General features: G+C 37.9%; 105 protein-coding genes, 1 rRNA gene, 1 other RNA gene and 3 pseudogenes (1 of these 110 running past the window's edge). 48 read left to right on the top strand and 62 right to left on the bottom strand.

Annotation, left to right across the window (positions count from 1 at the left end):
- Together nagE and FE813_RS00535 are read left to right on the top strand one after the other, a co-directional pair.
- Window positions 1-189 carry the 3' end of an N-acetylglucosamine-specific PTS transporter subunit IIBC gene (gene nagE, locus FE813_RS00540; protein ID WP_139989063.1) on the top strand. The gene continues 1,281 nt to the left of window position 1, outside the view, so 189 of the gene's 1,470 nt are visible here — the last part of the coding sequence; its start codon lies off the left edge, out of view; its stop codon occupies window positions 187-189.
- A gap of 63 nt (window positions 190-252) precedes the next feature.
- Complete coding sequence (locus tag FE813_RS00535) at window positions 253-687, top strand: methyltransferase family protein (protein WP_048953904.1); 435 nt, start codon at window positions 253-255, stop codon at window positions 685-687.
- Window positions 688-730: 43 nt separating this feature from the next.
- Here the strand turns inward: FE813_RS00535 and hflC are convergent, their stop codons facing one another.
- On the bottom strand, window positions 731-1,618 hold the full coding sequence (gene hflC / locus FE813_RS00530) for a protease modulator HflC (RefSeq protein WP_046942512.1): 888 nt from the start codon (window positions 1,616-1,618) through the stop codon (window positions 731-733).
- The gene (gene hflK, locus FE813_RS00525) at window positions 1,618-2,853 is read right to left on the bottom strand and encodes an FtsH protease activity modulator HflK (protein WP_180978647.1); all 1,236 of its coding nucleotides are present in this window, start codon (window positions 2,851-2,853) and stop codon (window positions 1,618-1,620) included. The genes hflC and hflK overlap by 1 nt, the downstream gene beginning before the upstream one ends.
- 285 nt (window positions 2,854-3,138) lie before the next feature.
- Between hflK and FE813_RS00520 the strand changes: the two genes are divergently transcribed.
- Window positions 3,139-3,513 (top strand): hypothetical protein, encoded by a 375-nt coding sequence (locus FE813_RS00520; protein WP_139989062.1) that lies wholly within the window; start codon window positions 3,139-3,141, stop codon window positions 3,511-3,513.
- Between the two features lie 20 nt (window positions 3,514-3,533).
- On the opposite strand, the gene FE813_RS00515 is transcribed toward FE813_RS00520, so the two are convergent.
- Both FE813_RS00515 and FE813_RS00510 read right to left on the bottom strand, forming a co-directional pair.
- Window positions 3,534-3,971 (bottom strand): hypothetical protein, encoded by a 438-nt coding sequence (locus FE813_RS00515; RefSeq protein ID WP_048750170.1) that lies wholly within the window; start codon window positions 3,969-3,971, stop codon window positions 3,534-3,536.
- Window positions 3,971-5,005, bottom strand: coding sequence for an IS1595 family transposase (locus tag FE813_RS00510; RefSeq protein ID WP_139989061.1), 1,035 nt, complete (start codon window positions 5,003-5,005; stop codon window positions 3,971-3,973). The genes FE813_RS00515 and FE813_RS00510 overlap by 1 nt, the downstream gene beginning before the upstream one ends.
- An 85-nt stretch (window positions 5,006-5,090) precedes the next feature.
- Between FE813_RS00510 and FE813_RS00505 the strand changes: the two genes are divergently transcribed.
- The 5 genes from FE813_RS00505 (at window position 5,091) to FE813_RS00485 (ending at window position 10,582) form a co-directional block, all read left to right on the top strand.
- Window positions 5,091-5,423 (top strand): helix-turn-helix domain-containing protein, encoded by a 333-nt coding sequence (locus FE813_RS00505; protein WP_139989060.1) that lies wholly within the window; start codon window positions 5,091-5,093, stop codon window positions 5,421-5,423.
- A gap of 245 nt (window positions 5,424-5,668) precedes the next feature.
- A complete protein-coding gene (locus FE813_RS00500; protein ID WP_139989059.1) occupies window positions 5,669-6,742 on the top strand; it encodes a DNA cytosine methyltransferase in 1,074 nt (357 codons plus the stop codon).
- A complete protein-coding gene (locus FE813_RS00495) occupies window positions 6,732-7,808 on the top strand; it encodes a DNA cytosine methyltransferase (protein WP_139989058.1) in 1,077 nt (358 codons plus the stop codon). The genes FE813_RS00500 and FE813_RS00495 overlap by 11 nt, the downstream gene beginning before the upstream one ends.
- Window positions 7,798-9,249: a restriction endonuclease gene (locus FE813_RS00490; RefSeq protein ID WP_139989057.1), complete on the top strand. Its 1,452-nt coding sequence runs from the start codon at window positions 7,798-7,800 to the stop codon at window positions 9,247-9,249. The genes FE813_RS00495 and FE813_RS00490 overlap by 11 nt, the downstream gene beginning before the upstream one ends.
- 196 nt (window positions 9,250-9,445) lie before the next feature.
- The gene (locus FE813_RS00485; RefSeq protein ID WP_139989056.1) at window positions 9,446-10,582 is read left to right on the top strand and encodes an IS1595 family transposase; all 1,137 of its coding nucleotides are present in this window, start codon (window positions 9,446-9,448) and stop codon (window positions 10,580-10,582) included.
- A gap of 589 nt (window positions 10,583-11,171) precedes the next feature.
- Here the strand turns inward: FE813_RS00485 and FE813_RS10425 are convergent.
- The 6 genes from FE813_RS10425 to acpP all read right to left on the bottom strand — a co-directional run bounded on the left by FE813_RS10425 (window position 11,172) and on the right by acpP (window position 14,777).
- Window positions 11,172-11,348 (bottom strand): hypothetical protein, encoded by a 177-nt coding sequence (locus tag FE813_RS10425; RefSeq protein ID WP_180978646.1) that lies wholly within the window; start codon window positions 11,346-11,348, stop codon window positions 11,172-11,174.
- A gap of 71 nt (window positions 11,349-11,419) precedes the next feature.
- Window positions 11,420-11,857 carry a ribonuclease toxin immunity protein CdiI gene (gene cdiI / locus FE813_RS00480; RefSeq protein ID WP_139989055.1) on the bottom strand — a complete coding sequence of 146 codons (438 nt, stop codon included), beginning with the start codon at window positions 11,855-11,857 and terminating at the stop codon, window positions 11,420-11,422.
- Window positions 11,841-12,008 carry a hypothetical protein gene (locus FE813_RS10420; RefSeq protein WP_180978645.1) on the bottom strand — a complete coding sequence of 56 codons (168 nt, stop codon included), beginning with the start codon at window positions 12,006-12,008 and terminating at the stop codon, window positions 11,841-11,843. The genes cdiI and FE813_RS10420 overlap by 17 nt, the downstream gene beginning before the upstream one ends.
- A 235-nt stretch (window positions 12,009-12,243) precedes the next feature.
- On the bottom strand, window positions 12,244-12,951 hold the full coding sequence (locus FE813_RS00475; protein ID WP_139989054.1) for a 4'-phosphopantetheinyl transferase family protein: 708 nt from the start codon (window positions 12,949-12,951) through the stop codon (window positions 12,244-12,246).
- A gap of 60 nt (window positions 12,952-13,011) precedes the next feature.
- The gene (locus tag FE813_RS00470; protein WP_139989053.1) at window positions 13,012-14,343 is read right to left on the bottom strand and encodes an anaerobic C4-dicarboxylate transporter; all 1,332 of its coding nucleotides are present in this window, start codon (window positions 14,341-14,343) and stop codon (window positions 13,012-13,014) included.
- A gap of 203 nt (window positions 14,344-14,546) precedes the next feature.
- Window positions 14,547-14,777, bottom strand: a complete 231-nt coding sequence (gene acpP / locus FE813_RS00465; RefSeq protein ID WP_005627318.1) for an acyl carrier protein — start codon at window positions 14,775-14,777, stop codon at window positions 14,547-14,549.
- Between the two features lie 376 nt (window positions 14,778-15,153).
- Between acpP and nudF the strand changes: the two genes are divergently transcribed.
- Both nudF and cpdA read left to right on the top strand, forming a co-directional pair.
- A complete protein-coding gene (nudF, locus tag FE813_RS00460) occupies window positions 15,154-15,786 on the top strand; it encodes an ADP-ribose diphosphatase (RefSeq protein ID WP_139989052.1) in 633 nt (210 codons plus the stop codon).
- 9 nt (window positions 15,787-15,795) lie between these two features.
- Window positions 15,796-16,620, top strand: a complete 825-nt coding sequence (gene cpdA / locus FE813_RS00455; protein ID WP_139989051.1) for a 3',5'-cyclic-AMP phosphodiesterase — start codon at window positions 15,796-15,798, stop codon at window positions 16,618-16,620.
- 32 nt (window positions 16,621-16,652) lie between these two features.
- On the opposite strand, the gene purN is transcribed toward cpdA, so the two are convergent.
- The 4 genes and pseudogenes from purN to FE813_RS00435 all read right to left on the bottom strand — a co-directional run bounded on the left by purN (window position 16,653) and on the right by FE813_RS00435 (window position 23,086).
- Entirely contained in the window at window positions 16,653-17,291 is a 639-nt protein-coding gene (purN, locus tag FE813_RS00450) for a phosphoribosylglycinamide formyltransferase (protein ID WP_139989050.1), read from the bottom strand.
- A 98-nt stretch (window positions 17,292-17,389) separates the two neighbouring features.
- On the bottom strand, window positions 17,390-18,427 hold the full coding sequence (purM, locus tag FE813_RS00445; RefSeq protein WP_139989049.1) for a phosphoribosylformylglycinamidine cyclo-ligase: 1,038 nt from the start codon (window positions 18,425-18,427) through the stop codon (window positions 17,390-17,392).
- A gap of 171 nt (window positions 18,428-18,598) precedes the next feature.
- A pseudogene (locus tag FE813_RS00440) lies at window positions 18,599-20,704 on the bottom strand (TonB-dependent receptor domain-containing protein).
- A 144-nt stretch (window positions 20,705-20,848) separates the two neighbouring features.
- The gene (locus tag FE813_RS00435; protein WP_139989048.1) at window positions 20,849-23,086 is read right to left on the bottom strand and encodes a FepA family TonB-dependent siderophore receptor; all 2,238 of its coding nucleotides are present in this window, start codon (window positions 23,084-23,086) and stop codon (window positions 20,849-20,851) included.
- Window positions 23,087-23,295: 209 nt separating this feature from the next.
- Between FE813_RS00435 and FE813_RS00430 the strand changes: the two genes are divergently transcribed.
- From FE813_RS00430 to ychF, 4 genes are all read left to right on the top strand, one after another.
- On the top strand, window positions 23,296-23,997 hold the full coding sequence (locus FE813_RS00430) for a 7-cyano-7-deazaguanine/7-aminomethyl-7-deazaguanine transporter (RefSeq protein WP_139989047.1): 702 nt from the start codon (window positions 23,296-23,298) through the stop codon (window positions 23,995-23,997).
- A 47-nt stretch (window positions 23,998-24,044) separates the two neighbouring features.
- Window positions 24,045-25,352 carry an MFS transporter gene (locus tag FE813_RS00425; RefSeq protein ID WP_139989046.1) on the top strand — a complete coding sequence of 436 codons (1,308 nt, stop codon included), beginning with the start codon at window positions 24,045-24,047 and terminating at the stop codon, window positions 25,350-25,352.
- 126 nt (window positions 25,353-25,478) lie between these two features.
- Entirely contained in the window at window positions 25,479-26,063 is a 585-nt protein-coding gene (gene pth / locus FE813_RS00420; RefSeq protein WP_139989045.1) for an aminoacyl-tRNA hydrolase, read from the top strand.
- A 48-nt stretch (window positions 26,064-26,111) separates the two neighbouring features.
- Window positions 26,112-27,203: a redox-regulated ATPase YchF gene (ychF, locus tag FE813_RS00415; RefSeq protein WP_139989044.1), complete on the top strand. Its 1,092-nt coding sequence runs from the start codon at window positions 26,112-26,114 to the stop codon at window positions 27,201-27,203.
- Between the two features lie 89 nt (window positions 27,204-27,292).
- On the opposite strand, the gene mtr is transcribed toward ychF, so the two are convergent.
- The gene (mtr, locus tag FE813_RS00410; RefSeq protein WP_139989043.1) at window positions 27,293-28,549 is read right to left on the bottom strand and encodes a tryptophan permease; all 1,257 of its coding nucleotides are present in this window, start codon (window positions 28,547-28,549) and stop codon (window positions 27,293-27,295) included.
- A 140-nt stretch (window positions 28,550-28,689) separates the two neighbouring features.
- Here mtr and FE813_RS00405 point away from each other — a divergent pair, with 140 nt between their 5' ends.
- Complete coding sequence (locus FE813_RS00405; RefSeq protein ID WP_139989042.1) at window positions 28,690-29,460, top strand: M48 family metallopeptidase; 771 nt, start codon at window positions 28,690-28,692, stop codon at window positions 29,458-29,460.
- A gap of 87 nt (window positions 29,461-29,547) precedes the next feature.
- Here the strand turns inward: FE813_RS00405 and pfkA are convergent, their stop codons facing one another.
- The 3 genes from pfkA to yaaA form a co-directional block, all read right to left on the bottom strand.
- A complete protein-coding gene (gene pfkA / locus FE813_RS00400) occupies window positions 29,548-30,513 on the bottom strand; it encodes a 6-phosphofructokinase (protein WP_048953918.1) in 966 nt (321 codons plus the stop codon).
- Window positions 30,514-30,619: 106 nt separating this feature from the next.
- On the bottom strand, window positions 30,620-31,201 hold the full coding sequence (locus FE813_RS00395) for an HI_0983 family protein (protein ID WP_139989041.1): 582 nt from the start codon (window positions 31,199-31,201) through the stop codon (window positions 30,620-30,622).
- Window positions 31,194-31,970 (bottom strand): peroxide stress protein YaaA, encoded by a 777-nt coding sequence (gene yaaA / locus FE813_RS00390; RefSeq protein WP_139989040.1) that lies wholly within the window; start codon window positions 31,968-31,970, stop codon window positions 31,194-31,196. Before yaaA ends, FE813_RS00395 begins: the two co-directional genes overlap by 8 nt.
- A 184-nt stretch (window positions 31,971-32,154) precedes the next feature.
- Between yaaA and ssrS the strand changes: the two genes are divergently transcribed.
- The 3 genes from ssrS (at window position 32,155) to clpB (ending at window position 35,629) form a co-directional block, all read left to right on the top strand.
- Window positions 32,155-32,352: non-coding RNA, 6S RNA (ssrS, locus tag FE813_RS00385), on the top strand.
- 17 nt (window positions 32,353-32,369) lie between these two features.
- A complete protein-coding gene (locus FE813_RS00380) occupies window positions 32,370-32,933 on the top strand; it encodes a 5-formyltetrahydrofolate cyclo-ligase (protein WP_139989039.1) in 564 nt (187 codons plus the stop codon).
- Window positions 32,934-33,061: 128 nt separating this feature from the next.
- A complete protein-coding gene (gene clpB / locus FE813_RS00375) occupies window positions 33,062-35,629 on the top strand; it encodes an ATP-dependent chaperone ClpB (protein ID WP_139989038.1) in 2,568 nt (855 codons plus the stop codon).
- 235 nt (window positions 35,630-35,864) lie between these two features.
- Here clpB and fabG read toward each other — a convergent pair whose 3' ends face one another.
- The 7 genes from fabG to FE813_RS00335 all read right to left on the bottom strand — a co-directional run bounded on the left by fabG (window position 35,865) and on the right by FE813_RS00335 (window position 42,466).
- Window positions 35,865-36,593, bottom strand: a complete 729-nt coding sequence (gene fabG, locus FE813_RS00370; RefSeq protein WP_139989037.1) for a 3-oxoacyl-ACP reductase FabG — start codon at window positions 36,591-36,593, stop codon at window positions 35,865-35,867.
- Between the two features lie 12 nt (window positions 36,594-36,605).
- Entirely contained in the window at window positions 36,606-37,544 is a 939-nt protein-coding gene (gene fabD, locus FE813_RS00365; RefSeq protein WP_139989036.1) for an ACP S-malonyltransferase, read from the bottom strand.
- A 627-nt stretch (window positions 37,545-38,171) separates the two neighbouring features.
- Window positions 38,172-39,122 carry a beta-ketoacyl-ACP synthase III gene (locus FE813_RS00355; protein WP_139989035.1) on the bottom strand — a complete coding sequence of 317 codons (951 nt, stop codon included), beginning with the start codon at window positions 39,120-39,122 and terminating at the stop codon, window positions 38,172-38,174.
- Between the two features lie 160 nt (window positions 39,123-39,282).
- Window positions 39,283-39,453 (bottom strand): 50S ribosomal protein L32, encoded by a 171-nt coding sequence (rpmF, locus tag FE813_RS00350; RefSeq protein WP_139989034.1) that lies wholly within the window; start codon window positions 39,451-39,453, stop codon window positions 39,283-39,285.
- A gap of 22 nt (window positions 39,454-39,475) precedes the next feature.
- Complete coding sequence (gene yceD, locus FE813_RS00345) at window positions 39,476-40,000, bottom strand: 23S rRNA accumulation protein YceD (protein ID WP_065264470.1); 525 nt, start codon at window positions 39,998-40,000, stop codon at window positions 39,476-39,478.
- An 89-nt stretch (window positions 40,001-40,089) separates the two neighbouring features.
- Window positions 40,090-41,466 carry a rhodanese-like domain-containing protein gene (locus tag FE813_RS00340; protein ID WP_139989033.1) on the bottom strand — a complete coding sequence of 459 codons (1,377 nt, stop codon included), beginning with the start codon at window positions 41,464-41,466 and terminating at the stop codon, window positions 40,090-40,092.
- Between the two features lie 13 nt (window positions 41,467-41,479).
- A complete protein-coding gene (locus FE813_RS00335; RefSeq protein WP_139989032.1) occupies window positions 41,480-42,466 on the bottom strand; it encodes a YeeE/YedE family protein in 987 nt (328 codons plus the stop codon).
- A gap of 142 nt (window positions 42,467-42,608) precedes the next feature.
- Between FE813_RS00335 and asd the strand changes: the two genes are divergently transcribed.
- From asd to yedF, 4 genes are all read left to right on the top strand, one after another.
- Window positions 42,609-43,478 carry an archaetidylserine decarboxylase gene (asd, locus tag FE813_RS00330; protein WP_180978664.1) on the top strand — a complete coding sequence of 290 codons (870 nt, stop codon included), beginning with the start codon at window positions 42,609-42,611 and terminating at the stop codon, window positions 43,476-43,478.
- A gap of 25 nt (window positions 43,479-43,503) precedes the next feature.
- Window positions 43,504-44,127 carry a BamJ family beta-barrel-assembly machinery protein gene (gene bamJ, locus FE813_RS00325; protein ID WP_139989030.1) on the top strand — a complete coding sequence of 208 codons (624 nt, stop codon included), beginning with the start codon at window positions 43,504-43,506 and terminating at the stop codon, window positions 44,125-44,127.
- Between the two features lie 203 nt (window positions 44,128-44,330).
- Window positions 44,331-45,551 (top strand): selenium metabolism membrane protein YedE/FdhT, encoded by a 1,221-nt coding sequence (gene yedE, locus FE813_RS00320; RefSeq protein WP_139989029.1) that lies wholly within the window; start codon window positions 44,331-44,333, stop codon window positions 45,549-45,551.
- Window positions 45,552-45,568: 17 nt separating this feature from the next.
- Window positions 45,569-45,838, top strand: coding sequence for a sulfurtransferase-like selenium metabolism protein YedF (gene yedF, locus FE813_RS00315; RefSeq protein WP_005627337.1), 270 nt, complete (start codon window positions 45,569-45,571; stop codon window positions 45,836-45,838).
- Window positions 45,839-45,884: 46 nt separating this feature from the next.
- Here yedF and FE813_RS00310 read toward each other — a convergent pair whose 3' ends face one another.
- From FE813_RS00310 to radC, 13 genes are all read right to left on the bottom strand, one after another.
- Entirely contained in the window at window positions 45,885-46,976 is a 1,092-nt protein-coding gene (locus FE813_RS00310; RefSeq protein WP_139989028.1) for a 5-methyltetrahydropteroyltriglutamate--homocysteine S-methyltransferase, read from the bottom strand.
- A gap of 59 nt (window positions 46,977-47,035) precedes the next feature.
- Window positions 47,036-48,241: a BaiN/RdsA family NAD(P)/FAD-dependent oxidoreductase gene (locus FE813_RS00305; protein WP_139989027.1), complete on the bottom strand. Its 1,206-nt coding sequence runs from the start codon at window positions 48,239-48,241 to the stop codon at window positions 47,036-47,038.
- A complete protein-coding gene (gene nrfF / locus FE813_RS00300) occupies window positions 48,238-49,395 on the bottom strand; it encodes a heme lyase NrfEFG subunit NrfF (protein WP_139989026.1) in 1,158 nt (385 codons plus the stop codon). The genes FE813_RS00305 and nrfF overlap by 4 nt, the downstream gene beginning before the upstream one ends.
- Complete coding sequence (locus tag FE813_RS00295; protein ID WP_139989025.1) at window positions 49,392-49,922, bottom strand: DsbE family thiol:disulfide interchange protein; 531 nt, start codon at window positions 49,920-49,922, stop codon at window positions 49,392-49,394. Before FE813_RS00295 ends, nrfF begins: the two co-directional genes overlap by 4 nt.
- Window positions 49,922-51,829, bottom strand: coding sequence for a heme lyase NrfEFG subunit NrfE (nrfE, locus tag FE813_RS00290; protein ID WP_139989024.1), 1,908 nt, complete (start codon window positions 51,827-51,829; stop codon window positions 49,922-49,924). Before nrfE ends, FE813_RS00295 begins: the two co-directional genes overlap by 1 nt.
- 97 nt (window positions 51,830-51,926) lie before the next feature.
- Complete coding sequence (nrfD, locus tag FE813_RS00285; protein WP_139989023.1) at window positions 51,927-52,892, bottom strand: cytochrome c nitrite reductase subunit NrfD; 966 nt, start codon at window positions 52,890-52,892, stop codon at window positions 51,927-51,929.
- The gene (gene nrfC / locus FE813_RS00280) at window positions 52,889-53,566 is read right to left on the bottom strand and encodes a cytochrome c nitrite reductase Fe-S protein (protein ID WP_005646741.1); all 678 of its coding nucleotides are present in this window, start codon (window positions 53,564-53,566) and stop codon (window positions 52,889-52,891) included. The genes nrfD and nrfC overlap by 4 nt, the downstream gene beginning before the upstream one ends.
- On the bottom strand, window positions 53,563-54,213 hold the full coding sequence (gene nrfB, locus FE813_RS00275; protein ID WP_005634454.1) for a cytochrome c nitrite reductase pentaheme subunit: 651 nt from the start codon (window positions 54,211-54,213) through the stop codon (window positions 53,563-53,565). The genes nrfC and nrfB overlap by 4 nt, the downstream gene beginning before the upstream one ends.
- 76 nt (window positions 54,214-54,289) lie before the next feature.
- Complete coding sequence (gene nrfA, locus FE813_RS00270; protein ID WP_048954238.1) at window positions 54,290-55,816, bottom strand: ammonia-forming nitrite reductase cytochrome c552 subunit; 1,527 nt, start codon at window positions 55,814-55,816, stop codon at window positions 54,290-54,292.
- 248 nt (window positions 55,817-56,064) lie between these two features.
- A complete protein-coding gene (gene mutM / locus FE813_RS00265; protein WP_139989022.1) occupies window positions 56,065-56,877 on the bottom strand; it encodes a DNA-formamidopyrimidine glycosylase in 813 nt (270 codons plus the stop codon).
- A gap of 71 nt (window positions 56,878-56,948) precedes the next feature.
- On the bottom strand, window positions 56,949-57,119 hold the full coding sequence (gene rpmG, locus FE813_RS00260; RefSeq protein WP_005613503.1) for a 50S ribosomal protein L33: 171 nt from the start codon (window positions 57,117-57,119) through the stop codon (window positions 56,949-56,951).
- Between the two features lie 11 nt (window positions 57,120-57,130).
- Window positions 57,131-57,367: a 50S ribosomal protein L28 gene (gene rpmB, locus FE813_RS00255; protein ID WP_005542826.1), complete on the bottom strand. Its 237-nt coding sequence runs from the start codon at window positions 57,365-57,367 to the stop codon at window positions 57,131-57,133.
- A 213-nt stretch (window positions 57,368-57,580) separates the two neighbouring features.
- On the bottom strand, window positions 57,581-58,246 hold the full coding sequence (radC, locus tag FE813_RS00250; protein ID WP_139989021.1) for a RadC family protein: 666 nt from the start codon (window positions 58,244-58,246) through the stop codon (window positions 57,581-57,583).
- A 163-nt stretch (window positions 58,247-58,409) separates the two neighbouring features.
- Between radC and coaBC the strand changes: the two genes are divergently transcribed.
- The 5 genes from coaBC to crp are packed head-to-tail and all read left to right on the top strand — an operon-like array spanning window position 58,410 to window position 61,710.
- Window positions 58,410-59,612 carry a bifunctional phosphopantothenoylcysteine decarboxylase/phosphopantothenate--cysteine ligase CoaBC gene (gene coaBC, locus FE813_RS00245; protein ID WP_139989020.1) on the top strand — a complete coding sequence of 401 codons (1,203 nt, stop codon included), beginning with the start codon at window positions 58,410-58,412 and terminating at the stop codon, window positions 59,610-59,612.
- Window positions 59,613-59,659: 47 nt separating this feature from the next.
- Complete coding sequence (dut, locus tag FE813_RS00240; protein WP_005631431.1) at window positions 59,660-60,115, top strand: dUTP diphosphatase; 456 nt, start codon at window positions 59,660-59,662, stop codon at window positions 60,113-60,115.
- 3 nt (window positions 60,116-60,118) lie between these two features.
- A complete protein-coding gene (gene slmA, locus FE813_RS00235) occupies window positions 60,119-60,775 on the top strand; it encodes a nucleoid occlusion factor SlmA (RefSeq protein WP_046938838.1) in 657 nt (218 codons plus the stop codon).
- A 21-nt stretch (window positions 60,776-60,796) separates the two neighbouring features.
- Window positions 60,797-61,048, top strand: coding sequence for a YheU family protein (locus tag FE813_RS00230; RefSeq protein ID WP_005631427.1), 252 nt, complete (start codon window positions 60,797-60,799; stop codon window positions 61,046-61,048).
- Window positions 61,033-61,710, top strand: a complete 678-nt coding sequence (crp, locus tag FE813_RS00225; protein ID WP_048954245.1) for a cAMP-activated global transcriptional regulator CRP — start codon at window positions 61,033-61,035, stop codon at window positions 61,708-61,710. Before FE813_RS00230 ends, crp begins: the two co-directional genes overlap by 16 nt.
- 364 nt (window positions 61,711-62,074) lie before the next feature.
- On the opposite strand, the gene rlmC is transcribed toward crp, so the two are convergent.
- The 12 genes and pseudogenes from rlmC to FE813_RS00165 form a co-directional block, all read right to left on the bottom strand.
- Window positions 62,075-63,253, bottom strand: a complete 1,179-nt coding sequence (rlmC, locus tag FE813_RS00220; protein WP_139989019.1) for a 23S rRNA (uracil(747)-C(5))-methyltransferase RlmC — start codon at window positions 63,251-63,253, stop codon at window positions 62,075-62,077.
- Window positions 63,250-64,302, bottom strand: a complete 1,053-nt coding sequence (gene nagZ / locus FE813_RS00215; RefSeq protein ID WP_139989018.1) for a beta-N-acetylhexosaminidase — start codon at window positions 64,300-64,302, stop codon at window positions 63,250-63,252. The genes rlmC and nagZ overlap by 4 nt, the downstream gene beginning before the upstream one ends.
- 3 nt (window positions 64,303-64,305) lie before the next feature.
- Entirely contained in the window at window positions 64,306-64,656 is a 351-nt protein-coding gene (locus FE813_RS00210) for a YcfL family putative periplasmic lipoprotein (RefSeq protein WP_139989017.1), read from the bottom strand.
- On the bottom strand, window positions 64,656-65,006 hold the full coding sequence (gene hinT, locus FE813_RS00205) for a purine nucleoside phosphoramidase (protein WP_032803248.1): 351 nt from the start codon (window positions 65,004-65,006) through the stop codon (window positions 64,656-64,658). Before hinT ends, FE813_RS00210 begins: the two co-directional genes overlap by 1 nt.
- 78 nt (window positions 65,007-65,084) lie before the next feature.
- The gene (ppiD, locus tag FE813_RS00200; RefSeq protein ID WP_139989016.1) at window positions 65,085-66,953 is read right to left on the bottom strand and encodes a peptidylprolyl isomerase; all 1,869 of its coding nucleotides are present in this window, start codon (window positions 66,951-66,953) and stop codon (window positions 65,085-65,087) included.
- Window positions 66,954-67,019: 66 nt separating this feature from the next.
- Window positions 67,020-67,139, bottom strand: a pseudogene (locus tag FE813_RS10740) (hypothetical protein); the annotation flags it as partial.
- Window positions 67,140-67,144: 5 nt separating this feature from the next.
- Entirely contained in the window at window positions 67,145-68,503 is a 1,359-nt protein-coding gene (mnmE, locus tag FE813_RS00190) for a tRNA uridine-5-carboxymethylaminomethyl(34) synthesis GTPase MnmE (protein ID WP_139989015.1), read from the bottom strand.
- 178 nt (window positions 68,504-68,681) lie between these two features.
- On the bottom strand, window positions 68,682-70,310 hold the full coding sequence (yidC, locus tag FE813_RS00185; RefSeq protein WP_139989014.1) for a membrane protein insertase YidC: 1,629 nt from the start codon (window positions 70,308-70,310) through the stop codon (window positions 68,682-68,684).
- The gene (yidD, locus tag FE813_RS00180; protein ID WP_005627402.1) at window positions 70,310-70,570 is read right to left on the bottom strand and encodes a membrane protein insertion efficiency factor YidD; all 261 of its coding nucleotides are present in this window, start codon (window positions 70,568-70,570) and stop codon (window positions 70,310-70,312) included. Before yidD ends, yidC begins: the two co-directional genes overlap by 1 nt.
- Window positions 70,534-70,893, bottom strand: coding sequence for a ribonuclease P protein component (rnpA, locus tag FE813_RS00175; protein WP_046942052.1), 360 nt, complete (start codon window positions 70,891-70,893; stop codon window positions 70,534-70,536). The genes yidD and rnpA overlap by 37 nt, the downstream gene beginning before the upstream one ends.
- Window positions 70,894-70,905: 12 nt before the next feature.
- Complete coding sequence (gene rpmH, locus FE813_RS00170) at window positions 70,906-71,040, bottom strand: 50S ribosomal protein L34 (protein WP_005539760.1); 135 nt, start codon at window positions 71,038-71,040, stop codon at window positions 70,906-70,908.
- A 186-nt stretch (window positions 71,041-71,226) separates the two neighbouring features.
- On the bottom strand, window positions 71,227-72,669 hold the full coding sequence (locus FE813_RS00165) for a surface lipoprotein assembly modifier (protein WP_118815752.1): 1,443 nt from the start codon (window positions 72,667-72,669) through the stop codon (window positions 71,227-71,229).
- A gap of 96 nt (window positions 72,670-72,765) precedes the next feature.
- On the opposite strand from FE813_RS00165, the gene FE813_RS00160 reads away from it, so the two are divergent.
- The 6 genes from FE813_RS00160 to FE813_RS00135 all read left to right on the top strand — a co-directional run bounded on the left by FE813_RS00160 (window position 72,766) and on the right by FE813_RS00135 (window position 86,017).
- Window positions 72,766-74,613: a transferrin-binding protein-like solute binding protein gene (locus FE813_RS00160; RefSeq protein WP_139989013.1), complete on the top strand. Its 1,848-nt coding sequence runs from the start codon at window positions 72,766-72,768 to the stop codon at window positions 74,611-74,613.
- Window positions 74,614-74,626: 13 nt separating this feature from the next.
- Window positions 74,627-77,317 carry a lactoferrin/transferrin family TonB-dependent receptor gene (locus FE813_RS00155; RefSeq protein ID WP_139989012.1) on the top strand — a complete coding sequence of 897 codons (2,691 nt, stop codon included), beginning with the start codon at window positions 74,627-74,629 and terminating at the stop codon, window positions 77,315-77,317.
- Between the two features lie 192 nt (window positions 77,318-77,509).
- On the top strand, window positions 77,510-78,874 hold the full coding sequence (dnaA, locus tag FE813_RS00150) for a chromosomal replication initiator protein DnaA (protein WP_139989011.1): 1,365 nt from the start codon (window positions 77,510-77,512) through the stop codon (window positions 78,872-78,874).
- 12 nt (window positions 78,875-78,886) lie between these two features.
- Window positions 78,887-79,987: a DNA polymerase III subunit beta gene (gene dnaN / locus FE813_RS00145; protein ID WP_139989010.1), complete on the top strand. Its 1,101-nt coding sequence runs from the start codon at window positions 78,887-78,889 to the stop codon at window positions 79,985-79,987.
- A gap of 1 nt (window position 79,988) precedes the next feature.
- Window positions 79,989-81,071 carry a DNA replication/repair protein RecF gene (gene recF / locus FE813_RS00140; RefSeq protein WP_139989009.1) on the top strand — a complete coding sequence of 361 codons (1,083 nt, stop codon included), beginning with the start codon at window positions 79,989-79,991 and terminating at the stop codon, window positions 81,069-81,071.
- Window positions 81,072-81,307: 236 nt separating this feature from the next.
- Window positions 81,308-86,017: a S6 family peptidase gene (locus tag FE813_RS00135; protein WP_139989008.1), complete on the top strand. Its 4,710-nt coding sequence runs from the start codon at window positions 81,308-81,310 to the stop codon at window positions 86,015-86,017.
- A 115-nt stretch (window positions 86,018-86,132) separates the two neighbouring features.
- On the opposite strand, the gene leuD is transcribed toward FE813_RS00135, so the two are convergent.
- From leuD to leuA, 4 genes are all read right to left on the bottom strand, one after another.
- Window positions 86,133-86,735 carry a 3-isopropylmalate dehydratase small subunit gene (gene leuD, locus FE813_RS00130; RefSeq protein ID WP_139989007.1) on the bottom strand — a complete coding sequence of 201 codons (603 nt, stop codon included), beginning with the start codon at window positions 86,733-86,735 and terminating at the stop codon, window positions 86,133-86,135.
- A gap of 10 nt (window positions 86,736-86,745) precedes the next feature.
- Window positions 86,746-88,155 (bottom strand): 3-isopropylmalate dehydratase large subunit, encoded by a 1,410-nt coding sequence (leuC, locus tag FE813_RS00125; protein ID WP_139989006.1) that lies wholly within the window; start codon window positions 88,153-88,155, stop codon window positions 86,746-86,748.
- A gap of 88 nt (window positions 88,156-88,243) precedes the next feature.
- Window positions 88,244-89,320: a 3-isopropylmalate dehydrogenase gene (gene leuB / locus FE813_RS00120; RefSeq protein WP_139989005.1), complete on the bottom strand. Its 1,077-nt coding sequence runs from the start codon at window positions 89,318-89,320 to the stop codon at window positions 88,244-88,246.
- 83 nt (window positions 89,321-89,403) lie between these two features.
- Window positions 89,404-90,951: a 2-isopropylmalate synthase gene (gene leuA / locus FE813_RS00115; protein ID WP_139989004.1), complete on the bottom strand. Its 1,548-nt coding sequence runs from the start codon at window positions 90,949-90,951 to the stop codon at window positions 89,404-89,406.
- Window positions 90,952-91,482: 531 nt separating this feature from the next.
- Here leuA and dprA point away from each other — a divergent pair.
- Window positions 91,483-92,604, top strand: coding sequence for a DNA-processing protein DprA (gene dprA / locus FE813_RS00110; RefSeq protein ID WP_139989003.1), 1,122 nt, complete (start codon window positions 91,483-91,485; stop codon window positions 92,602-92,604).
- 67 nt (window positions 92,605-92,671) lie between these two features.
- On the opposite strand, the gene FE813_RS00105 is transcribed toward dprA, so the two are convergent.
- Window positions 92,672-92,968, bottom strand: a complete 297-nt coding sequence (locus tag FE813_RS00105; RefSeq protein WP_048954276.1) for a cell division protein ZapA — start codon at window positions 92,966-92,968, stop codon at window positions 92,672-92,674.
- A gap of 148 nt (window positions 92,969-93,116) precedes the next feature.
- On the opposite strand from FE813_RS00105, the gene polA reads away from it, so the two are divergent.
- From polA to FE813_RS00080, 5 genes are all read left to right on the top strand, one after another.
- Window positions 93,117-95,924, top strand: coding sequence for a DNA polymerase I (gene polA / locus FE813_RS00100; protein ID WP_139989002.1), 2,808 nt, complete (start codon window positions 93,117-93,119; stop codon window positions 95,922-95,924).
- A gap of 11 nt (window positions 95,925-95,935) precedes the next feature.
- Window positions 95,936-96,250, top strand: coding sequence for a cupin domain-containing protein (locus tag FE813_RS00095; protein WP_139989001.1), 315 nt, complete (start codon window positions 95,936-95,938; stop codon window positions 96,248-96,250).
- Between the two features lie 10 nt (window positions 96,251-96,260).
- A complete protein-coding gene (locus FE813_RS00090) occupies window positions 96,261-97,565 on the top strand; it encodes an L-cysteine desulfidase family protein (protein ID WP_139989000.1) in 1,305 nt (434 codons plus the stop codon).
- 161 nt (window positions 97,566-97,726) lie between these two features.
- Window positions 97,727-98,770, top strand: coding sequence for a YeeE/YedE family protein (locus FE813_RS00085; RefSeq protein ID WP_139988999.1), 1,044 nt, complete (start codon window positions 97,727-97,729; stop codon window positions 98,768-98,770).
- A 9-nt stretch (window positions 98,771-98,779) separates the two neighbouring features.
- Window positions 98,780-99,001: a sulfurtransferase TusA family protein gene (locus FE813_RS00080; protein ID WP_139988998.1), complete on the top strand. Its 222-nt coding sequence runs from the start codon at window positions 98,780-98,782 to the stop codon at window positions 98,999-99,001.
- Between the two features lie 51 nt (window positions 99,002-99,052).
- Here the strand turns inward: FE813_RS00080 and nanQ are convergent, their stop codons facing one another.
- Window positions 99,053-99,520, bottom strand: coding sequence for an N-acetylneuraminate anomerase (gene nanQ, locus FE813_RS00075; protein WP_139988997.1), 468 nt, complete (start codon window positions 99,518-99,520; stop codon window positions 99,053-99,055).
- Window positions 99,521-99,763: 243 nt separating this feature from the next.
- Between nanQ and pnp the strand changes: the two genes are divergently transcribed.
- The 5 genes from pnp (at window position 99,764) to FE813_RS10885 (ending at window position 106,653) form a co-directional block, all read left to right on the top strand.
- Window positions 99,764-101,893: a polyribonucleotide nucleotidyltransferase gene (gene pnp / locus FE813_RS00070; protein ID WP_139988996.1), complete on the top strand. Its 2,130-nt coding sequence runs from the start codon at window positions 99,764-99,766 to the stop codon at window positions 101,891-101,893.
- A gap of 81 nt (window positions 101,894-101,974) precedes the next feature.
- Window positions 101,975-102,919, top strand: a complete 945-nt coding sequence (gene nlpI / locus FE813_RS00065) for a lipoprotein NlpI (RefSeq protein ID WP_139988995.1) — start codon at window positions 101,975-101,977, stop codon at window positions 102,917-102,919.
- A 120-nt stretch (window positions 102,920-103,039) separates the two neighbouring features.
- Window positions 103,040-104,878, top strand: a complete 1,839-nt coding sequence (locus FE813_RS00060; protein WP_139988994.1) for a DEAD/DEAH box helicase — start codon at window positions 103,040-103,042, stop codon at window positions 104,876-104,878.
- Window positions 104,879-105,047: 169 nt separating this feature from the next.
- The gene (gene mltF / locus FE813_RS00055) at window positions 105,048-106,499 is read left to right on the top strand and encodes a membrane-bound lytic murein transglycosylase MltF (protein ID WP_139988993.1); all 1,452 of its coding nucleotides are present in this window, start codon (window positions 105,048-105,050) and stop codon (window positions 106,497-106,499) included.
- Between the two features lies 1 nt (window position 106,500).
- The gene (locus FE813_RS10885) at window positions 106,501-106,653 is read left to right on the top strand and encodes a hypothetical protein (RefSeq protein ID WP_506340686.1); all 153 of its coding nucleotides are present in this window, start codon (window positions 106,501-106,503) and stop codon (window positions 106,651-106,653) included.
- 45 nt (window positions 106,654-106,698) lie between these two features.
- On the opposite strand, the gene FE813_RS00050 is transcribed toward FE813_RS10885, so the two are convergent.
- The 3 genes from FE813_RS00050 to rho all read right to left on the bottom strand — a co-directional run bounded on the left by FE813_RS00050 (window position 106,699) and on the right by rho (window position 110,835).
- Window positions 106,699-108,066, bottom strand: a complete 1,368-nt coding sequence (locus tag FE813_RS00050) for an L-serine ammonia-lyase (RefSeq protein WP_139988992.1) — start codon at window positions 108,064-108,066, stop codon at window positions 106,699-106,701.
- Window positions 108,067-108,101: 35 nt separating this feature from the next.
- Complete coding sequence (locus tag FE813_RS00045) at window positions 108,102-109,340, bottom strand: HAAAP family serine/threonine permease (protein ID WP_139988991.1); 1,239 nt, start codon at window positions 109,338-109,340, stop codon at window positions 108,102-108,104.
- A 232-nt stretch (window positions 109,341-109,572) separates the two neighbouring features.
- Window positions 109,573-110,835 (bottom strand): transcription termination factor Rho, encoded by a 1,263-nt coding sequence (gene rho, locus FE813_RS00040; RefSeq protein ID WP_048954295.1) that lies wholly within the window; start codon window positions 110,833-110,835, stop codon window positions 109,573-109,575.
- A 246-nt stretch (window positions 110,836-111,081) separates the two neighbouring features.
- Here rho and metJ point away from each other — a divergent pair, with 246 nt between their 5' ends.
- Window positions 111,082-111,399, top strand: a complete 318-nt coding sequence (gene metJ / locus FE813_RS00035) for a met regulon transcriptional regulator MetJ (RefSeq protein ID WP_005634287.1) — start codon at window positions 111,082-111,084, stop codon at window positions 111,397-111,399.
- Between the two features lie 13 nt (window positions 111,400-111,412).
- On the opposite strand, the gene FE813_RS00030 is transcribed toward metJ, so the two are convergent.
- The gene (locus tag FE813_RS00030; protein ID WP_133498006.1) at window positions 111,413-111,799 is read right to left on the bottom strand and encodes a Cu(I)-responsive transcriptional regulator; all 387 of its coding nucleotides are present in this window, start codon (window positions 111,797-111,799) and stop codon (window positions 111,413-111,415) included.
- Window positions 111,800-111,875: 76 nt separating this feature from the next.
- Here FE813_RS00030 and FE813_RS00025 point away from each other — a divergent pair, with 76 nt between their 5' ends.
- The 3 genes and pseudogenes from FE813_RS00025 (at window position 111,876) to FE813_RS00015 (ending at window position 114,436) form a co-directional block, all read left to right on the top strand.
- Window positions 111,876-112,082: a heavy-metal-associated domain-containing protein gene (locus tag FE813_RS00025; RefSeq protein ID WP_046942235.1), complete on the top strand. Its 207-nt coding sequence runs from the start codon at window positions 111,876-111,878 to the stop codon at window positions 112,080-112,082.
- A pseudogene (locus FE813_RS00020) lies at window positions 112,057-112,250 on the top strand (cation transporter); the annotation flags it as partial. The gene FE813_RS00025 and the pseudogene FE813_RS00020, both read left to right, overlap by 26 nt.
- Window positions 112,251-112,264: 14 nt before the next feature.
- Entirely contained in the window at window positions 112,265-114,436 is a 2,172-nt protein-coding gene (locus FE813_RS00015; protein WP_139988990.1) for a heavy metal translocating P-type ATPase, read from the top strand.
- A gap of 3 nt (window positions 114,437-114,439) precedes the next feature.
- Here FE813_RS00015 and FE813_RS00010 read toward each other — a convergent pair whose 3' ends face one another.
- Both FE813_RS00010 and rrf read right to left on the bottom strand, forming a co-directional pair.
- On the bottom strand, window positions 114,440-115,033 hold the full coding sequence (locus tag FE813_RS00010) for a uracil-DNA glycosylase family protein (protein WP_139988989.1): 594 nt from the start codon (window positions 115,031-115,033) through the stop codon (window positions 114,440-114,442).
- 209 nt (window positions 115,034-115,242) lie between these two features.
- Window positions 115,243-115,343 (bottom strand): 5S ribosomal RNA (gene rrf / locus FE813_RS00005); the annotation flags it as partial.

The raw sequence follows: 115,343 nt of genomic DNA, 5'->3' as shown, positions 1-115,343 counted from the left end.
TTCAAAACTGTGGATGCTTGCATCACTCGTTTACGCTTAACTTTAGTTGACCATCACAATATTAATGAAGATCAACTTAAAGCGCTTGGTTCAAAAGGTAATGTAAAATTAGGTAATGATGGATTACAAGTCATTTTAGGGCCTGAAGCTGAACTTATGGCAGAAGCGATTAAAGCAAAATTAAAATAAATTTTGACCGCACTTTACATGCCGTCTATCACTAGGCGGCATTTTTATTAATGAGATTTAGCGATGTTATTTATTCCACCACCTCTACTCTGTTTATTAATTGGCACAGCAATGTATTTTTTGCCCAAAGTAGCTAGTTATTCTGTCCATTTTGCAGTTATTGCCTTTGTCATTACTCTTTCATTTTTGATTGCTGGAGGCAGTGTGCTTCAATTTTTTATCCGCAAAACAACCATCAATCCTCATGACTTTAAACACACAACACAATTAGTTTCTACAGGCATATTTCAATTTAGCCGTAATCCAATGTATTTAAGTTTGCTGTTAATGTTAATTGCGTGGTCTCTTTGGTTGGGTAATAGTTTAGCTTGGTTAGGCGTGCTTGCCTTTATACTAGTTATGAATCGCTTTCAAATAGCCCGAGAAGAAGCCTATTTGGAAAGTAAATTTGGCGATGAATATCGTCTTTACAAACAAAAAGTAAGACGCTGGCTATAAAAAAAACACCTTCACAAGGAAGGTGTTTTTATCAATTTAAAATCTATTTCTTCGGTGCCTGCATAAAGCGGAAGAAATCACTATCCGGTTTTAAAATCATCATATTGTCAGAATTTGCAAAACTTGCTTCATAGGCTTTTAAGCTACGCACAAAACTGAAGAATTGTGGCTCTTGTGCAAAAGCATCTGAATATAATTTTGCCGCCGCGGCATCGCCTGAACCACGTAATTCTTGTGCAGTTTTATTTGCATTAGCAAGAATCAACGTCACTTTACGATCTACATCAGCTTGGATAAATGCAGCTTTTTCTTTACCTTGAGAACGGTGTTCACGCGCGACTGCATCACGTTCTGCACGCATACGTTGGTAAATTGAAGAAGACACTTCGTCTGGTAAATTAATTTGTTTTACACGCACATCAATTACTTCAATACCCAATTCTGCCGTACTGTCTTGCCCTGAATTTAAAGCTTTTTTTGCCCCTTCCATTAATTCACCGCGCGTACCAGAAACGATATCTTTAATGGTTCTTGTACCAATTTCAGAACGCAAACGATCGTTTACTTTACGGCTTAACAAGCTTGAAGCTTGGGTATAATCACCACCACCAGTAGATGTGTAGAATCGACCAAAATCACTAATTTTCCATTTCACATAAGAATCGACTAGCAAGTCTTTTTTCTCAACAGTAACAAAACGTGTTGCTGATCCATCTAAGGTGCGAATACGCGCATCTAAAACTTTAATGCTATCAATCAAGGGCACTTTAAAATGCAAGCCTGGTTCATATACAACTACTTTGTTATCTGCATCACGTTGTACTTTGTTGAATCGCAACATAATACCGCGAGTACCTTCCGTCACGACCACGACGCTGGAATACACCACTGCCGCAATGACAAAAATAGCTGGTAATAAAAATTTACGCATTAGTTAAATCTCCCTTGGCGAATCGGCTCAACAGTGCTTGGTAGTTGGCTTGAAGAATGATTAATACGCTCTGGCTGTGATAAAACAGGCGCAGATTCTACCGCTCTTTCTGTTACGGCTGGCGCTTTAGCTGATACTTTTTTACCCATAATTTGTTCTAACGGTAATACAGTTAAATTGTTACCATTATTGCCATCAAGCATCACTTTTGGCGTATTTGCCATGACTTTTTCCATGGTTTGAATATATAAACGCTCACGCAGTAAATCTGGCGCAGCTTTAAATTCAGGCAATAAACGCTGCAAACGTTCCACTTCGCCTCGAGCATCTAACACAATACGATCTTTATAAGCTGTCGCTTCTTCAATAATACGTTGTGCATCACCACGCGCAATCGGCTCTTTCTCTCGGGCATAGGCTTCCGCTTCACGAATGAAACGTTGTTCATCTTCCTGCGCTTTAATCGCATCATCAAACGCATCTTTTACTTCTTCAGGTGGGCGCGCAGATTGGAAGTTCACATCAATCACCTCAAGTCCCATATCATAGGATTTGATAATGTCATTTAACGCCTTCCACGTATCTTCACGAACAACCGCACGGCCTGTTGTTAAAATATCATTCATTGACATATGACCGATCACATAACGCAATGCACTGTCAGTCGCTTGACCTAAACTATCATCCGCATTCGTCACGCTAAAACGATATTTGGCAGGATCTTGCACACGATATTGCACGGTCATTTCCACACGAACCATATTTTCATCTTTAGTCAGCATTGAACCTTGCGTACGAAGTTCTTTAACTTGCTCGACATTCACCGGCAATACTTTATCTACAAATGTTGGTTTCCAATTCAAACCTGGTTGAACAATAGAATGTAATTCACCAAAACGAAGCACCACACCACGCTCAGCCTCTTTAATGGTGTAGAAACCACTTACGCCCCAAATAATCGCACCAATAGCAACGGCAAGTGGAACCACTTTTCCAAAATTAAATGGCGTACTGTTTTGAGAACTACCATTGTTTTGACCGCTCTTTTTATTTCCACCACCTAATTTTCTGAGAAGGTTATTAAAAATCTCCTCAATATCTGGCGGAGATTGTTCTTGATTCCCACGATTTTGATTGTTATTCCATCCATTATTATTGGATGAATTTCCCGGCTGTTGGTCGTTGCTTTGCCCTGGTTTACTCCAAGGATCGCGATCTGAACCGTTCTGCGACATTTCATTCTCCATTTGTCAAAAAATTGTTAAGAGTTTAGCTAAATAAATGAGGAGCGTCTATGAAAATGCAAGAGGCGATAATCATTAATTTCACCGCACTTTCAAGTTATGCCCTTAGGAGCGGAGATTTTTTCCGTTGGCGTTAGATAGCTTTTACTGTTTGCTATCATAGCAGTTACTGTCTTAACAGATTTTTACGGTATTATGTAGCAGTTGCACAAAGATTTAACCGATTAAAAACCTTAAAATCCCTATTGAAATTTTAACTCGATAGGGATTTTTATTATGGCACAAAAGTTGCTGAAACACGAGTTAGTGGAACGCCTATTAAAGCTAAAAGAAAAGCAAGATGAGCTGACGGTGCAAATGCAGTGTTTGTCACAAGGGATTAACACATTAGCTCAACCTTATATGCCGAAAGAACCAAAACCGCAGCCCTTGATTACGATGCGATTAGTCGCTCAAGTCTTACGCGAAAATCCCGATTGGATGTTTTGTGGGGAGATTGCTGAAAAAGTCTTAATATTGGGAGGAATGCCACAATTTATTGATGTCGGTGATAAGCATTATAACGCGGTTAACCGCATACTGGTGAAATTACATAAAAGAGGAATTATTGAACGTTGCCTCAGATCTTGGCGATTAAAGCCTTTGGAATAGAAAATAGCGGTATTTATCCGCTATTTTTGTTTCAGTCGCCATTTGACATCAGTTACGCCTCTTTCTAACCGTTCTACTACGCCTTTTGTCAGCCAATGTTTTAACGCGCCACGCACCGAAACTGTATGCTTAGGACGAACGATAGGGTCTTGTCTGTCTTTTATTAAGACAATCTCAGTGATTTCATTGACCGTGAAATAATGGTCGGGTTGGGCTTTAAGTACCGCTAAGACCATTGGTCTTAATTTCCCACGGAATCTATGTTTGTAGGTTCGGTATGAATAAACCTCAGTATCGTATTCATCGGTTAAGGCTTCATCTTCCATCACTTCAAGAGCATCGTTGAGCTTTTGGATTTTTCTTTCAACTAATTCGAGATGTTCTAGCACCTGTGTTCGTTCACGCTGCAAGCGGTCGATTTTAGCCTGAATTTGGCTAAAATAGATTTTATTTCCCATTACATTATCAGCCTTTCTGCTTGTCTATGATTACCTTGCCAATAACCTTGCCAGTCCGCTGTATTGTCGGTAGCAAGACATTGCCCGAGTGTGCTGTTAAATAGGCTCAGATTATCCACACGGCGATTATCTTCTCGATAAGCACATTCGTTGGCGTAGTTATCAAGATACTTATTGCTGATTTTATGATGTGTGCCAATAATCATACGCTTAAAGCGACTGAAATAGCTTTCCGCAAGATTGTTAGTGATACCTTCATCACTGCGGTACTCTTTTTGATGGTTTACGCGACGTAAATCGTAGTGAATCATCAATTCGTCATAAGCTGAGTTTTCGTCCGCATGAATACGACTGCCTGCCTTAATATAGCTTGTTGCCAGTTTATTCACGACTTGGCTACTTTCCGATAAAATCGGAAAGGTTAAGGTTTTCTTTGCACCGACTAAATATGGGTTTTCTGCGGTTTCTTCTTCGCTATAACGGTTACGCATCACCAAAATCGACCGTTTATTAGGATTGGCATTTTCTTTCAGTCGTCTATCCGCGCGCTCCGATTTCTTATTTTTAGGACGTGGGGCAGAATGAACATAAGTGCCGTCGATATGAATTTCACCCGAAAGCGGAAATAACTGTTTTTGGATTTGTAGGCTTTCACGGATTTTGTGCGCGAGCGTAAAAGCCGTTTTGTACTGAACATTCAAATCACGAGAGAGCTGACAAGCGGAAATGCCCTTTACCGCATTCACAAATAAGGCGATAGCGAATAAATAAGTTTGAATCGGTAACTTGTGATTCGCAAAAATCGTCCCTGAGGTAATACTAAAGGTATGCTTACAATGCTTGCATCGCCATTGCTTGCGAGTAGAGATAAAGTAGGCTTGATGTTGTACACCGCATTTAGGGCAAACTTGTTCGTTTTCACTTCTCCAGCGTAATTCATGCAATAAAGAAAATGCATCTGCATCAGATAGTTGAGCTATCCTTAGCGGACTTAATTTTCTTGCAGAGCTAGATAACAAAAAATGCTGTGCCATAAATCTAAAAAAATGTACAATGTGGGTATATAAGATGATTTAATCATACTCAAAAAATACATGCAAGTCAACTCAGGATACAAAAATGAGTATAAGTAACCGCTTAAGAGAGGTGATGGAGTATAAAGGCTTGAGTATTAAAGCCTTTGCTGAATTACTTGACATGCCTTACCGTACCCTTCAGAACTATTTACTTAATGAACGTGATCCAAGTGCTGAAGTTTTAATCAAAATTAGTGATGTATTGAATGTTGATTTGAATTGGTTAATGCGTGGAGAAGGGGAAATGTTTCGTGGTTCTATGAGTGAAAGTAAATTGAATGAAAAAGAAAAGCAGCTAATCAGCCACTATCGAAAAATGTCTAGTGATGCGCAGATTGCTTTTGATGTATTCTTTAAATTCTTATCTAGAAAGTGACTATTTAGCAAAGCAAAGCTTAAGCGTACTTGGATTATCCAACATCTATACCGTCTCTATTCTCTATTTAAATATAAATAAAATCATGTGGTACATTCAAGTTATTAAGTGATATTCATGGTAAATGATTCGAAGAACTAAAACGAGAAAATTTGATTATAAAATAATAGACAAGATTCTACAAATAAAATCGCATGTAATTAGATTTAATCATTAATTTCATGATAAATATAGATAGGTTATTTATGAAAAAAAATATAAGGGGATTATCTCTTTTTTCTGGTTCAGGAATAGGAGAATATTTCTTATCGAGAGTTGGTATTGATATTATAGTTGCTAACGAATTAATAAAAAAAAGAGCTGATTTATATCAAAAAATTTATCCAAACCACAAGATGGTGACAGGAGATATTAGAAATAAAAGTATTTTTAATAAAGTATTAGATGTTGCTCTTGCTAATCAAGTAGATTTTTTAATTGCATCTCCCCCTTGTCAAGGTATGAGTGTAGCAGGAAAAAATCGAGATGTTAGTAATATGGCTACTGATAACAGAAATTATCTCATTATGTATGTGATAGCGATGATAAAAAAACTTAAGCCAGCTTATATTTTAATAGAAAACGTACCGTTTTTATTAAAATTAGAACTTTATATTAATAATAAATTAACACCTATTAAGAATATTTTAGAAGATGAGTTTGGAAGCGAATATCATATACATTTTGATATTCTAGATGCTGCAGACTATGGAACACCACAAAGAAGAAAAAGGGCTATTATTAGGTTAAATAAAAAAGGAACCATTTGGAATTTACCTTTAAAACAGAACATAGTAAGTGTGGAGCAAGCAATTGGCAATTTACCTTCTATTGAGTCAGGTAAACATTCAGGTTTGAAATGGCATTATGGCAGAGTGCATACAGAGCAACAAATAGAGTGGATGAAGCATACTCCTACAGGAAAATCAGCATTTGAGAATTTAGTTCATTATCCTAGAAAAGCAAATGGTGAAAAAGTTAAAGGATATCACTCTAGTTATCGTAGAATTCGATGGGATGAACCAGCTCCAACAATAACTATTCGTAATGATGCAATTAGCTCTCAACGTAATGTTCATCCAGGTAGACCATTATTAGATGGTACATATTCTGATGCTAGAGTATTATCTGTTTTAGAATTAATGAGATTAACAGGGTTACCTGATAATTGGGAAATCCCAGATGATACTCCAGAAATATTGATTAGACAGATCATTGGAGAATGTATCCCTCCATTACTTATAGAAAATATAACTAGGGAAATATTTAATGAAAATTAATGCAATGTCGCTTTTTTCTAGTGCAGGAATTGGTGAGTTAGATCTCCATAAAGGAAATCTAAATTTTGTTATTGCTAATGAATTACTTAAAAAACGTGCGGACACTTATCAATTCTTTTATCCCGAAACAAAAATGTTTCAAGGTGATATCTCAGACAAAAAATTGAAACGTGAGATACTTCTTTTCGCTCAACAAAGTAATGTAAAATTTTTATTAGCAACACCACCTTGTCAAGGATTAAGTTCAGTAGGAAAAAATAAACATCAAGATCATTTTATTAAAGATAATCGTAATTTTCTAATTTTTGAAGTATTTGAATTTATTGATGTTCTTAATTTGGATTTTATTCTAATTGAGAATGTTCCTAGATTCATTGAGATGTACTTCCCATATAATGGACAATTATTACTTCTAGAAGAAATTCTAAAAATAAAATATGCTTCAAAATATCAAATTGATATTGTCATTTTAAATGCAAAAGATTATGGAATTTGTCAGTCAAGACCTCGAGCTATAATAAAAATGTATAAATATGGTATTACGTGGAAACTACCTACTATACAAGCAGAAATTTCTTTACAGCGGGCAATAGGGCATTTACCACCGCTTGAACCTGGGGAAGTTTCATCTATCAAATGGCATTCTGCTCCTAATGTAAAACCATCTATCATAGAAGCTATCCGTCATACAAAACCAGGAACAAGTGCTATTAGTAATCCTATTTTTTACCCAAAGAAAGATAATGGGGAAAGAATTAAAGGTTTTCACAATACTTATAAAAGAATGGAATGGGATAAACCAGCTCCAGCAAGAACTACATATAGTGGTAGTATTAGTTCGCATAACAATATTCACCCAGGTAGATTACAATTAGATGATACTTATTCTGATCCTAGAGTGTTAAGTTTATTGGAAACTTTCATTGTGAGTTCTATCGATGAAAATATAGAATTTCCACCAGGCTCCAGTGAGACTTATATTAGAACTATTATTGGTGAGGCTATTCCACCCAAATTGCTTTCAGCAATATGTTTTCCTGATGGAGAAAATATTAATGTTAAATGATGATCAAATTTGGATATTTAAAAAACATACTAATAATATTCAGCTATTAATTGATGTTGCTTTGCATTTAAAAAGCAATAAATCTTCTGTTTCAAAAAAAGATAAAAATGAGATGTATGATATATTCAGTGAATCTGAATTATATAATCCAAGAGAATCTTTACGTGATAAGCCTTTGGATGCAATTAATCATAAATTAGATGGGTTATCTTATTTTATGTTTGGGTACTCAGATAGAATAAATGATGAAAATAAATTTATTTTTAGTCCATTAGGAAATCTTTTCCTAAAATATCTACATGATAAAAATAAATTAAGCAAAATTTTTTCTTGTATGCTTATTAGTATGCAGTTCCCTCATCCATATAGTAAGCCTAGTGAATATTTTTTACTATATCCATTTAGATTAATTTTTAAACTACTTTTAGATAAACGCCTACAAGGTAGACTATATCATTATGAAGTATATAAAATTATTATTCATACAATATCTATAGATGAAAAAAAATATGAATTTCTAGTCAAGAGTATATTAAATTCTAGAAAAAAATCTTGGAATGAGAAACTTAATGAGTTATCAGAAATACAACATAAAGTTGTTAAATCTGTATATGAATGGCAATACTACATTGTGCCATTGTTAGGTAGCTTACACATTTTTAAAATTAATAGTGGAGATATAGAGCAAAAACTTTATCATCCTCAAAAAGATGGAAGTAAATCACCTCCAACAGCAAGAAAGGCAAATAATGGCTATGTAGAAATTAATGATAATTTGACTAATTTTATTGATAAATTATTGAACAAGTATTCTTTTTTAGATATACCTATCTTATTATCTGATAGTCAACGAAAATCAAATGATGTGACTAAGGAAATTTATTCTTTTTACCCAGAGCTTCTTTTAGCAGAAATTGGCGAAAAAATCTCTTTTGAATCTCATATTTTAAATATTCCTAAATTAGTCACAGAATATTCCAAAAATCCAGATAATAGCACATCTGGAAAATTTGAGAAAATCCTTGAGGAAGCTTTTAATTTATTCATTGATGTAGAAGCTCAATGGTTAGCAGGAGCAGGCAGAACAGATATTGAATGTATGTATTTGCCAATAAATGAAAAATTTTCTATTGAAGCTAAATCAACAAAAAATAAATTAAGTATGATTAATGCAGGTAGATTAAAACGCCACAGAACTTTAATTAGTGCAAATTACACTATTGTTATTACTCCAAGATATGTACCTAGTGTACGTTATGATATTGAAGCTCAAAATATAGTTCTCATAACAGCCGATACATTAGCAGAGTATCTATACAATAATATTATTTCTAATAATCGAGATATTTCTTATGCTGATATACAAGCTATCATTGTTGCTAATTTGGGAAAAGATATTAGTACTCAAATTTCAAATTTAACACTTTCCAAATTTGGTTGATGGATAAATGAATATGCATAAGAACTTTGCAGAAAAAACTATTATATGATAATGATAACAATCACAAAACTGTGATCTACATACCTCATAACTTATACAGTTTTAAAAGGGTTAAATCGCCATTTCTATATTCAGGTGCGCGATTTTTTATGTCTAGCATTTGGCTTTGAGTACCTTGTAAACACAAGGAATACTTATGGTGCAGCATTATATGCTTTCAAGCAAATCTAAAAATTTAAATCTCAAACAAATCTTTCGTTTAAGTGAAGACGAAGCCTTTCAACTTTTAAAAACCAACCGTTGGGGAAATTCTAACGATATTACGGACGTAGTATGTCCACATTGCGGAATCCGCCACAATGCTTATTTTCTTCAGTCTCGTAAACGCTGGTGCTGCAAGCATTGCCAACATCATTTTTACATTACCACCAACACTATTTTCTCTTTTCATAAACTCCCGTTGGTCGATATTCTTGCCGCTACTTTACTGATGGTAAATAGCTCAAAAGGAATTAGTGCTATTGATATTAGTCGCCACCTCAACATCAATTACAAAACGGCTTTCGTACTTTGTCACAAGTTGCGTGAAGCCCTGTTCAAAACGCGTGATTTACGCCCAATGCAAGGCAAAATTCACGAAGATGGAGCTTGGATTAACTTCACGCTACGCAAGCCAAACTACCGTAAAAACGACCATAAACAACGCCAACAAGCAGATGAAAAAGAACGGAAATTTCCAAAATTTAGACCGACTAAACGCTGCATTATCAGCCTAAACCAACGTTCCGCCAATGATGAACAAATGTGGGGTTCAAACCGCACCATCGTGGCAATGGATTATACCGAAAACGCTGACACTGTATTCGCCTTAAACCAACGTTTCGTCACCGCTGGCAGTGATATTATGTGTGATGAAAACCCTGCTTATAAAAGTCTTGATTTTCATTACACCCGTTGGTCGGTGAATCATCAAGAGGCTTATAGTGCGAAAGGTGTAAATAATAACCTTGCGGAATCCTTTAATGCCAGAATGCGTGATTTAATGCGTGGTACACATCACAAAACCGATAACAAATATGCCTTACACTACGCAAACTATGCGGCTTATCTGTCAGATAATCGCCGTAAATCCAACAGAGAACTCTTTGAAGATGTACTCAAGCGTTGCCTGTGGGTATTGCCACTTAAAGAGTGGGTGGGCTACTGGCAAGGGAATCACCGTCAAGGTGAGTTAATCGGAATGAAAGCCTTTGCCCCCGAAGAAATTTCACAAAACTACTTCAAGCGACTAGAAGAACAAATGAAGTACGATGAAATGCTGTTAGCTGCGTAGATTGCAATAGCCTTACCGATATTTCATCAAATTTAAATAGAAAGGGATAATTAGCTTACCTAAATCACGGTCGAGCGGATTTCTCACGCCTAAATCAGCGGAAAATGAAGAATTTGCGTGAAAAATCGCGTAGAATTTTAGGAAAAATAAATGCCTTTCGCAAGATCATCTCGGAAAGGCACTTAATTTGGAATGCGGTTCTAGTCAATTTTCGGTCTTTGTGCAACTGCTACATAATACCGAACTCTTTGAAAATTGACCGCACTTTGCACTTCAATATTTTAAATTGTAGTCTATTTAAATATCAAACAGACTACAAATTTCTAATAACTTAACATCAGAAATTAAACACTTTCTATACTATCCACCTCTTAGTTTTTTAGATATAAGAATTGATAATACTATTAATGGTGATAATCTGGAAAAACCATATAAGTTAAATGACAATACGTCAAGAATATCTTTCATAGAGATATTTCCAAAACTCACAATAAATTTAAATAATATAATAAGAGAAGACATACCAACAAAACAAAATATAAACACGAACAAAGAATAACCAGTAAAATAAACTAAAAAACTCATTAATCTACTTAGCATATAAACTCTCTCTGGAAAAATTTCTAATATCTTGCTCATTGCTTTCTAAAAATTTATTTAATGACTCACCTGTAAACGAGTCAGCTGCACCCCCCACGATGGCGCACGTCTCCTGACGCGTGCCAAAAACATCAATTTCGTTTAATGATGATTTTACTATTTTCATTAACAACTTCATTTTGTTTATTTTTAGATAGATATAAGCACGCGTCAGGAGAGGCTGCTATCTGGGAACTTTTATTTCATATTTGATGGTTCCCAATTATTTAAAATATCATAAATAAACTCTGCATATTCTTTTTCAGGATGTAATTCCAAAAAACGTTTGCATGCCTTTTTAAAATACATAAAGCAGATTTCTTCAGATACATGAACCTGATATCTAGGATCACATAGGCCTCCAATCTCAAACCTTACCCCTTCAAAGTGATCTTCTGGAAACGGACTATTCATATCAGGGTAATAGCAATCTGCTCCCTCCTCACAGAATCCATCCTTTTCTACTAAAACAGAATAGATAGCTTTTAAAAAATCTCCCTCATAATATACATTGTCAATATACCCACTTATAGTAAGTTCTATTTTATTATTTTCATGCACAACTTCTTTAAGAATAGGTGTATAGAAAGCTCCTATAGGAATGTACTTGGGAATCGTGTTATTTAGGGTGAACATTAGTTACTCCTTTAGTTTCCGTATTTATATAGTAGTGAAATTGTATACCGTTAATTTTTTGTGAATCTTGATAAGCTTTTGGATCTAATCTATTTCTCTCAAGTAAATCACTATATCCTTTAGCTACAGCCTTTTGCCCCATTTCAAGCATCTCATGATCCGAGAATTTGATAGGATCATGCAACAAGACTGCCTGCGGTATCGTTTTGTGCTGCCGCTTGTAATGCCGCCGTCACCGCTAGAATCGCCATGCCTTTTTCACTACCTATGCCGTAAGCATCATCAATCCCTTTTTTAATGAGACTAATTTGTTTACTGATTTCTTGCGCTTAGTCACTATTTTTACAGCTCGTTACGGTGAGGTTTTAAATATAATAATAGCCCCTCTAGTTCACACGATAAAAGCTAAATTCTTGTAGTATTTTAAGTTGCAATCGTTCCCCACTCAATTCATAAAAGTGCGGTAATTTTTCTTGATGATTGACAAAAGCAGCTAAATAAACAGGGAGTTCATCAGTAAACCATAATTGCCCCTGAGGACAATAATCTGAAAAAATTTTTTGTTGTTCAGGAAAATGACGAACATTGGATAATTTTACGATTCCAAATCCTTGGGATTTCAATACAGCTTCGCGCAAACACCAACAACGATAAAAAGACTTCAAGGAATCCTGCTGATGATGAAACCAATCAATTTCTTCTTTTGGTGCAATATGTTCCATCAACGCCGTAAAATTTCTTATTTTAGGAAATTCAATATCAATTCCCACCGCACTTTTTTCTTCATTTCTAATATCTAATATTACCGCCACCCAATTACCAGAATGGCTAATATTAAAATCTATTCGCTCATCAAGAAAATAAGGTCTGCCACTTTCGGTACGTTGAATTTGAGATAAAAGTGCGGTGGATTTTCCTGAGATTTTTAGAAGTTGGAAAAGTAATAAGTGAGCAAGCCGACGGCACTGATGACGCTGAAAAACACGCGAGCTATCCGTTTCAATTTGATATAGATTTTCTGGAATCAGTTCATCCGGTAAGGATTCCAGAGAAAAAGGTTGATTTATATTGCCGTAGGCGATGTAGGTTGTCATAAAAATAAAAGCACCATTCAAAGGTGCTTTTATATTAAAAGGATTTAGTTTGTGTGTAAATTAGCGAATCACTAATTCCGCCACAGAAACACCGACCAAGCAAGCAACAACAACCCCAATTAAACCTGGCACCATGAAACTGTGGTTAAAATAATATTTACCGATTTTCGTTGTACCCGTTACGTCAAAGTTTACTGTTGCAATGTCTGATGGATAATTTGGGATGAAGAAATACGCATAAGTTGCAGGCATTAAACCAACCAAGATTGGTGCTGGAATACCTAAACCAATACCAACAGGTAATAACATTACAGCTGTTGCTGCTTGGCTGTTAATTACGACAGAAACTGCAAATAATGCCAATGCGAATGTCCAAGGATAAGCTTGAACCATATCAGTAATCGCGGCTTTAAACTCTGGCATTGCATATTGGAAGTAAGTATCACTCATCCAAGCAATACCATAAATCGCAATAGCGGCCACCATACCAGACTTAAATACTACGCCATTTGGCACGATTTGAGGATTCGTTTTCGTTGCAAGTAAAATCACACCACCAAAGCAAAGCATCATCATTTGGATGATTAGCGACATGGAAATTGCTTTTCCGCTACCGATAGTACGAATTTCAGGAATCATCGCAATCGCAACAATCACCACCAATGCTAATAAAAACAAATAAACTGATTTTTTAGCACCTTGTGGAAGGGCTTCATTCAATGTTGTGCTTGTGGTATTTAAAATACGTTCACTCCATACGGGATCTTGTAAACGACGTTGATATTCAGGATCTTGTTCTAACTCTTTACCACGACGCATACTATATAAAGAAAGCGCTATCGTACCTGCTAAGGTTGCAGGAACTGTTACACAAATAATATCTAACAAACTAATATGCTCAAAACCAGGCATTGCTGTAATTTTACCTAGATAGAAGACAACTGCAGCAGAGAGTGGGCTAGATGTGATCGCTAATTGAGATGCCACCGAAGACGCTGCCATTGGGCGCTCTGGACGGATTTTGTTTTTCAATGCAACATCACCGATGATTGGCATAATTGTGTAAACAGAATGGCCAGTACCAAGCATAAACGTTAATAAATACACGACCAATGGACCTAGTAAAGTTACACGTTTTGGATTTTTACGAAGAATACGTTCGGCAATCTGTAACATAAATTTCAAACCGCCTGCAGCTTCAAGTACGGATGCACAAGTCACCACCGCAAGAATGATGAGCATTACATCAATCGGTACTTTCCCCACTGGCATACGGAATACGAAAACCTCAATAGCAAGACCGATACCAGACACAACGCCTAATCCGATACCACCATAACGGCTTCCCATATAAAGCATTAATAATAAGAATAAAAATTCTAAATAAAGCATAAGTACCTCAAAAATAAAAAAACTGTAAAAATAATACCCTTTTTGAGGAATAAAACTAGATATTTTTTAAATTTTAGAGCAAGAATTGAATTAAAAGGTAATTCAGATCAATTTTACAATGCAGGAATAAGGGAAAAGTGCGGTGATATTAGAAAGAAATTTTTGAAAAAAATTAGGCGACTTAAAAGTCGCCCAACTTGAAATTATTGATTGTTTTGCACGTAGTCAATCGCAGATTGAACAGTTGTGATTTTTTCAGCTTCTTCATCTGGAATTTCGATATCGAATTCTTCTTCTAAAGCCATTACTAATTCAACTGTGTCTAAAGAGTCCGCACCTAAATCTTCAACGAAAGAAGCTTCAGATTTAACATCTTCTTCTTTAACACCTAATTGTTCAACGATGATTTTTTTCACGCGTTCTTCAATACTCATTTGTTTTTCCTATTTTGTTGGTTTTAACTCATAAAAGAGCGGTTAGTGTATGTATTTTTTATCAACTTGCAACTATTTTATAGGCTGGTCGCACCACGAAATAGACAATAAAAAAACATACACCGAGAAAAAAGCTGCATAGCACGTCTGATTCTATCACTATCTATCACACTTTACCACATTCTATAGTCTGAATTTTACTGTCTGTTCTAGATAACGCTCAAAAACAGGAAAGGTGATTATCAATGAATATTTTCTGCTCAATACCTAATAATATTTTGTGACTCACTTCAAACTTTCAGTAAAAAGTAAGCCCGTTCTATTTTTTTTATCAGCTTTTAAGCGTATTATCTCCAGCGAAGTATTGGAGAAAAAGATGTCTGACATTCAACAATTTAGTCAAGAAGATATGGAAATTGTGGCGGAAAAAACGCTATATAAAGGCTTTTTCACGCTAAAACAAATTCAATTTAAACATAAGCTATTTGCTGGTGGTGAAAGCAAGATTGTCACGCGAGAGTTACTCATTAAAGGTGCAGCTTCTGCAGTTATTGCCTATGATCCTAAAGCTGATTCTGTCGTTTTAGTTGAACAAGTACGTATTGGTGCAGCTTATCACCCAGAACCCATGCGTTCACCTTGGTTACTCGAATTAATTGCGGGTATGGTGGAGAAAGGTGAAAAACCAGAGGAAGTCGCTTTACGTGAAAGCAAAGAAGAAGCAGGAATAACCGTAAAAAATTTAACTCATTGCTTAAGTGTTTGGGATAGCCCAGGTGGCACGGTAGAAAGGCTTCATTTATTTGTTGGAAAGGTAGACAGCTCACAGGCAAAAGGCATTCACGGCTTGGCTGATGAGAATGAAGACATTCGCGTACATGTTGTAAAGCGCGAGCAAGCGTATCAATGGATGTGCGAGGGGAAAATTGATAACGGCATTGCGGTCATTGGATTGCAGTGGCTTCAATTAAATTATGCTCAATTACAAAAACGTTGGTTACGTAATTAGGTGGCATCGATGAAAAATACCTTTGTCTATCAAACAGAGAAATCTATCATAAAATTATTACAAATTACTGATCCGCATTTATTCAAAGAAGAAGAAACTGCCCTTTTGGGGGTAAATACACAAGCAAGCTTCACTCAAGTATTAAAAGAAATCCAACAAGAAAATAATACATTTGATATTATCCTTGCTACTGGTGATCTGGTTCAAGATGGGAGTGATGAGGGATACCGCCGCTTTGTAGAAATGGTGACGCCTCTAAATAAACCTATTTTTTGGATACCAGGTAACCATGATTTTCAACCTAAAATGGTAGAACACCTAAACAAGACACCTATGGAAAGTGCAAAGCATCTTTTGTTGGGTAAATATTGGCAAGTATTATTATTGGATAGTCAAGTTTATGGTGTTCCTCATGGTCAGCTCAGCCAACACCAATTAAATTTATTAGAAGAAAAACTTGCACAACATACTAATCGCTATACGTTGGTAGTTCTACATCACCACTTATTGCCAACAAATTCTGCTTGGCTTGATCAACATAACTTGCGCAATTCACATGAACTGGCAGAAGTACTTGGGAAATTTAGCAATGTAAAAGGTATTTTATATGGGCATATTCATCAAGAAGTTAATGCAATTTGGAATGGCTACCAAGTGATGGCGACACCCGCCACAAGTATCCAGTTTAAACCGGATAGCCATCATTTTACACTAGATAATCTACAACCGGGTTGGCGTGAAATTGAGCTACATAAAAATGGTTCAATCTACACTCAAGTAAAGCGGATCCAAGAAGCTCAATTTTTACCTAATATGCAAGAAGAAGGCTACTAATACATAAAACGACAGAATAAACTCTGTCGTTTTTAATTATTTGCATAGCCTTGCTCTGGTAAAGGAATATCATCTAAATAAGCCACGCCATTTTGAAGCTTTAAACGATTTTCCACAAACCATTTCACCACGATCGGATAAATACGATATTCCTGTTCACGAGTACGAGCTTCAATAACTTCCACCGTATCATTATCAAAAATAGGCACCTTGGCTTGTAATATAATGGCACCATTATCAACTTCCTCATTGACAAAATGTACTGTCGTACCATGTTCTCTATCGCCAGCGTCTAAAGCTCTTTGATAAGTATTCAAGCCCGGATATTTAGGTAAAAGTGAAGGATGAATATTAATAATCTTTCCCTCAAAACGTTGTATAAACTCAGGTGTCAGGATTTTCATATAACCAGCCAGCACAATTAAATCAACATCAAATTTATCCAACTCATCAGCAATAGATTGATCCATTGCCAAATTGCTCTCAAAATTATTGCGTAAAAAAACACGTGAAAAAATACCCGCACTTTGAGCCCGAATTAAACCAAAAGCATTTGCTTTATTGCTTATAACACAAACAATTTCCGCGGGTATTTGCTGTGTTTGGCAAGCATTAATTATCGCTTGTAAATTATTACCTTGACCAGAAATTAGAACGGCGATTTTTTTCATAATATTATCGATAAAATAGTACTGAATAAGTTTCAGTTTTAATATCTAAAACATAAGGGCAGATATAAAATCTGCCCCTAAACCCGAATAATAATATGCTATAAGATTACAACCTTTTCATCATTTTCTTTAGCATCTTCTATGTGGCCAATTAACCATGCATTCTCACCGGCTTGTTTTAATATCGCCAATGCTGTATCAATTTGATCTTGAGGTAAAGCTATTACCATTCCAACACCACAATTAAAAGTGCGGTACATTTCATAGGTATCAATATTACCCTTTTCTTGTAACCATTTAAAGATTACAGGCCATTGCCAACTTTTTTCGCAGACAACCGCTTTAGCATTTTTGGGCAAAACACGAGGAATATTTTCCCAAAAGCCTCCACCAGTTAAATGCGCAATAGCATGAACATTGACTTGTTTAACTAAAGCTAATACTGATTTCACATAGATTTTTGTTGGAGTAAGTAAATGTTCACTCAATGGCTTTCCTTCAAGCAGCGTTGTCGCTGGATTAACATCTGCAACCTCAATAACTTTACGTACCAAAGAATACCCATTAGAATGTGGTCCACTAGAGCCTAATGCAATTAAAGCATCTCCATGACGTACCTGACTACCATCAATTATTTCAGATCTTTCCACTACACCTACGCAGAAGCCAGCCAAATCATAATCACCTTCGTGATACATGCCAGGCATCTCAGCTGTTTCCCCTCCCACTAAAGCACAACCAGCCTCTACACAACCATCAGCAATACCTTTCACAACATCAGTAGCTATATTTACTTCAAGTTTACCCGTGGCATAATAATCTAAGAAAAACAGCGGTTCGGCACCTTGCACAACTAAATCATTCACACACATAGCAACTAAATCTACACCAATAGTATCGTGTTTTTTTAAATCAATTGCTAAACGTAACTTCGTACCAACTCCATCTGTGCCAGAAACTAAAATAGGTTCTTTATATTTACTTGGAATTGAACATAGGGCACCGAACCCACCTAATCCACCAATGACTTCTGGCCGTGTTGTGCGTTTTACTTCCGGTTTAATTCGGTCAACCAAGGCATTGCCAGCATTAATATCTACACCGGCATCTTTATAGCTTAATGATGGTTTACTCACTATTTTTTCCTATTGAGATATTGGAGAAATAAAATCTAAATTGATTTTAACAGGTTAAGCAAACGTTTGCGATAAAATTTTTATGCTTCAATAATAAAAAATCTGCACCTCAAAAGTTTCCTAAGTTAAGACTCTTGAGGTGCAGATAGTTATGAGTATTGAATAATTAATCTAGAATGTATAATTTACATTAAAGCGAATATCACGACCAGGTTCAGGCAATGTTGACACACCTGCACGTTGGCTGTGGCTTCGATAATATTTGTTAAATGCATTATCTAAAGCAAGATTTACATTAATATTTTCAGCTGGTTTCCATGTAATATAGAAATCACTTACCCCATATCCTGGACGTTTAGTGGTTGTTGCACCGCCGCCACGGTTATTTGTTGTTGCGTCATAACTGGTATGTTGTACAAAGCGACCTTTCCAGCCAATTTCAATATCAGGTTGAGTGAAGCGATAAGATACGCCAGTTGTCCAAGTACGTCCAATCGGGATAGCGGTCACGGTGCTATCTACTGTTCTACCATCTAACTCAGGTTTACTATAAGCTACACCTGCACGTAATGTTAAACCTTCATATTTATAAGCCGCACCGACTTCATACCCGCGATTTTTTAGTTTGCCTGCATTTTGAATTTCATAAAAACCCGGGCGTATTTGTGTAAATGCATGTGTATCTTTTACAGTTTGCCAGAAATAACTACCGTTTAAAGAGAAATTATCAGCAAGTTTGTAATTGAAACCCACTTCTGCATTGCGTGATTTCTCCGGTTTGATATTCGATGCAATTGAATAAACGGCTGTTTGACCTCGCGTTTCACCTGAAGATAACATCACTTCATGGAAACGAGGACTACGTGTTGCATAGTTTAAGCTCGCATTAAAGCTTAGATCATTATTCACTTCATAAATTAAACCGACGCTCGGATTTACGCTTCCCTTATGCGATTTTTTGCCATTCATTGCTCGGAAATCAAAGTGATCATAACGTAATCCAGTTGTTAAGGTAAAAGCACCTAAGCCCCAAATACCTTCCACATAAACACCTACATCACGTTTCTTTTGGGTTTTCATTTGAACACCGTTTTGTACGGTTAAAGAATTAGGTTTACCCTCTTGATCACGATAATTAACACCGTATTTAATAAGATGAGACTGTCCCACTGCGCTTTCTAAATTTAAATTTGCCCCATTAGCAATTAAACGTGTTTTTGAATTCTCACTTGGCTCTTTACGATTAATCACAGAATGATACACATTGGCTTTAGCATTCGTCACAAAGCCCATGTTCTTGCCAGTCCATTCTAAATTTGTCGTATCATTTTGTGTAATACGATAACGAGGGGCGTTATTACTATTATTTATAATTTTGTTACCATTACGATCTAAAACATACCAAGTATTCCCTTCTTGGCTTAAAGTATAGCCATTTGCTCGCTGTTCCTTTGTAAGGGTTGGTGGATTACCATTTCTGGCACTAGCGGTTAACCAATCTTGCGAAAAGTCAAATTCTTCTCGAAGTGCGCGAACACCATGATGGCGCTCTTGACGATGACTTAATTCAAGACGCTGTTCTTCTGTAATATCCACACCAACTTTGGCGAGTAAACCACGTTGATGCAATGAACTGTTCTGAACTTTTTTACTCCCCTCTAAATTGCTAAAATTATGACCACCCTTGTAGTCATTTTCGTTAACCCAATTTCCAGAAATTAACGCATCTAGCGGACCAGCCTTAGAATAAACAGTCGCACCTTTAGACCAACCACTATTTGAACTTACACCTGCATTAACTTTGAAACCGATATCTTGTCCTTCTTTGAGCAAATCTTTTGCGCTAACTGTTTCTGCAACAATTGCACCGCTTGTAGCTCCAATTCCAGCACTTGCTGAACCTGTCCCTTTTTGCACGTCAACACGTTTTAATAAGGAGGGATCAAACATAAAACGACCTTGGTGATGGAATAATTGTGCATCGGTATAAGCACCATCAATTTTCACATCAACTTGATCTTATCCCATACCACGAATTGTAAACCATTGTGATGTACCACGACCGCCACCAAAATTAATTGCTGGTTCATCTTTTAATAAACCTTTTAATTCAGTCTCAGTGCTACGCTCCATTGTTTTTGTCGTAATCACATTCGTTTTACTTTTTGCTCCGCTATTTTCAGAAACAACATTGATCACATCTAATTGTTCTTCAGCTTGGACATTCGCTGCAATAAACACAGCAAGTGGCAATAAGGCAAAATGTGCTTTCTTCATTATGTACACCTTTTTCACATTTAAACAAAAACAATTATCATTTAACCTTAAAATCAAGTCAAGATTTCTTTGCGTTTTTGTTGTCTAAGTTGGCTACATATAAAAAAGCCCTGTATAAACAGGGCTTGAATCATCTTTTCTTACTTAGAAAGTATATTTTACTGTTGCGTAATAAGCACGACCAGGTTCGTTATAAGTATGGGCATTGTAATTTGTACTGCTTGATGAACGATAAATGCGTTTATCAAATAAGTTACTTACGCCAACACGAATGCTGACTGTGTCTTTCCAATTATAACCTGCACTTAATCCCCAAACTGCATAGCTACCAATATCTTCTGAGCCAGCAAGCTGATTAACGTATTTATTGTTACCATTTTCCATACGATTTTCCGGATTTTTACGGGATTTTTGTTTACCGTATTGCGTATAAGTTAACATTGCATCCAAACTATCTGTAATTTGATAACTTAAGCTTGAATTCAAGGTATATTTCGGCACGATAGAAAGCGGATTACCTGTATCTTTATTTTTAGTTTTATGCATATAAGTGAAGTTATTCACCCAGTTTAATTTATCTTGGATTAATGGTAATGTCAGATTACCTTCAAAACCTTCAATCACTGCGCGGTTTGCATTACCCCATTTATACACATAGTTACCTAAGTTGGTTAAACCGATAAATTCACCATCAGATACGATTTTATTACGATAATCATTACGGAAGTAAGCCACAGAAGCAAGAAGTCCGTTTTTATCATATTCAATTCCAATTTCTTTATTCCAGCTGGTTTCTGGTTTAATGTCGCTATTACCTTGGAAATAACAAGTTTTATTATTTGGTACATTCGTTGGACAACCTTGACCTAAGGTAAACAACAAGTAATTTGGGTTAGTTTGATAAAGGTTCGGTGCTTTATAAGCTCTTGCAATCCCACCTTTGATTTTCCAATCATCGTTGAGGCTTTGTAAGAAGTTTAATCCACCGCTTACATTAGAACCAGAATAACTGTTGTAATCATAACGTAAAGATGGCGTTAGAATAGTAGATTGGGTTGCTGAAATATTATCTTCAATAAATACAGCCCATTCAGTTTGACTACTATGACCTCCTCGTACATTTGAGATACCGCTTGGTAGGCGTTCTTTCAAATCATAAAGTACCTTCCCTGTCTTTTTATCTCGTCGTCCACCAAGTAACTGTGTCATAGAAGCGTCATCATCTAAACTGCTATGTGCACCTTCAAAACCAACTGTCAGCATATGATCTACGCCCAAGGTAAATGGGATATAGAATTCAGAACTAAAACGCGTATTTTTAAGAATAGAATCGCTAAAAGCTGATGTACTCGAATAACTGCCTTCTGGACCACCTGCTAAATATTCTGGTAAACGGCTGTTTTTAGTTTTATCAAAAGTAATATAGGTTTTATTGTCGAAATGATCGAATTTACCTTCATAGGTTAAAGCATAGTTCTGACGATATAAACGAGCGGTTTCAGCTTTGCTTCCTGCCAAGGTTTTGGTTTCAGGATAGTTTTTATTATTATAAAGCCCTGCTGAGCTATTTTGTGTATCACCGTTATAAATATTACCTTGACGGCTGAAACCAGAATCCAAGGTTAATTTATTTTTCTCATTGATATTCCACACTAAACGGCCATTAATATCTTTATTACGTACGCCTTCACGACCAGCAATCGCAGGATCGCCATTAATACCGACTTCATCCGCTTGTGTTTTGTTCCAGTTACCATATAAGCGGAATTGCAATACATCTTTAATTAACGCACCACTTAGATTAAAACCGATACGGTTCGTTGCACCTTCATCGCTGTCTTCTGGCTGGTTAGTGTAATAGCTTAAGCTACCGTGTAAATCATTGGTAACAGGTTTAGTGATGATATTAACTACCCCACCCATTGCACCTGAGCCATAGCGTGCTGCTGAAGGACCACGTAATACTTCAATTTTTTCAATTGCTTCAACCGGTACCCAGTTGCTGTCGCCACGGGAATTACGTTCACCACGCACACCATAACGTTCTGCATTACGAGAGGTGACAGGTTTTCCGTCCACTAGAATCAATGTATTTTCAGGCCCCATACCACGAATATCAATTTGACGTTTATTACCACGTTGTCCAGTAGAAGAGTTACCCGTTAAATTCACGCCAGGCATGGTACGTAATACTTCAGAAATATCATTTGTCGCTGGGCGTTTCTCTAAATCTTTTGCAGTAACAAGAGAAGAACCAAGTGATTGTTTTACCTGATTCTCAGCAGTAATTTTAATTTCATCTAAAGATTCGGTCTGATTTGCATAGCTAACAGTTGCAATAAAAACAGATAAAGGCAGTAATGCAAATTTAGTTTTTTTCATATTATTTCCTTAAGTAGATAATTGATAAAAATTATCGTTTTTTTTTGTATTTTATGTCAAGTAATAAATTTCATAGAAAAAATGAAAAATTTTGTCATGCTATTTCGCTGATACTATCTTGCAATCCAAATAAATCTGCGTATTATCTACCGCCTCATCTGAACATCTCGGGTTCCCTCACCCCGATTCTTAGTTTAAAAAGGTACAAAATGAAATTAAATACACCAATCTTTAATGCACAACAAAAATATCGAGCCGTTATTTGGCTAAGTTTTTTTCATATTCTGATCATTGCAGCCAGCAATTATTTTGTGCAGGTTCCTTTCGAAATAACGTTAAAATTAACCGCACTTGGTGCAGACAATGATTTTTCTTTTCATAGCACTTGGGGAACCCTCACTTTTCCTTTTATATTTTTAGCAACAGATCTCACAGTGCGCGTATTTGGTGCAAAAGATGCGCGGAAAATTATTTTCGTTGTTATGTTTCCGGCATTAATTGTCAGTTATGTTGTCTCTGTTTTATTTTCCGAAAGCCAATTCCAAGGCTTTAACGCATTAACCCAATTTAATATATTTGTATTTCGCATCGCAATTGCCAGCTTCGCCGCTTATGTTGTTGGACAATTATTAGATGTCATCGTATTCAACCGTTTACGCCAATTAAAAACATGGTGGATAGCACCAACTAGCTCAATGACATTTGGCTCCATGGCTGATACGTTCGTCTTCTTCAGCGTTGCATTCTATGAAAGTGCCGATCCATTTATGGCTGAACACTGGGCTCAACTTGGTTTTGTCGATTATTTATTTAAGCTATTTGTCGGTATTATGCTATTTGTGCCAGCTTATGGCATTGTGCTAAATATAATTTTACGAAAACTGCAAAAACTTACTGCTGCGCACCTCTAATATAGCAATATGCACATGATTTTTTATAACAACAAAAAGGAACAATAATGACACAACATTCTCTTTCTCTTCGAGAAAAAATTGAACAAAGCCCTATGAGCGGTTATCAATGGTTAATTGTCGTAATGGCTGCCATTATGAACTTATTAGATGGCTTTGATGTCCTCGCACTTGCCTTTACTGCAACGGCCATTCGTGGCGAATTTAGTCTATCTGGCATAGAGTTAGGTTATTTATTAAGTGCGGGTTTATTTGGCATGACGGCAGGATCACTTTTCCTTGCTCCACTAGCAGATAAAATCGGTCGCCGCCCATTACTTTTAATTGCGGTATTTTTATCAGCTGTTGGTATGTTAGGTTCAGCATTTATTACCCAATATGAAATGCTCGGTTTCTGGCGAGTCATTACAGGCCTTGGTGTAGGTGGAATTTTAGTTGGAACCAATGTGATTACCAGTGAATATTCATCAAAAAAATGGCGTAGTTTTGCCATTAGTGTGTACGCTGCGGGTTTTGGTATTGGTGCCGTATTGGGTGGAATGTTTTCTGTTATGCTACAAAGTGAGTATGGTTGGCGCTCCGTCTTTTTAGCAGGAGCGATTTTAACCGCCTTATGCTTTCTTATTTTGCTTATTTGGTTACCCGAATCAATTGATTTCTTAACGAACAAGCAGCCTAGAAATGCAGAAATGCGCTTAAATATGATAGCTCAAAAAATTGGTTTAGGTGAAGGATGGGTATTACCATCTAAAATAGAAAAAACAAAAACTAAATTACCTATTACTCAGTTATTCAGCGAAAAATACTTGCGTTCAACCTTATTAATTTGGACTTCGTTCTTTGCCATTATGTTCAGCTTCTATTTTGTCAGCTCATGGACACCCGCCCTACTAAAAGAGGCTGGAATGACCACTGAACAAAGTGTTAGTGTAGGCATGATGATCTCACTAGGTGGAACCTGTGGCGCATTAATTTATGGTTTACTTGCAAGTCGTTGGACTGCCCGTTCTGTATTAATTTTATTTACCCTATTATCTTCTGCATCGGTGATGTTATTTATTAGTTCAGCCTCTATTTTATGGTTAGCAATGGTATTCGGTATTCTTGTTGGCGCATTAATGAATGGATGTATTAGCGGATTATATACATTAAATCCACTCACCTATGATGCTGATATTCGTGGTACTGGTGTAGGTTGGTCGATCGGTGTTGGGCGTATTGGTGCAATTTTAGCCCCTACTGTTGCAGGTAAACTTTTAGATAGTGGTTGGGAAAAACAAAATTTATATATTGGTGTTGGATTTGTCCTCTTAATTTCCACTATTGCCCTCTTCTTTTTAAAACGTCGCCATTAATCAAATCTCCCGCTCACTTGAGCGGGTTTTCTTTGATATAACAGTCTTTAGCAATACAGACTATCCTTTCAAAACATTCTCTTTTTCGCTACAATACGCCACTATTTTTTACATCATCAAATAAAAATGTCAGAAATAAAACTCATTGTTGGTTTAGGTAATCCTGGCGATAAATATACCGATACACGCCACAATGCAGGCGAATGGCTTATTGAACGCTTGGCACGTCGTTTTAACGTTTCGCTAAATCCAGAAAGTAAATTCTTCGGAAAAACTGCCCGCACTTTAGTGAATGGAAAAGAAGTTCGCCTTTTAGTACCAACAACTTTTATGAATTTAAGCGGTAAAGCAGTTGGGGCATTGGCAAGTTTTTATCGTATTAAACATGAAGAAATTTTAGTGATTCATGATGAATTAGATTTACCACCCGGCACAGCTAAACTCAAACAAGGTGGCGGGCACGGTGGACATAATGGCTTAAAAGATATTGTGGCGCAACTAGGCAATAACAATAATTTCTATCGTTTACGTATTGGCATTGGTCATCCTGGCCATCGTGATTTAGTGGCGGGTTATGTCTTAAATAAACCATCACCAGCAGATCGCGATGCACTTGAAAAAGTGCTAGATGAAGCGACTGATTGTATAGAAATGATTTTCAAAGATGGAATGGTCAAAGCGACCAATCGTTTAAACAGTTTCAAAATTTAAAAGTGCGGTTAGTTTTAAAACCGTTTTACTCAAAATAAAGGAAAAATTATGGGATTCAAATGTGGTATTGTGGGATTGCCAAATGTAGGCAAATCTACTCTTTTTAACGCGCTCACTAAAGCTGGTATTGAAGCAGCAAACTATCCATTCTGTACTATCGAACCAAATACTGGTGTCGTGCCAATGCCAGATCCGCGTTTAGATGCATTGGCAGAAATCGTTAAACCTGAACGCGTATTACCCACCACGATGGAATTTGTGGACATCGCAGGCTTAGTTGCGGGAGCAAGTAAAGGCGAAGGCTTAGGTAACAAATTCCTCGCTAATATTCGTGAAACTGATGCGATCGGTCACGTCGTTCGTTGCTTTGAAAATGACGATATCGTGCACGTTGCTGGGAAAATTGACCCACAAGATGACATTGATACCATCAATACCGAATTAGCCTTAGCAGATTTAGACAGCTGCGAACGCGCGATCCAACGTTTGCAAAAACGAGCTAAAGGTGGCGACAAAGAGGCTAAATTTGAACTTTCCGTTATGGAAAAAATCCTTCCTGTGCTTGAAAATGCAGGAATGATTCGTTCTGTTGGGTTAGATAAAGAAGAATTGCAAGCAATCAAGAGTTACAACTTCTTAACTTTAAAACCAACAATGTATATCGCAAATGTGAACGAAGATGGTTTTGAAAATAACCTATATTTAGATCGTGTTCGTGAAATTGCCGCAAAAGAAGGTGCAGTTGTTGTTCCAGTATGTGCGGCGATTGAATCTGAAATTGCGGAACTCGATGATGAAGAAAAAGTCGAGTTTTTACAAGATTTAGGCATTGAAGAACCGGGATTGAACCGCGTAATTCGAGCGGGTTACGCACTTTTAAATCTTCAAACTTACTTTACCGCAGGCGTAAAAGAAGTACGAGCTTGGACAGTTTCAGTCGGCGCAACCGCACCAAAAGCAGCAGCAGTAATCCACACCGACTTTGAAAAAGGCTTTATCCGAGCAGAAGTTATTGCTTATGAAGACTTTATCCAATTCAACGGTGAAAATGGTGCAAAAGAAGCGGGTAAATGGCGTTTAGAAGGCAAAGATTACGTCGTACAAGATGGGGATGTGATGCATTTCCGTTTTAACGTTTAAGCCATCAATATCACTCTATTAAAAATTTATATGGTCGATAAACAAAATTATCGACCATTTTATTTATTTAATTCTAATACCTTTTAATACTAGCCTGTAAAGCTAGATAACCATCCCAAATTTATACCCACTTGAGCAATTATATTTAATAATCCAAACAAAATAATAAAGCCAATCATCATACTTCCCCCATAGACTTTATAATCTGCCATTGGAAATTTTTTACGGCTTACACGAACCAACAAGGCTGGCACAATAGCGGCCCAAATCGTTGCAGCAAGCCCAGCATAACCAATCGCAATTACAAATCCATAGGGAAATTGGAGGCTTAACAACAAAGGCGGAATAAATGTCACTATTGTTGTTTTTGTTCGTCCAAGCAAGCTATCATCAAACTTTAATAAATCAGCAATATAATCAAATAACCCTAATGTTACCCCTAAAAATGAACTTGCAATCGCCATATAAGCAAAAAAATTCAGAATAATCGCGATATAATCAGTTTTAATATATTTATGTAACGCTTCCAGTAAAGCAGATACATCACCGCCTTTTTCTATTACTGGTGCAAATTCTGAGCGCGGTAAATTACCTTGAATCGCTAATTGCCATAAAATATAAATAACGAGCGCTAAACTGGTTCCAATAAAAATCGCTCTCATTACTCGCTGAGCATCTCGATTATAATATTTCACTAAGCTTGGTACATTGCCATGAAATCCAAAAGAGACTAAACACACAGGAAGTGCGGTCAATATATAAGGTAAATATTGCTGTTCATCAGAGCTCACGGTATTCAATAACACCTCCGTTTTTACCGAACTAAGCAATCCCGTCGTTGAAAGAAAAAAAGCAACAACCATTCCCGCAATTAAAACCGTCGTAAATCGATCTACGGCTTTTGTAGAAAACCAAACGAATACAGCCAAAACAACACAAAAAATTAAGGAACCTGAAGTACGCCCAATTTCTACCGCACTTTCTGGTGATCTCAAAAATTGATTTAATAAACTTTGTGTAATACCACCACCAGAGGTTATATAGGCATAAGTTAAAATATAAAGTACAAAAGCAACCGATAAGCCATTTATAAGATTCCATCCCTTGCCTAGCAAATCTTTCACAATCGTATCAAAGCTTGCGCCCGTCGGATAATGCAAGTTAGCCTCTAGAATCATTAATCCTGACGTAGTCATACAAAACCAGGTATAAATCAAAGCTAAAATGGAACCAATAAACCATACACCAGCTGTTGAAGTTGGATTGGCTAACATACCTGCACCAATTGCTGTTCCGGCAATAATCATCGCCCCACCAAGCAAAGAAGGCTGTTTTTTTTGTGTCATAATCTTTTCTCAAAATAAAAATTCGCACTATTATAGTAGTGCAATGATAAAACGCAATATTTTATCTCTCTTAAAATGGTTATAATATCCCTATAATCGATCTATACTGTTTACTAGATATTTTTATAAGATTGTTCAATATGCTTAAAGACTATAAAAAGCCGTTTTTTATCCTTCTCAACTCTTTTGTTCTTGCTGCTTGCGTAAGTTCAGCTGAAGTTAACCAACAATCAGAACACAACTACACTCAAGAAATTAATAAGATGAAAGCAAGAGGTGAAATAGACTATAGCTCCACAACAGCAAAACGTATTCACTCAATCTTTGAAAAAATGGTGCCTTATGCTGATCGTGAAAATCACACTAATCAGCCTTTCAAATGGCAAATAAATGTTATTAAATCGGATCAACTCAATGCATGGGCAATGCCTGGTGGAAAAATGGCATTCTATACAGGATTAGTGGATCGTTTAAAACTTACTAATGATGAAATCGCGACTGTTATGGGACATGAAATGGCACATGCATTAAAAGAACATGGTAAATCTCAAACAAATTTTGGAATAGTCACCAATATTGCTGCACAGCTTACTCACGTAGCACTTTCAACAACCATTGGAGAAGATGCTAGTGAATTGGCTGTTGGATTAGTAAAAGATTACGCTTTAGATAAACCTTATTCACGTCGAGCAGAAACAGAAGCCGATGAAGTTGGATTAATGTTAATGGCTAAATCAGGTTTTAATCCTCAGGCTGCGCCAGGGCTATGGGATAAAATGAAAACGGCATCTGGCCATACAGGTGGTGTATTGGCAGCACTATCATCGACACATCCTACTGATGAGTCTCGGCAAGAAAATTTGAGACGTTTATTGCCGAAAGCGATTGAACTTTATAAAAGTTCTAGGTAGATAAAATAGACTAATCAAATTCTATTACTAATCCTGAAATATAAAAAAACAGGCACGATATGTGCCTGCTCAAGATTAAATAAAAGATTATTCTAAACGTTTTGCTACTTCTAACCAATCAGCTTTAAACTCACGTTGCATATTGTTAATAGCATCAATGATATCATGATGAACAAGTCGTTCATTTTGAATTCCCACGCAATAACCACCTTTGCCTTGAAGTAACAAATCAACAGCATATGCACCCATACGAGATGCAAGTATTCTATCAAATGCACAAGGTGAACCACCACGCTGAATGTGACCTAATACGGTTGCACGAGTTTCATGCCCTACACGCGCTTCAATTTCTTTCGCAAGAGAATGCACATCAGTTAATAGTTCTGTAATCGCAATAATTGCGTGACGTTTACCACGGATAATACTACGTTCTATTTGTTGAATAAGTTCTTCTCGATTAAATTCAACTTCTGACGCCACAATATATTCACATCCGCCCGCAATCCCCGCAGAAATAGTTAAGTCACTACAGTGGCGTCCCATAATTTCTACAATTGAAATACGTTGATGAGAACTTGATGTATCACGTAAGCGGTCGATAGCATCAACAGCTGTTTGCAAAGCAGTTTGATAACCAATTGTATAATCAGTACCCGCTACATCATTATCAATCGTACCAGGCAAACCAACACAAGGAAAACCATGCTCTTCCGTTAATAATTTTGCTCCCATATAAGATCCATCACCACCAATAACAACTAATGCATCAATATCATGAGAACGCAAAATTTCCGCACATTTTGCTCTTACAGTAGAATCTTTAAATTCAGGAAAACGGGCGGAACCTAAAAACGTACCACCTCGATTAATAATATCAGAAACACTATAACGGTTTAATTGTTTAATTTTATTATTAAATAAACCTTGATAACCATCATATATTCCAAACACTTCCAAGCCTTCGGCAAGTGCTGAACGAACAACCCCTCTGATTGCTGCATTCATACCTGGAGCATCGCCTCCACTTGTTAATACTGCAATTTTTTTAATCATAATATCCTACTTCTAATCTCAATTGAAAATACTGTTAAGATTACACCATTTGAGGTATCTGCTCTAGTGAAATCTTACGAGATTTTAATTCTGTGTAACGCTTATATTAATGCTTACAATCCCATAACCATTCTAGATCTTGCAAATGCTTAATCTCTTTTTCGACAATATATTTTTGGATATATTTACGTACTTTTTCATCAGAAAAACGAGCTGAAAGATAAGGTTGTTGTACTTTTTGAGCATATTGAAACTGCACAAAACCACACTGAGGCAAATCACGGCCCCTCATCATATTTACTTGCCAAGAGGGATTTTCTTTTGTTGGTAAATACACAACATACCCCTCTAGTTCAGTCGCATTAGGAGATTTGTCAGGAACAATATCAAAATGAAAATGCTTTACCCCCGTATTGCGATAAATACGCTCACGTAACGCAATACGCGATGTTATTGAACGCGGAGGATGATTACGATCAAAAAGCACCTCTATTTGTGACTGCCAATTTTCTAAGGTATCTGGCTTCGCAACATAAACATATCGAGCTATCGTATCTAAATCTTGACTACCCGCAAGTACATAATTTTTTCCATTATGCTCAATTTGGGTAGGAACATTAAGTTGTGTTAATTTAGTTGCACAGCCTGAAAGTAAAAGTGCGGTCAATATGATAAAAATTTTATTCATTGATATCTCGCTTAAATACAAATTCGGTTTCAGTTGATGATGCTGAATCAAACCAATAACCACCTAAATCAAATTCTTTTAATTGTTCAATGTCGGTTAAACGATTTTGAATAAGATAACGGCACATTAAGCCTCGAGCTTTTTTAGCATAAAAGCTAATTACTTTGTATTTGCCACTTTTATTGTCTAAGAAAACAGGCTTGATTATCTTGGCTTTAAGTTGGTTTTCTTTAACAGATTTATAATATTCATCAGAGGCTAAATTTATCAGAACATTATCACCTTGTTCATCTATAGCTTGTTGAACCGCTTGGGTAATCACATTTCCCCAAAAGGCATACAGATCTTTTCCTTTTGGATTGGCTAATTTTGTACCCATTTCTAATCGGTAAGGTTGCATTAAATCAAGTGGTTTTAAAAGCCCATAAAGCCCTGAAAGCATACGTAAATGGGATTGTGCAAAGGCAACATCATCTTCCGAAAGGGAATCTGCCTCTAAACCAGTATAAACATCTCCTTTAAATGCAAATAATGCAGCGCGGGAATTGTTTTTATTGTGAATTTTTGTCCATTCTGCAAAGCGTGCAGCATTTAAACCGGCTAACTTATCGCTGATAGACATAAGCGATGAAAGATCTTGCGGAGAAAGTTTACGACAAACCTCAATAAGTTGTTCGCTGTAATCAGTAAAGTGCGGTTGAGAAACAGGAAAATTTTTTACCGCACTTTCAAAATCAAGAGTTTTAGCGGGAGAAATAATAGCTAGCATAGTCATCCTTTTATCAGAGATAATCCTTGGTATTTTAGCATAAGTTAATAGTCTGAGGCAGACAATGATTTGGTCTTTTTTGAAACCATCATAAACACCAAGGTTCATTTTATAACCAACTCTACAATATAAAAAAATAAATGCTAGTCAAGCTAATAAAATTGGGCTAGTATAATCCCATAAGGATTACCTGGAGTGTTCGTCAGTGGGCTATGTCCCTGAGCCGATACTTTAAATCTTATAAATTGGTTTCCTATCGTTGGTGTGTAGGCTTAACCTTTGACTCGTTCATTGGGCTAAGAAACCTGAAAACGGTATCAACTGATTTCCTTGAACCGTCGGGTTCAAGGACTACTGCCCGCAGCGGCACTCTGGGTCCTATCTTCTCTTTTCATGTCTATGAATACTCAAAAACGCCAGCAAATCCGCGCTGAAATTCGAAAGATACGCGCAAATTTAACCGCACTTCAGCAGAAAAAAGCTGAACAATCAGTGACTCAACAGGCGTTAAATCTTATCGAGCAACGACAAGCCAAAAATATTGCATTATATTTTTCTTTTGATGGTGAAATTTCGACAAAAACGTTAATCCAATCCCTGTGGATGCAAAATAAAAATGTGTATTTGCCTGTTTTACATCCTTTTACTAAACATCATTTATTGTTTTTACGCTATTTACCTGATACGCCAATGAAACCAAATCAGTTTGGTATTTGGGAGCCAAAGCTTAATGTTAAAAATGTTTTGCCATTAAATGAACTGGATATTTTATTTACGCCATTGGTGGCTTTTGATAAACAAGGAAATCGCCTTGGTATGGGCGGTGGATTTTATGATCGCACGTTGCAGAATTGGCAAAATAAGTCTTTTATTCCAGTTGGTTTAGCGCATCAATGTCAGCAAGTAGAAAATCTTCCCACTGAGCATTGGGATGTTCCACTATTCAATATTTTGGTGGGTTGAAACCTATCATCAAATTTTTATTGATAGATAAAATCAAAAATATTTCAAGTTTTCTCTTGAAATCCTTTCAAACGATCTTACTTAATTTGGGCAAACGGCGAAAACCAAAACCAAATTGAGGAAACTGTATGAACATTGAAAAATTTACGACAAAATTCCAAGAAGCTTTAAGCGAAGCACAATCACTTGCTATCGGAAAAGACAACCAATTTATTGAACCCGTGCATTTATTGACCGCACTTTTAAATCAACAGGGCGGCTCCATTGCGCCAATTTTAACTGCAAGTGGCGTAAATGTGGCATTATTGCGTAATGAATTAAAGGCTGAACTAAATAAATTGCCGCAAGTTATTGGTAATGGCGGTGATGTCCAACTTTCACGCCAGCTCATTAATTTACTTAATCTATGTGATAAATTTGCACAGCAAAACAAAGATAAATTTATTTCGAGCGAATTGTTTTTACTTGCAGCTTTAGAAGAACGAGGAACGATCAGCGATATTTTGAAAAAGTGCGGTGCGAAAAAAGAACAAATTTCGCAAGCCATTCAGCAAATTAGAGGGGGACAAAACGTGAACGATCAAAATGCAGAAGAAAGCAGACAAGCATTAGAAAAATATACGATTGATTTAACCGCTCGTGCCGAAAGTGGCAAACTTGATCCTGTAATTGGGCGTGATGAAGAAATTCGTCGAGCCATTCAAGTATTACAACGTCGTACCAAAAACAACCCAGTATTAATTGGTGAGCCCGGTGTGGGGAAAACGGCGATTGTAGAAGGTTTAGCACAACGTATTGTAAATGGCGAAGTGCCAGAAGGTTTGAAAAATAAACGCGTACTTTCATTAGATATGGGGGCGTTGATTGCCGGTGCGAAATATCGTGGTGAATTTGAAGAGCGTTTAAAAGCGGTGCTCAATGAACTTTCTAAAGAAGAAGGTCGCGTTATCCTCTTTATTGATGAAATTCATACTATGGTTGGCGCAGGTAAAACCGATGGTGCGATGGATGCCGGTAACTTGTTAAAACCAAGTTTAGCGCGTGGTGAATTACATTGCGTGGGGGCGACCACTTTAGATGAATATCGTCAATATATTGAAAAAGATGCCGCACTTGAACGTCGTTTCCAAAAGGTATTTGTGGATGAACCAAGTGTAGAAGATACGATTGCTATCTTACGTGGTTTGAAAGAACGCTATGAAATTCATCATCACGTGGATATTACTGACCCTGCGATTGTCGCAGCAGCAACGCTTTCACATCGTTATATTTCTGATCGTCAATTGCCAGATAAAGCGATTGATTTGATCGATGAAGCAGCGTCTAGCATTCGTATGGAAATTGACTCTAAACCTGAACCGCTTGATCGTCTTGAACGTCGTATTATCCAATTAAAATTGGAACAACAGGCATTACAAAAAGAAGAAGACGAAGCTAGTCGCAAACGTTTAGAAATGTTAGAGAAAGAATTGGCTGAAAAAGAACGTGAATATGCTGAACTTGAAGAAGTGTGGAAATCTGAAAAAGCGACACTTTCTGGCTCTCAACATATTAAACAAGAATTAGATGCTGCAAAAACCGAACTAGAACAAGCTCGTCGCGCGGGTGATTTAGCTAAAATGTCTGAGTTGCAATATGGCCGCATCCCTGCTCTTGAAAAGCAACTCGAGCAAGCTGAAACCAGCGAAGGAAAAGAAATGACGCTTTTACGCTATCGTGTCACGGATGAAGAAATCGCAGAAGTGCTTTCTAAAGCCACAGGCATTCCAGTATCAAAAATGATGGAAGGCGAGAAAGAAAAACTCTTGCGCATGGAAGATGAACTACATAAACGAGTGATTGGTCAAGAAGAAGCGGTGGATGCCGTCGCGAACGCGATTCGTCGTAGTCGTGCTGGTCTTTCCGATCCTAATCGCCCAATTGGTTCTTTCTTGTTCCTAGGGCCAACAGGCGTAGGTAAAACAGAGCTTTGTAAAACTTTGGCTAAATTCTTGTTTGATAGTGAAGATGCGATGGTACGTATCGATATGTCAGAGTTTATGGAAAAACACAGCGTATCTCGTTTAGTGGGTGCCCCTCCAGGCTATGTCGGCTATGAAGAAGGTGGTTATTTAACTGAAGCTGTTCGTCGTCGTCCGTATTCAGTGATCTTATTAGATGAAGTTGAAAAAGCTCATGCGGATGTATTCAATATCTTGTTACAAGTATTGGATGATGGTCGTTTAACTGACGGGCAAGGTCGTACCGTGGACTTCCGTAATACGGTGGTGATAATGACCTCTAACTTAGGTTCTGATTTAATCCAAGGTAACAAAGAGGAAAGTTATAGCGAAATGAAGGCCTTAGTGATGTCGGTTGTTAGCCAACATTTCCGTCCGGAATTTATCAACCGTATTGATGAGACAGTGGTATTCCATCCGCTTGGTAAAGAGAATATTCGTGCGATTGCAAGTATCCAATTAGAGCGCTTAGCAAAACGTATGGAAACTCGTGGTTACGAATTGGTGTTTACCGATGCTTTATTAGATTTCATTGGTGAAGTAGGTTACGATCCAATTTATGGTGCACGTCCATTGAAACGTGCAATTCAACAAGAAATTGAAAATGGTTTAGCTCAGGAAATATTATCAGGTCACTTATTGCCAGGACAAGTCATTGTTGATTATATAGATAACAAAGTCCAAACAAGACAATAACCAATAATCCTTACGTAAACTTCAGTCTCTCCCATCGGGGAATAAACTATTTGGATCTATACGCATAGCGCATAGTTTTTTATAATAAAACTAAAGCCTAGATGTAATAAAAAACACCGCCAAGTGCGGTGTTTTTATCATAGGTTTTAGTTATTTCATAAAAGGGACACGCTATATGAATCCACTTACATACTTATGATGCCTAAATTAGCATACTTACCGATCTGTTAATAAATTAACTAAGATACAATCCGCCATTTACATGCAACGTTGTGCCTGTAATGTAAGCCGCATCATCAGAAGCTAAGAAAGCAACGGCTTTAGCAATATCTTTAGCTTCACCTAAGCGACCTGCTGGAACATTAGATAAAATACCCGTTTTTTGTTCATCAGTAAGGACTTCTGTCATATCCGTTGCAATAAAACCAGGTGCCACCACGTTTACGGTAATGCCACGCGCAGCCACTTCTTTTGCTAACGATTTAGAAAAACCAATCACACCCGCTTTTGCCGCACAATAGTTGGCTTGTCCTGGATTACCCATTGAACCAACCACTGAGCCAATATTGATGATACGACCAAAACGTTTTTTCATCATTGAACGTAACATGGCTTTAGAAAGATGATACACTGAAGTTAAGTTAGTTTGCATAATATCAAACCACTCGTCATCTTTCATACGCATCAATAAGTTATCGCGAGTAATACCTGCGTTATTCACGAGAATATCAATATCGCCAAAATCATTTTTAATTTGCTCAAGTAAAGTTTCAATAGATTCTTTATCCGTTACGTTTAAAACTAAACCTTTACCTTTATCTCCTAAATATGCAGAAATTGCTTCTGCACCTTTTTCAGAGGTTGCAGTACCAATTACAAATGCACCTTTTGAACTAAGTTCTTCTGCAATCGCACGGCCAATACCACGAGTGGCCCCTGTCACTAAAGCAATTTTACCTTGCATTTTTTCTTCCTTTTACGCTAAAAATTCTTCTACGGCATTGAATGAGGCAACATCATTTACAGATATTGCTTGTAAATCACCCACAATGCGTTTGGTTAAACCATTTAATACTTTACCTGGCCCTACTTCAACAAGCACTTGAACACCATCTTGCGCCATTTTTTCAACTGTTTCAGTCCAACGAACTGGGCTATATAACTGACGAACAAGTGCGCTACGAATTTCTGCACCTTCAATTTCAGCTTTCACATCAACGTTATTTAATACCGATGTTGTTGGTGTATTAATTTGAATATTCTCAAGTGTTACTGCTAATTGCTCTGCTGCAGGTTTCATCAACGCACAGTGAGAAGGAACGCTCACCGCTAACGGCAATGCACGTTTCGCCCCGGCTTCTTTACATAATGCAGCCGCACGCTCAACGGCAGCTTTCGCCCCAGCGATAACAACTTGGCCTGTTGAGTTAAAGTTCACAGCAGATACAACTTCACCTTCCTCTGCTTGTTTACAAGCATTAATAATCGCTTCATTATCCAAAGCAATAATCGCATACATTGCGCCAGTGCCTTCAGGCACAGCTTGTTGCATTAATTTTCCGCGCAATTCCACTAATTTAATCGCATCTTGGAAATCCAACACACCAGCACAAACCAAGGCAGAATACTCACCTAAACTATGGCCTGCCATCACTTCAGGTTTTAATTGAGGAAATTTTTCTTGCCATACGCGATAAATAGCTACTGAAGCGGCCAAAAGTGCGGGCTGAGTTTGCCATGTTTTATTAAGTTCTTCAGCTGAGCCTTGTTGAACAAGATGCCATAAATCATAACCAAGCGCATCAGATGCTTGTTTAAATGTTTCAGTAACGATTGGATATTCAGTTGCAAGATCAGCAAGCATACCGACAGTTTGGGAGCCTTGGCCTGGGAAGACCATTGCAAATTTTTTCATTATGTTTTGTCCTATTGTTTTTTAATTGAAAATTCTTCTTCGGTAATTAAAATCGGATTTCGCCGATGGCGACTTACTTTTTCTTTGCCTCGCCAAAGAAAAAGTAAGCAAAAAGAAAAGTGTCCCTGCTTTTCCTTATTTCCTTTGTTCCATTGAATTTGCTTAACGGAAATTTTCTGAACTCGTTACGCTCAAACAGACGCAAATTTCCTACAAATTCAATTCCACAAAGGTAGAAAAGAAGGGAACCCAATTTGTTCTTTCTCCGATTTAAAGTGAGGTCAAAACTGAAAATATTTTTTGTTCTTAAAATGAATTCAAAATTAACCGCACTTTTTAAATAATACTCCGATAAATTCGGGGCCCCATATAAATCGTCTTTGCGACTTTCAATTTTTAGGCAATTTGCGTCTGTTTGAGCGTAACGAGTTCAACAAATTGTCGTTAAGAAAATTGAAACAAAGCAAAGAACAGCGATTTAACTGGGGCGTGTTTTCTTTGCCTACTTTCTTTTACACGAGTAAAAGAAAGTAGGTCGCTGTCAGGCGAAACCTGACAACAAAATACCAAAAGTGCGGTCAAAATTAACCGCACTTTTTAAATTACTTACCTATTCTAACAAATTAATTAGAAGCGTACTAACGCTGAACCCCAAGTCCAACCACCGCCAAAGGCTTCTAATAATAGTAACTGCCCACGTTGAATACGGCCATCTCGAACAGCCTCATCTAAAGCGACTGGAACAGTTGCTGCACTGTTGTTAGCGTATTTATCTAACGTTACCACCACTTGCGACATATCCATTTCTAATTTTTTAGCTGTCGCTGTAATAATACGTAAATTTGCTTGGTGTGGCACAAGCCAGTCTAAATCTTTTTTATCTAAATTATTTGCTAAAAGTGTTTCTTCCACCACATTTGAAAGTTCACGAACCGCCAGTTTAAACGTCTCATTTCCTTGCATTTCGATATAACCTGATTTTTCTACACCACGTTCAGGTTGAGCTAAAACAAGGGCATTATGTTTATCTGCTGAAGCATGTAAATGAGTAGAAATAATCCCTTCTTGCTCACTCGCTTCAAGAATAATCGCTCCCGCACCATCACCAAATAACACAACAGTGCTGCGATCAGTTTCATCTAATTTACGAGAATTGAGATCTGAGCCTATCACTAAGGCTTTTTTCACCTTACCGGCACGAATAAATTGATCTGCCACGCTCAATGCATAGACAAAGCCAGTGCAAGCTGCTGCCAAATCAAAAGAAATCGCATCATCGATATTTAATAAACCTTGCACTTGGCAAGCCGCACTTGGATAAGCGTGGGAATGGCTTGTTGTTGCAACAATAATCAGTTCAATATCTTGAGGATTAATTTGAGCAGCTTCGATCGCATTTTTTGCTGCTTCAAATCCCATTGTTGCAACAGTTTCATCAGCCGCTGCGATACGACGTTCACGAATACCAGAACGCGTAACAATCCATTCATCTGATGTATCAACCATTTTTTCTAAATCCGCATTTGTGCGAATGTGGCTTGGCAAATAGCTACCGGTGGATAAAATTCTACTATTCATACTCAATAAGATAAGCGATTAAAAAAGGAAAAAATCGAGACACCGGATTATTTTCCGATGTTAAAAGAAATGTAGAGATAGTAATACGGGGACCAATGTCCCCGCCCATCACATCTAACGCCAAGGTTAGACGAGTCAAGTGAATGCCTATAAGTAAAAATTACTTATTGATCACTTTACGACCACGATAGTAACCATCTGCAGTTATGTGGTGGCGTAAGTGAGTTTCACCGCTTGCTTTATCCACTGATACTGCAGCAGTAGTTAACGCATCGTGTGAACGACGCATGTCACGACGTGAACGAGATTTTTTATTTTGTTGAACAGCCATTGGCCATACTCCTAAATTTAATTTACTTTTGCTTTAAATTAGCTAATACAGCGAACGGGTTCGGTTTTTTTGCCAACTCATCAGGCAATTCGCCAAAAACCTGTTCCTGCGCGGACACTTCACAGTGTTCAGATAAATGCATTGGTACAAGCGGCAAAGCTAAAATTAGCTCATCTTCCACCGTGCCAATTAAATCTATTTCGCCAAACTCATTGAACTCGATTGGCTCATAAATTTCCGGCAATACATCAGCTTGATCCCAATTAGCCACTGGACTATAAGTAAACTCACATTCCAATGTTTGTTTGTAAGGTTCGTTACAACGCTGACATTCTAATTCGACATCAACTTGTACTTTACCTTTCATCACCACTAATTTTTGTGGATCAATATAAAACGATAATGTTACCTGTGCATCGCTGAGCACGTTTACCACTGATTCTGCCAAACGCTCAAGCTGATTAGCGGCATAATAGCCAACATAATCAAGCCGTCTTTGAGCATCTTTTACCGGATCAACGGTTAGGGGTAGTTTTACCTTTTGCATAGGGCGTGAATATTACCCGTTGTTGCGAAGATAGTCAAAGGGAAATCACATTTTTTATGTAAGAAAACTCGCGATTTTCCCCCGCTTAATTAACTTTTACAGGAATTTCCTTTTTTCATCACTTTGCCAAAATCATTTTTCGAATCCGGTTTTGTCATATTATTTGGTGCACCTTTTTGTACAGGATAAACAGAATCCATTTGCCATTGATTCCAGCCACCATCATAAACCAAAGTATCTTTCCAGCCAGCTAGTTGAGTCATAAACCAAGGTACGCCTGCTCGCCAGCCTGTGCCACAATAAAAGGCTAATTTATTACCTTTTTCAATACCTTGAGTTTTCCACAAAGCAAAAATTTCATTTGGGTTACGCAACGTGCCATCCGGATCATAAAAATCAGCCATATTGGAAGAATCAGTGCCAGCAAAGCCCCAAATTGCTCCTTGCGGTTCACCTTTGCCCGGAATGTAATCATAGCCGCTCACTTTGCCAGTATATTCATCCCAAGCACGGTTGCTAATGAGTTTTAAACCATTTTGTTGTGCCAACATAATTTCTTTCGGCGTTTCAATATCAATCGCAGGATTTGCTGGAATTGTTGCACCAAAATGAGTTTCAGGTATTGGTGTATTCACTGTGGTTTCTGTTGGTAAATTGGCATCCATCCAAGTAGAAAGATTGCCATTTAATACACGCACATCTTTCACGCCTGCCCATTTTAACGCCCAAAATACACGATAGGCTGCCAATTGATTATCTGAATACAAAATAATAGTTTTGTCCGCCGTAATACCATTTTTCAACAAATTTTGCTCAATCACTTCCGGCGATGATAAATTCCAAATCGGGCCATTTTCGATCCAATCCGTATCAAAATGATAAGCGCCAACAATGTGTTGCACATAGCCTTGGGATTTTTCTAACGGTCCCCAAGACACTTCAAAAATCGCAAATTTATCATTGTCGTAAGTTTCTGGTTTTTCGCCTTTCAACACAGAATTAATCCATTCCGGAGAAACGCTATATTGGAAATTTTGAAAACGTTCTAATGGATAATCTGCATTAGCGTAACTGATAAAATCATTAAATACGCGAGTTTTATAGCCTTTTGCGGCGAAATCAGCACTAATGCAAGCTAAATTATCCAGATTAGAATCATAAAATACCAAGGTTTTATCCTTAGTAATCCCCTTGCCTGCTGCAAAAGATTCAAATTTATCTGGTGCAATGGAATCTAGCCATGAGCAAGAAAACTGCACAGCGTTAGGAATATGTCCACCACGCGTCGTATTTTTATCTTTGAAACCGTTGTAAAGACTATCTTGGCGAGAATCAATAATCACATAATTCGGATTATTCAAATTATCCAAAAGTTCTTTTGTTTCAATAGTTTTTACCTGATTATCATCACAAGCTGCAAGTGCAAATACAACACCCATACCTAGTAAAGAGCGGTTAAATTTCATTGAGTTTCTCCTTTTATCTTTTCACGAACAATCTGTTACCAATCCAACATCCTAATAAAATAAAGCCTGTGGCAAGCCAGCCTTGCCAAGAAAAATAAGCGGTTGCCACTAAGGAGTTTGTCACTGTGCACCCACCAGCTAATGCTGCGCCCAAGCCCATTAAAATGCCCCCTAAAATACGCCGTAAGGCTTCTTTTGGCTGAGGCATTCTGAGATTAAAATCACCACTAAGTTTTGCCATTAAAAATGATCCCAATGGAATCCCAAGCACAAATAAACTCCCCCAGTTTAAATAACGTTGCTGACCGATGACTAAATATTGCACCACATTAGCCGAAGGCACAGAAATACCATAGCCAAAATTACGTCCGGCCTTAGCACTAAAATACCAAGCGACAACACCCAACAAACCGATTAATAACGCACCCAAATAAGGATTCCAACTACGCTTAAAAGTGCGGTCAAAAAATGAAAGATTTTCTTGGGAGGCAATTTTTTCACGGCGAGAAAACAGAATCAGCGTGGCGATAATTAAAATCGCAACCAACCACCAAGGAGAAATGGAGAATGTTAAATAAATATTATTCCATTGTGTGGTTTGTTGGGTTAATCCGCCAATGAATTGACGAAGGCTACCAGTTTGTGTTGAAGCCATTGTGAGCGCAAAAGCAAACAGAGCAAGTAAACTTCCTAACGCCCCTTCAGCACTGCGAAACCAAGCTCCGCTCCCACAACAATTACTTAACACCATACCAATGCCAAATAATAATCCACCTAAAATACTGGCAAGCACAGGCAACTGAGATGTAGGAATTTTGATGAGTTCAAATTCAGCCAGTGTAAAAAGCCCGATAGATTGCACACTGACAGCAATTAAAAGCGCGGTTAAAAAACGGAAGTTTTTTTCAAATAAAAAACGACGAAAACCAGAAACAAAACAGAATTGTGTACGTTGAAGTAGAATGCCGAAAGCTATTCCAATAAATAAGCCGCTAAACATAGATTAAACCTTAATACTGATGGCGGAAATGAATTGCTGATATTAAAGCATAATTGTTCTGTAGCTGTCATTATTTAAATAGTTGGAAGAATAAAAAAAATTGCTATAATCACGCCTCTTTTTTTAACAAGGAAAGATAATGATGACTTCAAATTCTTATTGGCAACGTTTAAAAGTGGCATTTCAATATGTCATGCCGCAAATTTATTTAACTCAAATTGCAGGCTGGTTTGCTAAACAAAAATGGGGTGTGCTAACCCATGTTGTAATTAAAGCTTTTGCGAAAAAATACAACATTGATATGAGCATTGCGCAAAAAGAACAATTTTCTGATTACGCAAGTTTTAATGAATTTTTTATTCGTCCGTTAAAAGAAAACGCACGTCCAATTAATCAAAATCCTACCGCACTTTGTTTACCAGCAGACGGTCGCATTAGCGAGTGCGGTCATATTGACGATAATCTTTTATTACAAGCTAAAGGGCATTTTTTCAGCCTAGAAGACTTACTGGCAGAAGATAAAGAATTAGTGGAAACCTTTAAAAATGGTGAATTTGCCACTACTTATCTTTCTCCTCGTGATTACCACCGAGTACATATGCCGTGCGATGGTACGTTGCGTAAAATGATTTATGTGCCGGGTGATTTATTCTCTGTAAATCCATTTTTAGCCCAACATGTACCAAATTTATTTGCGCATAATGAACGTGTGATTTGTGTATTTGATACTGAATTTGGCACAATGGTACAAATTTTAGTCGGTGCAACCATCACTGCAAGTATTGGCACAACTTGGGCGGGCGTAATTAATCCACCGCGCCACAATGAAGTGAAAACTTGGACTTATGAAGGCGAAAGTGCGGTCAAATTATTGAAAGGTCAAGAAATGGGTTGGTTCCAACTTGGTTCGACCGTAATTAATTTATTCCAAGCCAATCAAGTCCGTTTAGCTGATCATTTAAGCGTCAACGAACCTGTTCGCATGGGCGAAATCTTGGCATATAAAAAATAATTTTTTAACGAAAGGAAAACATCAAATGAATTTTGAACAAGTAAAATTAGAAAGCGTTTCTGAAAAAGGCAGCTACGGGATTGGTTTGCAAATTGGCCAACAATTAGCCGATAGCCAAATGGAAATCACCGTTGAAGCGGTGGCAAAAGGTATTTTTGACGCATTAAATCATAATCAACCAGCATTAGATATCAATGAATTAATGCATTCTGTTCAAGCACTTCAACAACAAGCTGCAGAAGCACAACAAGCACAATTTAAAGCTATTGAAGAAGAAGGCAAAAAATTCTTAGAAGAGAATGCGAAAAAAGCGGGCGTAAACGTAACCGACAGCGGTTTGCAATACGAAATCATAACTGAAGGCAATGGCTCAAAACCAGCTGCAACAGATAAAGTGCGAGTACACTACACTGGTACATTACCAGATGGCACTGTATTCGATAGCTCTGTTGCTCGTGGCACACCAGCTGAATTCCCTGTAAATGGTGTCATTCGTGGTTGGGTTGAAGCATTACAAATGATGCCTGTTGGTTCTAAATGGAAACTCACTATTCCACACGAACTTGCTTACGGTGAACGTGGCGCTGGCACATCAATTCCGCCATTCTCAACACTCGTATTTGAAGTAGAATTATTAGATATTCTTTAATCGAAAAATACGATACCAATAAAGGCAAAGTCATAAAGGTTTTGCCTTTATTGTTAAAATAATGTTATTATTTTGTCCGACAAATTTCATTTGTCTTATATCGCAAGTTTTGTGTATAGGAAAATGGGCACTTCTTTTTTCACTGCATTCATTATTTATACCTTTCTTGCAAATCTTTCTTTTCAATAAATTTAGGTTATCTTATGAAAGAGATTTGGCTACAATTTAAACAAAATTACTTAATTAAATACTGGAATCCGATTGTCGCAGTGACTGCAGCGGGTTTGCTTTCCGCTTATTACTTTGGGGTAACAGGCACTTATTGGGCTGTGACAGGGGAATTTACTCGGTGGGGAGGACATGCATTACAAGCGTTAGGCGTTGATGTATCTGAATGGAGTTATTACAAAATCATAGGAATGCAAGGTAATATCTTCTCACGTGTTGATGGTGTCATGATCTTAGGCATGTTTGCAGGTTGTATTTCTGCGGCACTTTGGGCAAATAATGTAAAATGGCGCAACCAACCACATAAACGTCGGATTGTTCAGGCTTTAATTGGAGGTGCATTAGCAGGATTTGGTGCACGTTTAGCAATGGGATGTAATTTAGCTTCACTTTTTACAGGTATCCCACAATTTTCGGTACACGCTTGGTTCTTCACTATCGCAACTGCAATAGGTACTTATGCGGGTGTGAAAGTCACATTACTACCAATATTTCGCGTTAAATTAGAACTGAAAAAAGGCGCGGCAAAAATAAAAGAAACAGATCCTAAACAAGCACAACGCCGTTTCTGGATTGGTATGGTTGTATTTTTTGCTTATCTTATTGCTTCACTTTATGTAATGACTCAATCTATTAAGCTTGGTTTTGCTATGCTTTGTGGTTTGGCTTTCGGGTTATTAATTGAACGTGCTCAAATTTGTTTTACCTCAGCTTTCCGTGACTTATGGGTAACTGGGCGTGCTTATATGGCAAAAGCGATTATTTTTGGAATATTAGTGGGCACAATTGGTGTATTTAGCTACATTCAACTTGGCGTCTCGCCTAAAATTATGTGGGCTGGCCCCAATGCTATTATTGGCGGTTTATTATTCGGCTTTGGTATTGTACTCGCTGGTGGTTGTGAAACAGGTTGGATGTATCGCTCAATGGAAGGTCAAGTACACTTTATGTGGGTTGGCTTAGGTAACGTAGTCGGATCAACTTATCTCGCCTATGTTTGGGATGATATCGCTCCTGTTTTAGCACTTGATTACGAAAAACTTAATTTACTAAAATCTTTCGGGCCCGTAGGTGGCTTACTTGTGAATTACGGTTTATTAATTTTATGCTTAATTGCCGTTGTCTGGTGGGAACGTCGTTTCTTAGCCAAAGCAAAATCTCAAATAACCACACAAACTGGCTGTGGATGTAATTAACTAAAAGGAGCATAATCATGGCGTTTACTATTGTTCAAAAATTAGATAAAGATCCAAAAGACATTTCACCCGATTATACATTAGATACGTTAGGCGAACCCTGCCCTTACCCCGCTATTGTAATGTTAGAAACCATGCCACAATTACAAAAAGGTGAAATTTTAGAACTATTAAGCGATTGCGCACAATCTATCAACAACATTCCTATTGATACTAAAAATCATGGCTATACACTGCTAAGTGTGGAGCAAGATGGAACAAAATTGCGTTACTTAATTCAGCGTTAAAAAATGGCTCCATAAGGAGCCATTTATTATCTACCATAAAATCAAATTAATCTTCGCCCCAAACCTCTTTAGCAATTTCTTCAACGTGACGCACTTTTGCCCATTGTTGGGATTCACTCATAATATTGCCTTCCTCTGTAGAGGCAAAACCACATTGAGGGCTTAAACAAAGCTGTTCGATAGGCACATATTTTGCAGCTTCGGCAATGCGTGATTTAATCACATCTTTATCTTCTAAATCAGGAAATTTAGAACTCACCAAACCAAGCACAACACGACCTTTATGTGGATTTTGTGCAAAATATTTTAATGGCTCAAAACCACCTGAACGATCATCATCATATTCCAAGAAATATCCATCATAATTAGTCTTAGCAAATAATGCATCTGCTACTGGATCATAAGCACCACTTAATAAATATGTTGAACGGAAATTACCACGGCAAACATGCGTTGTAATCACCATATCAGCAGGCTTATCTGCCAATACCACTTGAATATTTTCAAGTGCTTGAGCTTTATCTGCCTCAAATTCAGGTTTTAAGTGGTTATTACAGAGTGAACCCCAGTAAACATCATCAAATTGTAAATAACGGCAGCCAGCATGATAAAAAGCTTTAATCGCTTCTTTATAAGCCTGTTGAACATCTTTAGCAAATTCTTCTCGTGTAGCATAAATGCCCGTATCCCACTGGATAGGATACATTAATTGATTGGGACTAGGGATGGTATATTTAACTATACCGCGATCACCAACAATAGCATTCAATTTCTTAAAATGTTCAATAAATGGATGATTTGGATTCCAAGAAACCTTTCCACAGCAACGTGTATTATAAGGTTTCGTTTCAACACCATTAAATTTATAGCCATGTTCAGGGTGATAACCTTCAATACCATTTAATTCTTCTAGAAAATCAATGTGCCAAAATGCACGACGATACTCACCGTCAGTGATAATTTGAATACCCGCATCTAACTGAGCTTGGACTAACTTTGTAATTTCTTGATCTTCAATCTCAATTAATTGTTCACGAGAAATTTCACCTGATGCAAATTTTAAACGAGCCTCTTTTAATACTTGTGAACGTAAATAAGAGCCGACTGTGTCTGCATGTAATGGGAGGATTTTTGACATTTTACTTCCTTATTTTATGATTTAATGAAAAGAATTCTAACGTATTTTCAACATCCCTTCTACTTTTCACTAATTCCTTGTGAACAAGCATAAGCCGAGCTCCACGCCCATTGGAAATTATAGCCACCGAGCCAGCCTGTCACATCCAATACTTCACCAATAAAATACAAACCGCTTACTTGATTACTTTCCATTGTTTTAGAAGAAATTACTTTAGTATCCACACCGCCCATTGTCACTTCAGCTGTGCGATAACCTTCTGTGCCATTAGGGGTAAATTCCCAGTGATGAATAAAATCCATTAGATTTTTTACCCGCACTTTACTGATGTTAGCGATAACTTCATCTTGCACAAGGCCTTGTTCAATCCAAAGCTCGACCAATTTTTTCGGAAGTAATCGAACCAAGATGGTTTTCAACATTTGTTTTGGTGAATGTTGTTTAGCTTGATTAATTTCCTCTTCCACATTGTGGTTCGGTAATAAATCGATTTCTACAGACTCAGTGGGTTGCCAATAATTGGAAATTTGCAACACCGCAGGGCCTGAAATACCACGATGAGTAAATAAAAGCTGGTTGTGAAACGATTTTCCGCACTGCGCCGTGATCGTGACTGGTAAGCTAATACCTGAAAGTGCGGTTAAAAATTTGTCTGTTTCTCGATAAGTAAAAGGCACTAAACTCGCACGCGGAGGAATAACGGGAATATCAAATTGTTCTGCGATTTGATAGCCAAATGGCGTTGCGCCAAGCCCAGGCATAGAAAGCCCACCTGTCGCTACAATCAAATTTTTACATTGCCATTGGGTTGAATTTACCTGTAAAACAAACCGCACTTTTTCATCATTTTGAATGCGTTCAATTTGAGAAACTTCACTACGCAATAAAATCTTAGCGCCATATTTATCGCATTCAGATTTCAGCATTTCAACGATTTGCTCTGCGCCATCATCGCAAAATAATTGCCCCAATTCCTTTTCGTGATAAGCAATACCCCGCTCCGCCACTAAAGAAATAAAATCCCAGTTGGTATAACGAGCAAGCGCCGATTTGACGAAATGAGGATTTTGCGAAAGATAATGAGCGGGCGTAACCTCTAAATTGGTGAAATTACAAAACCCACCGCCCGACATCAAAATCTTACGTCCGATTTTTTTGCCGTTGTCGAAAACTGTCACCGACTTGCCTAACTTAGCCAACTGTGCGGCACAAAATAATCCTGCCGCCCCTGCACCAATAATAATATTTTCAGAATATTGGCTCACGGATTTTGCCCTTTTTCACCACGTTGTAAAAAATCCAACATCTTCATTCGTTGAATAACCGAACGACGGTCCACTGCCGCATTACCAGAATCTAATAATTGCTGTAAATACGCACTGGCTTGTTGATATTGACGATTTTCTAAGGCAATCGTCGCCAGTAAAGAAAGACTCGATACTTCATTTTTATCTTTTATCAAAGCTTCATTCAAAAGTTGTTCTACTTTTTGGGTCACTTGCTGACCAGCTTGATAATAAAGTGCGGTTGCTGCCAAGCCTAAAATATTAGGTTTACTGCCAGATATTTTTTCTGCATTAGAATAAGCCACAAGCGCACTATCAAATTCATTATTCTGTACATAGGCTTCCCCAAGTTGAAGCCAAGTTTCTGCATTATTCGGATCAGTACGCAGTTTATTTTGGATCTTCTCAATCACATTTTCATTTTTGTGTTCATCATTCATTTCAACATTTTGATTATGTTGCTCAATCATCGATTGCTCACCTTGTTGAACACGACTAAAACGATCAAGGGAAAAATAATAAGCGGTTGGAATAGCAATTAATAAAAAGAAAATAACAAGAGAAAGTTTGTGATTACTTTTCCCGAAAAAATAAGTCTTTTGTTCATTTTTCTTAGGATCCGCATAAGACTCAGCATTAACAGAAAAATATCGCTGTTCTTTTTCCAATGCACTTCCCTGCTCGACTGAAGATAAAGCAGATTTTTTTCTATTTGAGAAATAAAGCAATGCTGCAGATAAAATTAAAAGAGCGATTGGCAATAACCATAACAACGCCGTATTCCATTTGAATGGTGGTTTATAGTTCACAAAATCACCAAATCTAGCCGTCATTTGATCGATAATTTGCTGATTAGTTTTGCCCTCATCCACCATTTTGTACACTTCAAGACGCAAGTCATAAGCAATTGGAGAATTAGATTCCACCAAATTTTGGTTTTGACATTGCGGGCAGCGTAAAGATTTTGCCAACTCTACGGCGCGAGTACGATCATCTTGATTTTTGAATTGATAGGTATCCACCATTTCCGCTTGCGCAAATAAGGAAAATGCGAATAAAAGTGCGGTCGCAAAAAAGACTGTTTTTTGAACCTGAATAAAACCACGAGTAAAAATATCTAATATGCTTTTCATTTGTTCTTCAATGCTTCAATTTTTGGCAAAAATACCGTTTGCCAAGTTTCTTTATCCAGTAAACCTGAATGGCGATAACGAATCACACCATTTTCATCCACAAGATAAGTTTCTGGCGCGCCATCCACGCCTAATTTTAATCCCAATTCACCATGACTATCATCAATGGTTAAAACGAAAGGATTGCCCATTCGCTTAAGCATTTCAATGCCATTTTGAGGATTGTCGCGATAATCCACTCCCACAATAGGGAACGTTTTTGCAATCTCAATTAACAGAGGATGCTCTTCCTTGCAATAACCACACCAACTGCCCCACACATTTAATAAAAATGGCTGTTTAGGAAAATCTTTCAGGCTTACGATTTGTGATGGCTCATGTAAATTAGCCTGATAAAACTCTGGCACGGGTTTATCAATTAAAGCCGAAGCAATTTTTTTCGGATCTTGATTTAATCCAGCAATTAATAATACACACACGCCTAAAAGCACAAAGAGCGGTGCAAAAAAGATAAGTTTTTTGTTCATTATTTTTCCTGTTTTCTGCGTAATCCGAAAACGCTACAAAGTGCGCCAAACGCCATTAAAATACCGCCAACCCAAAGCCAACGAATCAGTGGTTTATAATGTAAGCGGAAAGTAAATTCCCCTTTGCCAAGAGAATCGCCCATCACAATATATAAATCCCCCCAGAAACCGCCATCAAGCCCCACTTCACTCATTGTCATTGTTCGCACATCGTAATAACGGCGCTCTGGGATAATTTCCGCATAAGGTTTGCCATTTTCAGTTACGTCAAAAAAGGCGACTTCTGCCGTAAAGTTTGGCCCAATTTCATTAGAGAATTGGCGATAGTGAAATTCATATTGCCCTAACGTTTGACTTTGTTGCGGTGCTAAACGCACACCAATTTCGCTACCAAAATAACCACTCATTACCGCACCGATAGTCACAATCGCCACGCCACAATGCGCTAAAATCATACCAAATTGAGACAAGCGAATTTGTCGCCAATTTTGCCATAAAGTGACGAACAAAAGCCAAATCGCAAGAGTTAATAACACAAAGGCGAAAGCATGGAAATTTAATGCAGAATTATTTCGTAGCTGCTGCCAAATCATCAAGCCAGCAAGAATTAAAGACGGAATGAGCAACCATACGCAACGTATCAATAATGTGCGATCAAATTGCACCCAACGTATGGTAAGTGAAATCACCATTAGGATTAAAATCACCGTAATAATTGGGAAGAAAATACTATTAAAATAAGGACTTCCCACCGAAATTGATCCCCAATTCATCGCTTGGAATAACATTGGGTAAAAGGTGCCTAAAAAGGTAGAAACCGTCGCAATGGTAAGCAAAATATTCAGCAATAAAATGCCACCCGATTTAGAAACGAACTGAAATTTCACCGCACTTTCTGATGAACTGCCCGCTCGTAAGGCGAATAAACCAAAGGCTAACACTGTCAAAACAAAGAAAATTAATAACAACACATAACCGCGCGTGTTATCCAATGCAAAAGCATGCACAGAAGTGAGTGCGCCAGAACGAACAATAAAGGTGCCTAATACGCTAAAGGCAAAAGCAAGCAAAGAAAAAAGCGTTGTCCAATAACTAAATACGCCTTGTTTTTCCGTCGCCATTAAACTGTGTAATAACGCCAAACCAAGCAACCAAGGCATTAAAGACGCATTTTCTACAGGATCCCAGAACCACCAACCGCCCCAGCCAAGTTCGTAATATGCCCACCAAGCACCGAGCACAATGCCAATGGTTAAAAATAACCAAGAAAACAACACCCAGCCACGCATTGAGCGTGCAATTTGTCGTGCAGATTGGTTATAAATCAACGCACTCAAACTCATCGCAAAATTTACAGCAAAGCCCACATAGCCAACATATAACAAAGGCGGATGGAAAATTAATCCCACATCTTGCAACATTGGATTGAGATCGCGCCCTTCTGCAGGTGCGGGGAAAATGCGTCCAAATGGATTGGAATAAAATAAAATAAACACCGCAAAGCCAAAACAAATCAATCCCAATAAAGATAAAGATTGAGCAGAAAAAGTGCGGTCATTTTTTCGATTAAAAAAAGCAAAAGTAGCAAGCCATAAACTCAATGAAAATAACCAAAACAACATTGAACCTTCATGCCCGCCCCAAGTGGCAGCCACTTTAAAAAATGTAGGTAATTGGGAATTAGAATGTGCCGCTACATATTCAAGGGTGAAATCATCTACCGCAAAAGAATATGATAATAAACCGATGGAAAGTGTCGTGCTTATAGTAAAAATGTATGATAGTGGCCACGCAGAATTAATAAGAGTTGTATTCTTCTTTGATAAACCAAGTTGTGGAACAATAACGAGCAAAAGCGCAGCCGTCGTTGCGAGGAGTAATAAGTAAAATCCAAGTTCTGGGAGCATAAAATATTATTCTTTGTTAATTAACGTCAGGATGTCTTCTGACAAATAAAAAGAAAGGCGCATATTATTACGCCTTTCCTCTAAATACAATTTTAATTTACGCGACTGTTAATTGCCCTGCATACAATATAAAGAAACGTAAACAGAATACCCCAATTAAGTCAAAAATTGACACCAAGATAATAAAGTTACGGTTGTATTTTAAACGGTCATTAACAAACATATTGGCGATTAATGGGATCAATATACCAATAAAGAATACCCCAATCCAGAATACAGCACCCCAGAAACCAGATAATGCATTATGTAACGCAACTGTTTTTTGGCCGCCACCAAAATGTAAGCCAACGAAGAAACACACAAGCAAACCAAGCTCTGTCACCATAATTGGTACTTCGAATTTGTGGATGAAATGTGATTCGTGGGAATCCCCTTTCAATTTACCAGCGATTAAAATCAGTAAGAATGTCGCAGCGATACCGGAAGACGTACCGGATGCCAAGAATAATGCCGGTAATACCGGGTTATTCAACATTGGGTAGCTGATCAATGCGGAAAGCAAGAAACCAGTGTATGCACCAAGCACTGCAGCCAATATGAAAAGAATAACTTCGACTGGACTGACAATACGTTCTACAATACCGATAAGTTTTATCACAAATTGTAGTTTTGGCATAAAGCGATTAATTAATGCTTCGATTTCTTTTTTGAAAATCACCACTCCCCAAATTACTAAAAACAACATATAAATTTGGAATAGCATGACCCCCATCGACATTACGGAGTTAAATTGATAGTTAAACATCAATTTCCAGAATGTCCAAGGTCTTGCTAAGTGGAAAACTAATAGCGTTAAACCAATTAATGTTGGCACAGATCCCAAAATCACACCAGATCGAATAATCCAATTTTGACTTGGGTTCATTAATTTATTACTACGTTTATAAGCAATTGCCAACTGCACCGAGCCAGATGAGATCCCCAATAAAAACAAGTAGATCGCAATGGTAGAATCCCACACTAGATTAGGCGTATGAAATGGAACTGGATAATCTAATGTCATCTTCTAGGCTCCCCATGTTGGAATGGAATGTGGTACAAGTTTGGTTGTGTACCTAACTCCACTTTAGTGCGATAAACCGGTTTTTCTTTCACTTTACGTGAAACAGCACTCATTGGATCATTCATATCGCCAAAGGTTAATGCTTTGGTTGGACAAGCTTCCACACAAGCCGGTTGTTTACCATTGGCTAAATTTGTATCGCGGCAGAAGTTACATTTATCTGCGGTACGATGTACTGGATGAATAAAACGTACACGATATGGGCAAACTGCTATACAGTATTGGCAGCCTACGCATAAATCTTTATGTACATCTACAATGCCAGTCTCTTTATCAATAAAAGATGCACCAGTTGGACAAACTGCTACGCAAGGTGCATTTGTACAATGTTGGCAAGATTGACGGAAGAACTCATATTCCTGATTTGGAAATTCACCGTAAGGTTCACTGCGTAGAATCTCTAAGCGAGAAACGCCTTCTGGCACTTGGTTTACATCACGGCATGCATCCATACAGGCTGTACAGCCGATACACGAGTTTTCATCGTGTATCATTGCGTAACGTTTAGGTTTATCCGCCTTGTCTTCTTTCGCAAAAGAAGGTAAAGATGTTCCCGTCATAAGGATCACTGCCCCCATGCCGGAAACAAAGTTTCGGCGTGAGCAGGCTGTCATTGTTTATCCTTTTGTTCGGTTAGTTTATCTTGTTCAGCTTTACGTTTTTGTTGTTCACCATGGCAATCTACGCAAAGTTTAACGCGTTGTTTTGGTTGAATACCTTTCATTGCGTCTTCTTTAGGGTGAAGCGTATGGCAACTTGCACAAGGTAATTTCATTGCGTGTACATCATGCGCCCATAGTTTTTCGCGAAGTTTGTCAGGTTGGTGACAAGCAAAACAAACTTGGTTTTGTTCTTGAACTGAATACATCGGTTTTTTATTACCGAAAATATCCCCTTCAAAACGCATAACATCTTTAGCACCACGACGGTGATTTTCAGAAACGTTACCGTGACAGCTTACACACGTAATTGCTTTACCATTATTTGGATTTTTCTTATCTAAGTGTGCACCATGGAATTTACCAAAGTGGAGTTCGCCACCAGACTGATCTACAGTCTGGTTTTTATCTACTTTGTCGAATTTATGGCATTTAGCACAATATTGATTAGGATCGCGTTGGTTATCTAATTGCGGTTCATAAGTAAAATGATCCGCAGGTTTTTGTGCATCATCAGCATGAGCCAAAAATGGCGCTGCTACAAATGCCGCACTTAACGCTAACGCTTTTGCAGATTTGTTGATTAAAGAAGTTAAATTCATTTGGGTTACCTCAAATTTGACCTTGAAAATCACCGCACTTTCCAATTTGCACTTAAAAGTGCGGTGGATTTTTCATTTATTTTTGTGCTGGTGGATCAACTAATAAGCCTTTTTCTTTAGCTTGTTGTTCCCATTGTGGTACCACAGTTTTTAAGAATTCTTCTTTAGCTTTGCGTTCTTTTTCGATATCAATACCCATTACTTTCCACGCTTTATCAGCTGTTGAAATATCTGGGATTTGAACTGGAGTTTTCACACCGTGTTTAGTTAAGATTGCTGCAAGTTTAGTACGAGCATCCGCTGCTTTATCTAAGCCTGAACCTAATACACGAAGCACTACTTCAGGTGCGTGCATATGACCACCGTGGCTTGCTGCAGCATAATCCCAACGCCATTGAGCATGACGAATATCCATTAATGCCGCTTCCATTTCTTCTTTAGTTGCACCTGCATCCCAAGCCGCTTTTGCTTCAAAGTGAGCTTTAACAACTTGCTCTTCTAAACGACCCATTACATCTTTCACTTCTTTTTTACGTGAAGTGACGATATCGCGTAATTTTTCTTTGCTTTGATCGTGACAGTTTGCACAAGTGCGGTCAAATGCATCGAATGGATTTTGGATTTGGTGATCAGTATAAACTTTACCGTCTTTACCTTGCACTTTTGGCATGTGACAGTCTACACAAGTTACACCATTTTTACCGTGCATACCTAAAGACCAAATTTCAAAGTCAGGGTGTTGCGCTTTTAACATTGGCGCTTTAGAAAGGCTATGAGTCCAATCACTGAAACCAATTTCATCGTAATATTTTTCAATATCATCAACAGTTTGACCTTTATTCCAAGGGAAGGTTACTTGTTTGATATCGCCTGCGAAGTAGTATTCAACGTGACAGTTTGCACAGATTTCAGCGCGTTTTTCAGTACGAGCTGCCGTGTTGAAGCTTAAATTGTTATGTGGGCGACCTTCTGCTTTATCTTTTTCAGCAGTTGCTTTTTCTAAAGCGTCAAGCGCGCGTAATACGTGTGGACGAGCAATACGTAATGCTGGTTTTCCTTCAGCAAAATCTTTAGAGGTCGTATCGTGACAGTCAGCACAACCGATTGAGTTCACGATTTCTGGACCGCCTTTTGCCCATTTCGCATTGAAATAATCTTTTTCACCCCATTCCGCAATTAAACGTGGAACATCAGGGCCTTTACATGTCCAACATGCCATTGGTTGTGGACCATCATTTGCTGTTTTTGGTGCACCAGTACGTAGAATGCTACGAACATCAGTGACCGCATAAAAGTGACCACGCGGTGCATTGTATTCTTTTGCAAATGAATAACCGCCCCAAAGAACAATTAAGCGTGGATTTTCTTCATCGGCATAAATAATTTTTTCGCCGTTGCCATTTGCAGTTGAACGCCAGCTGTTATATTGATTTGGATATTTTTCTGCAAACTTTTCATTTACAGATTCAATTTTCAAATCTGGTTTTACTGGTTCAACAGGTTGTTCTAATGGCTTATAAACCATATCAGCTACCGCTGAGTTAAATAAGCTTAAACTCGCGAAAGACGCTGCCACAATGAGGCTTTTTTTGAATGCGTTCACGATAATCACTCCATTTGTTGTAATAAAAAAGTTAGGTTAAATAGAAAGTTGAGAATTATTCTTAATACCACATAAAACATGTGGATATAGATTCATTCGAGCGTAAAATAACAAAATAAAAAAGTTTTTCTACTGTCTCTGTAGAAAAACTTGAGATCGATCAAACTTATTTTTCAAAATACCAAAATATAGGTATAAACCCAATAAGAGTTAACTCTTTTTTGTTAAAATTTAAGAGGTTCTACCTATTATTTTTTCTGACAACTTGAACAAAAAAAGCTATTTCTTTTTCCAATTACTAAACTGTCAATTTTTGTACCGCACCTTGGACAAGGTTTATCTTTATTGCCATACACCAATAATTCTTGTGCAAAATAACCTGGGCGCCCATCTGGTTGTAAGAAATCTTTAAGTGTCGTTCCACCTTGGATAATGGCTTTTGTCAATACATCTTTAATCGTATTCACTAAGGAAATACATTGATTGCGGGTCAGATTTTTGGCGAGTTTAAGTGGATGAATCCCACAAATAAACAAACTTTCATTTGCATAAATATTTCCAACGCCCACCACCACAGCGTTATCCATCAAGAAGGTTTTAAGTGCGGTTGATTTTTGACGAGATTTTTTGAATAAATATTCTGCATTAAATTCATCAGAAAGCGGTTCAGGCCCTAGCTTCAAAAAAAGATGAAAGTCATCTAGGTTCTCCGTCCACAACCATGCACCGAAACGACGAGGATCGTTATAACGTAATAATTTGCCATTATTCATCACAATATCAATATGATCATGTTTATCTATTGCGCTATCCTGTGGCACAATTCGCACCGAACCTGACATGCCCAAATGCCCGATGATATAACCTTTTTCCGTGTGAATAATCAAATATTTTGCTCGACGAGTGAGATCTACAATTTTTACATTTTTTAGCGTTATCAATTCCTCTGATACGGACCAGCGCAATTTAGGCTGGCGCACGACAACTTTCTCAATCGTAAAATTCTTAAGATAAGGGCTAATACCACGTAGTGCAGTTTCAACTTCGGGAAGTTCTGGCATGATTTGTTCCTTAATAAATTTGTGATACAAAAAAACCCGAACAATGTCGGGCTTTTTCTAAATAAGCAAAATTATTTGATTTTTGCTTCTTTATAGATAACGTGTTTACGCACTACTGGATCAAATTTTTTGATTTCCATTTTTTCAGGCATATTACGTTTATTTTTATCAGTTGTGTAGAAGTGACCGGTCTCTGCAGTAGAAACTAAACGGATTTTCTCACGAGCGCCTTTAGCTGCCATTTTTTAGCTCCTTAGATTTTTTCGCCACGAGCACGGATTTCAGCTAATACTGCATCAATGCCTTTTTTATCAATAATACGCATACCTTTCGCAGTTAAACGTAAGGTTACGAAACGGTTTTCACTTTCAACCCAGAAACGGTGAGTGTGAAGGTTTGGAAGAAAACGACGACGTGTCGCATTCATCGCGTGTGAGCGGTTATTACCCACAGCTGGACGCTTGCCTGTTACTTGACAAACTCTAGACATAATAATCTCCAATAATTAAATATAAGCTCGAGCTTACGGTTCGGATTGTTTAAAGCCAGTTAAAACCAGCTTGCTACCTCGTCAGGTCGCGCTAATCCGACCCGCTTACTATATTAAAGGTCGCAAATTATACTGGCTTTGTTTTCATTTCTCAAGTGTAAATGCGATTTTCCTGAATGTAATCGGTAAAAAAATGGTCAACATTATAAAAATTTATAATAAAAAGTTCTCTGCAAAAGAATAGCAATCTGTTTTTCCGACAATTAAGTGATCAAGCACTCTGATTTCCATTAGGTCTGCAGACTCCTGAATTTTTTTAGTAATAAGCTGATCCGAATAACTCGGCTCCGTTATACCCGAAGGATGATTATGCGCCAAAATTAAAGCAGCCGCATTACAATAAAGTGCCTCTTTAATTATTTCCCGAGGATAAACAGCTGATACATTAATTGTACCTAAAAATAACCGCTCTTTTTTAATCAGACGATGTTGATTATCCAAAAATAAAACCATGAACACTTCTCTTTCCTCATGTTGCAATTCAGTGAGTAAAAAAAGTTTTACCGTTTCAGGATCATTAATAATCGGTGTACTTAACATCTCTTGCTTTAAATAACGCTTGGTCATTTCCGTAATCGCTTGCAGCTGAATAAATTGCGTAATGCCTAAGCCTTTCACTGAGCAGAAGGCTTTTTCATCTGCAGAAAGTAACGCATGCAAGGAACCAAAATGTGATAAGACATTTTTCGAAAGCTGAATGACTGGGCAGCCTTTTATACCAGTTCGTAAAAAGATCGCCAGCAATTCATAATCAGCGAGCGTTTCTACACCAAATTTAAGCAATTTTTCGCGTGGCATTAAATCATCATTGTTTTCCATAAAATATTGAACGCAAAATAGAAAAAATTTTGACCGCTCTTTTCTCATTTTACGAGTAACTTATACAAAGTCTGCGATATGTATCGCAAAAATAGCATTGGGCATTCAATAAAATTAAAGTAAAATAACGGAATTGTGGCTAAGTACTAACAAAGGTTGAAACATGAAATTAAACGGAAAACATATTGTAGTTGGCATAACTGGCGGTATTGCAGCCTATAAAACAATAGAGTTGATTCGTTTATTACGCAAAGCAGAAGCTGAAGTACGTGTAGTATTAACCCCTGCTGCGGCAGAATTTGTTACGCCTTTAACGCTTCAAGCCATTTCTGGCAATGCTGTCGCACAATCTTTACTTGATCCACAAGCAGAGCTGGCAATGGGGCATATTGAGCTTGCCAAATGGGCCGATGCCATTATTATTGCGCCAGCTAGTGCAGACTTTATTGCCCGTCTTACTGTAGGCATGGCGAATGATTTACTTTCAACAATTTGTCTTGCGACTGATGCGCCAATTTTTCTTGCCCCAGCAATGAATCAGCAGATGTATCGCCAATCCATTACTCAACAAAATTTAACGGCTCTTCAAACGCGTGGAATTGAGCTTATTGGCCCGAATAGTGGTTTTCAGGCTTGCGGCGATATGGGGAAAGGACGTATGTCAGAACCAGAGGAAATTTTTACCGCACTTTCTGACTTTTTCTCTCAAAAACAAGATCTACAAGGATTAAATGTCGCTATTACAGCAGGCCCAACGCGTGAGGCAATCGATCCCGTTCGTTATATTTCTAACCATAGTTCAGGGAAAATGGGATTTGCGATTGCTGAAGCATTTGCCGAACGTGGGGCGAACGTCACGCTAATTTCAGGGCCAGTGAATTTAACAACACCAAAAAATGTAAATCGAATCAATGTCATCTCAGCACAAGATATGTGGAAAGCCTCTCTTGAAAGTGCGGCGAAAAATCAAATTTTTATTGGCTGTGCGGCTGTTGCTGATTACAGAGTAGCCGAAGTTGCTGACCAAAAAATTAAAAAATCTGGCGATGAAATATCTATCAAGTTAATTAAAAATCCCGATATTATCTCAGATGTAGGACATTTAAAAACACATCGCCCTTTTACTGTTGGATTTGCGGCTGAAACCCAAAATGTTGATGATTACGCAAAAGATAAACTTGAACGCAAAAATCTTGATATGATTTGTGCCAACGATGTATCTGGCGGACAAGTTTTTAACGCTGATGAAAATGCCTTGCAGCTTTTCTGGAAAAATGGTCATAAAAAATTATCGCTAAAATCAAAAGTGGAACTTGCAGCTGATTTAGTCAATGAAATCATTGAACGCTATCAAAAAACCTTATAATTCCAACCGCACTTTTACCTAAAAATGAATTTCAAACGGAGTATTACATGAAAAAAATTGACGTAAAAATTTTAGATTCTCGCATTGGAAATGAATTTCCTCTGCCAACTTACGCAACTGAAGGTTCGGCAGGTCTTGATTTACGTGCATTAATCGATGAAAGCTTTGAAATTCAACCAGGTGAAACTAAATTAATTCCGACAGGGCTATCAATTTATATTGCGGATCCAAATTTAGCGGCAGTGATTTTGCCTCGCTCGGGCCTTGGTCATAAACACGGCATTGTGCTAGGAAACCTTGTGGGATTAATTGACTCCGATTATCAAGGGCCATTAATGGTATCAATGTGGAACCGTGGAAATGAGCCATTCAAAATTGAAGTCGGCGATCGCATTGCTCAACTTGTTTTCGTACCAGTAGTACAAGCCGAATTTAATATTGTAGAAGATTTTCAACAAACCGAACGTGGTGAAGGCGGTTTCGGTCATTCAGGTAAACAATAATTTATGGTAGAAGAACAATTATCTTTATCGGGCGTGGAAGAAATTGCGCCTAAAATTGAAACACAAAAAATTGAAAAAAGAACGGTAAAAGAACGTCGTCAACAAGTGCTTACCGTGTTGATACATATGCTTCATTCCGAACGCGGCATGGAGCGTATGACAACGGCTCGTCTAGCAAAAGAAGTTGGGGTATCTGAAGCTGCGTTATATCGTTACTTTCCAAGCAAAACAAAAATGTTTGAAGCCTTAATCGAGCATATCGAAAATACCCTATTAAGCCGTATTACCGCTTCTATGCGTAACGAAACCCAAACAATGAATCGCATTCATGATATTTTACAAACGATCTTAGATTTTGCCCGTAAAAATCCTGGGTTAACTCGAATTCTAACGGGCCATGCATTAATGTTTGAAGATGCGCAATTGCAAGTTCGAGTCGCACAATTTTTTAATCGTCTTGAAATGCAGTTTGTCAATATTTTACAAATGCGAAAATTACGTGAAGGGCGTGGCTTTAATGTGGATGAACGCATAATTGCCTCGCATTTAGTCACACTATGTGAAGGACAATTTATGCGCTATGTTCGTACTAATTTCCGTCTGAATGCAAGCCAGTCTTTCGAACAACAATGGCGTTTTATCGAGCCACTTTTTGCCTAATTGACTTTACCGAGTAAATATATGATTATTCCTTGGCAAGAACTGGAAGCAGAAACATTAGATAATATCGTAGAAAGCGTAATTTTACGCGAAGGAACCGATTACGGTATAGAAGAACTTTCACTCAACCAAAAAAAACAACTTTTACTGACTCAAATTCGCAATGGAATTGCGGTGATTGTATGGTCTGAATTGCATGAATCCATTGACATCAAAAATAAAACGGAATTTTTGAAACAGGAATGTAAGGAGCACGAATGTCAAATGAATTAACCGAAATTGATGAAGCATCAGTTCCACCACAGGAAGAAGAATCAACGACTCGAGATCCTATTTTAGACTGGTTTCTTACGCATTGCCACTTACACAAATATCCAGCAAAATCTACGCTAATTCATGCAGGAGAGGATGCAACTACACTTTATTATGTGATTAAAGGTACTGTAATGGTCTCTGCAAAAGATGATGAAGGAAAAGAAATGATCCTAACTTATCTAGGAGCCGGACAATTCTTTGGAGAAGCAGGGCTATTTGATGAAGGCTCAAAACGTTCAGCATGGGTCAAAACAAAAACAACATGTGAAATTGCTGAAATTTCCTATAAAAAATATCGTCAATTAATTCAGGCCAACCCTGAAATCTTAATGTTTTTAACCGCACAATTGGCAAGACGTTTACAAAATACTTCACGCCAAGTGAGTAATTTAGCATTCTTAGATGTAGCAGGTCGTATTGCTCAAACGCTAATGAACTTAGCTAAACAGCCTGAAGCAATGACACATCCTGATGGGATGCAAATTAAAATTACACGCCAAGAAATAGGGCAAATGGTTGGTTGTTCACGAGAAACTGTAGGACGTATTATTAAGATGTTAGAGGATCAGAATCTTATTCATGCTCATGGAAAAACCATCGTTGTATATGGCGCAAGATAATTTTTCATCATAAATCATTCAACATGAAACCATCCAAAATCAATTTGGATGGTTTTTGTTTAATTAGAAATAATATTCAAAACATTAATTGACAATTAATATAAAGGATTCTATCATTACCCAACTTCTTACAAATATAGTGGGAAGACAGGATTGGTCTCCTGATATAGTGGCTTTTAAAGGTGTATAACCTTATTGCATAGTTTTATGCCGCAAAAGCTAGAACACCAAGATGCATTTTCTAATCTATGGTGGGCTAGGTAGAAATCCCGCAGGGATGCGTGCAGTAAGCCACTTGCTGTTAAGACCAATTCTGCTTAGTTCCACCACCCTTCTTTCAAATCACCAAACTGTTTATATTTCTTTAACTCTTCTTTTTTCTTTGTAGTAAAACTAATACTTCATAATGAGATGTTTGTGGAAACATATCAAAAAGTTGAATTTTCAACACTTTATAAAAAGTGAGATTCTGTAAATCTTTGCCCATTGTTACAGAATTACAACTGGAATATAAAATAAAGTCCGATTGCATTTCGTTAAGAAATTCACTTAATTCCTTTCCAATTCCACGACGTGGTGGATTTACAATCACAAGATCTGGCTTATTTTCATTCTGATTTTTCATCACACTTGCCGCGTCTAGTGATTGGAAATCTACATGTTCTAACCCCAATATTTTAGCGGAATGACTCGCTGCAAAAATAGCTGATGAGGAAATTTCAATTCCAGTTAACTCAATACTTTTTCCCCATTTTTCCTGTAAAGCTTTCGCGCAATGTAAGCCAAATCCTCCCACGCCACAAAATAAATCCCAGACTTTATAGATTGGTAATTCTCTTATCCATTGCTGAGCGGTTGCATATAATCCCGCCGCCACTCTAGGATTGGTCTGAAAAAAACCTTGTGGGCGAATAAAGAGCGGAATACCATTGAAATTCTCAGGCAAAAATTGTTGTTCTGTCAGAAAAATTTCTTGTTCACCTTCTAAAATGGCCGCGTGCTGTGGTTGTAAATTAATGCTAACCACTTCTAAGTGCGGTAATTTTTCCAATAATTTGGGTAATTCTCGGCGAATTAATGTCAATTTATTTTCTGTGCGTAGTACAAAACGCAACATTAATTTTCCCGTCGCGATACTTTCTGTAAGCAGAATATATTTGAGCTCACCTTTTTGTTTAGCAATGTTATAAGGTACTAAACCAGCACGGCCAATAAAATCCTTTAAAACCGGAAAAATAAATGAAAAATGAGTTGGATAAAGGGGACAATCACACAAATCAATCGCACTTTGTGGATCATTAGGATTTTTTAAAATGCCCAGTATCGGGCGTTCAACACTACCACTCACAACCATTTTAGCTTTATTACGAAAGCCTTGTTCATTAGATTGAAAAGGAGCTAACCATTGAGCTCCATCGCAATTAATAGAAATCAGTTGCTGCTTTAAATGATGTTGTTTTTCGGTTAACTGCTGACTATAAGGTATTTCAAGCCATTGACAAGAACGACATTCATTTTGCTGATAGTATCGACAATCAATCATGTTCTTGCAGCCTGAATATCTAACCAACGGCTTTGAATATCTGCAAGATTTCGGTGATTCAGTTTCCAACGTTGATCTAAAACCAAATCATTCCACTTGATCACTCTACGTTTAAATAAATTTTGTAAGCGAGCTTGACGAGCCATAAAGTGCGGTTCATTTCCAGTAAGTTTTAGATTATCTAATACTTGAATGACACCTTCACGTTCATTGCACAGTAATAAAAGATCACAACCTGCATTGAGTGCTTTTTTACTACGCTCTACAAAATCACCCATTACGCCAGCGCCTTTCATACCGAGATCATCGGAAAAAATTGTACCTTGGAAATTTAGTTGTTTTCGTAAGATTTCTTTCAACCAATATTCTGAGCCGCTTGCTGGTTGACTATCACATTGTCTATAAATGACATGCGCAGGCATAATGGCATCGAGTTTATTTTGTGAAATCAACTGTTGGAAAGGTTGGAGATCGCCACTAAAAATTTCGTCTTTTGCGCGATCATCATAAGGGGTTTCTAAATGAGAATCAGCTAATACATGGCCATGACCAGGGAAATGTTTACCTGTAGAGGCCATACCTGCTTGATGCATACCATCAATAAAAGCAGTTGCTAAATTTACCGCACTTTTTACATCAGATGAAAAACTGCGATCACCAATCGCTCGACATTCATGCCCCAAATCCAGCACCGGCGCAAAACTCAAGTCAATATCCAAGGCGATCATTTCTGCCGACATTTGCCAACCAGCTTCTTTAGCAAAACTCACTTGTTCAGTTGTTGACAGTGTTTCTTGAAAAGCCTGCATTGAAGGTAACATTGTGAATCCATCACGGAAACGTTGAACTCGTCCACCTTCTTGATCCACCGTAATCAATAAAGGCTTTTTCACTCGCAGACGAACAGAACGAATTAATTCTTGAATTTGTTCTCTGTCTTCAAAATTTCGAGTAAATAAAATCAATCCCGCAACAAGAGGGTGAGAAAGTAACTCAACTTCCTCTTGTTCCAACTCTTTTCCTTCTAAATCAATTAACAACGTACTCATAAATTATTTTAAATAAAGGCGATAATTTTTACTTTCTACAGTAGGTTTAATTAAATCGATCGACTTCTCTTCTTGTGGTTTTAGCAAAAATTGATCGGAATAGCTTTCTTGCTGATTTTCCCAAGTTTGGGTTACCCCTAAATGATCGTACCAATACAAGTAGTAACTTATATTCAAAAGTTGCTGACTTTTATTTTTTATAAGCGCTGATTTTTGACTTGTTTCAACTTTAATTAAAGGTGAAAGATTAGATGTGATATTCAAAATCGGCTTCGTTGAATAAGTTAAGTTTTCTACTGAACTTGAACAAGCAGCGAGCACAAGGCTCACCAAAATTAAAAAATATTTTTTCATTATTTAACTAACATTCTACCTAAAGGTTCTCCACCGACTAAATGCATATGTAAGTGGAATACTTCTTGCCCACCATGTTTATTGCAATTCACAATTAGTCGGTACCCATCTTCCGCAATCCCCTCTTCTTTAGCGAGTTTAGCCGCCACGCTAAATAATCGACCTAGCGCTACTTCATCTTGCTCCGTCACATCATTTACTGTTGGGATGACTTTATTTGGAATGATCAAAATATGTGTTTTAGCTTGTGGTGAAATATCACGAAACGCTGTGACTAATTCATCTTGATAGACGATATTTGCAGGAATTTCTTTACGGATGATTTTACTAAAAATTGTTTCTTCTGCCATTGTTTGCCCCCTATAAAAAAGTGCGGTGAATTTACCGCACTTTTTATCAAAATTTATCTGAGATTGCAATTTAATCAATTATTGCTGCGCTTCATCATCTTGATTGATGAAAGAATCATTGACTTCAATTTTTGCTCTCTCACGCAATCCTTGCATTAATTGCGCTTGAACTTCTGCCTGACTTGTACGTAATAATTGAGCACTAAATTGGCTTAATTCTTTATCGTTAAGCACGCCGTCTTCTACTTTATTTAAAGCAATAATAACTACATCGCCTTTCTCATTACGAGCCACTTGGTAAACCACTTTACCTGATTCTGGTTTAGCAATTGAGAATACGCCATTTGTTAAAATTGGATCTTTATTTTCACTTAAAGTAAAAATTTGCTCACTTGAGAAATTAATTCCATCCACTTTCGATTCAGCATTTTCGCTTAATGCTTTCACCGCTTGTTGTGCTTTTTCATTTAAGACATTTTCAGCCTTCTGGCGTTTTAAGAACATTTCAATATCCGCTTTTGCATCTTCCAATGTTCTCACACCTTCAGGTTTGTGATCTAACACACGCACAACAATAGCGTGATAATCGCCAACATTCAAAGGCTCTGAATTAGCGCCACCGTTGGCAATATCAGATTCAAAAACGGCAGAAACTACATTAGGGAAATTTAATTCTGAAGGTACATTTTGACGAGAAAAATAACCGCTCTCTTGAACTTTAACACCTGCAACTTGTGCCGCAGCATTCAGTGATTTGCTATCTTCAAAAGCCTTATCACGCACTTGCTTTTCAATTGCGTAATAACGATTTTCTAATAAGGATTTACGCACTAAATCAGCAACCTGTGCTTTCACTTCATCTAAAGTTTGAGCTTTACGTTCTTGCACTAAAACAATATGGTAATTGCCATCCACATTGATTGGATGGCTATATTGCCCAACCTGCAACGCAGCTGCTGCATCTTCAAAGGCTTTTGGTAATTCATTCGCATTTACCCAACCCAAATCACCACCATTCTCACCAGAAACTTTATCTAAAGATTTAGCTTTAGCTACATCAGCGAAATTTGCACCTTTTTGTAATTCATCGTAAGTAACCTTAGCGTCTTGCTCATTTGCAAATTGAATATGTGCTAAACGCTGAGTCATAAATTGAGCTTTATTATCTTGATAATATTGCGCAATTTCTACATCTTTAACTTCGATACCTTTTTCGATTTGGCTACCTGAGAGATCAATATATTGAACCTTCACTTGTTCGGGCTGAACAAAAGATTTTTGATTAGCTTCATAATAAGCTTTAATTTCATCATCAGATACTGCTTGCTTTGCCATTTCATCAGCAAGAGATAATGTTGCTAAACGCGCTGAGCGCTTTTGAAAGAAAACTTCTGCGGTATTTTTTGCTTGAGCTGGCACAATAAACTCACTGTTAGCAACACCACTTTGCATTTGTTCAAGGGTTAATGCGCCACGCAAAATAGCCGCATAACCATCTGAACTTAAACGATTTTGTTGTAATACTTGTTGATAAACACCGTTATCAAATTTGCCATTAACTTGAAAATTAGGATCTGTCACGATTGCTCGTTTAATCATTTCATCACTGACGCCTAATTTTAATTCTTTCGCATATTGACGAAGCAATTCTTGATCAATCATTCGATTGATGGTGCTTTGACGAAGTGCGGTAACAAATTCAGGAGAATCTGACTGAGCCATAAATGCTTCGCCTTCGCGTTGTGCACGACTTTCAAATTCTTGGTTGTAGCGATTTAAAAAGTCTTGTTGCGAAATCACTTCACCATTAACTTTTGCAGCATAAGTATCATTTGAACTAGAAAGATAGCCAGACATACCGCCGACTAGAAACGATAAAGTAATCAAACCCAAAATAAACTTAGCAGCCTTTGAATTTGATAAATTGTGCATTTTTTCAATTAACATTCTATAACCCTTGTTATAAACATAAAATTTTTCCCGATTATAATCTAAACGTAGAAAATTAGCATCTTAAAAAGTGAAAACACCGTGCTCATAAAGCAAGCTAATACCAATTCCAATCAGCACTATTCCACCAAAAATCTCCGCTTTTGATCTAAATTTTTGCCCAAGAAAATGACCGCTCTTTACTCTTGCTATTTTCCAATACAGAAAGAGCTAAAAATATTACCTAGCAAATCATCTGATGTGAACTCACCTGTAATTTCACTCAAGTGAGCTTGTACTAAGCGTAATTCTTCAGCTAACAGTTCTCCTGCGTGAAATTCTGTAAGTTGAACCAAACCGATTTGTAAATGCTCTGCAGCTTTATCAAGTGCATCTAGATGACGACGACGAGCTAAAAAGCCCCCTTCCATACCAGTTTGAAAGCCCATTGCTTGTTTCAAATGTTCACGTAAAAGTTGTACACCATCATGCGTTTGAGCGGAAAGACTAATAATTTGATAACCGTCCTGTTCGATTTCGCTTGCTTGTTCGCCATTTAAATCTATCTTGTTTCGAACAATAGTGACAGGCAATGTTGTGGGTAATTTTGCTAAAAATTCTGACCGCACTGTGCTTAAATCTGCACTTTCAGGATCGCTACTATCTAACATCAAAATAATACGATCGGCTTGTTCAATTTCCCTCCATGCGCGAGAAATGCCAATGCGCTCGACTTCATCGGTTGCATCTCGAAGACCCGCGGTGTCAATAATATGCAATGGCATGCCGTCTATATGAATATGCTCTCGCAATACATCGCGTGTTGTACCCGCAATATCCGTTACGATAGCCGCTTCGCGACCAGCAAGCGCATTAAGCAAGCTCGATTTGCCTGCATTCGGACGACCGGCAATCACCACTTTCATACCTTCACGTAAAATAGAACCTTGTTTGGCTTCTGAGCGAACATCTTCCAACTGATTAATAATTCCGCGTAAGTTTGCTTCAATTTTTCCATCCGCCAAGAAATCTATTTCTTCATCAGGAAAATCAATGCTCGCTTCTACATAGGTGCGTAAGTAAATAACCGAATCAACTAACTCATTTACTTTCTTTGAAAATTCACCTTGCAAAGATTTTAATGCTGAGCGTGCGGCTTGTTCTGATGTTGCATCAATTAAATCCGCAATCGCTTCCGCTTGAGCAAGATCCAATTTATCATTCAAAAAAGCTTGTTCAGAAAACTCACCTGGTCTCGCCAAACGGATTCCATCAATTTGCAAAATACGTTTGAGTAATAAATCTAATACAACCTGCCCACCGTGACCTTGCAATTCCAATACATCCTCACCAGTAAATGAATTTGGTGATTTGAAGTAAAGAGCAATCCCTTGATCTAAAACAGTGCCATCAGCATCTTTAAAAGGGAGATAATCAGCCATTCTTGGCTTAGGACATTTCCCCAACACCGCTTGTGCAACTTCTGTTGCTAAAGGCCCAGAGACTCTTAAAATCCCAATACCACCACGACCTGGCGCAGTAGCTTGAGCAACGATTGTTTCTTTCATAAAAAACCTACTATCACGTAGAGTAAGTATACTCTAGACTAATCGTAATATTACCCTATTGAGAAAATGCATATGTTGACCAACAGCGCTATTACTATCATTAACTGTGGACACAGTTACCACGACTGATAAAACAAAGAAAGGCACTTTTGGTGCCTTTCTTTCCATTCATTTAAGATTATTTCTTACGAGAATGTAATCCTTTTTTCTCTAATCCACGGTAAATTAATTGCTGTTGTGCAATTGTAATTAAGTTAGAAACTAACCAATACAACACTAAACCAGCAGGGAACCATAAGAAAAAGAACATAAAGACTAATGGCATAAAGTTCATCACTTTTTGCTGCATTGGATCCGCTACTGGTGTTGGCGACATTTTTTGCAACAAGAACATTGAGATACCCATTAAAATAGGGAAAATATAATAAGGATCTTGTGCTGATAAATCTTGAATCCAACCAAAGAACGGAGCATGGCGTAATTCAACAGCTTCCATAAATGTCCAATACAATGCAATGAAGATTGGCATTTGAAGAAGAATTGGCAAACAACCACCAAGTGGATTTACTTTTTCTTCTTTATAAAGTTTCATCATTTCTTGGCTCATACGTTGGCGATCATCACCAAAACGCTCACGCATTTCTTGCATTTTAGGTTGCAACATACGCATTTTAGCCATTGAAGTATATTGTGCTTTCGTAAGTGGATACAAAATTGCTTTCACCACGATTGTTACACAGATAATCGCTAAGCCCCAGTTAGATACAATCCCTTGAATAAAGGTTAATAACCAGAATAACGGTTTAGCAATAAACCAAGCCCAACCGTAATCAACTGTTAAATCTAAATGATTTGCTACCGCAGCCATTTGATTTTGAAGTTTAGGGCCTGTCCATAAAGAACTTGTAATCGTCTCTTGACCACCAGCAGGAATTGTCACAACTGGACCACGATAACCGATTGAAGCGACGTTATTTTTAGTATCTGTAATTGTGTAAAGTTGATTATTTACATCTTGATTAGGAATCCAAGCCGATACGAAATAATGTTGTAATACTGCAACCCAACCAGCTTTAGTATCAATAGAAAGATTATTATCCTTCATATCGCCAAAACTATATTTTTTATAGTTAGTTTCTGAAGAAGAATATGCGCCACCAGTATAAGTTGGCATTGCGACATTACCAGAGCTTTCAACAATAGAATGTTTTAATTGACCATAAGGCTCTACTTCAATGGCTTGACCACTTTGGTTATTAATCTTGTAATCCACACCTAAATCGTAACTACCACGTTTTAATACGAAGATTTTTTGATAAGTCACACCATCTTTTTCAAAAAGAAGAGGCACAGAAAGAGACTCTTGACCATCTGCTAATTTAAAATTATCACCTTCAATTTGATATTGCGCACGACCAGAACGAGTATCGATACCGTTTTTACCAATTAAACCACTTTGTGCAATATACACATGTTCTTTGGTATCTTTTAATAACTCAAACGGTGTTTTTGAATCCAATTCTGCATCATATTTTAGTAATTCAGAACTAATTACATCACCGCCTAAAGTATCAACTTTCAAACGGAATACATCGTTTTCAAGGGTAATAATACGGCCATGAGTTTGAGAATCTGCTACGACTTGTGAATTAGAAGAAGGAGAACTTGCCGGAACATCAGAATTGGCAGTCATTGAAGTTGTTTGCTCAGTTGGCACTTGTGGATTTTTATCCAACTGCCATTGCTGATAAACAAGGAAAGAAATAAAAATTAGCGCTAACACTAATAGGCTACGTCTTGAGTCCATTATTTTTTCTCATCGTTATTATTGATTTTAGGTGGAACAGGATCGAATCCACCAGCGTTCAAGGGGTGACATTTTAATACACGTTTTAGAGTAAGCCAACTACCTTTTAACAATCCATGTGTTTTTAACGCTTCAATGCCATAGCAAGAACAAGTAGGTACAAACCGACAACGCGGCCCGATAAGAGGACTAATAACAACTTGATAGAAACGAATAAATCCAATTAAGATTTTTGCACCAAACGAATGTGTCGTTGCCATAATTTTTCTAAGATTTGCACAAAAGAGCTATTATCAAGCTTACCAATACCACCTTTTGCAACAAAAACAAAATCACATGCAGGTAAACGATGTTGCGATAAACGAAAACTTTCTCGTACTAAGCGTTTAATACGATTACGATCATGAGCTCGTTTTAAATGTTTTTTAGCCACAGTCAAACCTAAGCGAGGATGCTCAAGATTATTTTTTCTGGCAAGGATGGTTATTTCTGGAGTGCTAGCTCTGAACGGTTGTTCGAAGACATTTTTAAATTGAATGGGAGTTAACAAACGTAACTCCCTTGAAAAGTTCAGCTTAACCACTAAGAACGGTGATTATGCAGATAAACTTTTACGACCTTTAGCACGACGACGCGCTAAAACTTGACGGCCATTTTTAGTTGCCATACGAGCACGGAAACCGTGAGTACGACTACGTTTTAATACAGAAGGTTGAAATGTACGTTTCATTGTAATCTACCTAAATCCAGATTATGAGTTAATAAAAATAGAGCGCAATTTTAATCATAAAATACGCGTTCGTCAAATAAGAAACGGAAATTTTTTAAAAAAACTTCAAACTAATATTAAAAATATAGTGCATGCACATTGACAATGTTAGAGATAACTCAACAGTTAGTTTACAACTGTTCAACCTTAAAATGTTTTTCCAATTTCGAGATAAATTCTATTTTTATCATAACGATAAAAAGCATGATTACTAGTGGATTTTTGATAATCCCACGATAATTTGGGTGTTAACCCCATAAAATGTATATTTCGATGCCATAAAGTAATTGTAGTTGTGTATTCACGATTTTTTTGCTGTATACCAATAAAATCTTTCTCTCTGTACACTCGATTAGCATAACTAAAAGTAAAACGTGATGAAATACCATGAGACCAATCCTGCCCCCAACCAAGTCTCAATGTCTTTTGTTGATAAGCATTATCTAATGCTTGTGTATTTTCTCGATGAAAATCCATTCCAACAAACCAAAATTGGGTGCTTTTAGGTAAATAAAATAATGTTGATGAAACGAAATAATAATCACCATCTAAATGTTTTCGGATTTTATAACGAGATTTTCCATACTCAAGTGCGGTGGAAATTTGCCAAGTTTTACTTAGCCAATCTACCATTTCTAAACGAATACCTAATTTATCCGCATATTGCTTCATTATATTCGTTCCAGAGCTACCGCCTGCATACCAGCGTTTTTCTTTAAAAGGAATCAACGAGACTTCAACTGAGGCAGTTTGATAGCCTAAACCACCACCTATACGCAAAGTAGCCTCATTGTATTTTTTATTATCCCAATAATATTTTCCATTCCCATTAAACATAGTTTTACTAAAAAAATGATCTGCCCACGGCCATTTTTTTTCTACCGATAAAGAATACCCTACCCCCTGCCCACTTTCTTTTTTCCAAGCGGTCCAATTACCAATTTTTGTGCCACTTTTGGGAGCATTATTTAAATTATCGTCATTTAAAAAATTTAATCCTACTTGCCATATCCATTGATTTCGCTGATTTAGTGTTAAAAGATACTGATCAATAACACCTAAAAATTTTTCATCATCTACCTCTGTACGTAATTTTTCAAAGTGAATTTTGGCAGATTCATTTTCATAGTTAAAAAATAGGGTTTGAGCTAATTGATAGCGTAAAGGTAGTAAAGATGCGTCTCGAGCGAATAATTCACGATAATAAGCAATAGATTGAGTTAAATCACCTTGTTCACGAGCTTCAATAGCCTTTGCCCAAGTTAGTAAGAAATTATCTTGCTGAGGAAATTGTTTATATAGTGGTAATAACAGTTGAACTGCCTGAGTGTTATTTTGATATAAAGCAAGAATTAACCCACGCAAAACAAGTCTTGGATGTTGTGCTAATTGGCTTTTGGATAGAGAAATAATATGCCTATTTGAAATCTCTTGGGGTATAGAAGAAAAAGATGAAGTTTTTAATTCCGCACTTTGAATTGTATTTGTCAATATATCATTTTTAGGACGTGCAACTTCTGCCCAAGCTACATTCGTTAATGATAAGCCCATTAATGATAGGAAGGAAACCTGCTTTATACAATTTTTCATATTTTATCCATATTCTTAAGAAACTCTGAGTTGACATTATTACAGAAAAATATCGATAATACGAATAATTGTTATTTGAATAAAGGATGTAATTCTATGAAATCTGTTTCTCTTATCACCGGTGGACTTTCCTTTTTATTAAGTGCCTGTAGCGCAGGGGGAGGTGGTTCTTTTGATGTAGATAACGTCTCTAATACCTCCTCTTCTAAACCGAATTATCAAGACGACACTTCAAATTCAAGAACAAAATCTAATTTAGATCAGTTGTTCATTCCTTCTTTAGGAGGAGGAATGAAGTTAGTTGCTCAAAATATGCATTTTAAAGCAAGCAAAGAACCAAGCTTATTGAATGATTATGTTGTTTTAACAGGGCTTTCCTCAATAGCAAAGGATGTTGAAAATAACAATAAAAACGGGGATAACCCAATTGGTTCAATAGAGGAACCTTTGGCAATAAATGCCACAAAAAATCATCATGGGCAGAGATATGTATATTCGGGTCTTTATTATATTCCATCGTGGAGTCTAAGGGATTTACCAAACAACAAGTTTTATTCAGGTTACTATGGATATGCGTATTACTTTGGAAATCAAACTGCCTCTACATTGCCTATAAATGGCGTAGCTAAATATAAAGGGACTTGGGATTTTATTACTGCAACTCAAAAAGGCAAGAATTATGAATTGTTAAGAAATTCTGGCGGTCAAGCTTATTCTAGACGTAGTGCAACGACTAGCGATATGGATTTAGAAGTTGAAAATAATGAGGGAAGAGAAAAAGGGCTAGTGAGTGAATTTAGTGCAGATTTTGGGACTAAAAAACTGACAGGAGAACTGTTTTATACCCAAAGCAAAAATAATAATCAAGAATATAAAAAGGAAAAACTCTATGATATTAACGCCGATATTTATAGTAATAGATTCAGAGGTAAAGTAAATCCGACCCAAAAAGATTCTGAAAAACATCCCTTTACCAGTGAGGGAGTCTTAGAAGGTGGTTTTTATGGACCTAACGGCGAAGAATTAGGAGGAAAGTTTTTAGCTGACGATAAACGAGTTTTTGGAGTATTTAGTGCCAAAGAAACGCCAGAAAACTCAAAATTATCCAAAGAAACCTTAATTGATGGCAAACTAACTACTTTCTCTACTAAAACAACTGACACCACCAACTTTATTACGAAAGATATACCAAGTTTTGGTGAAGCTGATTACCTTTTAATTGATAATTATCCCATTCCGCTTTTACCTGAAAATACAGGTGACTTCGTAACGAGTAAACATCACGATATTGGAAATAAAAGCTATAAAGTGGAAGTATGTTGCAATAATCTAAACTATGTAAAATTTGGTATGTATTATGAGGATAAACCTACCAAAGATAAAAACAACGCAAACCAAACAGAGCAATACCACCAATTTTTGTTAGGCCATCGTACTGCCAATGCCGAAATACCTAAAAAAGGAAGTGCAAAATATCATGGTAGTTGGTTTGGTTATATTAGTGATGGTACGACATCTTACTCCACTACCGGAGATAAACAACGAGATAAAAGTGGTGTTTCTGATTTTGATGTTAATTTTGACAATAAAACATTAAAAGGTGAGTTAAAACGTGCAGACACGCAAAATACCGTTTTTAACATTGATGCTACCTTTAAAAATAGTGGTAATGCCTTCACTGGTACAGCAACTGCAAAAGATTTAGTAATAGATGGTAAAAACAGTCAAACTCAAAATGCCCCAATTAATATTACAACTGATGTTAATGGTGCATTTTATGGACCTCATGCTTCCGAATTAGGAGGATACTTCACCTATAACGGAAAAAATACTGCAACTACAAATTCTGAGAATTCCTCAATCGCAGCCCCATCATCCAATTCAGAAAATGCAAGAGCGGCAGTTGTCTTTGGTGCTAAACATCAAATCGAAAAAACAAAATAGAGAGGAACTGAAAATGACTAAAAAATCCTATTTTTGCTTAAGCATGCTCTCTTGCATTTTAATTTCACACTATGCAAAAGCAGAAACTAAAAGTACGAAAGACACTGAATTAGAAACTATATCAGTCACTGCAGAAAAAGTAAGAGATCGTAAAGATAATGAAGTAACAGGCCTCGGAAAAATTATCAAAACTAGCGAAAGTATTAGCCGAGAACAAGTATTAAACATTCGTGAGCTAACACGCTATGATCCAGGCATTTCAGTTGTAGAACAAGGTCGCGGTGCAAGCTCTGGGTATTCTATTCGTGGTATGGACAGAAATAGAGTTGCTTTATTAGTAGATGGTTTACCTCAAACGCAATCTTATGTAGTCCAAAGCCCTTTAGTTGCTCGTTCAGGATATTCTGGCACTGGTGCAATTAATGAAATTGAATATGAAAATGTAAAAGCCGTCGAAATAAGCAAAGGGGGCAGTTCTTCTGAGTATGGTAATGGAGCACTAGCTGGTTCTGTAACATTTCAAAGCAAATCAGCAGCCGATATCTTAGAAGGAGACAAATCATGGGGAATTCAAACTAAAAATGCTTATTCAAGCAAAAATAAAGGCTTTACCCATTCTTTAGCTGTAGCTGGAAAACAAGGGGGATTTGAAGGGGTCGCTATTTACACTCAACGAAATTCGGAGGAAACACAAATCCATCCAGACGCATTAAAAGGAGTACAAAGTTATGATCGATTAATCGCTAAAACAGATACATCTTCGGGGTACTTTGTGATGGAAAATGAGTGTCCAAATGGTTATAACAATTGCAAAACCTCAGCCAAACCACCTGCGACTTTATCCTCCCAAAGAGAAACTGTAAGTGTTTCAGATTATACGGGGGCTAACCGTATCAAACCTAATCCAATGAAATATGAAAGCCAATCTTGGTTTTTAAGAGGAGGTTATCATTTTTCTGAACAACACTATATTGGTGGTATTTTTGAATTCACACAACAAAAATTTGATACCCGAGATATGACATTTCCAGCTTATTTAAGCCCAACAGAAGGAAGGGATTTAAGCAGTCGTTCTTTTTATCCAATGCAAGATTATGGTGCATATCAACATATTGATGATGACCGAGGCGTTAAATATGCGAGTGGGCTTTATTTCGATGAACACCATAGAAAACAGCGTGTAGGTATTGAATATATTTACGAAAATAAGAACAAATCTGGAATCATTGACAAAGCAGTGTTAAGTGCTAATCAACAAAACATCATACTTGACAGTTATATGCAACATACGCATTGCAGTCTTTATCCTAATCCAAGTAAGAATTGCCGCCCAACACTTGATAAACCTTATTCATACTATCATTCTGATAGAAATGTTTATAAAGAAAAACATAACATGTTGCAATTGGATTTAGAGAAAAAAATTCAACAAAATTGGCTTACTCACCAAATTGTCTTCAATCTTGGTTTTGATGACTTTACTTCAACGCTTCAGCACAAAGATTATTTAACTCGACGTGTTATCGCTACGGCAAATAGTATTTCAGAGCAAGCTGGTGAAACAAGAAGAAATGGTTTCTCCTCACAACCTTACTTATATCCGAAACCAAATGCATATTTTGCAGGACAAGATTTTTGTGATTATCAAGGTAACTCCTCTAATTACAGAGACTGTAAAGCTCGATTAATTAAAGGGAAAAATTATTATTTTGCAGCACGCAATAATATGGCATTAGGGAAATACGTTGATTTAGGTTTAGGTATTCGGTATGACGTATCTCGTACAAAAGCTAATGAATCAACTATTAGTGTTGGTAAATTTAAAAATTTCTCTTGGAATACTGGTATTGTCATAAAACCAACCGAATGGCTTGATCTTTCTTATCGCCTTTCTACTGGGTTTAGAAATCCTAGTTTTGCTGAGATGTATGGATGGCGGTATGGTGGCAATAATGCTGATGTTTATGTAGGTAAATTTAAGCCTGAAACATCTCGTAACCAAGAGTTTGGTATCGCTCTAAAAGGGGACTTTGGTAATATTGAGATCAGTCATTTTAGTAATGCTTATCGAAATCTTATCGCCTTTGCTGAAGAACTTAATAAAAATGGAGTTGGAAAGGGCAATTATGGATATCATAATGCACAAAATGCAAAATTAGTTGGCATAAATATAACTGCGCAATTAGATTTTAATGGTTTATGGAAACGTATTCCCTACGGTTGGTATGCAACATTTGCTTATAACCGAGTAAAAGTTAAAGATCAAAAAATCAATGCTGGTTTAGCCTCCGTAAGCAGTTATTTATTTGACGCTATTCAACCCAACCGTTATATCTTTGGTTTAGGCTATGATCATCCAAGTAATACTTGGGGAGTAAATGCTATCTTTACCCAATCAAAAGCAAAATCTCAAAGTGAATTGCTAGGACAACGTGCATTAGGTAGCAATTCAAGGGATATAAAATCAACAAAAAAACTTACTCGGGCATGGCATACCTTAGATGTATCAGGTTATTACATGGTGAATAAAAATATTATGCTTCGATTAGGGATATATAATTTATTCAACTATCGTTATGTCACTTGGGAAGCTGTACGCCAAAGTGCACTAGGAGCGGTCAATCAACATCAAAATGTTGGTAACTATACTCGCTACGCAGCACCAGGACGAAACTATACCTTAACATTAGAAATGAAATTCTAAATTAAAGTGCGCCAGATGGACTAGACATGCTATATCTATACCTTACTGGCGCATCTTTTTCTGTTCTATAATCTGGTTAAGTGAAAAACCAAACTTGGATTTTTTTAGAAGATCTTTCCACGCATTTATTGTAAAATCTCCGCCAATTTTTACCGCACTTTTCTCTATTACAAAAACAACAAGGATCCTTTTGTGTATCTCTCAAATCTTTGGCAAAGTTGCCTGTTACAACTTCAAGATCAAGTTTCAGCCAGCGATCTTAGCACTTGGCTTCGTCCTTTACAGGCTGATGTGGTGGCGGATAACCACATTGTTTTATATGCTTCTAATATGTTTGTGAAAGGTTGGGTGGAAACTCATTATCTCGTACAAATCCAGCAAATTTGTCAAACACTTGCACAAAATCCTGAACTTCGCATTTCTTTAAAAGAAGGGGTCAAACCTACACCCAAAGTAGTGGAAAGTGCACCAAGTGGCAATCCTAAAACAGAAAGTGCGGTAGATTTTCAAGCTGAATCTAATGCTTCAGTAAAATTTGAATCCCATCTAAATACTAAACACTTATTTGATAACTTTGTTGAAGGTAAATCGAACCAACTCGCACGTGCAGTCGGTCAAAAACTTGCTCAAGCACCAGGCGAACCCTCAGCCAATCCTTTCTTTTTATATGGTGGTACAGGCTTAGGGAAAACCCACTTGTTACACGCGATTGGCAACGGAATTTTAGCCAATAAACCGAATGCGCGCGTGCTTTACATTCACGCAAATAACTTTATGCAACATATGGTAAAAGCAGTGCGTGATAATAAAATGGATCAGTTCAAAAAATTCTATCGTTCTCTCGATGCACTTTTAGTAGATGACATTCAATTTTTCGCTGAAAAAGAAAAAACCCAAGAAGAATTCTTCCATATATTCAATAACTTATTTGAAACTGGTCGCCAAATTATCTTAACATCCGATCGTTATCCTAAAGAAATTGAAAAAATTGAAGAACGTTTAAAATCACGTTTTGGCTGGGGCTTAACAACAGCCATTGAGCCGCCCGATCTTGAAACGCGTGTGGCGATTTTATTGAAAAAGGCGGAAGAACATAATATGAACTTACCAGAAGAAGTCGCTTTCTTCATTGCTCAACGCTTACGTACCAATGTGCGTGAACTCGAAGGGGCGTTAAATCGAGTGAAAGCAATGCAAGACTTCAAAGGCGGTGACATTGATATTGATTTCGTGCGTGACACCTTAAAAGATATTTTGGCTCTGCAAGAACGCTTGGTTACCATTGAAAATATTCAAAAAGTGGTGGCTGAATATTATCGAATTAAGGTTTCAGATTTAAAATCAAAAAGTCGTGCGCGTTCAGTGACTCGTCCACGCCAAATTGCAATGGCCTTAGCAAAAGAATTAACAAACCGCAGTTTGCCTGAAATCGGTCGCGCATTTGACCGTGATCACACGACCGTATTAAACGCTTGTCGCGAAGTCCCAAAATTCCGCGAACAAGACAATAGTATTCAAGAAGATTGGGCGAATTTAATCCGCACTTTGTCCGCATAAAAGGAGAACGCAATGCAATTTAGTATTTCAAGAGAAAATTTATTAAAACCGTTGCAACAAGTATGTGGCGTATTGAGTAATCGTCCAAACATTCCTGTATTAAACAACGTGTTGTTACAAATTGAAGACAATCGATTGACTATCACAGGGACAGATTTAGAAGTCGAATTATCGAGTCAAACTCAGCTTTCATCATCTTCTGAAAATGGCACCTTCACGATTCCAGCAAAAAAATTCTTAGATATTTGCCGCACTTTATCTGATGATTCAGAAATCACAGTTACTTTTGAAGAAGACCGTGCATTAGTACAATCTGGGCGTAGCCGTTTTACACTTACAACTCAACCTGCAGAAGAATATCCAAACCTCACGGATTGGCAGTCTGAAGTAGATTTTGAACTACCGCAAAATACCTTGCGCCGTTTAATTGAAGCCACTCAATTTTCCATGGCAAACCAAGATGCGCGCTATTTCTTAAATGGCATGAAGTTTGAAACTGAAGGCAATTTATTGCGTACTGTGGCGACAGATGGCCATAGACTTGCGGTGTGCACCATCTCGCTTGAACAAGAATTACAAAATCATTCTGTGATTTTACCGCGTAAAGGCGTGTTAGAACTCGTTCGTTTATTAGAAACAAGCGATGAGCCAGCACGTTTACAAATCGGTACTAACAATTTACGTATCCACTTAAAAAACATTGTGTTTACATCAAAATTAATTGATGGTCGTTTCCCTGACTATCGCCGAGTGTTGCCTCGTAATGCAACAAAAATTGTCGAAGGCAGCTGGGAAATTCTTAAACAAGCCTTTGTTCGCGCCTCAATTTTATCGAATGAGCGTGTGCGTAGCGTGCGTTTAAACTTAAGCGAAAACCAACTAAAAATTACCGCCTCCAACACCGAGCACGAAGAAGCGGAAGAAATCATAGATGTAAATTACAATGGCGAAGAATTAGAAGTGGGCTTTAATGTGACCTATATTCTTGATGTTTTAAATGCGCTTAAATGCAATCAAGTTCGCATGCGCTTAACTGATGCCTCTTCTAGTTGCTTAATTGAAAACTGCGAAGACAGCAGCAGCGAATATGTAATTATGCCAATGCGTTTATAATATGGCGATTTCGCGCTTACTGGTCGAAAAATTTCGTAACTTAACAGCCGTCGATCTGAATTTTGATCCCGGCTTTAACTTTTTGGTCGGCAACAATGGCAGCGGGAAAACAAGCTTATTAGAAGCCATTTTTTATCTTGGTCACGGACGCTCATTCAAAAGTGCGGTAACAAATCGCATCATTTCTTACGACGAACCTCACTTTACCTTATTTGGACAAATCCAAGAAAGCCAACATCAATGGTCAGTGGGATTACAAAAACTTCGTCAAGGCAACACGTTAGTAAAAATTAACGGCGAAGATGGCAATAAAATTTCCGATCTTGCTCATCTTTTGCCAATGCAATTAATCACCCCAGAAGGCTTAACCTTACTGAATGGTGGGCCAAGTTATCGACGAGCATTTTTAGATTGGGGACTTTTTCACCATCAAACAAGTTTTTATGCTGCTTGGAGCAACCTTAATCGATTACTCAAACAAAGAAATGCAGCGCTTACACAAAACCAACCCTACTCTGCTATTAAAGTTTGGGATGTCGAGCTTGCTAAACTCGCTCATCAAGTGAGTCAATGGCGTGCCGAATATGCAGAAGCACTACGCCCTGAAATCGAGCAAACTTGCCAACTTTTCCTCCCCGAATTAGAAATTAATGTCAGCTTTCATCAAGGATGGGAAAAAAATAGGGATTACTCTGAGATTCTTGAGCAAAATTTTGAACGAGATCGCGCCTTAAATTACACATTTTCTGGCCCTCAAAAAGCTGATTTTCGTTTCAAAGCACAAGGGTTGCCAGTGGAAGATGTGCTTTCTCGTGGACAACTTAAACTTTTAATGTGCGCATTGAGGCTGGCTCAAGGCGAGCATTTAATGAAAGAAAAACAACGCCATTGTATTTTTTTGATCGATGATTTTGCATCGGAATTGGATCAATATAAGCGAGCGCTGTTGGCAGAACGGTTACAACAAAGCGGTTCACAAGTGTTTGTTACAGCCATTACTCAAGAACAACTAAAAGAGATGCAAGTCGAAAACAGAAAAATGTTTTCTGTCGATAATGGCATAATTAAGACATTGATTAGATAAAAGTGCGGTGAAAAATAATTAAATTTTTAAAAGTTAGAAATAATTATCATTAGCTAGTAATTTATTGGTGAATATGATTCACTTTTTAAACAATTTATGGTAAAAAAACGCCCCTAAAATAAAGCTGGCAAATTAACACCGCAACACATCTCCAAGATTTGAATCACCTCATAGCCGTATATAAAACTGGTCCTGTCAAATCTACTTTTTAAAATCAATTTATAAGGACAGCCAACATGCTAAATAAAAAATTCAAACTTAATTTTATTGCCCTAACTGTCGCCTATGCACTAACCCCTTATACAGAAGCCGCGTTAGTTAGAAACGATGTTGATTATCAAATATTCCGTGATTTTGCTGAAAATAAAGGAACGTTCTCTGTGGGTGCAATAAATGTTCTGGTAAAAGATAAAAATAATAAAGATTTAGGCAGTGCCTTACCTAACGGTATTCCGATGATTGACTTTAGTGTAGTGGATGTGAATAAACGCATTGGCACATTAGTGAATCCGCAATATATTGTGAGCGTAAAACACGCTAGTGGATATATGAATGACTTTTATTTTGGACATTATAATGGTCACCGCGATGTTTCTGACAATGAAAATAAATATAGTGTGGTAACACAAAATAATGATAAACCAAATGAAAGTTGGAATTATCAAAAACGTATTAATGACTATAATATGCCTCGTTTAAATAAATTTGTAACCGAGGTTGAGCCAATAACACCAACATTAGCAGGTGGAGGGATAGATACTTATAAAGATAAAGAAAAATATCCTCACTTTGTCAGAATTGGAGCAGGAACACAATTTATTTATGAAAAAAATAAATTTTATAGTACTGTGGCTGACAAAAAAACTGAAAGCGGTAACGATATTGAGTTTCTAGCTGAAGCATATCGTTATGCTATCGGAGGTACACCTTACAAGGAAATAAATATTGATAAAGTTGAAACAAAAGAAGGACTAATTGGTTTTGGTGATAGTCAGAAAACAAATCTTGATGCAAAAATTTTACTCTCACAAGATTCCCTAACCAACTACGGTGTATTAGGCGATAGTGGTTCACCTTTATTTGCTTTTGATAAACAACAAAACAAATGGATCTTCATAGGGCCTTATACTTATTGGGCAGGCTATGGGAAAAAATCTTGGCAGGAGTGGAATATTTATAAAAAAGACTTTGCTAATACTATTCATGCAAAAGATAACGCTGAACATGTTCCTTTCTCTAGAACTGAGTATCACTGGACTATTAGTGATAACTTAAGTTCAATTAAAAATGCCCAAAAAACAATTTTAGTCAAACTCCCAAATTCTAACACTCCACTCGTTAATTATCAGAAAGAAGAAAACGAAAATACTGGACAGAATGTAATTTTTGAAGGAAATAATAACTATCAAAGCACGCTTGTTTTAGAAAATAATATCAATCAAGGTGCCGGCGGTTTATTCTTTAAAGGAAACTACGACGTTAAAGGAAAAACACACGACATAACTTGGTTAGGCGGTGGGATTGACATTGCAGAAGGCAAAAAAGTTATTTGGCATCTCAAAAATCCGAAAGATGACAAACTGGCAAAATTAGGAAAAGGAACGCTCGAAATTAAAGGCACGGGAGAAAATCAAGGAGAGCTTAAAGTAGGAGATGGTGTAGTAATCTTAAATCAACAGCCATCAAGCGGAAAAGTACAAGCTTTTTCACAAGTAGGAATTGTGAGTGGGCGTTCTACTGTGGTGCTAAATAGTGCCAATCAAATTAACCCTAATAACATTTATTTTGGTTTCCGTGGTGGTCGATTAGATATCAATGGCAACAATCTAACTTTTGAACATATACGTAATGTTGATGATGGCGCAAGAGTGGTTAATCATAATATGACCAACGCCTCAAATATAACGATAACAGGAACTAGATTAATTACAGATCCAAGTAAAATTTATATATATAATGTTCAAATTGACAACGATGATGAGGATGAATCTTATCGTTTTATTCATCCTCCTGTACCAGAAGGTAAAGATCTATATTTTAATTCTAAATGTTATAGCTATTACGCTCTAAAACATGGTGGTAGTACTAGATCTGAAATGCCTTGTAATAATTCAAGTAATTCTGATTGGGCATTTATGGGGAATTCTAAAAATGATGCCCAAAAGAAAGCCATGGAATACATCAACAATAACCGTATGAATGGTTTTAGTGGTTATTTTGGTGAAGAAGTCGGTAAAAAGGCAAATGGTGAACTAAATGTCACTTTCAATGGCACAACCAATCAAAATCGCTTTTTGTTGACAGGCGGAACAAACCTTAACGGTGAATTAAAAGTTGAAAAAGGTACATTATTCCTTTCCGGCAGACCAACACCACACGCAAGAGATATTGCTAATATTTCTTCAACGGAAAAAGATCAACACTTTACTGAAAATAATGAAGTGGTGGTAGAAGATGACTGGATTGACCGCACTTTTAAAGCAACCTCAATGAAAGTGAATGGCAATGCCACCCTTTATTCAGGACGCAATGTTGCAAATATTACTTCTAATGTCACAGCCTCAGATAATGCGCAAGTGCATATTGGCTATAAAGCTGGCGATGCAGTTTGTGTGCGTTCTGACTATACAGGCTATGTAACTTGTACTAACAACAAATTATCTGATAAAGCATTCAAAAGTTTTTCACCTACCAATATGCACGGAGATATAAATTTAACAGGTAATTCTGTGTTTACATTAGGTAAAGCTAATCTATTCGGTACAATTCACAGCGCAGAACAAAGTGCGGTGCATTTTGAGCCAAATAGTCAATGGCATTTAACCGGGAATAGCCAAGTTAACCAATTAGTAATGAATGGGGGGGATATTCATCTTAATGCTAATAATGCCCTAGAAACCACAACGGCTTACAACCAATTAACCGTAAATAATCTTTCAGGACAAGGGAGATTCTATTATTTCACCGATTTAAGCCACCAACAAGGCGATAAGGTCGTGGTAAATCAGTCCGCAAGCGGTCAATTTACCCTTCACGTTCGCAATAAAACAGGTGAACCAAAATACGATGCGTTGGAATTATTTAATGCTTCCACAGCACAGCGCAATAATTTAACTTTAACGCTAGATGGAGGAAAAGTCGATTTAGGTGCCTACAGTTATACACTTCAAGAAAAAGATGGAGTATGGCGACTTTATAATCCAAAAATTGAGGAAGAAATTAAAGCAAAACAGTTGGCTAAACGAACGGATGAACCTCAAAATACGCCTGTGCCAGAGGCACCAAATGCGGCTAGTTCAAACCAAAACGATCCTAATTTTAGTCGTACAGAAATTGGCAACTCAACTAAAATTGAAGCACCTCAATTCGTGATGCTTACTTATAAAGATCCTAACGGAAATATTTTAGCTGAAACAGTCGTATTAAAAACTTCATTTGATGAAAATACTGCGAAGAACCAAAAATCTTTTACAGGCTTAATTGTAGATTCAATTAAACCAAATGGTACCAATGCTTATGTGATCACCTATAAAAAAGATGACACGCAAGCATTAGCCGAAGCCGCACGTCAAGCGGAAGAGGCTAGCAGAGCAGAAGAAGCTCGTAAAGCTGAAGAAGCTCGTAAAGCTGAAGAAGCTCGTAAAGCTGAAGAAGCTCGTAAAGCTGAAGAAGCTCGTAAAACTGAAGAAGCTCGTAAAGCTGAAGAAGCTCGTAAAGCTGAAGAAGCTCGTAAAGCTGAAGAAGCTCGTAAAGCTGAAGAAGCTCGTAAAGCTGAAGAAGCTCGTAAAGCTGAAGAAGCTCGTAAAGCTGAAGAAGCTCGTAAAGCTGAAGAAGCTCGTAAAGCTGAAGAAGCTCGTAAAGCTGAAGAAGCTCGTAAAGCTGAAGAAGCTCGTAAAGCTGAAGAAGCTCGTAAAGCTGAAGAAGCTCGTAAAGCTGAAGAAGTTCGTAAAGCTGAAGAAGCTCGTAAAGCTGAAGAAGTTCGTAAAGCTGAAGAAGTTCGTAAAGCTGAAGAAGTTCGTAAAGCTGAAGAAGTTCGTAAAGCTGAAAAATTACCTCAGAATGAACAACGCGATCTCATTAGTAAAAATACCAATGCTGTACTTTCTGACTCAATGGCAAAAGCACAATTTGTTGCATTAAATGTTGGAAAAGCGATTTCTCAACATATTAATCAACTAGAAATGAATAATGAGGGGCAATATAGCATTTGGGTATCTAATTCTTCGATGAACGAAAATTATTCCTCAAGCCAATATCGTCGTTTTAGTTCTCAAAGTGTAAGAAGCCAATTAGGCTTAGATAAATCTGTGAGGAAAAATATTCAACTAGGCGGTATATTGACTTATGTTCGAAATAGTAACAACCTTGATGAGGCAACAAGTAAAACTACTCTAGCACAAGTTAATTTCTATTCTAAATATTATGCGGATAATCATTGGTATTTGGGCATTGATTTAGGCTACGGCAAGTTCCAAAGCAACCTACAAACCAATAATAATGCTAAATTTGATCGTCATACAACACAAATAGGCTTAATAGCTGGTAAAGCATTTAACATAGGGAATTTTGGAGTTAAACCAAGTGTAGGCATTCGTTATAGCTACTTATCAAGCTCTAATTTTGCATTAGGTCAAGATCGCATTAAAGTAAACCCTATATCCGTCAAAACAACCTTTGCTCAACTTGATTTAAGTTATACCTATAACTTAGGCGAGTTTTCTATTACACCAATTTTATCTGCTCGATATGATGTAAATCAAGGAAACGGAAAAATTAATGTAAATGGATATGATTTTTCTTACAACGTTGAAAATCAACAACAATATAATGCTGGCCTTAAATTGAAATACCATAATGTAAAATTAAGTTTAATTGGCGGATTAACAAAAGCGAAACAAGCAGAGAAACAAAAAGCTGCTGAAGTAAAACTAAGTTTTAGTTTTTAATACGCCTATTTGAATTAGCGTTATAAACGACAAAGCCCTGTGTATTACAGGGCTTTCTTTTTGAATTAAATTCAGTGATTAAGTGCGGTGAAAAATCACCGCACTTTTATCTTTTTTAGCGCAAGAACGCTGGGATGTTTTTCTCGTATTCTGCGATTTTGTCTTCGTGTTGAAGGGTTAAACCGATATTATCCAAGCCGTTTAATAAACAATGACGGCGGAATTCATCCAGTTCAAAGTGATAGACTTTGTCACCTACGGTTACGGTCATGGCTTCCAAATCCACATGGATTTGTTTGCCTTCATTTGCCCACACCCATTGGAAGATTTCTTCTACTTCTGCTTCGCTTAAACGAATCGGTAACATATGGTTATTTAAGCTGTTGTTGTAGAAAATATCTGCAAAACTTGGTGCGATCATCACTTTGAAACCGTAATCGGCTAATGCCCAAGGTGCGTGTTCACGAGACGAACCACAGCCGAGGTTTTTACGCGCTAATAAAATGGTCGCGCCTTGATATTGTGGATAATTCAATACGAAATCTGGATTTGGCTTGGTGCCTTCCACATCCAAATAACGCCATTCATGGAATAAGTGTTTACCGAAACCTACGCGGGTAATCGCTTGTAAGAATTGTTTTGGAATAATCGCATCCGTGTCCACGTTTGCCGCATCCAATGGCACTACTAAGCCTGAAAGTTGTTTAAATCCTGCCATTTTCTGCTCCTTAGTTTAATGTTACATCACGAATATCAACGAATTTACCAAACATTCCCGCAGCTGCTGCCATAGCAGGACTCACCAAGTGAGTCCGACCATTACGGCCTTGGCGACCTTCAAAGTTACGGTTTGAAGTGGAAGCACAACGTTCCCATTCACCTAAACGGTCATCGTTCATCCCTAAACACATTGAGCAGCCTGGATTACGCCATTCAGCACCTGCCTCAATAAAGATTTTATCCAAGCCTTCTTTTTCTGCTTGTTCTTTCACTAAACCGGAACCTGGTACCACTAAAATCCGTTTTACATTGTCGGCTTTTTTACGACCTTTCATCACTGCCGCTGCTGCGCGTAAATCTTCAATGCGCGAGTTGGTGCAAGATCCAATAAATACTTGATCGATTTTAACCTCCTTTAAATCAGTGCCAGCTTCTAAGCCAATATAATGTAAGGCTTTTTCCGCCGAAGCACGTTGTACAGGATCTGCCATTTCTTGCGGATTTGGTATGGTTTCATTCACAGAAATTACCTGCCCTGGGTTTGTCCCCCAAGTGACTTGTGGTGCGATGTCTTTTGCTTCTAGTGTTACCACGGTGTCAAATTGTGCATCATCGTCAGATTTTAAGGTTTTCCAATAAACAACGGCATCATCCCAATCTTTACCTTTTGGTGCATGTGGACGATCTTTTAAATATTCAAATGTAGTTTCATCTGGTGCGATTAAGCCAGCTTTCGCGCCCATTTCAATCGCCATATTACAAACGGTCATACGGCCTTCCATGGAAAGATCACGAATGGCTTCACCGCAAAATTCCACCACATGGCCTGTACCGCCCGCCATGGTGGTTTTACCGATAATGGCAAGAATAATATCTTTTGCGGTAATGCCTGGCGCCACTTTGCCACGTACTTCAATTTTCATACTTTTTGCACGGGCTTGTTTTAAGGTTTGTGTCGCTAACACGTGTTCTACTTCGGAGGTACCAATACCAAATGCCAAGGCACCGAATGCACCGTGGGTAGCGGTATGAGAGTCACCACAAACGATAGTCATGCCTGGTAAGGTTAAGCCTTGTTCAGGCCCCATCACATGTACGATTCCCTGCTCTTTCGTTGTCATATCAAATAATTTGATACCCGTCGCTTTGGTATTTTTATCAAGTTCTAACACTTGGATTTTCGCTTGTCCTTCAAGTTTGTTCACATCACGTACTTGAGTAGAAATGCTGTGATCCATTGTGCCAAAAGTTTTATTCACTTGGCGCACTTGGCGCCCCGCAACACGTAAACCATCAAAGGCTTGCGGACTAGTCACTTCATGGATCAAATGGCGGTTAATATACAAAATCGGTGTTTCGCCCTCTGCTTCATACACAATGTGCGAATCAAATAATTTTTCGTAAAGAGTTTTTGCCATAATATTTCTCAATTCGTTAGAGGCTTTTGTTAGGGTAAGTGCGGTTAAAATCCGAGGTATTTTTGAACCGCACTTTCATTGTTTTTTATTAGATTACGTCAGCAATCAATGTGCCCATTTCCGCAGTTAAAACAGGCGCAGAATCATCGGCTAAATCACCCGTACGGTGACCATTTGCTAAGACTAGCTGTACCGCATTTTCAATGGCATCCGCTGCTTCATTTAAGTTGAAACTGTAACGTAACATCATTGCAGCAGAAAGAATTTGTGCGATTGGGTTAGCAATGCCTTTGCCTGCAATATCAGGTGCTGAACCGCCAGCTGGCTCATATAAGCCGAAACCTTCTTCATTTAAGCTAGCAGATGGCAACATCCCCATAGAACCTGTGATCATCGCCGCTTCATCAGAAATAATATCACCGAAAATGTTAGAACAGAGTAGCACATCGAAAGACTCAGGTGCTTTGATTAATTGCATGGTCGCATTGTCGATATAAATGTGATCTAAGGTGACTTCAGGGTAGTCTTTCGCCACTTCAGTGACGGTTTCTCGCCATAAGATTGAAGCTTGTAATACGTTAGCTTTATCCACAGAAGTGACGTGTTTACGACGTTTCATTGCCGCATCAAAAGCCGCTCGTGCAATGCGTTCGATTTCATATTTGTAATAAACTTCAGTATCGAATGCTTTAGTTTGTGCACCTTCACCTTCACGGCCTTTAGGCTGACCGAAATAAATTCCGCCTGTTAATTCGCGAACCACTACCATATCAAAACCTTTTGCGGCAATATCTGCACGTAATGGGCAAAATTTTTCTAATCCTTTATAAAGAGTTGCAGGACGAAGATTGCAGAATAATTTGAAATGTTTACGCAATGGTAATAATGCACCACGTTCCGGTTGTTGATCTGGTGGTAAATTTGTCCATTTAGGGCCACCCACAGAACCAAACAAAATCGCATCCGCTTCATCACAGCCTTGTAAAGTTTCTGCTGGTAATGGACAACCACAATGATCAATGGCCGCTCCCCCAACAAAAAACTCCTTAAAGTTAAGTTTAAAACCGAATTTTTCTTGGACTTTGTTTAATACTTTAATGGCTTCAGCCATTACTTCCGGACCGATACCGTCCCCTGGTAGAACTGCGATGTTGTATGATTGCATATTATTTTTCCTTTTTCTTTCACACTAAAGTGCGGTTAATTTTTTCATATTTTCTCCCCTCTTTGCTAAAGAGGGGAATTAGGTTAATGATGTTTGTGGCTTTTAATGTCTGCCACTTTATGTGCACGATAAATGGCATTAATTGCATGAACTAAAGCAAGTGCGGAAGATTCAACGATGTCTGTTGCTAAACCAACGCCATGGAATTTACGGCCTTCGTGTTCAATCACGATATCCACCTGACCTAACGCTTCAGCACCTTCGCCTTTGGCGGTTAAGTTATAGTGGGACATTTTGATTTCTAAGCCAGTTAAATTTAAGATGGCGTTGTAAACCGCATCGACCGGCCCGTTACCTCCAATTGACGAAGTACTTAATTTATTGCCATCTAATTCCACTTGAACAAAAGCGGTTGCTGGATATTCTTTCGTTGAATGCGCTGAAAGTTTATCTAATACCAAACGATCTTCATCGCCTTGTTGCATATCGATGAACGCCAATGCTTCTAAGTCATAATCGAATACCTGACCTTTTTTATCCGCTAATTTTAAGAAAGCATCATACAATTTATCCAAATCATAATCTTGTTCGTTATAGCCCATATCCGTCATATGACCTTTTACCGCTGCGCGACCAGAACGTGCGGTTAAATTCAATTTTTCTTTTTTCAAACCGATAGTTTCTGGAGACATGATTTCGTAGGTATTTTTGTTTTTCAACATACCATCTTGATGGATGCCAGAAGAATGAGCAAAAGCATTTGATCCTACAATGGCTTTATTCGGTTGAATCGGCATATTGCAAAGTTGGCTAACCATTTGACTAACACGGTGAATTTCTTGAGTATTGATACGAGTATCTACGCCCATAAATTCTTGGCGAACTTTCATTGCCATCACAACTTCTTCCAAAGCGGTATTGCCTGCGCGCTCGCCAATACCGTTGATAGTACATTCAATTTGGCGAGCACCATTTTGTACTGCAGTTAAGGAGTTGGCTGTTGCCATACCTAAGTCATTGTGGCAGTGCACAGAAATCACAGCTTTGTCGATATTTGGCACGCGGTTGCGTACTTGAGCAATGATATTGCCGTATTCGTTTGGTAAGCAGAAACCGACGGTATCTGGAATGTTTACGGTGGTCGCACCCGCATTAATTGCAGCTTCAACAATGCGACAGATATTATCAATACCTGTACGGCCGGCATCTTCGCAAGAGAACTCAACATCATCCGTATAATTACGTGCACGTTTCACTGCTGCAACAGCCATTCCTACCACATCATCAAAAGAACGTTTTAATTTCGCTTCAACATGCAATGCGGAACTTGCAATAAAAGTATGAATACGGAATGCCTCAGCGACTTTCAATGCCTCGTATGCTGCATCAATGTCTTTATCTACGGCTCGAGATAATGCGGCAACACGAGAGTTTTTGATATGACGCGCAATGGTTTGAACAGACTCAAAATCTCCTTGAGAAGAAACGGGGAACCCCACTTCCATTACATCCACGCCTAAACGTTCAAGTGCTAAAGCAATCTGTAATTTCTCTTTTACCGTCAAACTTGCTTTTAATGCCTGTTCCCCATCACGCAATGTGGTATCAAAAATAATAACGCGATCTGTCATAATTTATATCCTTCTTAAATCACTCCGAAAGTGCGGTACATTTTCCTGTATTTTTTAGACAAAAAACCCGCAACTTATAAAGTGCGGGTTTAAAATTGGGTATTTACATCTGACTGTTTTTCATCCACAACTTAGCCGCACACAAAATGTGAGAGTAGCAGGTTGAGAGATAAAGAAACAATACGAGACATAAATAAAAATCCTTCTGTGTAAAACGCTTTTCATATTACAAATAAAAAACTGGCTGTCAAACTATTTTTTAGCGTTTTATATCAAAAAAAATCATTAAAATACAAGATAAAACATACATTTAACCAATAAATTTAAAATAAAAAGAATTTTCAACCAAGTTTATTGCATTCAGCAAATTTTTATTATTGAATTTTTTACATTTTCAAAATAAGAAAAATTTTGCAATTTTTTACTCATCAAAAAGAATTTTTGCGATCTGCATCGCAAAATACTTTCAAGTTAATCGTTTCTTTCACTCGTTTTTTCCATACTAAATTTTCAAATCAAAAAGGAAAAAGCATGCACGATATTACTTACACGCTACTCCGCCTAATGCAAGTCCCTAAACTTGGCGGAGTGGGCATTGATAAAATTTTATCCAATATTACGCTAGATGAGTTGCTCAATTATGATGATGTTGCTTTCCGACAAATGGGATGGGGCGCCATTCAAATTCGTCGTTGGTTCAAGCCTGAAGCAAAATTTATTGAGCCAGCGCTAGAGTGGTCACAAAAAGAGGGGAATCATTTGGTGAATTATTTTTCCCCTTTTTACCCCTTTCTATTGAAACAGATAGCAAGCTTTCCTCCTCTATTATTTGTAAAAGGAAATTTGACCGCACTTTCACAACGTCAAATTGCGATGGTGGGAAGTCGCTACTGCACGGCTTATGGTGAATATTGGGGTAAATATTTTGCTACGGAACTTTCATTGGCTGGCTTTACGATTACCAGTGGGCTGGCATTGGGAATAGATGGGCATTGCCATCAAGCAGTTATTGATATTCAAGGACAAACCATTGCAGTTTTAGGAAGCGGATTAGAACAAATTTATCCCGTAAAACACCGCAAACTTTCAGAACTTATTTTACAAAACAACGGTACATTAGTTTCTGAGTTTTTGCCAAACCAAGCACCAATTGCGACAAATTTTCCTCGTCGTAATAGGATTATTAGTGGGCTTTCGGTCGGAACATTAGTGATTGAAGCTACAGAAAAAAGCGGCTCTCTGATTACCGCTCGGTATGCATTGGAACAAAACCGAGAGGTTTTTGCTGTGCCAGGCAATATTCAAAGTGAATTTAGCCAAGGTTGTAATCGTCTCATTAAACAAGGCGCAATGTTGGTGGAAAATGCAAAGGATATTTTGGAAACCCTCTACCAACATTCTATCCATAGCCAAACTGAAATCGATTTTGACCAGATCGCAGTGCCTAATTACACGCCACCCCCCGATCCTCGCCGATTGATGGAAGCACCAAGCCACCCTAAACTTTACTCGCGTATCGGTTACACGCCTGTGAGCATTGATGATCTCGCTGAAGAATTTAATTTAAGTGTCGATATTTTACTTGTTCAGTTGCTCGATCTTGAATTGCAAGATTTAATTTTGAATGAAAATGGACTATACAAGCGTGTCTAACGCTATAAAAAATGGCTGAAAATCATTAAACTTTCAGCCACATTTAAATCACAATTAATCACTGATTTTATTCTTTTAATACTCGAACACTTCCTAAAGAATGATCCAATTGCTGGATTTTCGTTCTCAACACATCTTCTATTTGTAGTGTTTTATTCTTTTCTTGTGTTAATTCAAAACTCAAATTAAGCGCCACAATAGAAAGCACACGATCAAGCTGAATAAGGCCTGTCTTTTCTTTCATTTCAGAAACCAATATATCTAAATTACGGGCAGCTTGGCGCAATAATTCTTCTTGCTCAACGGGCACATTTAAACGCAAGACTTGACCCAAAACTAAAATTTCGACCAATTTTAACGACATTTGATTTCCTTAAATTAAATATTTGAGTGAGTGATATTATGCCATAGCAAAAAACGTTCGTCACAAATTTTACATTGAATCGACCGTTCGCTCATCACCATAAATTACGCTATAATGCCCGCATTTTTCAGTTTAAAACGAGATTTTTATGGCCCAAATTGCAACAAATCCGCTTGTGCTAGTGGATGGTTCTTCTTATTTATATCGTGCATTTCATGCCTTTCCTCCTTTAACTAATGCCGCAGGTGAGCCAACTGGTGCAATGTACGGCGTATTAAATATGTTAAAAAGCCTCATCTCACAAGTACAGCCCTCTCATATAGCCGTTGTTTTTGATGCAAAAGGGAAAACATTTCGTGATGAAATGTTTGAACAGTATAAATCTCACCGCCCACCAATGCCTGATGATTTACGCAAACAAATTCAGCCTTTGCACGATATGATTCGTGCACTGGGGATTCCGCTTTTAGTGGTGGAAGGTGTTGAGGCGGATGATGTGATCGGCACGCTCGCACTACAAGCATCTCGTTTGGGTAAAAAAGTGCTCATTAGTACTGGCGATAAAGATATGGCACAGTTAGTTGATGACAATATTATGCTTATCAACACCATGAATAATAGCTTATTGGATCGCGAGGGTGTGATTGAAAAATACGGCATTCCCCCTGAACTCATCATTGATTATCTAGCACTCATGGGCGATAGTGCAGATAACATTCCCGGCGTTGCTGGCGTGGGCGAAAAAACTGCGCTTGGTTTACTACAAGGCATCGGAAGTATGGCTGAAATTTATGCCAATCTTGAAAAAGTAGCGGAATTGCCAATTCGTGGTGCAAAAAAACTAGGTGAAAAATTATTGGCTGAAAAACCTAATGCCGATCTTTCTTATACATTAGCAACCATCAAAACGGATGTTGAACTTAACGTGACAACAGATGAATTGTTGCTTGGAGAAAGCCAAAACGATCAACTCATCGAATATTTTGCTCGCTACGAATTTAAACGCTGGCTTAATGAAGTGATGAATGGTGCTGATTCTATTACCCAAACCACTGAACAGCCTGTAAAAATAAACCAGTATCAGGCGACCCCATCAGCTCAAAACTCAGTGGGAAATAGTGCGGTGGAAAATACGCCTAAAATTCAAATCGATCGTACAAAATATGAAACCTTGCTCACTCAAGCGGATTTAACCCGCTGGATTGAAAAACTCAATGCAGCAAAACTCATTGCAGTGGATACTGAAACAGACAGTCTTGATTATATGTCTGCGAATTTAGTAGGTATCTCTTTTGCTCTTGAAAATGGCGAAGCCGCTTATTTACCATTGCAATTATATTATTTGGATGCACCAAAAACACTCGAAAAATCGACCGCACTTGCCGCTATCAAACCAATCTTAGAAAATCCTGACATTCACAAAATTGGACAAAATATTAAATTTGATGAAAGCATTTTTGCCCGTCATGGCATTGAATTACAAGGTGTTGAATTTGATACGATGTTGCTTTCTTATACGCTAAATAGTACTGGTCGTCATAATATGGACGATTTAGCTAAACGTTATTTAGGGCATGAAACTATCGCATTTGAAAGCATTGCAGGAAAAGGGAAAAGTCAGCTTACGTTTAATCAAATTCCATTAGAACAAGCCACAGAATACGCGGCGGAAGATGCTGATGTGACAATGAAATTACAACAAGCGCTGTGGTTGAAACTGCAAGAAGAACCAACGCTTGTTGAATTGTATAAAACAATGGAATTACCATTACTTCATGTGCTTTCTCGTATGGAACGTACAGGCGTTTTGATTGATAGTGATGCCCTTTTTATCCAATCTAACGAAATTGCCACAAGATTAACCGCACTTGAGGAACAAGCTTACGCATTAGCGGGTCAGCCATTTAATTTGGCCTCCACCAAACAATTACAAGAAATTTTGTTCGATAAACTTGGGCTACCTGTTTTACAAAAAACGCCAAAAGGTGCGCCATCAACGAATGAAGAAGTATTGGAAGAATTAGCCTATAGCCACGAATTACCAAAAATTTTGGTTGAACATCGTGGCTTGAGTAAACTTAAATCCACTTACACGGATAAACTGCCTCAAATGGTCAATTCACAAACAGGCAGAGTGCATACCTCTTATCATCAAGCGGTCACAGCGACAGGACGTTTATCATCTAGCGATCCAAACCTACAAAATATTCCAATTCGAAATGAAGAAGGTCGTCGTATTCGACAAGCATTTATCGCGCGTGAGGGTTATTCTATTGTCGCCGCTGACTATTCTCAAATTGAGTTACGCATTATGGCGAATCTTTCTGTCGATCAAGGTTTAATTAACGCCTTCTCTCAAGGCAAGGATATTCACCGATCCACGGCAGCTGAAATCTTTGGCGTGTCATTAGATGAAGTCACCAGTGAACAACGTCGCAATGCTAAAGCGATTAATTTCGGCTTAATTTATGGAATGTCTGCCTTTGGACTTTCACGTCAACTGGGTATTTCCCGTCCAGATGCACAAAAATACATGGATTTATATTTCCAACGCTACCCCGGCGTACAGCAATTTATGACCGATATCCGTGAAAAAGCGAAATCACAAGGCTATGTGGAAACGTTATTTGGTCGCCGTTTATATTTACCTGATATTAATTCTAGCAATGCAATGCGTCGTAAAGGGGCTGAACGTGTAGCAATTAATGCACCGATGCAAGGCACAGCTGCGGATATTATTAAACGAGCGATGATTAAACTTGATGAGGTAATCCGTCACGATCCAGATATTGAAATGATTATGCAAGTACATGATGAATTAGTGTTTGAAGTGCGGTCAGAAAAAGTAGAATTTTTCCGTGAGCAAATTAAACAACACATGGAAGCCGCTGCGAAATTAGTTGTTCCGTTGATTGTGGAAGTGGGTGTTGGACAAAATTGGGATGAAGCGCACTAAGGAATTTAGCCATGAATAAAGTTATTCAAAGTCGCCACTTTACGGCAGAACGTGCTTGGGGAGCCCTCGATATTACCAATATGAATGGTATTTCGGTGCGTCTACACTGGACAGATAAACCTTACAAATGGCATATCAATGACGGTGAAGAAGTCTTTGCGGTGATGGATGGTACGGTGGAAATGCGCTACAAAGAAGAGGGCCTAGAGAAAGCCGTATTGCTCCATACGGGTGATATTTTTTATGCGAGTACCGGTACCGAACATGTTGCTCATCCACAAGGTGAAGCGCGCATATTAGTCATAGAGAAAGAAGACAGTATTTAAAAAGAATTTTATGAATCAAGAAAGACTCAACGAAATCGAAAAACCATTAATTCAAATTGTAGAACGCGATGTGGTTCCTGCACTTGGATGTACAGAGCCAATTTCTCTAGCACTTGCATCTGCAACGGCGGCTAAATATTTAGGCAAAACACCAGAGCGTATTGAAGCCAAGGTGTCACCAAACTTAATGAAAAATGGATTGGGTGTTGCAGTACCGGGAACGGGCATGGTGGGCTTACCTATTGCCGCGGCGATTGGTGCTTTAGGCGGTGATCCTGAGGGTGAGTTGGAAGTATTAAAACACATCACACCAGAGCAAGTTTCTCAAGCCAAGGCGATGCTTGATAAAAAACTCGTTAATGTGGATATTCATCAAACCGAGCATATTTTATATTCGGAAGCTGTGTTGTTTGCGGATAATGACCGAGTGAAAGTAGCGATTCAAGATCAACACACTAACATCATTTTGATTGAAAAAAATGGCGAGATCATTTTTGAGAAAGAGCACGATGAATGCGCTGATTGTGATCCTTATGATATTTTCAAGCAGGTGAGCGCACGTGAAATTTTTGAATTTTCTTGTGAAGTTGAGCTCGATAAAATCCACTTTATCGGACAAGCCGCCACACTCAATCGAGCGCTATCTAACGAAGGATTACGTGAAAATTACGGCTTACACATTGGCAGAACGCTACGCAAACAAGTTGGTAGTGGCTTAATGTCAGATGATTTACTCAGCAAAATTATAATCGAAACCACCGCAGCCTCCGATGCCCGTATGGGTGGAGCCACATTGCCAGCAATGAGCAATTCTGGTTCAGGTAACCAAGGAATTGCCGCTACTATGCCAGTAGTTGTAGTCGCCGATTATTTAAACGTGAGTGAAGAAAAACGTCTCCGTGCGCTCTTCTTATCACATTTAATGGCCATTTATATCCACAGTAAATTACCCAAACTCTCTGCCCTTTGCGCAGTAACAACCGCATCAATGGGAAGCTGTGCAGGTATCGCCTATTTGCTTACAGGGAAATTTGAAACCGTGAGCATGGGGATTTGTAGTATGATTGGTGACATCAGCGGAATCATCTGCGATGGTGCATCCAATAGCTGTGCAATGAAAGTCTCCACCAGCGTGGCTTCAGGCTATAAATCAGTTCTCATGGCAATAGATGAAACTCATGTTACAGGCAATGAAGGGATTGTCGAACATGATCTTGATCGAACCATTGATAATCTCTGTGCTATTGCATCAAAAAGCATGCAACATATAGACAGACAGGTTATTGAAATTATGGTGAGTAAACCCTGCCCTTAACACTAAGATACTTACGACAAAGTGCAGTCAGAAAATACTCAATTTTTGACCGCACTTTTTTATATCAAAAAAACATATTTTCTAGCTAAAAGTTATTGGCGCTACCTTCTTATTTTTTTAGAAAATACCAACCTACTTAGTTCTAAAAGAGAGGAATATTTATGCTTTTAACCGGATTACTTTGCGGAATTTTACTCGGATTTGTCATGCAGCGTGGGCGCTTTTGTATTACTGGCACATTTCGAGATATGTATGTCACCAAAAATAACAAAATGTTTGTAGCCCTTTTATTGGCGATTACCGTACAATCTATTGGTTTTTTCCTGTTAAAGGAAATCGGGGTATTAAATATTGATCCAGCTGAAAATTTTGCCTTTTTAGCCGTGATTATCGGTGCCTTTGTGTTTGGTATCGGCATTGTTCTTGCTGGCGGTTGTGCGACAGGTACATGGTACCGTGCTGCGGAAGGCTTAGTCGGCAGTTGGGTCGCGTTATTCACTTATATGTTGTTAAGTGCCATCATGCGTACTGGCCCATTAGGGGAATTCAATAAAACCTTACGCAGTATCAATATTGAACAACGCAATATTTACGATACATTCGGTATTTCACCTTGGTGGTTAGTCGCATTATTAACTTTAGTGACGGCTTTCTATGTGTACAAACACCTAAGCAAACCAAGCGTAAAAGTCGCGGCATTAAAACCAAAGAAAACGGGGCTTCCTCACTTATTATTTGAAAAACGCTGGCATCCATTTTTCTCTGCCGTATTAATCGGATTAATCGCACTTGCGGCTTGGCCACTCAGTGTCGCTACTGGCCGTGAGTTTGGACTTGGGATCACTGGTCCATCTGCCAATATCATGCAATTCCTCGTTACTGGCGACGGTAAATTTATTAACTGGGGCGTATTCTTAGTTTTAGGGATTTTTATCGGCTCATTCATCGGCGCGAAAGCAAGCAATGAATTTCGTGTCCGCGTACCGGATGCCACCACGATTCTACGCAGCGGACTCGGCGGTATTCTTATGGGTATTGGCGCAACCCTTGCGGGGGGCTGTTCTATCGGTAATGGCTTAGTCGAAACAGCCTTTTTCTCCTGGCAAGGTTGGGTATCATTGCCATTGATGATTCTCGGCACTTGGGTAGCCGCCTACTTCACCATTATCCGACCACAACGTTTAAAACTAGCAAAAGCATCATAAGGAGTTTATATGATCATTAAATTACCAACACTCGGACTTGTTTGCCCATTTCCTCTCATTGAAGCTAAGGAAGCCATGGCTAAGTTAAATAAAGGCGATGGCCTAGAAATTGAATTTGACTGCACCCAAGCTACTGAAGCCATTCCCGCTTGGGCGGCAGAAGAAGGCTATGAAGTGACAAACTTCGAGCAAATTGATGATGCGAAATGGTCAATTACAGTGATTAAATAATAAAAAAGGGCGGTTAAAATAAAAACATTTTTAATCGCCCTTTTTCGAAAGTTAAATTAATTTAACAGGTACTTTTACGACTAATTTTTTAATTTTTTCTGTTTTTCCATTCACTACACAGCAAGGCTTATGCGGTTCATAAGGATAAAATACAGCGAACATTTTTGGTTTCATTGTGATGGTGAATTTATCATCAATATCTGCACAAAGTTGATAATCATCCGCTTCGTTATAAGATTCATATTTAGACAAATCAGGATAATTAGCGCCAACTTCTATATTTTCCGTACCGCGGATTAATACCTGAACATCTAAGTATTCATGATGTAATTCTGCTTTTTTGCTGCTTGGTTCTGCAGTTTCTGGTTCCATTACGTTCATATAAATTTGATCGTTAATATCATGACGACCATTTTCTAACGCATTCAAATCTAACGTATTCAAATAATCACATACTTCAGCAATCACTTTTGGTAAACCAACTTTAAAATTTAGGCTGGTTAAGCTGCTAATAATCATAGAATTTTCCTTATAGTGGATAAAAGTTATCCTATGATACCAAGTCGGTTAAATGAAATAAAGTTACCAATCACTCAAAAACCTCTGTATAATGCTCAGGCTTTATTTTCTACATTAGCGTGCGGCTATCAAAAGCAATTTTAAGCGCTCGAAAGTGCGGTTATTTTTACAAAAGATTTCTTTTGCTAGTCGCAATCTGGAAAATAAAGCATTGTTTTTAATATGAATTTTAAGGAAAACATTGTGAATCCAATTGTTAAACAATTTAAATACGGTCAACATACCGTTACTCTAGAAACTGGCGCAATTGCACGTCAAGCAACTGCTGCGGTCATGGCAAGCATGGACGATACCACGGTATTCGTGACTGTTGTGGCTAAAAAAGATGTGAAAGAAGGTCAAGACTTCTTCCCATTAACCGTAAACTACCAAGAGCGTACTTATGCGGCGGGTAAAATCCCTGGTGGTTTTTTCAAACGTGAAGGTCGTCCATCTGAAGGCGAAACTTTAATTGCACGTTTAATCGACCGTCCAATTCGCCCATTATTCCCAGAAGGTTTCTTCAACGAAATCCAAGTTGTGGCAACTGTGGTTTCTGTAAACCCACAAATCAGCCCTGACTTAGTTGCAATGATCGGTGCTTCTGCAGCATTAACCTTATCTGGTGTACCTTTCAACGGTCCTATCGGTGCAGCGCGCGTTGGTTTTATCGACAACCAATTCGTATTAAACCCAACTATGGCTGAACAAAAACAAAGCCGTTTGGACTTAGTGGTTGCAGGTACTGACAAAGCCGTATTAATGGTTGAATCTGAAGCTGATATCTTAACTGAAGAACAAATGTTAGCAGCGGTAGTATTCGGTCATCAACAACAACAAGTTGTGGTTGAAGCAATCAAAGAATTTGCAAAAGAAGCAGGCAAACCACGTTGGGATTGGGTTGCGCCACAACCAAATACAGATTTAATCAACAAAGTAAAAGCGATTGCTGAAGCACGTTTAGGCGATGCATACCGCATTACTGAAAAACAAGCACGTTACGAACAAATCGATGCGATTAAAGCGGATGTGATTGCACAAATCACAGCAGAAGATGAAGAGGTCAGCGAAGGTAAAATCGTAGATATTTTCACCGCACTTGAAAGCCAAATCGTTCGTGGCCGTATCATTGCAGGTGAACCACGTATTGATGGTCGTACCGTTGATACCGTTCGTGCATTAGATATTTGTACTGGTGTATTACCACGTACTCACGGTTCTGCTATTTTCACCCGTGGTGAAACACAAGCATTAGCCGTTGCAACGTTAGGTACTGAACGTGATGCACAAATCATTGATGAATTAACAGGTGAACGTCAAGATCACTTCCTATTCCACTACAACTTCCCTCCATACTCTGTAGGTGAAACCGGTATGATCGGCTCACCAAAACGTCGTGAAATTGGTCACGGTCGTTTAGCAAAACGTGGTGTAGCAGCTGTTATGCCAAGCCTTGCTGAATTCCCGTATGTAGTGCGTGTTGTATCTGAAATCACTGAATCTAACGGTTCTTCTTCTATGGCATCTGTATGTGGTGCATCTTTAGCATTAATGGATGCGGGTGTACCAATCAAAGCGGCTGTTGCAGGTATCGCAATGGGCTTAGTAAAAGAAGAAGAAAAATTCGTGGTGCTTTCAGATATCTTAGGTGATGAAGACCACTTAGGTGATATGGACTTTAAAGTAGCAGGTACACGTGAAGGTGTAACCGCACTTCAAATGGATATCAAAATTGAAGGGATCACCCCTGAAATTATGCAAATTGCATTAAACCAAGCAAAAAGTGCACGCATGCACATTCTTGGCGTAATGGAACAAGCAATCCCTGCTCCACGCGCGGATATTTCCGATTATGCGCCGCGCATCTATACAATGAAAATTGATCCTAAGAAAATCAAAGATGTCATTGGTAAAGGTGGCGCAACAATTCGTTCATTAACTGAAGAAACTGGTACATCAATTGACATTGATGACGATGGTACAGTGAAAATTGCCGCAGTAGATAGCAATGCAGCGAAAAACGTAATGGGACGTATTGAAGAAATCGTTGCAGAAGTTGAAGCGGGCGCAATTTACAAAGGTAAAGTCACTCGTCTTGCTGATTTTGGTGCATTCGTAGCAATCGTTGGAAATAAAGAAGGTTTAGTTCATATTTCTCAAATTGCTGAAGAGCGCGTAGAAAAAGTTAGCGATTACCTCCAAGTGGGTCAAGAAGTAAACGTAAAAGTTGTTGAAATCGATCGTCAAGGTCGTATTCGTTTAACAATGAAAGACTTGGCTCCAAAACAAGAAACTGAAATTAACCAAGAAGATTCTGTAGAAGAACAAGAATAATCTTGGAATATCGAATCAAAACTTGGTAGCAACCGCTGCCAAGTTTTGTTGTTTTCCAACTTTTAGGCATAAAGAAAGCAAATGCGGTGTTTTCGCTTATCTCGCCATTTTGTAGTCTATTTATTTAGCTTATGTGCGATCTTACTCCTTGCAGGCTGTGTTCAGTCTAGGGGCGGTTTTGTGTCAAAAAATCATGTCGTGTTAGCTGAACAAAATCCGAATACTCACTTTGAACAAGAAGTGATGATCGTACGATTAAGCCAAGTACTACTCGTTGGAAAAATGAGTAATGAAGAACGTGCATCGCTACATTTTGAACGTGGCGTACTCTATGATTCCCTTGGATTATGGGGACTTGCTCGTTACGATTTTACTCAAGCCCTTGCATTACAGCCTAAAATGGCATCTGTGTACAATTATTTAGGGCTTTATTTATTGCTTGAAGAAGATTATGACGGCGCATTGGAAGCATTCAATACGGTGTTTGAATTAGATTCAAGTTATGACTATACCCACCTTAATCGTGGTTTAAATTTTTATTATGTAGGGCGCTACCATCTTGCTCAGCAAGATTTCTTACAGTTCTACCAAGCCGATACAAAAGATCCCTATCGTGTCTTATGGCTATATTTGAACGAACAAAAATTAAAACCACAAGAAGCCCAAACAAACCTTGTTGAACGAGCAAAAGGGCTATCAGAGGACTTCTGGGGTACACACATCGTTCAATATTACTTAGGACACATCTCTGTAGAAGAATTACAACAACGTGCAAGTGAATTTGCCGAAAATTCACAACAATATGCTGAAATTCTCACAGAAACCTATTTTTATCTAGCAAAACAAAAACTCAATGTAGGGCTAGTAGATGAAGCAGCAGCTTTATTTAAACTAGCTATGGCAAATCAGGTTTATAACTTTGTTGAGTATCGTTTTGCCGCGTTTGAACTAATGAAATTAAAACCGGTTCAAACAGAAGACGAAAAAGAAGATAAAAGTGCGGTCACAAAAGCGATTGTTTTCTAGAAATCAATCAAAAACTCACCGCTCTTTGCAGTAGAACGAATAGAAAAATTCATTCGCTCTGCTCAACTTAATAAACCGAAGGCCTCTTTGAGCTTTCCTTATTTATATTCGAGTATTTTAATGACTGACAAAATTACTTTTAATGACTTAGGCTTACCTGAGTTCATCTTAAAAGCTGTTTCTGACTTAGGTTTTGAAACCCCTTCTCCAATTCAACAAGCTTGTATCCCACATTTGCTCAATGGCAATGATGTGCTAGGTATGGCACAAACGGGTAGTGGTAAAACCGCTGCTTTTGCACTGCCTTTATTAGCGCAAATCGATCCAAGTGAAAAACATCCACAAATGTTAGTAATGGCGCCTACTCGCGAACTTGCTATTCAAGTTGCCGATGCTTGCGAACAATTTGTTAAATATGCTCATGGCTCCCGCATTGTTACCTTATATGGAGGTCAACGTTATGACATCCAGCTTCGTGCATTAAAACAAGGCGCACAAGTAGTTGTAGGTACACCAGGTCGTATTCTTGACCATATTCGCCGCGGAACATTAAATCTTTCTGAACTTCGTTTTATCGTATTAGATGAAGCTGATGAAATGCTACGTATGGGTTTCATTGATGATGTAGAAACCGTCATGGCAGAATTACCAGAAAATCACCAAACAGCGTTATTCTCTGCAACAATGCCTGAACCGATCCGTCGTATTACTAAACGTTTTATGAATGATCCGAAAGAAGTGAAGATCAAAGTTAATAACGAAAATGCCCCAGATATCGACCAAAGTTGTTGGTATGTGCACGGCGTGCGTAAAAATGAAGCCCTTCTTCGTTTCTTAGAAGTGGAAGATTTTGATGCAGCGATTATCTTTGCTCGCACTAAAACCGGTACTTTAGACATTACAGAACTACTTGAAAAAAATGGTTTCCGTTCTGCCGCACTTAATGGTGATATGACACAACAACTCCGCGAACAAACCCTCGATCGCTTACGTAACGGCAGTTTAGATATTGTTGTGGCAACCGATGTGGCCGCACGCGGTATTGATATTGAACGTATCAGCCTTGTGGTGAACTACGACATTCCGCTTGATGCAGAATCTTATGTACACCGAATTGGACGTACTGGTCGTGCTGGTCGTTCTGGTCGTGCCTTATTGTTCGTTGAACCTCGCGAGCGCCGTTTACTTCGTAATATTGAACACCTAATGAAAAAAGGTATCAATGAAGTAGAATTGCCAAATCATCTAGTGTTACAAGAATGCCGCCGCAAAAAATTTGTCGCAAAAATTACGAAACAACTAGAACATCACGATTTAGAACAATATCGTAGTTTATTAGAAGACTTATTCACAGCTGATCAGGATCAAGAAGATATTGCTGCAGCAATGTTAATGTTGCTACAAGGCAAACAAAAATTAATTCTTCCACCAGATCCGCCAATAGAAAAACGTCGTCGTGAACGTAATGAACGCGGTGATCGCCGTGAAAATCCACGTTCAGCTGAACGTCGTGGCGAACGTAAAGGCTATGGAAATCCACAACCAATGGATTTATATCGTATCGAAGTGGGTCGTGCAGATGGTGTAGAAGTTCGTCATATCGTTGGTGCGATTGCTAACGAAGGTGATATCAATAGTCGCTATATTGGTCATATCAAACTTTATGATGACTACACTACCATTGAATTGCCACAAGGTATGCCGAAAGAATTATTGCAACAATTCGGTAAAACACGCGTATTGAATAAACAAATGCAAATGTCTTTCTTAGGTGCGGTGAAGTCTGATAGTTCGCGTGGCGGCGATGATTTTAACGGTAAACGTAAAGGCCGTGGAGGAGATTTCCGTGGAGAACGCGGACGTAATGAACGTGGTGGTGACAATCGTGGAAATCGTAAATTTAATGAAAAAAGTAACCGCTCTTTTAGCGATAAACCACGCCGTGATCGCCGAGTATAAGATCCTTACGATATAAAGAATAGTGCTGTTTCCTAATGTTTTTGCATCATTTAAAATTTAGCACTACTCGGTGAACAAAACTTAGCCCCTTGAACCTCAAGGGGCTTTTTATTGTCTATTGCTTAAATTCTAGCTACAATCCCGCAAAATTTTTATATAGGAAAAATCATTGAAAGGTCTCTTTTTACGTATTATTACTGCCTTGGCTTTATTGCTTTGGGCTATTGATATGGTATTCCCATGGCAATTTTTACGCCATGCTGAAGAAAACCACTATACTGCAATTCAAGAACGAGGCTCACTTATTGTAGGCACAATGAACAACCCTATTTCTTATTTTATAAATAAAGACGGCGAACGAGGCCTTGAATATGAATTGGCTAAAGCATTTGCAGATTCACTAGGTGTAGAACTCGAAATTAAAACTTTCGATAATCAAGAACAATTATTTAATGAGTTAGATAAGCATAATATTGATTTAGCTGCGGCTCACCTTTTATATCATCCTAATAATGCAGAACGTTTCCAAATTGGCCCAGCATATCATTCCGCTTCATGGCAATTAGCTTATCGAAAAGATGAACAACGCCCTAAAAATCTAGGCGATATCAAGAAAGAAATTTATATCGCTAACAATTCATTATTGGAAGAAAAACTAAAAGAATTACAAAAACAATATCCACAATTAACTTGGAAAAGAAATCAAGCGTTTACTCAAGAAGAACTATTGCTACAGCTCTCTGAAGGAAAAATTCCTTACGTTATTGCAAATTCGATTGATATTGCGGCGATCCAACAAATCAAACCAGAATTAGCCATTGCCTTTGATATTACTGATGAAGCAAACATTCACTGGTATTTACCAAATAATGCCTACAATGATCTGCAAGCTGCCTTACTCAATTTTATGAATAATGCACAAGAAATAGGGCTAGTGGATAATTTAAAAGAAAAATATTTAGGGCATATTTCACAATTTGATTACGTGGATACGCGCTCTTACATGAACGCAATTGAAAATACCCTTCCACAATTCTCATCGCTCTTCGAAAAATATAAAGGTGAATTAGATTGGCGATTACTCGCGGCAGTCGCTTATCAAGAGTCTCATTGGAATCCCGATGCAACATCGCCTACGGGCGTGCGTGGCATAATGATGCTGACGAAAGATACCGCACAACATATGAAAATCAGCGATAGAACAGATCCTGAACAAAGCATTAAAGCGGGATCAGAATATTTACACTGGCTGATTAGTCAAATTCCAGAAACCATTGAAAAAGAAGAAAGAATTTGGTTTGCCTTAGCCGCCTATAACATGGGGCTTGGCCACTTAATTGATGCACGTCGTTTAACTAAAAATCTTGGCGGAAATCCAGATAATTGGCTCGATGTGAAAAAAAACCTGCCTTTATTAGCAGAAAAACGCTATTATTCCCAGCTGAAATACGGCTATGCCCGAGGCTATGAAGCGCACCAATATGTAGAAAATATTCGCCGCTATATGAATAGCATTGTGAATTATCATCGAGTCCAAGAAAATCAAACAACAAATGATAATGCCAACAACGAAAGTGCGGTTGGAAATTCAGAAGAAATAAAAGAAAAAAAGGATAAATAAAATGTTAAAACGCAAAACTTTTCTTAAAAAGAAAACCAATTTAAAACAAACCTCTTTATCTCGAAATTCACGTTTAAGACGTTTAAAACATCGAAAAAAGCAACAATTTGCGCGCCATTCACTTCAATTTGTAGTACAAGATATTTGTTGTTAACAAAATGAAAAGGATTGAGCATTGCTCAATCCTTTTTTACCTATACTAAGAACACACAATCTTAACTGCAAGTCCGCCTTGAGATGTTTCACGATACTTAGCATTCATGTCTTTGCCTGTTTCATACATGGTTTCAATCACTTTATCCAAGGTTACCCTTGGATTAGTAGTACGGCGTAAAGCCATACGTGATGCATTGATTGCTTTAACTGAAGCAATCGCATTGCGTTCGATACAAGGTACTTGAACTTGACCACCGACAGGGTCGCAAGTTAATCCTAAGTTATGCTCCATTGCAATTTCAGCTGCTATGCATACTTGCAGTGGATTGCCACCCAAAATTTCAGCTAGTCCTGCAGCAGCCATTGAACAGGCTACACCTACTTCACCTTGGCAACCTACTTCTGCTCCAGAAATTGAAGCATTCATTTTATAAAGTGAACCAATCATCCCTGCTGCTAATAAATAGCGTTCAATGATTTCAGGTGTTAATGGTGAGATGAACTTCTCATAGTAAGCTAATACAGCTGGAATAATCCCGCATGCACCATTAGTTGGGGCTGTAACTACACGTCCACCTGCTGCATTTTCTTCATTGACAGCAAGCGCAAACATATTGACCCAGTCGATTACGCGCATTGGATCGTTAGATAAATTAGTATTTGCTTGTAACATACGATAAAGCGATGCTGCACGGCGTGGCACACGTAATGGCCCAGGTAAAATTCCTTCAGTGTGAATACCGTGATCGATACAAGCTTGCATCGTCTTCCAGACATTCTCTAAATGAGCACTGACAGCTTCTTTGCCATGTAATGCGACTTCATTTTCTAACATCACTGTCGAAAGCATTAAGCCGTTATCACTGCAATGTTTTAAAATATCTTCTGCATTTTTGTAAGGATAAGGCACTTGGACTGTGTTTTTTTCTTCTTGACCAAAATGGGCTTCATCGACAATAAAACCACCACCGATCGAATAATAGGTTTGGCGATAAAGCTCTGTGCGATTTTCATCAAGAGCGGTAATTGTCATGCCATTTTCGTGCAATTTTAAAAAAGTGCGGTGGAAAATGAGATTATTTTCAAAATCAAATTTTACCGTTTTTTGACTAACATTAATTGGTAAAAGAGCAGTTTGTTTCACTTTCTCGATGAAACCTGAAATCATATCGATATCCACATTATGTGGTAAATAACCCGCTAACCCCATGATGATGGCAATATCTGTACTGTGTCCTCTCCCTGTCATCGAAAGAGAACCATAGACATCCACATGAATTTCAGCTGTTTGTTCAAACTGATTTCGTTCAATTAAGTCATCTATAAATTGTTTGCCAGCTTTCATCGGGCCGACAGTATGGGAACTGGATGGCCCAATTCCCACTTTAAACATATCAAATACGCTAATCATAAATTTCTCAAAATTCGCTAAACTTTAAAGGGCGTTTATAATAATCCATAAACAACCGCAGAGATAGCGATTAATCCCATAATCGTTACAAAAACATTGCTGAACCGTCCGCTGTAGCGTTTCATTGCTGGGATTTTGCGAATCGCGTACATTGGCATGATAAACAAAATCATCGCAATGATTGGACCGCCAAGAGATTCAATTAAGCCTAAGATACTAGGATTAATAATCGCAACGCCCCATAACGTTAATAAGAAGAAAAGTGCGGTCGCATAATTGAGTTTTTTACGATTTACAGATTCGCCTTTCATTTTCAAATATAATCCTTCTAAGCCTTCACGTGCGCCCATATAGTGACCGAAGAATGAGCTAGTAATCGCTAAGAATGCAACAAGCGGGCCAAAATAAGAGATATATGGATTATCAAATTTATTCGCTAAGAAAGACAAGATACTAATATTTTGTGCTTTTGCCGCCACTAATTCTTCAGGTGTTAATGTCAATACGCAGCTAAATACGAAGAACATTACGAAGAATAATAAAATCGTTGAGGTGCCTTTTTCTGTATGGCCGATATGGCGTTCTGCACCATCGAAAGTTTTATATTCACGGAATTGTGAGCAAGTGAAAGATGAAATTGCTGGTGAATGGTTAAATGAGAATACCAATACAGGAATAGTAAGCCACAATGTGGTAACGAAACCGCCTGCTGTTGGGAATTCATTTAACATCGCTCCATTCCATTCTGGAATTAAGTAAATAGAAAGTGCGAATAAAATTAATACTAATGGGTAAACAAGCCATTCCGTGATTTTTAACATCACTTTTTCATTAAATAGCATGACGGAAATCAATACCGCAATTAATACAAAAGAGAGAATAGCTCGGTTTGGCGATGCCATGCCAAGTTGATTCACAATGAAAGAATCGATAGTGTTAGTAATACCGTTACCGTAAATTAAAAGAATAGGGAAAATCGCGAAGAAATAAAGTAGGGTGATAAGTTTACCCGCTGTTTTACCAAAGTGTTCTTCCACTACTTCAGTAATATCGCTGCCAGGATTTTTTGATGAAAGTACAAAATAGGCTAAACCACGGTGAGCAAAATAGGTCATCGGTCCAACGATAATTGCCATTAAAACTAACGGCCAAAATCCCCCCATCCCTGCGTTAATCGGTAGGAATAAGACGCCAGCGCCAACCGCCGTACCGAAAAGGTTTAACATCCATGTTGCATCAAATTTGTTCCATTTGAGTTTTTCTGTTGGTTTCATAGTTTGCTCCAAAGCATAAATTACTTAAATTTGTCAATTTGCAGAGCAAAATATGCCCTAACAAAATTTGAGTATTATGTTATGCCGATAAATAGAGAATCTCAAAGAACAAATTCTAAAATTGTGATCAAGTTAAAATTTTTTTATAAAAAGTGCGGTAAATTCGAACAATAAAAAACCGGTACTCCTATAAGAGTACCGACTATATAAAAGAGTTTTAGAATATTTCCTTCTATGAACGTTTCATTACTTCAAAAAACTCTTCATTGGTTTTTGCAACCATAAGTTTATCAATAAGGAATTCCATTGCTTCTACCTCTCCCATAGGATTAAGAATTTTACGTAGAATCCACATTTTTTGAAGTTCTTCAGGTGAAGTAAGTAAATCTTCCTTACGGGTACCCGAACGATTGAAATCAATTGCAGGGAATACACGTTTTTCTGCAATTTTACGAGAAAGGTGTAATTCCATATTACCTGTACCTTTAAATTCTTCGAAAATAACTTCATCCATTTTCGAACCGGTATCAACTAGCGCAGTCGCAATAATAGTTAAACTACCGCCTTCTTCCACGTTACGTGCAGCACCAAAGAAACGTTTTGGACGATGTAATGCGTTAGCATCCACACCACCAGATAAGATTTTACCTGAAGCGGGGGTTACTGTATTGTAAGCGCGTGCTAAACGTGTAATAGAGTCAAGCAGAATCACCACATCTTTTTTATGCTCTACTGAACGTTTCGCTTTTTCGATCACCATTTCTGCCACTTGAACGTGACGAGTTGCAGGCTCATCAAAAGTAGAAGCAATCACTTCGCCTTTTACTGAACGTTGCATTTCTGTCACTTCTTCTGGACGTTCATCAATCAATAACACGATAAGCTCTACATCAGGATAATTATGCGTGATACTTTGCGCAATATTTTGCAGCAACATGGTTTTACCTGCTTTTGGCGGAGCAACAATCAAACCACGTTGACCTTTACCAATTGGTGATGCTAAATCCAAAATACGTGCGGTTAAATCTTCTGTTGAGCCATTGCCTCGCTCCATTCTTAAACGAGAGTTAGCATGTAATGGCGTTAAGTTTTCAAATAAGATTTTGCTACGAGAAACTTCAGGTTTGTCATCATTAACTTGATCAACTTTTAAAAGTGCAAAATAGCGTTCGCCTTCTTTGGGTGGACGGATTTTACCTTCGATTTTATCACCAGTTTGAAGGTTAAAACGACGAATTTGACTTGGGGAAACATAGATATCATCAGGGCCTGCAAGGTAGGAACTGTCAGCAGAACGAAGGAAACCAAAACCATCCGGTAAGATTTCTAACACGCCACCACCGAAAATATCTTCACCGCTTTTGGCGTGCTGTTTTAAAATTGCAAAGACAATATCTTGTTTACGCAAACGAGCTAAATTCTCTAAGCCCATTTGTTCTTCGCCAAGTTTCACAAGATCAGAAACAGGCGTATTTTTAAGTTCAGTTAAATGCATAATGAATAAATATTGGAATTAATAAGAATTGATGATTCGAATGGTGAGCCTATGCTCTTTGAATGGGCGTAAATTACCACTAAAATCCTGTACTGTCTAGCGTTTCTTTATATTTAATCTAAAAAATTACCGCACTTTTCTTTCTCTTTTTAACCTAGAAGTTTAGCCGTCTAGATTGTTATTTATTTGATTTTTCATTAGAATACGGACAATTTGTAAGGTTATCAATAAGCACTAAGGTAAATTATGGCGGATTGGGACGGAAAATATATCAGCCCTTATGCAGAACATGGCAAAAAAAGCGAGCAAGTAAAAAAAATCACAGTGTCTATTCCAATCAAAGTATTGGAAATTTTGACAAATGAACGCACTCGCCGCCAATTAAAAAGTTTACGTCATGCAACCAACAGTGAATTACTTTGCGAAGCATTTTTGCATGCATTCACCGGTCAACCTTTGCCCACCGATGCAGATTTAATGAAAGAGCGTAATGATGAAATTCCCGAAGATGCCAAAGTGCTTATGCGTGAATTAGGTGTCGATCCAGAAAGCTGGGAATATTAACCGCACTTTCCATTTATCCTTTTAACCCATTCAAAATTGAACATTCAGGGCAGTCATTGCCCTGACAATTATCATGCCAACGCTGCAATTCTTGTACTATTTTTTGTAACTGTTCTATTTGTTTATTCAACATCGCAATATGTTGAGCAGTTAGCACTTTCACTTCTCGGCTACTACGCTTAGGATTATCTTGTAGTTCTAATAATTGTGCAATTTGATGTAGCGAAAATCCCACATCGCGTGAGTGGCGAATAAAATGCAACCTTTCTAAATCACTTTCTCCATAATTTCGATAGCCTGACAAACTGCGAATAGCGGGTTTAATTAAACCCATTTTTTCATAATCACGGATTTGTTTCGTCGATAAACCTACTAATTTTGCGGCTTCACTAATATTCATAAAAAATTTCTTGACCTTAACCTTACGTAAAAGTTTATAGTGTAGCCATCAATAAAACAACTAACAAGGAGTAAAAATGAAAACTATCACATTAAACATAGAAGGCATGCATTGCGGCGGTTGCGTAAAAAGCGTTACTCAAGTTTTAACTGAATTAGATGGCGTACAGTCTGCTGATGTTCAACTAGAAGGTAAAGCAAATATTACTTTTGATGAAAATCGAGTCAATGTTGCACAGTTGATTGAGGTAATTGAAGATGCCGGATTTGACGCTACAGAGTAAAAAATTTCGATTCAGATTAGTGGGATGACCTGCCAATCTTGTGCCAATCGTATTGAAAAAGTTTTAAATAAGAAAACATTTGTACAACAAGCTGGAGTGAATTTTGCCGCCGAAGAAGCACAAGTTGTATTTGACTCTACGCAAGTAAGCGAAACTGAAATAGTTGATTGAGGTAATTGAAGATGCCGGATTTGACGCCACAGAGTAAAAAAATTTCGATTCAGATTGGTGGGATGACCTGCCAATCTTGTGCCAATCGTATTGAAAAAGTTTTAAATAAAAAACCATTTGTGCAACAAGCGGGAGTGAATTTTGCCGCCGAAGAAGCACAAGTAGTATTTGACTCTACGCAAGCAAGCGAAACTCAAATTATAGAGATTATCCATAAAACAGGTTTCTCTGCTCATATCAAACAAGCCAATGAATTGCCAATCGAAGAAAAAAATACATCAATCCCTTGGCGATTAATCATACTTTGGATAATCAATATTCCATTTCTGATTGGTATGCTTGGCATGATGAGTGGCTCACATCACTTGATGTTACCCCCGATTTGGCAATTTGCATTAGCGAGCATTGTGCAACTTTGGTTAGCCATTCCATTTTATCGCGGAGCAATCGGTAGTATTCGTGGTGGACTTGCCAATATGGATGTCCTTGTCAGTACAGGAACACTCACCATTTATCTTTATTCTGCTTTCATGTTGTTTTACCATGCCAATCATACAATGGGACATGTGTATTTTGAAGCTTCTGTTATGGTGATTGGCTTTGTCAGTCTTGGGAAATTTCTCGAAGAGCGCACTAAAAAGCACAGCCTAAATAGCCTAAGCATGCTCTTACAACTGACACCGAAGAAAGTCACTGCTCTACGTAATGACAAATGGACTGAAATTGCTCTTGACCAAGTAAATATCGGCGAAATCATTCGTGCCAATCAAGGCGAGCGTATTGCGGCAGACGGCATAATTGAAAGTGGAAATGGGTGGTGTGACGAAAGCCATTTAACAGGTGAATCTCGTCCAGAAGAAAAACAGAAAGGTGGAAAAGTATTAGCAGGGGCGATGGTAACAGAAGGTTCTATCATCTATCAAGCAAATCAGCTTGGTAGCCAAACCTTACTTGGCGATATGATGAATGCATTATCAGATGCGCAAGGCTCAAAAGCGCCAATTGCACGATTTGCCGACAAAGTTGCGTCAGTGTTTGTGCCTGCTGTATTAGTGATTTCACTTGTCACTTTTGCGCTCACTTACGTTCTGACGAATGATAGTGTGTCTTCACTTATTCACGCAGTATCCGTGCTTGTGATTGCTTGCCCTTGTGCCTTGGGGTTAGCCACACCAGCAGCCATAATGGTTGGTTTAGGTAAAGCAGTCAATGCTGGGGTATGGTTTAAAGATGCGGCAGCAATGGAGGAAACCGCCCATGTGGATACCGTTGTACTTGATAAAACTGGCACACTAACAAAGGGAGAGCTTGAAATTTCAGCACTATGGCAGCCACAAAGTGCGGTGTATTCTGAAGACGATTTGTATCATTTTGCCGCAGCCGTTGAACAACAAGCTAACCACCCAATTGCAAAAGCTATTGTGCAAGCAGCAGAACAAAAAATGTTAGAAATTCCTACCGCACTTTTTTCAAAAATGGAAGTTGGTCAAGGCATTCAAGCTGAATTAGAACAAGTGGGAACAATAAAAGTAGGCAACCCAGATTATTGCGGTTTAATATTGCCTAAAAATTTAGAGGATATCTGGCAAATTGCGAGCATTGTCGCGGTATCTATAAATGATGAACCCATTGGCGCATTTGCACTAACGGACACCTTAAAAAACGATAGTTTGCACGCCATTCAACGCTTACAACAGCAAAATATCGATGTAGTGATTATGAGTGGCGATCAACAATCTGTCGTGGATTACATAGCTAAACAACTCGGCATTAAGAAAGCCTTAGGTGGACTCAGCCCTAGAAATAAGGCGGAACAAATCCAAAAGCTGAAAGATCTAGGTCATGTTGTAGCAATGGTAGGTGATGGGATAAATGATGCGCCTGCTTTAGCCGCAGCAAACGTCAGTTTTGCGATGAAATCAGGTTCAGATATTGCAGAACAAACGGCCTCAGCAACGCTTATGCAACATTCGGTGAATCAACTTGTGGATGCGCTTTTTATTGCAAGGGCAACCTTGAAAAATATCAAACAAAATCTATTTTTTGCATTGATTTACAATATTCTAGGCATACCTCTTGCCGCTTTCGGTTTTCTAAATCCAGTGATTGCAGGCGCCGCGATGGCGATGAGTTCAATTTCCGTATTGATGAACGCCTTAAGATTGAAAAAAGTAAAAATATGACAACTACCCTTTTGATTCATTGATGATACGCTTCACTAATTTTTGCAAATCGGGAATGACCTTTTCGCCAAACCAAGGATTTCTTTCTATCCAAAATTGATTTCTAGGTGAAGGATGAACTAAAGGAATAAAGTGCGGTAAAAATTTTTGATAATTTTTAACTGTTTCAGTTACGTTATTTTTATTATCCGAAAGGTAAAATTTCTGTGCATATTGACCAATCAAAAGGGTTAGCTGAATATTCGGTAAATTTTCTAGAATCTGGGAATGCCATTTTTCTGCAAACCCAGACCTTGGAGGTAAGTCTCCAGATTTTCCTTTTCCAGGATAATAGAAATCCATAGGAAGAACCGCAAACATCCCTGAATTATAAAAATAATCGTAATCCACACCTAGCCATTCACGCAAACGATCACCGCTTTTATCATTCCAATATAAACGAGTTTGCTCAGCTTTTAACCCCGGAGCTTGACCTACAATATTAATTCGAGCTGTTTTAGGCGCCGAAAATAAAGGAAAAATTCCACGATCTGTAAAATCTTTATTTTGAGGGTCAGCGATAATACTTGAAGTTATTTCATCTAAATTTTTAAGCATAATGGAGGAAATTAGAAATGAGTATATAAAGTCTATTTGAAAAATATAAGAAATCAAGACTCTAAATGATATACATAGATATATTTATTGAAAACTAAAATTAGACTCTTATTTCTTTAAATAATAAGTAAATTCCCAAAAATAAAAACCCCAGCTTTTCAACTGGGGTTCTTCTGTTTTTATGATTTAACTTAGATAAGTATTTGGTAACCTGGCGGTGCCCTACTCTCACATGGGGATGCCCCACACTACCATCGGCATTACAGCGTTTCACTTCTGAGTTCGGTATGGTGTCAGGTGGTTCCACCGC

Source organism: Haemophilus seminalis (assembly GCF_006384255.1).
Taxonomy (GTDB): Bacteria; Pseudomonadota; Gammaproteobacteria; order Enterobacterales; family Pasteurellaceae; genus Haemophilus; species Haemophilus seminalis.
The sequence above is the reverse complement of the archived record's forward strand: the minus strand, read 5'-3'. Positions and strand labels throughout refer to the sequence as shown.

Bases quoted from the DNA above. Each gene is read 5' to 3' on its own strand.
- pth (WP_139989045.1), top strand. From the start codon at position 25,479: ATGTCAGAAATAAAACTCATTGTTGGTTTAGGTAATCCTGGCGATAAA.
- FE813_RS00010 (WP_139988989.1), bottom strand. From the start codon at position 115,033: ATGCTTAAAAATTTAGATGAAATAACTTCAAGTATTATCGCTGACCCT.
- FE813_RS00210 (WP_139989017.1), bottom strand. From the start codon at position 64,656: ATGAAAAAATATTTTTTAATTTTGGTGAGCCTTGTGCTCGCTGCTTGT.
- clpB (WP_139989038.1), top strand. From the start codon at position 33,062: ATGAACATTGAAAAATTTACGACAAAATTCCAAGAAGCTTTAAGCGAA.
- rho (WP_048954295.1), bottom strand. From the start codon at position 110,835: ATGCATTTAACTGAACTTAAAAATACGCCTGTTTCTGATCTTGTGAAA.
- FE813_RS00135 (WP_139989008.1), top strand. From the start codon at position 81,308: ATGCTAAATAAAAAATTCAAACTTAATTTTATTGCCCTAACTGTCGCC.
- FE813_RS00340 (WP_139989033.1), bottom strand. From the start codon at position 41,466: ATGAAATTTAACCGCTCTTTACTAGGTATGGGTGTTGTATTTGCACTT.
- FE813_RS00495 (WP_139989058.1), top strand. From the start codon at position 6,732: ATGAAAATTAATGCAATGTCGCTTTTTTCTAGTGCAGGAATTGGTGAG.
- FE813_RS00430 (WP_139989047.1), top strand. From the start codon at position 23,296: ATGAAATTAAATACACCAATCTTTAATGCACAACAAAAATATCGAGCC.
- metJ (WP_005634287.1), top strand. From the start codon at position 111,082: ATGGCGGATTGGGACGGAAAATATATCAGCCCTTATGCAGAACATGGC.
- FE813_RS00095 (WP_139989001.1), top strand. From the start codon at position 95,936: ATGAATAAAGTTATTCAAAGTCGCCACTTTACGGCAGAACGTGCTTGG.
- ppiD (WP_139989016.1), bottom strand. From the start codon at position 66,953: ATGTTAATTGAAAAAATGCACAATTTATCAAATTCAAAGGCTGCTAAG.
- FE813_RS00380 (WP_139989039.1), top strand. From the start codon at position 32,370: ATGAATACTCAAAAACGCCAGCAAATCCGCGCTGAAATTCGAAAGATA.
- FE813_RS00050 (WP_139988992.1), bottom strand. From the start codon at position 108,066: ATGATTAGCGTATTTGATATGTTTAAAGTGGGAATTGGGCCATCCAGT.
- FE813_RS00470 (WP_139989053.1), bottom strand. From the start codon at position 14,343: ATGCTTTATTTAGAATTTTTATTCTTATTATTAATGCTTTATATGGGA.
- FE813_RS10885 (WP_506340686.1), top strand. From the start codon at position 106,501: ATGTTAAAACGCAAAACTTTTCTTAAAAAGAAAACCAATTTAAAACAA.
- crp (WP_048954245.1), top strand. From the start codon at position 61,033: ATGTCAAATGAATTAACCGAAATTGATGAAGCATCAGTTCCACCACAG.
- cpdA (WP_139989051.1), top strand. From the start codon at position 15,796: ATGAAAAATACCTTTGTCTATCAAACAGAGAAATCTATCATAAAATTA.
- slmA (WP_046938838.1), top strand. From the start codon at position 60,119: ATGGTAGAAGAACAATTATCTTTATCGGGCGTGGAAGAAATTGCGCCT.
- hflC (WP_046942512.1), bottom strand. From the start codon at position 1,618: ATGCGTAAATTTTTATTACCAGCTATTTTTGTCATTGCGGCAGTGGTG.
- asd (WP_180978664.1), top strand. From the start codon at position 42,609: ATGACTTCAAATTCTTATTGGCAACGTTTAAAAGTGGCATTTCAATAT.
- polA (WP_139989002.1), top strand. From the start codon at position 93,117: ATGGCCCAAATTGCAACAAATCCGCTTGTGCTAGTGGATGGTTCTTCT.
- yedF (WP_005627337.1), top strand. From the start codon at position 45,569: ATGGCGTTTACTATTGTTCAAAAATTAGATAAAGATCCAAAAGACATT.
- FE813_RS00030 (WP_133498006.1), bottom strand. From the start codon at position 111,799: ATGAATATTAGTGAAGCCGCAAAATTAGTAGGTTTATCGACGAAACAA.
- mnmE (WP_139989015.1), bottom strand. From the start codon at position 68,503: ATGAAAGAAACAATCGTTGCTCAAGCTACTGCGCCAGGTCGTGGTGGT.
- leuC (WP_139989006.1), bottom strand. From the start codon at position 88,155: ATGGCAAAAACTCTTTACGAAAAATTATTTGATTCGCACATTGTGTAT.
- FE813_RS00090 (WP_139989000.1), top strand. From the start codon at position 96,261: ATGAATCAAGAAAGACTCAACGAAATCGAAAAACCATTAATTCAAATT.
- nudF (WP_139989052.1), top strand. From the start codon at position 15,154: ATGTCTGACATTCAACAATTTAGTCAAGAAGATATGGAAATTGTGGCG.
- fabD (WP_139989036.1), bottom strand. From the start codon at position 37,544: ATGAAAAAATTTGCAATGGTCTTCCCAGGCCAAGGCTCCCAAACTGTC.
- FE813_RS00045 (WP_139988991.1), bottom strand. From the start codon at position 109,340: ATGAAACCAACAGAAAAACTCAAATGGAACAAATTTGATGCAACATGG.
- coaBC (WP_139989020.1), top strand. From the start codon at position 58,410: ATGAAATTAAACGGAAAACATATTGTAGTTGGCATAACTGGCGGTATT.
- rpmF (WP_139989034.1), bottom strand. From the start codon at position 39,453: ATGGCTGTTCAACAAAATAAAAAATCTCGTTCACGTCGTGACATGCGT.
- yedE (WP_139989029.1), top strand. From the start codon at position 44,331: ATGAAAGAGATTTGGCTACAATTTAAACAAAATTACTTAATTAAATAC.
- FE813_RS00155 (WP_139989012.1), top strand. From the start codon at position 74,627: ATGACTAAAAAATCCTATTTTTGCTTAAGCATGCTCTCTTGCATTTTA.
- hinT (WP_032803248.1), bottom strand. From the start codon at position 65,006: ATGGCAGAAGAAACAATTTTTAGTAAAATCATCCGTAAAGAAATTCCT.
- FE813_RS00475 (WP_139989054.1), bottom strand. From the start codon at position 12,951: ATGACAACCTACATCGCCTACGGCAATATAAATCAACCTTTTTCTCTG.
- fabG (WP_139989037.1), bottom strand. From the start codon at position 36,593: ATGCAAGGTAAAATTGCTTTAGTGACAGGGGCCACTCGTGGTATTGGC.
- nrfB (WP_005634454.1), bottom strand. From the start codon at position 54,213: ATGAATTTAACTTCTTTAATCAACAAATCTGCAAAAGCGTTAGCGTTA.
- FE813_RS10420 (WP_180978645.1), bottom strand. From the start codon at position 12,008: ATGCTTGAAATGGGGCAAAAGGCTGTAGCTAAAGGATATAGTGATTTA.
- acpP (WP_005627318.1), bottom strand. From the start codon at position 14,777: ATGAGTATTGAAGAACGCGTGAAAAAAATCATCGTTGAACAATTAGGT.
- yaaA (WP_139989040.1), bottom strand. From the start codon at position 31,970: ATGCTAGCTATTATTTCTCCCGCTAAAACTCTTGATTTTGAAAGTGCG.
- FE813_RS00080 (WP_139988998.1), top strand. From the start codon at position 98,780: ATGATCATTAAATTACCAACACTCGGACTTGTTTGCCCATTTCCTCTC.
- rpmG (WP_005613503.1), bottom strand. From the start codon at position 57,119: ATGGCAGCTAAAGGCGCTCGTGAGAAAATCCGTTTAGTTTCTACTGCA.
- nagZ (WP_139989018.1), bottom strand. From the start codon at position 64,302: ATGAGTACGTTGTTAATTGATTTAGAAGGAAAAGAGTTGGAACAAGAG.
- recF (WP_139989009.1), top strand. From the start codon at position 79,989: ATGGCGATTTCGCGCTTACTGGTCGAAAAATTTCGTAACTTAACAGCC.
- FE813_RS00015 (WP_139988990.1), top strand. From the start codon at position 112,265: ATGCCGGATTTGACGCCACAGAGTAAAAAAATTTCGATTCAGATTGGT.
- FE813_RS00295 (WP_139989025.1), bottom strand. From the start codon at position 49,922: ATGAACAAAAAACTTATCTTTTTTGCACCGCTCTTTGTGCTTTTAGGC.
- nanQ (WP_139988997.1), bottom strand. From the start codon at position 99,520: ATGATTATTAGCAGCTTAACCAGCCTAAATTTTAAAGTTGGTTTACCA.
- FE813_RS00085 (WP_139988999.1), top strand. From the start codon at position 97,727: ATGCTTTTAACCGGATTACTTTGCGGAATTTTACTCGGATTTGTCATG.
- FE813_RS00425 (WP_139989046.1), top strand. From the start codon at position 24,045: ATGACACAACATTCTCTTTCTCTTCGAGAAAAAATTGAACAAAGCCCT.
- dprA (WP_139989003.1), top strand. From the start codon at position 91,483: ATGCACGATATTACTTACACGCTACTCCGCCTAATGCAAGTCCCTAAA.
- ychF (WP_139989044.1), top strand. From the start codon at position 26,112: ATGGGATTCAAATGTGGTATTGTGGGATTGCCAAATGTAGGCAAATCT.
- purN (WP_139989050.1), bottom strand. From the start codon at position 17,291: ATGAAAAAAATCGCCGTTCTAATTTCTGGTCAAGGTAATAATTTACAA.
- nrfC (WP_005646741.1), bottom strand. From the start codon at position 53,566: ATGACAGCCTGCTCACGCCGAAACTTTGTTTCCGGCATGGGGGCAGTG.
- FE813_RS00500 (WP_139989059.1), top strand. From the start codon at position 5,669: ATGAAAAAAAATATAAGGGGATTATCTCTTTTTTCTGGTTCAGGAATA.
- FE813_RS00405 (WP_139989042.1), top strand. From the start codon at position 28,690: ATGCTTAAAGACTATAAAAAGCCGTTTTTTATCCTTCTCAACTCTTTT.
- FE813_RS00025 (WP_046942235.1), top strand. From the start codon at position 111,876: ATGAAAACTATCACATTAAACATAGAAGGCATGCATTGCGGCGGTTGC.
- nrfE (WP_139989024.1), bottom strand. From the start codon at position 51,829: ATGCTCCCAGAACTTGGATTTTACTTATTACTCCTCGCAACGACGGCT.
- FE813_RS00505 (WP_139989060.1), top strand. From the start codon at position 5,091: ATGAGTATAAGTAACCGCTTAAGAGAGGTGATGGAGTATAAAGGCTTG.
- dnaN (WP_139989010.1), top strand. From the start codon at position 78,887: ATGCAATTTAGTATTTCAAGAGAAAATTTATTAAAACCGTTGCAACAA.
- yidC (WP_139989014.1), bottom strand. From the start codon at position 70,310: ATGGACTCAAGACGTAGCCTATTAGTGTTAGCGCTAATTTTTATTTCT.
- FE813_RS00060 (WP_139988994.1), top strand. From the start codon at position 103,040: ATGACTGACAAAATTACTTTTAATGACTTAGGCTTACCTGAGTTCATC.
- nrfF (WP_139989026.1), bottom strand. From the start codon at position 49,395: ATGAAAAGCATATTAGATATTTTTACTCGTGGTTTTATTCAGGTTCAA.
- FE813_RS00105 (WP_048954276.1), bottom strand. From the start codon at position 92,968: ATGTCGTTAAAATTGGTCGAAATTTTAGTTTTGGGTCAAGTCTTGCGT.
- FE813_RS00310 (WP_139989028.1), bottom strand. From the start codon at position 46,976: ATGTCAAAAATCCTCCCATTACATGCAGACACAGTCGGCTCTTATTTA.
- FE813_RS10425 (WP_180978646.1), bottom strand. From the start codon at position 11,348: ATGAAAATAGTAAAATCATCATTAAACGAAATTGATGTTTTTGGCACG.
- FE813_RS00490 (WP_139989057.1), top strand. From the start codon at position 7,798: ATGTTAAATGATGATCAAATTTGGATATTTAAAAAACATACTAATAAT.
- leuD (WP_139989007.1), bottom strand. From the start codon at position 86,735: ATGGCAGGATTTAAACAACTTTCAGGCTTAGTAGTGCCATTGGATGCG.
- FE813_RS00165 (WP_118815752.1), bottom strand. From the start codon at position 72,669: ATGAAAAATTGTATAAAGCAGGTTTCCTTCCTATCATTAATGGGCTTA.
- bamJ (WP_139989030.1), top strand. From the start codon at position 43,504: ATGAATTTTGAACAAGTAAAATTAGAAAGCGTTTCTGAAAAAGGCAGC.
- FE813_RS00160 (WP_139989013.1), top strand. From the start codon at position 72,766: ATGAAATCTGTTTCTCTTATCACCGGTGGACTTTCCTTTTTATTAAGT.
- dut (WP_005631431.1), top strand. From the start codon at position 59,660: ATGAAAAAAATTGACGTAAAAATTTTAGATTCTCGCATTGGAAATGAA.
- yceD (WP_065264470.1), bottom strand. From the start codon at position 40,000: ATGCAAAAGGTAAAACTACCCCTAACCGTTGATCCGGTAAAAGATGCT.
- leuB (WP_139989005.1), bottom strand. From the start codon at position 89,320: ATGCAATCATACAACATCGCAGTTCTACCAGGGGACGGTATCGGTCCG.
- mutM (WP_139989022.1), bottom strand. From the start codon at position 56,877: ATGCCAGAACTTCCCGAAGTTGAAACTGCACTACGTGGTATTAGCCCT.
- FE813_RS00535 (WP_048953904.1), top strand. From the start codon at position 253: ATGTTATTTATTCCACCACCTCTACTCTGTTTATTAATTGGCACAGCA.
- FE813_RS00520 (WP_139989062.1), top strand. From the start codon at position 3,139: ATGGCACAAAAGTTGCTGAAACACGAGTTAGTGGAACGCCTATTAAAG.
- cdiI (WP_139989055.1), bottom strand. From the start codon at position 11,857: ATGTTCACCCTAAATAACACGATTCCCAAGTACATTCCTATAGGAGCT.
- rlmC (WP_139989019.1), bottom strand. From the start codon at position 63,253: ATGATTGATTGTCGATACTATCAGCAAAATGAATGTCGTTCTTGTCAA.
- FE813_RS00485 (WP_139989056.1), top strand. From the start codon at position 9,446: ATGGTGCAGCATTATATGCTTTCAAGCAAATCTAAAAATTTAAATCTC.
- radC (WP_139989021.1), bottom strand. From the start codon at position 58,246: ATGGAAAACAATGATGATTTAATGCCACGCGAAAAATTGCTTAAATTT.
- FE813_RS00510 (WP_139989061.1), bottom strand. From the start codon at position 5,005: ATGGCACAGCATTTTTTGTTATCTAGCTCTGCAAGAAAATTAAGTCCG.
- FE813_RS00355 (WP_139989035.1), bottom strand. From the start codon at position 39,122: ATGAATAGTAGAATTTTATCCACCGGTAGCTATTTGCCAAGCCACATT.
- rpmB (WP_005542826.1), bottom strand. From the start codon at position 57,367: ATGTCTAGAGTTTGTCAAGTAACAGGCAAGCGTCCAGCTGTGGGTAAT.
- FE813_RS00335 (WP_139989032.1), bottom strand. From the start codon at position 42,466: ATGTTTAGCGGCTTATTTATTGGAATAGCTTTCGGCATTCTACTTCAA.
- FE813_RS00395 (WP_139989041.1), bottom strand. From the start codon at position 31,201: ATGAATAAAATTTTTATCATATTGACCGCACTTTTACTTTCAGGCTGT.
- FE813_RS00230 (WP_005631427.1), top strand. From the start codon at position 60,797: ATGATTATTCCTTGGCAAGAACTGGAAGCAGAAACATTAGATAATATC.
- FE813_RS00435 (WP_139989048.1), bottom strand. From the start codon at position 23,086: ATGAAAAAAACTAAATTTGCATTACTGCCTTTATCTGTTTTTATTGCA.
- nlpI (WP_139988995.1), top strand. From the start codon at position 101,975: ATGCGGTGTTTTCGCTTATCTCGCCATTTTGTAGTCTATTTATTTAGC.
- rpmH (WP_005539760.1), bottom strand. From the start codon at position 71,040: ATGAAACGTACATTTCAACCTTCTGTATTAAAACGTAGTCGTACTCAC.
- FE813_RS00515 (WP_048750170.1), bottom strand. From the start codon at position 3,971: ATGGGAAATAAAATCTATTTTAGCCAAATTCAGGCTAAAATCGACCGC.
- yidD (WP_005627402.1), bottom strand. From the start codon at position 70,570: ATGGCAACGACACATTCGTTTGGTGCAAAAATCTTAATTGGATTTATT.
- hflK (WP_180978647.1), bottom strand. From the start codon at position 2,853: ATGTCGCAGAACGGTTCAGATCGCGATCCTTGGAGTAAACCAGGGCAA.
- mtr (WP_139989043.1), bottom strand. From the start codon at position 28,549: ATGACACAAAAAAAACAGCCTTCTTTGCTTGGTGGGGCGATGATTATT.
- nrfD (WP_139989023.1), bottom strand. From the start codon at position 52,892: ATGACATTAGATTATCCAGTTCCATTTCATACGCCTAATCTAGTGTGG.
- leuA (WP_139989004.1), bottom strand. From the start codon at position 90,951: ATGACAGATCGCGTTATTATTTTTGATACCACATTGCGTGATGGGGAA.
- pfkA (WP_048953918.1), bottom strand. From the start codon at position 30,513: ATGATTAAAAAAATTGCAGTATTAACAAGTGGAGGCGATGCTCCAGGT.